Annotated in this window: 99 protein-coding genes, 2 tRNA genes, 2 pseudogenes and 1 riboswitch (2 of these 104 cut by a window edge); of the genes and pseudogenes, 31 read left to right on the top strand and 72 right to left on the bottom strand. The window is 61.0% G+C overall.

Annotated elements, in window-relative coordinates; all coding sequences use genetic code 11:
* The 3 genes from ACQRBV_RS06260 to ACQRBV_RS06270 all read right to left on the bottom strand — a co-directional run.
* Positions 1 to 499 carry the 5' portion of an AI-2E family transporter gene (locus ACQRBV_RS06260; RefSeq protein WP_090367095.1) on the bottom strand. The gene continues 515 nt to the left of window position 1, outside the view, so only the first 499 of its 1,014 coding nucleotides appear in the window; it begins with the start codon at positions 497 to 499; its stop codon lies beyond the left edge, outside the window.
* A gap of 110 nt (positions 500 to 609) precedes the next feature.
* The gene (locus ACQRBV_RS06265; RefSeq protein WP_060755062.1) at positions 610 to 909 is read right to left on the bottom strand and encodes a PsiF family protein; all 300 of its coding nucleotides are present in this window, start codon (positions 907 to 909) and stop codon (positions 610 to 612) included.
* A gap of 71 nt (positions 910 to 980) precedes the next feature.
* Positions 981 to 1,769: an AraC family transcriptional regulator gene (locus tag ACQRBV_RS06270; protein WP_104995372.1), complete on the bottom strand. Its 789-nt coding sequence runs from the start codon at positions 1,767 to 1,769 to the stop codon at positions 981 to 983.
* Between the two features lie 97 nt (positions 1,770 to 1,866).
* Between ACQRBV_RS06270 and ACQRBV_RS06275 the strand changes: the two genes are divergently transcribed.
* Positions 1,867 to 2,742 carry a DMT family transporter gene (locus ACQRBV_RS06275; protein ID WP_060755064.1) on the top strand — a complete coding sequence of 292 codons (876 nt, stop codon included), beginning with the start codon at positions 1,867 to 1,869 and terminating at the stop codon, positions 2,740 to 2,742.
* Between the two features lie 15 nt (positions 2,743 to 2,757).
* Here ACQRBV_RS06275 and ACQRBV_RS06280 read toward each other — a convergent pair whose 3' ends face one another.
* A complete protein-coding gene (locus ACQRBV_RS06280) occupies positions 2,758 to 3,648 on the bottom strand; it encodes an esterase/lipase family protein (protein ID WP_411985097.1) in 891 nt (296 codons plus the stop codon).
* A 78-nt stretch (positions 3,649 to 3,726) separates the two neighbouring features.
* Positions 3,727 to 4,368, bottom strand: a complete 642-nt coding sequence (locus ACQRBV_RS06285) for an FMN-dependent NADH-azoreductase (RefSeq protein ID WP_411985096.1) — start codon at positions 4,366 to 4,368, stop codon at positions 3,727 to 3,729.
* 135 nt (positions 4,369 to 4,503) lie between these two features.
* Here ACQRBV_RS06285 and ACQRBV_RS06290 point away from each other — a divergent pair, with 135 nt between their 5' ends.
* Together ACQRBV_RS06290 and ACQRBV_RS06295 are read left to right on the top strand one after the other, a co-directional pair.
* Positions 4,504 to 5,400, top strand: coding sequence for a LysR substrate-binding domain-containing protein (locus tag ACQRBV_RS06290; protein ID WP_161547785.1), 897 nt, complete (start codon positions 4,504 to 4,506; stop codon positions 5,398 to 5,400).
* An 88-nt stretch (positions 5,401 to 5,488) separates the two neighbouring features.
* A complete protein-coding gene (locus ACQRBV_RS06295; protein ID WP_060755068.1) occupies positions 5,489 to 6,019 on the top strand; it encodes a ferritin-like domain-containing protein in 531 nt (176 codons plus the stop codon).
* Between the two features lie 185 nt (positions 6,020 to 6,204).
* On the opposite strand, the gene ACQRBV_RS06300 is transcribed toward ACQRBV_RS06295, so the two are convergent.
* A complete protein-coding gene (locus ACQRBV_RS06300; RefSeq protein ID WP_411985095.1) occupies positions 6,205 to 8,274 on the bottom strand; it encodes an AsmA family protein in 2,070 nt (689 codons plus the stop codon).
* 356 nt (positions 8,275 to 8,630) lie between these two features.
* On the opposite strand from ACQRBV_RS06300, the gene ACQRBV_RS06305 reads away from it, so the two are divergent.
* Positions 8,631 to 9,002, top strand: a complete 372-nt coding sequence (locus ACQRBV_RS06305) for a hypothetical protein (protein ID WP_060755070.1) — start codon at positions 8,631 to 8,633, stop codon at positions 9,000 to 9,002.
* Between the two features lie 152 nt (positions 9,003 to 9,154).
* The gene (locus ACQRBV_RS06310; protein WP_244701771.1) at positions 9,155 to 9,787 is read left to right on the top strand and encodes a TetR family transcriptional regulator; all 633 of its coding nucleotides are present in this window, start codon (positions 9,155 to 9,157) and stop codon (positions 9,785 to 9,787) included.
* A 5-nt stretch (positions 9,788 to 9,792) separates the two neighbouring features.
* Here ACQRBV_RS06310 and ACQRBV_RS06315 read toward each other — a convergent pair whose 3' ends face one another.
* Positions 9,793 to 10,290: a C40 family peptidase gene (locus tag ACQRBV_RS06315; protein WP_411985094.1), complete on the bottom strand. Its 498-nt coding sequence runs from the start codon at positions 10,288 to 10,290 to the stop codon at positions 9,793 to 9,795.
* Positions 10,291 to 10,567: 277 nt separating this feature from the next.
* On the opposite strand from ACQRBV_RS06315, the gene ureE reads away from it, so the two are divergent.
* The 5 genes from ureE (at position 10,568) to ACQRBV_RS06340 (ending at position 14,274) form a co-directional block, all read left to right on the top strand.
* Positions 10,568 to 11,068, top strand: a complete 501-nt coding sequence (gene ureE / locus ACQRBV_RS06320) for an urease accessory protein UreE (RefSeq protein ID WP_411985093.1) — start codon at positions 10,568 to 10,570, stop codon at positions 11,066 to 11,068.
* Positions 11,065 to 11,739: an urease accessory protein UreF gene (locus ACQRBV_RS06325; protein ID WP_411985092.1), complete on the top strand. Its 675-nt coding sequence runs from the start codon at positions 11,065 to 11,067 to the stop codon at positions 11,737 to 11,739. Before ureE ends, ACQRBV_RS06325 begins: the two co-directional genes overlap by 4 nt.
* 24 nt (positions 11,740 to 11,763) lie before the next feature.
* Positions 11,764 to 12,378, top strand: coding sequence for an urease accessory protein UreG (gene ureG / locus ACQRBV_RS06330; RefSeq protein ID WP_003188109.1), 615 nt, complete (start codon positions 11,764 to 11,766; stop codon positions 12,376 to 12,378).
* A 22-nt stretch (positions 12,379 to 12,400) separates the two neighbouring features.
* On the top strand, positions 12,401 to 12,973 hold the full coding sequence (locus ACQRBV_RS06335; protein WP_104995367.1) for a HupE/UreJ family protein: 573 nt from the start codon (positions 12,401 to 12,403) through the stop codon (positions 12,971 to 12,973).
* 182 nt (positions 12,974 to 13,155) lie between these two features.
* A complete protein-coding gene (locus tag ACQRBV_RS06340; RefSeq protein ID WP_411985091.1) occupies positions 13,156 to 14,274 on the top strand; it encodes an AGE family epimerase/isomerase in 1,119 nt (372 codons plus the stop codon).
* On the opposite strand, the gene ACQRBV_RS06345 is transcribed toward ACQRBV_RS06340, so the two are convergent.
* The 9 genes from ACQRBV_RS06345 to amaB form a co-directional block, all read right to left on the bottom strand.
* Entirely contained in the window at positions 14,246 to 15,151 is a 906-nt protein-coding gene (locus ACQRBV_RS06345) for a cation diffusion facilitator family transporter (RefSeq protein WP_060755077.1), read from the bottom strand. The genes ACQRBV_RS06340 and ACQRBV_RS06345 overlap by 29 nt on opposite strands.
* Before the next feature lie 197 nt (positions 15,152 to 15,348).
* Positions 15,349 to 16,113, bottom strand: coding sequence for an SDR family oxidoreductase (locus tag ACQRBV_RS06350; RefSeq protein ID WP_090367112.1), 765 nt, complete (start codon positions 16,111 to 16,113; stop codon positions 15,349 to 15,351).
* Between the two features lie 783 nt (positions 16,114 to 16,896).
* Entirely contained in the window at positions 16,897 to 17,613 is a 717-nt protein-coding gene (locus ACQRBV_RS06355; RefSeq protein WP_060755079.1) for an ABC transporter ATP-binding protein, read from the bottom strand.
* Positions 17,610 to 18,485, bottom strand: a complete 876-nt coding sequence (locus tag ACQRBV_RS06360) for an ABC transporter ATP-binding protein (RefSeq protein ID WP_060755080.1) — start codon at positions 18,483 to 18,485, stop codon at positions 17,610 to 17,612. Before ACQRBV_RS06360 ends, ACQRBV_RS06355 begins: the two co-directional genes overlap by 4 nt.
* On the bottom strand, positions 18,482 to 19,759 hold the full coding sequence (livM, locus tag ACQRBV_RS06365; protein ID WP_060755081.1) for a high-affinity branched-chain amino acid ABC transporter permease LivM: 1,278 nt from the start codon (positions 19,757 to 19,759) through the stop codon (positions 18,482 to 18,484). The genes ACQRBV_RS06360 and livM overlap by 4 nt, the downstream gene beginning before the upstream one ends.
* A 2-nt stretch (positions 19,760 to 19,761) precedes the next feature.
* A complete protein-coding gene (locus tag ACQRBV_RS06370) occupies positions 19,762 to 20,676 on the bottom strand; it encodes an ABC transporter permease subunit (protein WP_010213575.1) in 915 nt (304 codons plus the stop codon).
* Between the two features lie 200 nt (positions 20,677 to 20,876).
* The gene (locus ACQRBV_RS06375) at positions 20,877 to 22,010 is read right to left on the bottom strand and encodes a branched-chain amino acid ABC transporter substrate-binding protein (RefSeq protein ID WP_161547778.1); all 1,134 of its coding nucleotides are present in this window, start codon (positions 22,008 to 22,010) and stop codon (positions 20,877 to 20,879) included.
* A 374-nt stretch (positions 22,011 to 22,384) separates the two neighbouring features.
* A complete protein-coding gene (amaA, locus tag ACQRBV_RS06380; protein WP_411985090.1) occupies positions 22,385 to 23,668 on the bottom strand; it encodes an L-pipecolate oxidase in 1,284 nt (427 codons plus the stop codon).
* Between the two features lie 172 nt (positions 23,669 to 23,840).
* Positions 23,841 to 25,331 (bottom strand): L-piperidine-6-carboxylate dehydrogenase, encoded by a 1,491-nt coding sequence (gene amaB, locus ACQRBV_RS06385; RefSeq protein ID WP_060755083.1) that lies wholly within the window; start codon positions 25,329 to 25,331, stop codon positions 23,841 to 23,843.
* A 154-nt stretch (positions 25,332 to 25,485) separates the two neighbouring features.
* Here amaB and ACQRBV_RS06390 point away from each other — a divergent pair, with 154 nt between their 5' ends.
* The 3 genes from ACQRBV_RS06390 to nadE all read left to right on the top strand — a co-directional run bounded on the left by ACQRBV_RS06390 (position 25,486) and on the right by nadE (position 28,630).
* A complete protein-coding gene (locus ACQRBV_RS06390) occupies positions 25,486 to 26,376 on the top strand; it encodes a LysR family transcriptional regulator (protein WP_060755084.1) in 891 nt (296 codons plus the stop codon).
* 208 nt (positions 26,377 to 26,584) lie between these two features.
* Positions 26,585 to 27,799, top strand: a complete 1,215-nt coding sequence (pncB, locus tag ACQRBV_RS06395) for a nicotinate phosphoribosyltransferase (protein ID WP_060755085.1) — start codon at positions 26,585 to 26,587, stop codon at positions 27,797 to 27,799.
* A 3-nt stretch (positions 27,800 to 27,802) separates the two neighbouring features.
* Positions 27,803 to 28,630 (top strand): ammonia-dependent NAD(+) synthetase, encoded by an 828-nt coding sequence (gene nadE / locus ACQRBV_RS06400; RefSeq protein WP_090367120.1) that lies wholly within the window; start codon positions 27,803 to 27,805, stop codon positions 28,628 to 28,630.
* Positions 28,631 to 28,751: 121 nt separating this feature from the next.
* On the opposite strand, the gene azu is transcribed toward nadE, so the two are convergent.
* Positions 28,752 to 29,198: an azurin gene (azu, locus tag ACQRBV_RS06405; protein ID WP_060755087.1), complete on the bottom strand. Its 447-nt coding sequence runs from the start codon at positions 29,196 to 29,198 to the stop codon at positions 28,752 to 28,754.
* Positions 29,199 to 29,530: 332 nt separating this feature from the next.
* On the opposite strand from azu, the gene ACQRBV_RS06410 reads away from it, so the two are divergent.
* Positions 29,531 to 29,713: a hypothetical protein gene (locus tag ACQRBV_RS06410; RefSeq protein ID WP_060755088.1), complete on the top strand. Its 183-nt coding sequence runs from the start codon at positions 29,531 to 29,533 to the stop codon at positions 29,711 to 29,713.
* A 46-nt stretch (positions 29,714 to 29,759) separates the two neighbouring features.
* Here the strand turns inward: ACQRBV_RS06410 and ACQRBV_RS06415 are convergent, their stop codons facing one another.
* From ACQRBV_RS06415 to rnr, 13 genes are all read right to left on the bottom strand, one after another.
* Positions 29,760 to 30,650: a transglutaminase family protein gene (locus ACQRBV_RS06415; RefSeq protein WP_060755089.1), complete on the bottom strand. Its 891-nt coding sequence runs from the start codon at positions 30,648 to 30,650 to the stop codon at positions 29,760 to 29,762.
* On the bottom strand, positions 30,650 to 33,136 hold the full coding sequence (locus ACQRBV_RS06420) for a circularly permuted type 2 ATP-grasp protein (protein ID WP_411985089.1): 2,487 nt from the start codon (positions 33,134 to 33,136) through the stop codon (positions 30,650 to 30,652). The genes ACQRBV_RS06415 and ACQRBV_RS06420 overlap by 1 nt, the downstream gene beginning before the upstream one ends.
* A gap of 182 nt (positions 33,137 to 33,318) precedes the next feature.
* The gene (locus tag ACQRBV_RS06425; RefSeq protein WP_411985088.1) at positions 33,319 to 36,609 is read right to left on the bottom strand and encodes a DUF2126 domain-containing protein; all 3,291 of its coding nucleotides are present in this window, start codon (positions 36,607 to 36,609) and stop codon (positions 33,319 to 33,321) included.
* Positions 36,610 to 36,796: 187 nt separating this feature from the next.
* Complete coding sequence (locus ACQRBV_RS06430; protein WP_411985087.1) at positions 36,797 to 37,246, bottom strand: hypothetical protein; 450 nt, start codon at positions 37,244 to 37,246, stop codon at positions 36,797 to 36,799.
* Positions 37,243 to 38,175, bottom strand: a complete 933-nt coding sequence (locus ACQRBV_RS06435; RefSeq protein WP_060755093.1) for a hypothetical protein — start codon at positions 38,173 to 38,175, stop codon at positions 37,243 to 37,245. Before ACQRBV_RS06435 ends, ACQRBV_RS06430 begins: the two co-directional genes overlap by 4 nt.
* A 211-nt stretch (positions 38,176 to 38,386) precedes the next feature.
* On the bottom strand, positions 38,387 to 40,690 hold the full coding sequence (locus ACQRBV_RS06440) for a YgiQ family radical SAM protein (protein WP_060755094.1): 2,304 nt from the start codon (positions 40,688 to 40,690) through the stop codon (positions 38,387 to 38,389).
* Positions 40,691 to 40,800: 110 nt separating this feature from the next.
* The gene (dnaB, locus tag ACQRBV_RS06445) at positions 40,801 to 42,198 is read right to left on the bottom strand and encodes a replicative DNA helicase (RefSeq protein ID WP_060755095.1); all 1,398 of its coding nucleotides are present in this window, start codon (positions 42,196 to 42,198) and stop codon (positions 40,801 to 40,803) included.
* A 110-nt stretch (positions 42,199 to 42,308) separates the two neighbouring features.
* Entirely contained in the window at positions 42,309 to 42,755 is a 447-nt protein-coding gene (gene rplI / locus ACQRBV_RS06450) for a 50S ribosomal protein L9 (protein ID WP_003171376.1), read from the bottom strand.
* 18 nt (positions 42,756 to 42,773) lie between these two features.
* Complete coding sequence (locus tag ACQRBV_RS06455; protein WP_060755096.1) at positions 42,774 to 43,667, bottom strand: hypothetical protein; 894 nt, start codon at positions 43,665 to 43,667, stop codon at positions 42,774 to 42,776.
* A gap of 36 nt (positions 43,668 to 43,703) precedes the next feature.
* Positions 43,704 to 43,934: a 30S ribosomal protein S18 gene (gene rpsR / locus ACQRBV_RS06460; RefSeq protein WP_002551829.1), complete on the bottom strand. Its 231-nt coding sequence runs from the start codon at positions 43,932 to 43,934 to the stop codon at positions 43,704 to 43,706.
* 28 nt (positions 43,935 to 43,962) lie between these two features.
* Complete coding sequence (rpsF, locus tag ACQRBV_RS06465) at positions 43,963 to 44,385, bottom strand: 30S ribosomal protein S6 (protein WP_003236224.1); 423 nt, start codon at positions 44,383 to 44,385, stop codon at positions 43,963 to 43,965.
* 309 nt (positions 44,386 to 44,694) lie between these two features.
* On the bottom strand, positions 44,695 to 45,450 hold the full coding sequence (rlmB, locus tag ACQRBV_RS06470) for a 23S rRNA (guanosine(2251)-2'-O)-methyltransferase RlmB (protein WP_339532283.1): 756 nt from the start codon (positions 45,448 to 45,450) through the stop codon (positions 44,695 to 44,697).
* Positions 45,447 to 48,077 (bottom strand): ribonuclease R, encoded by a 2,631-nt coding sequence (gene rnr, locus ACQRBV_RS06475; RefSeq protein WP_411985086.1) that lies wholly within the window; start codon positions 48,075 to 48,077, stop codon positions 45,447 to 45,449. Before rnr ends, rlmB begins: the two co-directional genes overlap by 4 nt.
* A 225-nt stretch (positions 48,078 to 48,302) precedes the next feature.
* Between rnr and ACQRBV_RS06480 the strand changes: the two genes are divergently transcribed.
* Both ACQRBV_RS06480 and ACQRBV_RS06485 read left to right on the top strand, forming a co-directional pair.
* Positions 48,303 to 48,389 (top strand) — tRNA-Leu (locus ACQRBV_RS06480).
* A 153-nt stretch (positions 48,390 to 48,542) separates the two neighbouring features.
* A tRNA-Leu gene (locus tag ACQRBV_RS06485) sits at positions 48,543 to 48,629 on the top strand.
* Positions 48,630 to 48,754: 125 nt separating this feature from the next.
* Here the strand turns inward: ACQRBV_RS06485 and ACQRBV_RS06490 are convergent.
* The 13 genes and pseudogenes from ACQRBV_RS06490 to ACQRBV_RS06550 all read right to left on the bottom strand — a co-directional run.
* A pseudogene (locus ACQRBV_RS06490) lies at positions 48,755 to 49,270 on the bottom strand (methyl-accepting chemotaxis protein); the annotation flags it as partial.
* Positions 49,271 to 49,612: 342 nt separating this feature from the next.
* Positions 49,613 to 50,716: pseudogene (locus tag ACQRBV_RS06495) on the bottom strand (HAMP domain-containing protein); the annotation flags it as partial.
* A gap of 112 nt (positions 50,717 to 50,828) precedes the next feature.
* Complete coding sequence (locus tag ACQRBV_RS06500) at positions 50,829 to 52,118, bottom strand: adenylosuccinate synthase (RefSeq protein ID WP_198760899.1); 1,290 nt, start codon at positions 52,116 to 52,118, stop codon at positions 50,829 to 50,831.
* Between the two features lie 54 nt (positions 52,119 to 52,172).
* The gene (locus ACQRBV_RS06505; RefSeq protein ID WP_060755101.1) at positions 52,173 to 53,360 is read right to left on the bottom strand and encodes an ATP phosphoribosyltransferase regulatory subunit; all 1,188 of its coding nucleotides are present in this window, start codon (positions 53,358 to 53,360) and stop codon (positions 52,173 to 52,175) included.
* Between the two features lie 293 nt (positions 53,361 to 53,653).
* Entirely contained in the window at positions 53,654 to 54,520 is an 867-nt protein-coding gene (gene hflC / locus ACQRBV_RS06510; protein ID WP_411985085.1) for a protease modulator HflC, read from the bottom strand.
* Positions 54,520 to 55,695: an FtsH protease activity modulator HflK gene (hflK, locus tag ACQRBV_RS06515; protein ID WP_090367136.1), complete on the bottom strand. Its 1,176-nt coding sequence runs from the start codon at positions 55,693 to 55,695 to the stop codon at positions 54,520 to 54,522. The genes hflC and hflK overlap by 1 nt, the downstream gene beginning before the upstream one ends.
* Positions 55,696 to 55,791: 96 nt before the next feature.
* Positions 55,792 to 57,093: a ribosome rescue GTPase HflX gene (gene hflX / locus ACQRBV_RS06520; protein ID WP_090367139.1), complete on the bottom strand. Its 1,302-nt coding sequence runs from the start codon at positions 57,091 to 57,093 to the stop codon at positions 55,792 to 55,794.
* Positions 57,094 to 57,105: 12 nt separating this feature from the next.
* Complete coding sequence (hfq, locus tag ACQRBV_RS06525; RefSeq protein ID WP_003171355.1) at positions 57,106 to 57,366, bottom strand: RNA chaperone Hfq; 261 nt, start codon at positions 57,364 to 57,366, stop codon at positions 57,106 to 57,108.
* A gap of 94 nt (positions 57,367 to 57,460) precedes the next feature.
* Positions 57,461 to 58,432, bottom strand: coding sequence for a tRNA (adenosine(37)-N6)-dimethylallyltransferase MiaA (miaA, locus tag ACQRBV_RS06530; protein ID WP_104995359.1), 972 nt, complete (start codon positions 58,430 to 58,432; stop codon positions 57,461 to 57,463).
* On the bottom strand, positions 58,432 to 60,345 hold the full coding sequence (mutL, locus tag ACQRBV_RS06535) for a DNA mismatch repair endonuclease MutL (RefSeq protein ID WP_060755106.1): 1,914 nt from the start codon (positions 60,343 to 60,345) through the stop codon (positions 58,432 to 58,434). The genes miaA and mutL overlap by 1 nt, the downstream gene beginning before the upstream one ends.
* Positions 60,345 to 61,766 carry an N-acetylmuramoyl-L-alanine amidase gene (locus ACQRBV_RS06540; RefSeq protein WP_205344174.1) on the bottom strand — a complete coding sequence of 474 codons (1,422 nt, stop codon included), beginning with the start codon at positions 61,764 to 61,766 and terminating at the stop codon, positions 60,345 to 60,347. Before ACQRBV_RS06540 ends, mutL begins: the two co-directional genes overlap by 1 nt.
* A gap of 15 nt (positions 61,767 to 61,781) precedes the next feature.
* A complete protein-coding gene (tsaE, locus tag ACQRBV_RS06545) occupies positions 61,782 to 62,252 on the bottom strand; it encodes a tRNA (adenosine(37)-N6)-threonylcarbamoyltransferase complex ATPase subunit type 1 TsaE (RefSeq protein ID WP_090367145.1) in 471 nt (156 codons plus the stop codon).
* Positions 62,240 to 63,100: an NAD(P)H-hydrate dehydratase gene (locus tag ACQRBV_RS06550; protein ID WP_411985084.1), complete on the bottom strand. Its 861-nt coding sequence runs from the start codon at positions 63,098 to 63,100 to the stop codon at positions 62,240 to 62,242. The genes tsaE and ACQRBV_RS06550 overlap by 13 nt, the downstream gene beginning before the upstream one ends.
* Positions 63,101 to 63,163: 63 nt before the next feature.
* On the opposite strand from ACQRBV_RS06550, the gene queG reads away from it, so the two are divergent.
* Positions 63,164 to 64,246: a tRNA epoxyqueuosine(34) reductase QueG gene (queG, locus tag ACQRBV_RS06555; RefSeq protein ID WP_060755110.1), complete on the top strand. Its 1,083-nt coding sequence runs from the start codon at positions 63,164 to 63,166 to the stop codon at positions 64,244 to 64,246.
* Here queG and ACQRBV_RS06560 read toward each other — a convergent pair.
* Together ACQRBV_RS06560 and orn are read right to left on the bottom strand one after the other, a co-directional pair.
* Positions 64,225 to 64,839: a trimeric intracellular cation channel family protein gene (locus tag ACQRBV_RS06560; RefSeq protein WP_060755111.1), complete on the bottom strand. Its 615-nt coding sequence runs from the start codon at positions 64,837 to 64,839 to the stop codon at positions 64,225 to 64,227. The two genes, queG and ACQRBV_RS06560, sit on opposite strands and share 22 nt — an antisense overlap.
* A gap of 16 nt (positions 64,840 to 64,855) precedes the next feature.
* The gene (gene orn, locus ACQRBV_RS06565) at positions 64,856 to 65,398 is read right to left on the bottom strand and encodes an oligoribonuclease (protein ID WP_034105723.1); all 543 of its coding nucleotides are present in this window, start codon (positions 65,396 to 65,398) and stop codon (positions 64,856 to 64,858) included.
* A gap of 108 nt (positions 65,399 to 65,506) precedes the next feature.
* On the opposite strand from orn, the gene rsgA reads away from it, so the two are divergent.
* Positions 65,507 to 66,538, top strand: a complete 1,032-nt coding sequence (rsgA, locus tag ACQRBV_RS06570) for a small ribosomal subunit biogenesis GTPase RsgA (RefSeq protein ID WP_033898469.1) — start codon at positions 65,507 to 65,509, stop codon at positions 66,536 to 66,538.
* A 285-nt stretch (positions 66,539 to 66,823) separates the two neighbouring features.
* On the top strand, positions 66,824 to 67,219 hold the full coding sequence (locus tag ACQRBV_RS06575; RefSeq protein ID WP_060755113.1) for a type II toxin-antitoxin system PemK/MazF family toxin: 396 nt from the start codon (positions 66,824 to 66,826) through the stop codon (positions 67,217 to 67,219).
* 58 nt (positions 67,220 to 67,277) lie between these two features.
* Here ACQRBV_RS06575 and motB read toward each other — a convergent pair whose 3' ends face one another.
* Complete coding sequence (gene motB / locus ACQRBV_RS06580; RefSeq protein WP_060755114.1) at positions 67,278 to 68,300, bottom strand: flagellar motor protein MotB; 1,023 nt, start codon at positions 68,298 to 68,300, stop codon at positions 67,278 to 67,280.
* Between the two features lie 3 nt (positions 68,301 to 68,303).
* Positions 68,304 to 69,155 carry a flagellar motor stator protein MotA gene (motA, locus tag ACQRBV_RS06585; protein ID WP_060755115.1) on the bottom strand — a complete coding sequence of 284 codons (852 nt, stop codon included), beginning with the start codon at positions 69,153 to 69,155 and terminating at the stop codon, positions 68,304 to 68,306.
* A 167-nt stretch (positions 69,156 to 69,322) separates the two neighbouring features.
* Here motA and ACQRBV_RS06590 point away from each other — a divergent pair, with 167 nt between their 5' ends.
* From ACQRBV_RS06590 to asd, 3 genes are read left to right on the top strand one after another with little or no spacing between them, the layout of a single operon-like run.
* Positions 69,323 to 70,858 carry an HDOD domain-containing protein gene (locus ACQRBV_RS06590; protein WP_060755116.1) on the top strand — a complete coding sequence of 512 codons (1,536 nt, stop codon included), beginning with the start codon at positions 69,323 to 69,325 and terminating at the stop codon, positions 70,856 to 70,858.
* Between the two features lie 57 nt (positions 70,859 to 70,915).
* Positions 70,916 to 71,731, top strand: coding sequence for a thiosulfate sulfurtransferase (gene rhdA, locus ACQRBV_RS06595; protein WP_060755117.1), 816 nt, complete (start codon positions 70,916 to 70,918; stop codon positions 71,729 to 71,731).
* Between the two features lie 16 nt (positions 71,732 to 71,747).
* Entirely contained in the window at positions 71,748 to 72,608 is an 861-nt protein-coding gene (asd, locus tag ACQRBV_RS06600; protein ID WP_060755118.1) for an archaetidylserine decarboxylase, read from the top strand.
* Between the two features lie 138 nt (positions 72,609 to 72,746).
* Here the strand turns inward: asd and serB are convergent, their stop codons facing one another.
* A complete protein-coding gene (gene serB / locus ACQRBV_RS06605; protein WP_411985083.1) occupies positions 72,747 to 73,961 on the bottom strand; it encodes a phosphoserine phosphatase SerB in 1,215 nt (404 codons plus the stop codon).
* 133 nt (positions 73,962 to 74,094) lie between these two features.
* Between serB and ACQRBV_RS06610 the strand changes: the two genes are divergently transcribed.
* Complete coding sequence (locus ACQRBV_RS06610) at positions 74,095 to 75,624, top strand: HAMP domain-containing protein (protein ID WP_060755120.1); 1,530 nt, start codon at positions 74,095 to 74,097, stop codon at positions 75,622 to 75,624.
* 131 nt (positions 75,625 to 75,755) lie between these two features.
* Here ACQRBV_RS06610 and ACQRBV_RS06615 read toward each other — a convergent pair whose 3' ends face one another.
* From ACQRBV_RS06615 to ACQRBV_RS06650, 8 genes are all read right to left on the bottom strand, one after another.
* Positions 75,756 to 76,466, bottom strand: coding sequence for a PqiC family protein (locus ACQRBV_RS06615; RefSeq protein WP_060755121.1), 711 nt, complete (start codon positions 76,464 to 76,466; stop codon positions 75,756 to 75,758).
* A gap of 172 nt (positions 76,467 to 76,638) precedes the next feature.
* Positions 76,639 to 78,903: a DNA topoisomerase IV subunit A gene (gene parC / locus ACQRBV_RS06620; RefSeq protein ID WP_411985082.1), complete on the bottom strand. Its 2,265-nt coding sequence runs from the start codon at positions 78,901 to 78,903 to the stop codon at positions 76,639 to 76,641.
* A gap of 73 nt (positions 78,904 to 78,976) precedes the next feature.
* Positions 78,977 to 79,972, bottom strand: a complete 996-nt coding sequence (locus tag ACQRBV_RS06625) for an esterase-like activity of phytase family protein (RefSeq protein WP_104995356.1) — start codon at positions 79,970 to 79,972, stop codon at positions 78,977 to 78,979.
* Complete coding sequence (gene parE, locus ACQRBV_RS06630; RefSeq protein ID WP_060755124.1) at positions 79,972 to 81,876, bottom strand: DNA topoisomerase IV subunit B; 1,905 nt, start codon at positions 81,874 to 81,876, stop codon at positions 79,972 to 79,974. The genes ACQRBV_RS06625 and parE overlap by 1 nt, the downstream gene beginning before the upstream one ends.
* A 44-nt stretch (positions 81,877 to 81,920) precedes the next feature.
* Positions 81,921 to 82,529, bottom strand: a complete 609-nt coding sequence (locus ACQRBV_RS06635; protein WP_060755125.1) for a YqiA/YcfP family alpha/beta fold hydrolase — start codon at positions 82,527 to 82,529, stop codon at positions 81,921 to 81,923.
* A gap of 187 nt (positions 82,530 to 82,716) precedes the next feature.
* Positions 82,717 to 83,532 carry a 3',5'-cyclic-AMP phosphodiesterase gene (gene cpdA, locus ACQRBV_RS06640; RefSeq protein ID WP_411985081.1) on the bottom strand — a complete coding sequence of 272 codons (816 nt, stop codon included), beginning with the start codon at positions 83,530 to 83,532 and terminating at the stop codon, positions 82,717 to 82,719.
* Positions 83,533 to 83,631: 99 nt separating this feature from the next.
* Positions 83,632 to 84,081 (bottom strand): DUF1249 domain-containing protein, encoded by a 450-nt coding sequence (locus tag ACQRBV_RS06645; protein WP_060755127.1) that lies wholly within the window; start codon positions 84,079 to 84,081, stop codon positions 83,632 to 83,634.
* Positions 84,072 to 84,689, bottom strand: a complete 618-nt coding sequence (locus ACQRBV_RS06650) for an NUDIX domain-containing protein (protein ID WP_060755128.1) — start codon at positions 84,687 to 84,689, stop codon at positions 84,072 to 84,074. The genes ACQRBV_RS06645 and ACQRBV_RS06650 overlap by 10 nt, the downstream gene beginning before the upstream one ends.
* A gap of 193 nt (positions 84,690 to 84,882) precedes the next feature.
* On the opposite strand from ACQRBV_RS06650, the gene ACQRBV_RS06655 reads away from it, so the two are divergent.
* Complete coding sequence (locus ACQRBV_RS06655; RefSeq protein ID WP_104995353.1) at positions 84,883 to 85,629, top strand: RsiV family protein; 747 nt, start codon at positions 84,883 to 84,885, stop codon at positions 85,627 to 85,629.
* On the opposite strand, the gene cytX is transcribed toward ACQRBV_RS06655, so the two are convergent.
* A complete protein-coding gene (gene cytX, locus ACQRBV_RS06660; protein WP_411985080.1) occupies positions 85,598 to 86,887 on the bottom strand; it encodes a putative hydroxymethylpyrimidine transporter CytX in 1,290 nt (429 codons plus the stop codon). The genes ACQRBV_RS06655 and cytX overlap by 32 nt on opposite strands.
* Positions 86,888 to 87,032: 145 nt before the next feature.
* Complete coding sequence (gene thiC, locus ACQRBV_RS06665; protein WP_060755131.1) at positions 87,033 to 88,937, bottom strand: phosphomethylpyrimidine synthase ThiC; 1,905 nt, start codon at positions 88,935 to 88,937, stop codon at positions 87,033 to 87,035.
* Between the two features lie 147 nt (positions 88,938 to 89,084).
* A riboswitch (TPP riboswitch) is annotated at positions 89,085 to 89,190 on the bottom strand.
* A gap of 196 nt (positions 89,191 to 89,386) precedes the next feature.
* Between thiC and ACQRBV_RS06670 the strand changes: the two genes are divergently transcribed.
* The gene (locus ACQRBV_RS06670) at positions 89,387 to 90,826 is read left to right on the top strand and encodes a TolC family outer membrane protein (protein ID WP_060755132.1); all 1,440 of its coding nucleotides are present in this window, start codon (positions 89,387 to 89,389) and stop codon (positions 90,824 to 90,826) included.
* Positions 90,827 to 90,846: 20 nt separating this feature from the next.
* Here the strand turns inward: ACQRBV_RS06670 and waaA are convergent, their stop codons facing one another.
* Entirely contained in the window at positions 90,847 to 92,127 is a 1,281-nt protein-coding gene (gene waaA, locus ACQRBV_RS06675; RefSeq protein WP_411985079.1) for a lipid IV(A) 3-deoxy-D-manno-octulosonic acid transferase, read from the bottom strand.
* 23 nt (positions 92,128 to 92,150) lie between these two features.
* On the bottom strand, positions 92,151 to 93,041 hold the full coding sequence (locus ACQRBV_RS06680) for a LysR family transcriptional regulator (RefSeq protein WP_060755134.1): 891 nt from the start codon (positions 93,039 to 93,041) through the stop codon (positions 92,151 to 92,153).
* Between the two features lie 103 nt (positions 93,042 to 93,144).
* Between ACQRBV_RS06680 and ACQRBV_RS06685 the strand changes: the two genes are divergently transcribed.
* Genes ACQRBV_RS06685 through ACQRBV_RS06700 form a run of 4 tightly spaced genes read left to right on the top strand, consistent with a single transcriptional unit; the run spans position 93,145 to position 96,521 of the window.
* Positions 93,145 to 93,480, top strand: a complete 336-nt coding sequence (locus ACQRBV_RS06685) for a DMT family transporter (protein WP_060755135.1) — start codon at positions 93,145 to 93,147, stop codon at positions 93,478 to 93,480.
* 55 nt (positions 93,481 to 93,535) lie between these two features.
* On the top strand, positions 93,536 to 94,711 hold the full coding sequence (locus ACQRBV_RS06690; RefSeq protein ID WP_060755136.1) for an NAD(P)/FAD-dependent oxidoreductase: 1,176 nt from the start codon (positions 93,536 to 93,538) through the stop codon (positions 94,709 to 94,711).
* Positions 94,708 to 95,520 (top strand): aldo/keto reductase, encoded by an 813-nt coding sequence (locus ACQRBV_RS06695; protein WP_104995349.1) that lies wholly within the window; start codon positions 94,708 to 94,710, stop codon positions 95,518 to 95,520. Before ACQRBV_RS06690 ends, ACQRBV_RS06695 begins: the two co-directional genes overlap by 4 nt.
* A gap of 41 nt (positions 95,521 to 95,561) precedes the next feature.
* The gene (locus ACQRBV_RS06700; RefSeq protein ID WP_411985078.1) at positions 95,562 to 96,521 is read left to right on the top strand and encodes a metal ABC transporter ATPase; all 960 of its coding nucleotides are present in this window, start codon (positions 95,562 to 95,564) and stop codon (positions 96,519 to 96,521) included.
* A gap of 18 nt (positions 96,522 to 96,539) precedes the next feature.
* Here ACQRBV_RS06700 and ACQRBV_RS06705 read toward each other — a convergent pair whose 3' ends face one another.
* From ACQRBV_RS06705 to msbA, 3 genes are all read right to left on the bottom strand, one after another.
* Positions 96,540 to 97,475: an NAD-dependent epimerase/dehydratase family protein gene (locus tag ACQRBV_RS06705; protein ID WP_090367179.1), complete on the bottom strand. Its 936-nt coding sequence runs from the start codon at positions 97,473 to 97,475 to the stop codon at positions 96,540 to 96,542.
* Complete coding sequence (hldE, locus tag ACQRBV_RS06710; RefSeq protein ID WP_060755139.1) at positions 97,468 to 98,892, bottom strand: bifunctional D-glycero-beta-D-manno-heptose-7-phosphate kinase/D-glycero-beta-D-manno-heptose 1-phosphate adenylyltransferase HldE; 1,425 nt, start codon at positions 98,890 to 98,892, stop codon at positions 97,468 to 97,470. The genes ACQRBV_RS06705 and hldE overlap by 8 nt, the downstream gene beginning before the upstream one ends.
* A 208-nt stretch (positions 98,893 to 99,100) precedes the next feature.
* Positions 99,101 to 100,906, bottom strand: a complete 1,806-nt coding sequence (gene msbA, locus ACQRBV_RS06715) for a lipid A export permease/ATP-binding protein MsbA (protein ID WP_060755140.1) — start codon at positions 100,904 to 100,906, stop codon at positions 99,101 to 99,103.
* 158 nt (positions 100,907 to 101,064) lie between these two features.
* Here msbA and ACQRBV_RS06720 point away from each other — a divergent pair, with 158 nt between their 5' ends.
* The gene (locus ACQRBV_RS06720; RefSeq protein ID WP_104995347.1) at positions 101,065 to 102,942 is read left to right on the top strand and encodes an O-antigen ligase family protein; all 1,878 of its coding nucleotides are present in this window, start codon (positions 101,065 to 101,067) and stop codon (positions 102,940 to 102,942) included.
* Positions 102,943 to 102,959: 17 nt separating this feature from the next.
* Here the strand turns inward: ACQRBV_RS06720 and ACQRBV_RS06725 are convergent, their stop codons facing one another.
* The 8 genes from ACQRBV_RS06725 to ACQRBV_RS06760 all read right to left on the bottom strand — a co-directional run bounded on the left by ACQRBV_RS06725 (position 102,960) and on the right by ACQRBV_RS06760 (position 111,577).
* The gene (locus ACQRBV_RS06725; protein ID WP_090367185.1) at positions 102,960 to 103,844 is read right to left on the bottom strand and encodes a glycosyltransferase; all 885 of its coding nucleotides are present in this window, start codon (positions 103,842 to 103,844) and stop codon (positions 102,960 to 102,962) included.
* Complete coding sequence (locus ACQRBV_RS06730; protein ID WP_411985077.1) at positions 103,841 to 104,995, bottom strand: glycosyltransferase; 1,155 nt, start codon at positions 104,993 to 104,995, stop codon at positions 103,841 to 103,843. Before ACQRBV_RS06730 ends, ACQRBV_RS06725 begins: the two co-directional genes overlap by 4 nt.
* Positions 104,992 to 105,876, bottom strand: coding sequence for a DUF6625 family protein (locus tag ACQRBV_RS06735; protein ID WP_104995346.1), 885 nt, complete (start codon positions 105,874 to 105,876; stop codon positions 104,992 to 104,994). The genes ACQRBV_RS06730 and ACQRBV_RS06735 overlap by 4 nt, the downstream gene beginning before the upstream one ends.
* 32 nt (positions 105,877 to 105,908) lie before the next feature.
* On the bottom strand, positions 105,909 to 107,348 hold the full coding sequence (locus ACQRBV_RS06740; protein WP_411985076.1) for a PIG-L deacetylase family protein: 1,440 nt from the start codon (positions 107,346 to 107,348) through the stop codon (positions 105,909 to 105,911).
* Positions 107,345 to 108,241, bottom strand: a complete 897-nt coding sequence (locus ACQRBV_RS06745; RefSeq protein WP_090367193.1) for an antimicrobial resistance protein Mig-14 — start codon at positions 108,239 to 108,241, stop codon at positions 107,345 to 107,347. The genes ACQRBV_RS06740 and ACQRBV_RS06745 overlap by 4 nt, the downstream gene beginning before the upstream one ends.
* Positions 108,241 to 109,371, bottom strand: a complete 1,131-nt coding sequence (locus ACQRBV_RS06750; protein ID WP_411985075.1) for a glycosyltransferase — start codon at positions 109,369 to 109,371, stop codon at positions 108,241 to 108,243. The genes ACQRBV_RS06745 and ACQRBV_RS06750 overlap by 1 nt, the downstream gene beginning before the upstream one ends.
* The gene (locus tag ACQRBV_RS06755; protein WP_034136622.1) at positions 109,355 to 111,112 is read right to left on the bottom strand and encodes a carbamoyltransferase family protein; all 1,758 of its coding nucleotides are present in this window, start codon (positions 111,110 to 111,112) and stop codon (positions 109,355 to 109,357) included. Before ACQRBV_RS06755 ends, ACQRBV_RS06750 begins: the two co-directional genes overlap by 17 nt.
* Positions 111,113 to 111,256: 144 nt before the next feature.
* Positions 111,257 to 111,577, bottom strand: coding sequence for a YceK/YidQ family lipoprotein (locus tag ACQRBV_RS06760; protein WP_060755146.1), 321 nt, complete (start codon positions 111,575 to 111,577; stop codon positions 111,257 to 111,259).
* A 173-nt stretch (positions 111,578 to 111,750) separates the two neighbouring features.
* Here ACQRBV_RS06760 and ACQRBV_RS06765 point away from each other — a divergent pair, with 173 nt between their 5' ends.
* Positions 111,751 to 113,829: a TonB-dependent receptor family protein gene (locus tag ACQRBV_RS06765; RefSeq protein ID WP_411985074.1), complete on the top strand. Its 2,079-nt coding sequence runs from the start codon at positions 111,751 to 111,753 to the stop codon at positions 113,827 to 113,829.
* Between the two features lie 164 nt (positions 113,830 to 113,993).
* On the opposite strand, the gene ACQRBV_RS06770 is transcribed toward ACQRBV_RS06765, so the two are convergent.
* A protein-coding gene (locus ACQRBV_RS06770; RefSeq protein WP_411985073.1) for a lipopolysaccharide kinase InaA family protein crosses the window boundary here: on the bottom strand, positions 113,994 to 115,343 show its 3' portion. The gene runs 90 nt beyond the window's last position; only the last 1,350 of its 1,440 coding nucleotides appear in the window; its start codon lies off the right edge, out of view; it ends in the stop codon at positions 113,994 to 113,996.

Below are 115,343 nucleotides of genomic sequence, written 5' to 3' on the forward strand. Positions count from 1 at the left end.
CGATGATCGCACCGAGCACCATACCGATCAGCAGGGTGACGAACATGTGGGCGGCATCTTTGCCCACCAGTTGCAGTTCGCTCAGGTGTTTGCTCAGCCAGTCGCCGATGGCCACGCGGAACTCGGCGGCGCTGGCGGGCAAGTAGGCATCGAGGAACGGCGGCAACTGGCCGCGTGCGCGGTCGACCACCCCCATGAATTTGTCGAGGGAAGCCCCGGGGTTTTCCGCTTCGTGGAGCAGGAAGCTGATGGCACCGGCGAAGATCAGCGTCAGAACACTGACGATCAATGTGCCGAGCAAGGCCACCGCGAGCCAACGCGCACGTCGCCCTTCGATCAGCCGTTGCAATTGCGGGGTGAGCATATTGACCAGCTCATACACCAGCAAACCCGCCAGCAGGCTAGGCAGTAGTTTCAATGGCAGGACCAGCAGCAACCCGCCGAAAATGATGATGCAACTGACCAGCAACAATACGTGACGCTGAGAAAACGTTGGCATACAGCCTCAAAACGGACGACGTTAAAGGATGTTGCCGCCGGAACGAAGTCGCTCGTCCCGGCAGCAGAGGGCTGTGTGCGAGTGTCGCAGCCTTCTATGGCTTGGGGCTATTACTTCTTCAGGCAAGTGCTCATAAAAGTCTTGCGCGCATCGCCGGTCAAGGCCTGGGTTTTCGCCGTGGCATTGCAGTCTTTCATCTTTTGCTGCTGAGGGGTCAGGGTTTTCGCAGCCGGAGCCGGGGCGGCCTTGAGGCATGTGCTCATGAAGGCTTTGCGCTCATCGCCCTTGAGCGCCTTGGTGGTGGCATCGGCGTTACAGGTGGTCATTTTGTTTTGCTGAGCGGTCTCGGCAAAGCTCTGGGAACACAGCAACAAACCGATCATCAACAGCGGAACACGCAACATCTTCATGGAGTTTTCTCCCTGTTACCGTGCCGAAGGGGCACGGCCTACGAGCAGTGTAGCCAAAACCTGTTACATCTTCAGCGTCCGCGAATATTTGACCGACGGTACTGCTCCGGCGTGCAACCGGCGTGGCGCTGGAACATGGCGATGAAGGCCGACGCGGTGCTGTAGCCGAGGTCAAAAGCGACGTGTTGCACACTGCGTTCGCTGTCCAGCGCCTCGATGGCGGCCAGGTAGCGCAGACGCTGGCGCCACTCACCGAAGCTCATGCCCAACTCCCGCACAAATTGCCGCGCCAGGGTGCGCTCGCTGACGTGCACATGCTCGGCCCATTGTGCCAACGGCCGATTATCACCGGGCTCGGCTTGCATGCCTTCCAACACACTCAACAGCCCGGGATGGCGTGCGTAAGGCAGAAAGCAATCGTGGATAGGTGCTTGCTTGAGCTGGTCCACCAGCACCTGGGCCAGGCGAATATCAGCGTCGGCCTGCGGGATATTGACGCCGCGCTGGGCGAAATCGCGCAGGATGGCCTTGAGAATGTCACTGATGGCCAGGGTGCACGGCTGCGCAGGGAGTTGCTCACAGAGCTCCGGGGCCAGGCCCACCGAATGGTAGACAATCGCCTCGGCATTGTAGGAACTGTGCTCGGTATGCGGCGGCACCCACACCGCATACTGCGGGGGCGACATGAAGCGGCTGCCCGCCACCTCCATGCGCATGACGCCGCTGGCGGAATAATCCAGCGATCCCCAGAAGTGCTCGTGTGGGGTGCACTCGGTATCGGGGGCGAAATCGGAGTAACGGAAATACACGGGGCTTGGCAGCCGGCGGAAATCCGCGAGGCGTACGGTATGTCTGGCCATGTTGTCTGGATACAAGGGTCGGTTGTCTGGTTTGCAGTATAAGCCGCTATCCAGACAGCGGATAATCGCGCCTCGTCAATACACCAGGTTTCTCTCGATGCAATACGCGTATCCCCTGCTGGCCATTTTTATCTGGGCCGGCAACACCGTAGTCAACAAACTGGCCGTGGGCTCGATTTTCCCGTCGGAGATCGGCTTTTATCGCTGGCTGCTGGCGGCACTGTTGTTCACCCCGTTCATGCTCAAGCCGGTGATTGCCCATTGGTCGAACATCCGCCCGAACCTGGGCAAGGTCTTTATCCTCGGCGTGCTCGGCATGGCCGTGTACCAGAGCCTGGCGTACTACGCAGCGTCCCTGACGAGCGCGACCAACATGGGCATCATCTTGTCGTTGATGCCGTTGATGGCACTGACCGCCGCGATCATTAGCCTCGGCCAGCGTCTCACCTTCGGCGCCCTTACCGGTGCGGTGCTGTCATTTGCCGGCGTGGTCGTGGTGGTATCGGCCGGCAGCCTGGGCGCGCTGCTGCAACATGGGGTCAACCTGGGCGACGGCATGATGCTGGTGGCCACGCTCGCCTACGCGGTCTACAGTACCCTGTTGAAAAAATGGCAATTGCGCCTGCCACCGCTGGTGTTGCTGTATCTGCAAGTGCTGGTGGCCGTGGTAGTGCTGTTTCCGCTGTTCCTGTTCTCGGCCAAGGCCGGCTTGGGCTGGGCGAATATCCCATTGGTACTGTACGCCTGCTTGCTGGCTTCGATGCTCGCGCCGTTGGCCTGGATGCACTCGGTGAAGACCCTGGGCCCCAGCCGGACCACGCTGTTTTTCAACCTGCTGCCGTTGATCACGGCGCTGATCGCAGCGTTGGTATTGAAGGAAGAGTTGGCGCTGTATCACTTGGTGGGCGGTTTGCTGACGTTGGGTGGGGTGATTCTGTCGGAGCGCTGGACCACACCGGTCAGGGCAGCCTGAACTCAGCCTCACGCTTTAGACCCCGGCATCCTTCAAGCGCCGCGCATGCTCGACAAACAAGCGGATAGGCTCGGCGCCCTTGCCCACCAGGCCCATGGATTGGTTGACGATATCGAAGTGATCCAAGGCATAGTCGTCACCGATCACCAACCCCAGGTGCGAGCTGTAGCGCCCGACCATGCCGTCGCACTGGCCCTTTTCCCGCACAAAGCTGCGGGCGAACAAGCGGCAGCTTCGATGGCTCCCGTCGAACAGGTTGCGCCCCCGGTCGGTGATGCCCGGCTGCAAGGTGCCCGACCACGAGTAATAGCGCACACCGTTGACCTCCTCCGGGCCCTGGCCGCCCCATGCCTGGGGTAGCCCCTGTGGGTACTGACGATTGAACAGCGTTACGCCATCGCTAGTCAGTGACTGATGCGAGGCGCGCAGATCCGCCTTGAAGCGCGGCCCGCGATAGCCGGTCTCCAGCACGCCCATGCCCCAGGCGACCAGATGAAACAGCGCGCTGATGATGCGACCTTTTACACCCTCGGGCGGGTAATGGAGATGGAAATGATCGGCCAGTTCCGAGCCGTGGTTGGGGCCGGCCACCGAGGTCACCGATGCCACCCATTCCGGGTGCTTGGCCGCTGCATAGCGAGCAGTGAGCGCGCCCTGGCTGTGGCCGATCAGGTTGACCTTGTCGGCGCCGGTCTCACGGCGAATGCGCTCGATGTGCACCAGCAATTGCTCGCCGCGCACCTCGCTGGAATCGAGCGGCGCGACTTGCACAGGAAAGACCTGCGCCCCGCCCGCCTGCAGCGCCGGGACGATGCCGTACCAGTATGGAAACCCGCCCAGGCGCACAAAGCCCAGCATGCCGGGGACCAATACCAGGGGGTAACGCGTGGCGAGGGAGTCGGGCATGGAGCGCATATCCTGATCGTGTCGGCAATAACACCATCCTAGTCCAATCGATATGACCGCCCCGTGACTGCCGGGGGTTCAGAAATACCCGGCCAGGTCATGCAGTTGGCGCTCGGCTTCGTCACAGGCGCGCAGGAATACACGCTTGTCCGACTCTTCGCCCTCGGCGGCAATCACCCGCACATCATCGATACCGATATAACCCAGCACCGTGCGCAGGTGCGGGTCGGCATGGTTCATCCATTCGTATTCACCGCCCGGTCCAAACCCATTGCCGCCGCGGCTGGTGATGATCAATGCGCGCTTGCCCTTGAGCAACGGCTGGTACTGGGCGATGCCCTGGCTGTCTTGCGTGATGTCGAAGGTCAGGCCCAAACGCACGATTTGATCGATCCAGGCCTTGAGCCCACTGGGTACGCCGAAGTTGTACAGCGGCATGGAAATCACCAGCAGCTCGTGTTCGATCAGTTCACCGACCAGTTCGTCGCTCAATTGCAAATCAGCCTTCATCACGTTCGGCAACGCTTGCGGCTCAGGGTAGAAATTCGCCGCGACGAAGGCTTCGGTGACGTGGGGAATAAAGGCCCGTCCGACTTCACGACGGGTCAGGCGAGCGTCGGGGTTGGCGGCTTGCCAAGCGGAGAGGAACGACTCGGCCAGGCGCCGGGAGTGGGAGCGCTCACCGCGTGGGCTGGCGTGTATAACAAGCATTTTTTTCATCTATGCAAACCTTCAGAGGGTACACTCAGGCAACCTGGATGGTGCCTTTATGCTCGCTAATCTAAAATCGAGCGTACTCACCGACAAATGAGCAATAGTTAATCCGGATGAATCCATTTCATCCATGGAGCCCGAATGTTCGCTGCCCTGCCCCTGACCGCTCTGCGTACGTTTGAATCCGCATCGCGCCTGTTGAGCTTCAAGGCGGCCGCCGAGGAACTGGCGGTAACGCCTACGGCGGTGTCCCATCAGATTCGCTCACTGGAAACCTGGCTGGGCCTTGCGCTGTTCGAACGCCTGCCGCGCCAGGTGCGCCTGACCGAAGGCGGCGAGCGGCTGTTTCACAGCCTGCACGGCGCGTTGCTGGATGTGGCGCAAAGCCTGGACAGCTTGCGCCCGCAACGCAGTGCCGGGCAGCTCACGGTGTCGACGACACCGGCCTTTGCCGCGCTATGGCTGGTGCCTCGCCTGGGCCGCTTCTACGCCGCTCATCCGGATATCAACCTGCGCCTGGACACCCAATGCGAAGTCGTCGACTTGCAGCAGGATGCCAGCATCGATCTGGTGATTCGCTACAGCCTCGGCGACTACCCGCAGTTGTATGGCCAGTGCCTGTTCGATGAACACTTTGCGGTGTATGGCTCCCCTGAGCAGGTGGCGCGGGCCGGCAGCCAGGTGCCGACGTTGATCAGCGTGCGCTGGCATAACTCCAAGCTCTACGCCCTGGGTTGGCAAGCCTGGTGCGACAAAGCCGGGGAGCAATGGCTGGCGCAAGCTTCGCCATTGCGCGAATACGACGAAGAACACTATGCGCTGCAGGCGGCGATTGCCGGCCAGGGCTTGGTACTGGCAAGCAATATCCTCGTGTCGGAAAGTATCGCCAGCGGCTTGCTGGTGCCTTATCGCCCCGACGTCAGCGTCGACGGCGCCGGTTACAGCGCGCTTTGCGTACCGGGGCGCGAGCGGCATCCCCCCGTGCGGGCGTTTTTCCAATGGATGCAAGAAGAAGTGAAGTCGGCGCAAATCCGATAAAACTTTTGCCCTTGCCTGGGACTCACAACTGGACGCGATCACGCCGGCAGAGCGTGGCGCAACACCGGATTAGTACCAGGAGATCGAGATGACCCAAGCAAACTTGACCGACGTCGCCACCTTGCGCAGCCGCGCCCGCCAGAACGTCGAAAACGGTGCCGTCACCGAAGGCTACGATGCCGACCGCGAAGAAATCATCCGCTTGCTCAACGCGTCGTTGGCCACTGAATTGGTCTGCGTACTGCGCTACAAGCGTCACTACTTCATGGCCAGTGGCATCAAAGCCTCCGTTGCCGCCGATGAATTCCTTGAACACGCGACCCAGGAAGCCGAGCACGCCGACAAACTTGCCGAACGCATTGTGCAGTTGGGCGGTGAGCCGGAGTTCAACCCGGACCTGCTGACGAAAAACTCCCACGCCCAGTACGTGGCCGGCAACTCGCTGAAAGAGATGGTCTACGAAGACCTGGTAGCCGAGCGTATCGCGGTGGACAGCTACCGCGAAATCATCCAGTACATCGGCGATAAAGACCCGACCACCCGCCGCCTCTTCGAAGAAATCCTCGCCCAGGAAGAAGAGCATGCCGACGACATGGCCGACATTCTGGAAAGCCTGTAACCCGGCAACATGCATGGCCAATATGGGAGGGGGCTTGCCTTAATGCCAGTCAGCTAAGGCTTAACGCTGTCTCTGTGGGAGGGGGCTTGCTCACGATGACGGTGAATCAGTCGATATCGCAATTGACTGACTCATCGCCATCGGGAGCAAGCCCCCTCCCACATTTTGGATGGAGATTGGGTGCCTTAACCTTTTACGGTTTTCGGCGCCTTGCCTTCCTTCATCTGCTGCAGCAACGGCGCGCACTGGTTGGGTTCATCGCCACTCGGTGCGACCAACGCCAGCAACCCCGCAGCGGGCCCCGCGATCACACCCAGCGCCACCATGCCCGCACCCCGCAAGGCCAGCGGAATGGCTTTTACCCCGGCATTGGGCTTGATGAACGGCCCATTGACGTACAACGGTGAACGCAGGGAGAACAGGCGGAAGCCTTTCGATTCCGGCGTGATGGTCAGATCCAACTGCTCCGTGGCCATATTCGCCGTGCCATCGATGTAGATGATGGCGTTCTCGGTATCGAACACAAACAGCCGCGTGGTCGCCAAGCCGGTCTTGATGCCGAAATCGGCCGCCGCGCAATTGATCTTCACTTCCTTGTCGCCGAACAGGCGACCCACCACGTAGTTGCCAACGTTAAGCCCGGCGATCTCCATCAGGCCACGGCTGATGGCACCATCGTTGATCAACATCTTCAGGTCGCCATTGGAGGTGCCCAGCAGCGCTGCCACGGAGTTGCCGCGCCCGGCAATATCCGCGTCGCCGTTGAGTTCACCAAAGCTGGTTTTCATCGGTTCGAAGGTGGGGAACAACTGCTTGAGCTTGAAGTTGCGCGCGGTGAGTTTGGCGCGGCCTTCCATCGGTGTGGTGCGGCCGTTCAGGCGAATCTGCGCATCCAGCTTGCCGCCCGCCACGCCGAAACGCAGGGGTTCGAGGCTGAGCTGGCCGTCATTGAGCACCAGATGCGTATAGAGGTCGGTGAAGGGCAGATCGGCACTGTGCACGATGCGTTTGCCGGTGAACTCCACGTCGGCATCCATATCGTGCCAGCGGTCGGTGCGGAACTCTTCCACCGGCAGGACCTTCGTTGCCGGCTGCTTGCTCGCGCCGCCACGGGCTTTCTGCTTGGCATTGGAGTCCGCGCCGATCAAGGGCGCGAGGTCGGCCATCAACAGTTGGTTGGAGAGCAAAGTGCCCGTGAGCTTTGGCCGTGGCTGGCTGGCTACATAGCCCAGGTCGCCGTGGATATCGCTGTTGCCGATCTTGCCGTTGAAGTTTTCGTAGCGAAAGGACGCGCCGCTGGCTGCATGCAGCTTGGCGATCAGATGGCCGTCGGTGGAATAGGCCGGGGAGTCCGGCAGGGTTACGCCGGTCAACGGGTACAGGTTGCCCAAACTGCTGCCGGAGAGTTTCAGGCGCAGGTCGAGGGCGCCGAGGTTCAGCGGATCGGTGAGGGTGCCGGCCAGCGCTATGCGGGTGTCGGCCACCTGCACCTGGGCCTGCAACGGGAATGGCTTGGCGGCGTCCTGCAACGCCAGCAGGCCGCCGATCTTGCCGGTGCCGTCGAGTTTCTGGCCGTGATACTGGCCTTTGACCTTGAGCCCGAACGCATAGTCCTGGGGCGCCGAGCCTTTTTCCAGAGCCTTCTTGGCATCGGCATCGCCGACGATCTCACCGAAAGGGATGGGTTTACCCAGCGGATCGATGATGACGTCCAGCTGGGTCTTGAGGGTTTGGTCGTCAAGGGTCACATGGCCTTTGTCGAAGCCGATGGCACCGATGTCCACCACCCAGCTCGAAGGTTCGGCATTCGGATCCTTGGGGTCGAACTTGAACGTCCAGTTGGCGCGGCCGTCAGCCAGGCGTTGCAAGTCGGCACTCGGCTCGGTGAGGTCGATACGCGGGATCACCACGCGCTGCACCAGCAACGCCAGCGGCGAAATACGCAACTCGACTTTCTTGAGCGTGACCATCTGCGGCTTTTTCGACCAGTCGGGGTTGCCCAGGGTCAGGTCTTCGGCGATCACATGAGGCCACGGTACCCAGGCGCGCCAACCGCCTTCATCGGGCTCACGCTGCCACATCACCGCGAGGTTGCCGTTGATGGCGAACGGGCGATGCAGTTCTTCGGAGACTTTGGCATTGAGGGGCGGCTTGATGCGGTTCCAGTCAAAGAATGCCAGGACCACTACCGCCACGGCGATTAACAGAACGAAGCTGGCGCAGCTCCAAACCACAATTTTACGAGTGCGCGTCATTGCACAGGACTCCTGAATACGACTGGCAAGGCGGCTCCTTTGGAGCCGCTTATAAAGCTGTGACTGGCAAACCGCCTGGGGGTTTAACCGGCCTGCGGTTTTAGCCGCAAAAAGCTATTTTTCTGACCGAACAGGCAATTTCCATCATCAACGGCGCACCATTGTTACCCGTGTTCGTGTCGAAAATACCCACCACGGTGCAAAAGCGCGGGCTTGAGAGGCCCGCGCTAGAGCCTCTGCACGGAACAATCAATTCCGTTGATTATTACCATTGTGTTTATGAACTTTTATATCGACTTATCAAGAGTAGCATTAGCCCTGTACCCAATTTATCGCCCTCCCAAGGAGCAACTATCATGAAACGCCAAATACTAGCTACCGTACTGCTGTCCGTCCTGGCTTCCAGTGCTTTTGCCTTGCCAGCCGCCGAACAAGCGACTCCACAGAATAAAGCCCAAGCCGTGCAATCCAGCCAAACCCTGGCCCGCAGCGGTTCGCAAGAAGACGAAAATCGCGACTACGCCAAAGGCGCCGTTGCTGAAAACGGTTCGGAACACGCCAACAAACGCGCCTACACCGAAGGCGTTGCTGAAGGTGGCTATGATCGCCTGCAAGAGAAAGGTTTGGTAGAAGGCGGCGCAGAACAAGCCAACAAACGTGCTTACACCGACGGCGTTGCTGAAGGTGGTGCAGACCGCCTGCAAGAACTGCATCAAGCACAGAGCTAAGCCCGTGGTGGCCCAGAAAAAAGCCCGATCAGCCGATCGGGCTTTTGCTTTTATATAGACCGCGTCACGCATTGTTCTCGCCAAGTTCGACGCCGGCAAAGCGCTTTTGCTAGAGTGCGTCGCTGTACTTGCCGACTTAAGCCCTCCCGCCCATGCTGCCCCGCGCCGAACAGAAGCAACAGACCCGCCTCGCCCTGATGGATGCAGCCCGCCATCTGATGGAGGGTGGCCGAGGGTTTGGTAGCCTGAGCCTGCGCGAAGTGGCCAAGAAGGCGGGGATCGTGCCTACCGGCTTCTACCGTCACTTTGCCGATATGGACCAGCTTGGCCTGGTGCTGGTGAGTGAAGTGGGCCAGACCTTCCGCGCCACGATTCGCCTGGTACGCCACAACGAATTCGTGATGGGCGGCATTATTGACGCCTCGGTACGTATCTTTCTGGACGTGGTGTCGGCCAATCGCTCACAGTTCCTGTTTCTGGCACGCGAGCAATACGGTGGTTGCCTGGCCGTGCGCCAAGCCATCGCCGCACTGCGCGAAGACATCACCCGCGACCTGGCGGCGGACCTCACCCTGATGCCCAAGCTGCAACACCTGGATGCCGAAGGCTTGCATGTGATGGCCGACTTGATCGTCAAGAGCGTCTTCGCCACCCTGCCCGACATCATTGACCCACCCGCCCATGCGTTGCCCGCGCACCTCACGCCCCAGGCGAAAATCACCCAGCAATTGCGCTTTATCTTTATCGGCTTGAAGCACTGGCAAGGCCTGGGCAGCACCGAATGACGCCATCAACCCGCTGAGTGAAAGCGCTTGGCCGTGGTGTAGTTCTTGTTCCAGTAGCGGTTGCTCAACGAGTCGATGCGGATGTTCTTGCCGGTGCGCGGCGAATGGATGAACTTACCCTCGCCTATATAAAGGCCGACATGGCTGACCTGACCGCGCCCATTGCCTTTGAAAAACACCGCGTCGCCAGGCTTGAGGGCGTTGCGTTTGATGGTTGGAGCCGGGGAGCGGTGCATCGCGGCCGTGGTGCGGGGGATCTGGATCTGGGCTTCTGTCTTGAACAGGTAGACCAGGAAACTGCTGCAATCGAAGCCCTGTTGCACTGAAGTGCCCCCCCATTTGTACGGCGTGCCCAATAGTTCATGAGCGCGGTCGACGATATCGTCGATTGCCGTTTCCTTCAGCGAGGTACTGAAGCTGGGGTAGGGCTGCAAGGAAGCCGAAGCCGATGAGATGACAAAAGACAGGCTGATGAGTACTAAACAACACAATGATCTAAACATGATGAACGTCGCAGTGGATTAAACACGACGCACAGCCTAATGATCATGTCGGTAACGTCTTGAACGGCAAATCCTGAGTACCTGTAGGACAAATCCGAAAACGCCCATGACGGGTGCGCCAAGCCTATCAATGCACCAGATTGGACCACTCTCAGAATATTCCGACGCCCTATTAGGTGGCGCCGACGTACTTACCTACAGGCAATTCCTACTTCCCATCCAGGTTGGCAAGCCCCTTGCTCTAGCTGTTTCATCGCTCTTAGCCGGAAGCTTTCTGATGCTGGTGATCCACCGCCGAATCGCCCCCCAAGCCCTCTGGGCCGCCGAGTTGCTGCTGAATTTTGAAGCGCGCAGCAAAAGCCGCCTGCGCTGTTTCAGTGCCGACGGTGAAGACGTCGGCCTTTTCCTGGAGCGTGGCCAGCCCCCGTTGCACGATGGCGAATTCCTGCAGGCCGAAGACGGACGCGTCGTACGCGTGTGCGCCAGGCCTGAACAACTGCTGCACGTCACCTGCAGCAGTGCCTTTGAACTGACGCGGGCGGCTTACCACCTGGGCAACCGCCATGTGGCGCTGCAGGTCGGGGCCGGCTGGTTGCGTCTGCTCGATGACTACGTGCTCAAGGCCATGCTCGAACAACTGGGGGCGCAGACGCAAACCATCGAAGCGCCCTTTCAGCCGGAGCACGGCGCCTACGGCGGTGGCCACCACCACTCGCGCCATGGCGATGAAGATTTCAACTACCCGCCCAAGCTGCACCAGTTCGGCGTGCGCCCATGAACCCAGCCTGGGCCTTGCTGCGCCTGGCCAGTCCGCAATTGCCGATTGGCGGCTACAGCTATTCCCAGGGCCTGGAAATGGCCGTGGAAAATGGCCGGGTGAAGGATGCGGCCAGCGCCCGGCGATGGATCAGCGACCAGTTGCTGCTCAACCTCGCCCGCTTCGAAGCGCCGCTGCTGCTCGCCCATTGCAACGCCGCCGCCGCACAGGATTGGTCGCGCCTCACGCAGCTATGCGAAGAACATCGCGCCAGCCGTGAGACCCGCGAGCTGTATCAGGAAAGCCGCCAGATGGGCTATTCCCTGCAACAACTGCTCAACGGCCTGCCCGAGCTGGATGCCGCCGCCCGTACATTTCTTGAGCCGTGCGCCGAACCGCATCTGGCCCTGGGCTGGGCGCTGGCGGCACGCGCCTGGCACATCAGCCCCGACGACGCCCTCGCCGCCTGGCTGTGGAGCTGGCTGGAAAACCAATTAGCCGTGCTGATGAAAACCCTGCCCCTGGGGCAGCAGGCCGCTCAACGCCTGACCAGCGAACTGCTGCCGTTGCTGCAACAAGCCCAGCAGGATGCCACGCATATCGACCCCAACCACTTCGGCAGCGCCGCGTTCGGCCTGTCCCTGGCGTGTATGGCCCACGAACGCCAGTACAGCCGCCTGTTCCGTTCCTAGGAGCGGTTTATCTTGGAGAGACACATGAACACACAACCCCTGCGTGTCGGCATCGGTGGCCCGGTGGGCTCCGGCAAGACCGCGCTGACCCTGGCCCTGTGCCTCGCGCTGCGCGACCGCTACAACCTGGCGGTGGTCACCAACGATATCTATACCCGCGAAGACGCCGACTTCCTGGTACGCAACCAAGCCTTGGCGCCTGAGCGCATCATCGGCGTGGAAACCGGCGGCTGCCCGCACACGGCGATTCGTGAAGATGCCTCGATCAACCTCGAAGCGGTGGACCAGCTCAACCGTCGCTTTCCCGGCCTGGACCTGATCCTGGTGGAGTCCGGCGGCGACAACCTGTCGGCGACCTTCAGCCCGGAACTGTCGGACCTGACCATCTATGTCATCGATGTGTCCGCCGGCGACAAACTGCCGCGCAAAGGCGGGCCGGGCATCTGCAAATCCGACTTGCTGGTGATCAACAAGATCGACCTGGCGCCGCTGGTGGGCGCCTCGCTGGAACTGATGAACAGCGACACCCAGCGTATGCGCAACGGTAAACCCTTTGTGTTCAGCAACCAGAAAACCGGCGTCGGCCTGGATGACATCGTCGCCTTTATCGAGCGTCAGGGTTTGCTGACCGCCGCCTGATCATCCCTTTAAGGAGCCTGATATGAGCCTCAAGAAACTTTTTGCCGCCGCCAGCCTGCTGCTGGCCCCCGCCCTCGCCTTCGCCCACCCGGGCCACGGCGACAATGGCCTGGTGGCCGGCATCAGCCACCCACTGGGCGGTATCGACCATTTGCTGGCCATGGTTGCGGTCGGCTTGTGGGCGGCGCAGCAAACAGGCAATGCGCGCTGGGCACTGCCTTGTACCTTTGTCGGCACCATGCTGATCGGTGGCTTGCTGGGCTTCGAAGGACTGCAGTTGCCGGCACTGGAAAGCGGGATTGCCGCCTCGGTGCTGGCATTGGGCCTGGCCGTTGCACTGGCGGTGCGGCCGCCATTGTTCGTGGCCGTGGGGGCGACGGCGCTGTTTGCGTTGTTCCATGGCGTGGCGCATGGCTTGGAACTGCCGGATATGTCCAGCCCTTGGGCGTATGCGGCAGGGTTCGTCGGTGCGACCGCTGCCCTGCACGCTGCCGGTTATGCGGTGGTGCGCTTCCTGCCGGCGGCGGCCGCGCCGTTGGTGCGAGTCGCCGGTGCGGCATCGGCGGCGACGGGGGTGTGGCTGCTCGCCGGCTGAATATTGCGGTGCCTGTAAAGGCGCTATCGGGAGCAAGCCCCCTCCCACACTCGACACGGTTCCAACTGTGAACACCGTTAAGTGTGGGAGGGGGCTTGCTCCCGATAGCGGTAGACCGGACACCACAGAACCCAAGCCTGCTACCATGCGCGCCTACACCCCTGCCGTGACGACGCCAGCTGATGCCCATCGCTTCCCAACCCTCCTTGAATTCTGTGCTCACGCACTTCCATGACCTGATCGTGCCACTCTGGCAAGGCCCGGGCTGGAATGCCGACCTGGCGCTGCCCTACGAGGCGCTGGACGCCGATCACCGGCCACTGCCCCCGCAACGCTACCGCGCCATGGCCTGTGCCCGGCAGTTGTACCTGTTCGCCAGCCTGATCGGCGAGCCGGGCGCCGCCTTTGCCCAAGAGCGTGCCGCGGCGCTGTTCCGCTCCCTGCAACGGCATTTCCATGACGCCGAGCACGGTGGCTGGTTCTACAGCATCGACCCGACCGGCCAGCCGCTGGACAAGCGCAAAGACCTGTACACCCACGCCTTCATCATCTTCGCCTGCGCCCACTACTGGGCCAAGGTGCGCGAGCCGTTGGTCGAATCCGTGCTGGACGCCGCCCTGTCAGTGGTCGCCGAGCGTTTCGCTACCGGCGACGGCCTGTACGAAGCGGTCTTGGAGCGCAACTGGTCATCCCTCAAATCCGGCCCGTTGCAAAACCCGCTGATGCACCTCGCCGAAGGCTTCCTCGCGACGCTGGCGGTGCGTGAAGATGCAGTCACCCAAGATGCGCTGCTGGATTTGGCAGGTGCGCTGCACAAGCGCTTTATCGATCCTCAGCATGGCGTGATGATGGAAAAACCGCTGGGCGCTGTGGATAACTGGTTTGAGCCGGGGCACCAGTTCGAATGGTTCTTTTTGCTGGAGTCTTCACCCGTGCTGCGCGGCACGCCGCTGCATGCAGCGTTGTCGCGGGCATTTGCCTACGCCGAACTCAAGGGTGTGGATAAAGCCAGCGGCGCGGTCAGCGGCATGCTTGCCCTCGACGGCCATGTGCGCGACGGCACCCAACGGATCTGGGCCCAGGCCGAATACCTGCGGGCACTGACCCTGCGCCCGGGCAGTGAGGCAGTGTTGCAACGCCAGTTGCTGGCGCTGCAACAACGCTTCCTGCATGACAAAGGCTGGCATGAATGCCTGGACGCCAAGGGCGACGTGAGCCGACGGGACATGCCGTCGACCACGCCCTACCACTTGGCGACCTGCTACCAGGGCCTCATGCAATCCACTTGCGATCTGCGGTAAAGCTGATCGTCAGCCAGCGCGCCGCATCCGGCGTGCCGAGCCCTGTGGATATCTCTTCGCGCAGCCGATCCAGCGTCGCGATGTTATCCACCGGGTAATCCGCCGGCAGTACCACATGAATCTCGATAAACCGTGCACGCCCGTGCTTCTGTACGTAAGACACGTAGTCGTCGAAACCATGTCGGGCCTGCGCCGCGTCCATCACTTCGCGCACGGTGTCGTCCAACTGGTCCGGGGCGATCCCCAGCACCTCGCGCAGCGCCGGGCGCAGGATCTTCAAGGCCGGGGCCAGCATGCTCAGGGCCAGCAGGATCAGAATCAATGGGTCGACATACACCGCCCACTCGCCATAGCCCTGGGACTTGAGCAACAGGGCAGCGAGAAAGCTGATCAACAAGCCCACCGACAGCATCGCGTCCACCAGCCAGCTGATGTTATCGAACTGGATCAGTGACGATTTCAGCCGGCGATTGCGATAGCGCACGTAAAAAAAGTAGGCGAACTCGACGACGGTAAACACCGCCGCATAGAGGATCACCAGCCCCAACTCGATCTCACGCCCGCCATTGATAATGCCGAACACACCGTTGAGAAACGCGTAGATGGCGATCAGCAGCAGGAAGCTGCCTTCGATCAGCAACACCATCGGCTCCAGGTGCCAATAACCGAACTGGAAACGCTCGTTGCTTTTTTTCGCGATCAGCTTGGCCGTGATCAGCATCAACACCTTGATGGCGGTGGCGATCAGCGAGAAAAAGCCGTCGAATAGAATGGATTGGGCGCCAGAAATCACACCCGTGACAATCCCGGCGATCGCAACGGCGAACATCAGGATGGTCGATTGTTTGAGCAGTGCCTGCTCACCTCGGTTACTCACATTTCCTCCCGTCAAAACCTTTAAACCGCACAGTGCGGAGGGGTTTTCAGGGGTGGAGTGTACCTTATGTCGTGTTTTGGCCGATTTGACGCCATCGGGGGAAAGCCCCCTCCCACATTCGACTGAGTTTCAACTTTGAAATACGGTCAAGTGTGGGAGGGGGCTTGCTCCCGATAGCCGCGACACGGTCTGACGCCTTACTTGGCCCCGCGCTCAATCGCAAAACCCGCCCAGGTCTGGCTCACCGGCATCAGCTCCAGGCGGTTGATGTTCACATGCGCCGGCGTGTTCAACACCCAGAAAATGGTATCGGCAATGTCCTGCGGCTGGATCGGCTCGGCACCCGCATAGGTAGCGTCGTACCGTGCCTGGTCACCGCCGAAGCGCACCAGCGAGAACTCACTCTCACACAGGCCCGGCTCGATGTTGGTCACACGCACGCCAGTGCCTTGCAGGTCGCAGCGCAGGTTCAGCGAAAACTGCTTCACGAATGCCTTGGAACCGCCATACACATGGCTGCCCGGGTACGGGTAGTTACCGGCGATGGAGCCCAGGTTGATGATGCCGGCGCCACGCCCGTAGGCGATCAAGCGTGGCAACAGCAGGTTGGTGGTGGTCAACAGGCCTTTGATGTTGGTGTCGACCATGGTTTCCCAATCGTCGAGGTTGCACTTGGGCGCAGGATCGGTGCCCACGGCCAGGCCGGCGTTGTTGATCAGCCCGCGCAGCTTGGCGAACGACGGCGGCAGGTTGGCGATGGCGTCTTCCATGCCCTTGCGGTCCCGTACGTCCACCACCAGGCCATGTACTTCAGTCTGCTTGGAAAGCTCTTCGACCAGCGCGTTCAAGCGGTCGGCACGACGCCCCGTGAGCACCAGTTTCCAGCCGGCGTCGGCAAAACGACGGGCACAAGCTTCGCCAAAACCTGAAGTGGCGCCGGTAATAAACAGCGTGTCGGACATGGTGTTCTCCTTGCGGGCATCGGGGAAAAAGTTGCCAGCAGAATGCCCTTACCCCGACGTTGCAGCAACCATTAAGCAAACAACTTCACGCACAGCTGATCACTTTTTAACCAAGCCCAGCAACCCCTTACAAACCGTGGCCTGCAGCCATATGCACGCAGGTTATCCACAACTGCACCCACAGTCTTTGGGGGCAAGTAAAAAACCGCTCAGGCCGCTCAATACAAGGGCTCCAGGGAGTTTTAGAAAGTTTTTTGCTTGACCTGGGCCAAGGCGTATGTAGGCCCTGGTTGAAGGAAAAAGTTCGAGCGATGGCTCCAGGCCAGTCATTTCGGCCTCTGCGGCGGTCTTTCCAGAGTTTAATCACAGACTTATCCACAGGCTTGATCAACACAAAACGGTCATATACCTGTGTCTTTAAACAGGTTGACAAACCCCTTGGGCGGTCGCGAAAAAGTCCCTGATCAAAAAACAATCGACGCGCTGCAGGCCACGCCGTTAAAGGCTTTCAGCCAGCTACTCCCACGTTACCCACAGCCGGTTCCACAGCCGATGGGGACAAGTCAAAACTGTGACAAAACAGGGATTTGCGGCGGCTATATGTCGCGCTTTGGGAGGTGGCTGGATTTGTTTTCCACAATTTGGTCGAGTGCCTGTGGACACCTGATCGTTCCCACGCTCTGCGTGGGAATGCATCCGAAGACGCTCCGCGTCCAAAGCGTGACGCAGAGCGTCACAAGAGGCGCTCCCACGCGGAGCGTGGGAACGATCAGATGACGGGGATCAGTGCCCGCCCAGGTAGGCGTTGCGCACTTCCTCGTTCACCAACAGCTCTTTACCGGTACCTGTGAGGCGAATCTCCCCATTGACCATCACATAGGCCCGGTCCGACAGGCGCAACGCATGGTTGGCGTTCTGCTCCACCAGGAAGATGGTCATCCCGGTGGACGCCAGCTCGCGCAGGGTGGAGAAGATCTGCTTCACCACAATCGGCGCCAGGCCCAGGCTCGGCTCGTCGAGCAGCAACAGCTTGGGCCGGCTCATCAGGGCGCGGGCGATGGCGAGCATTTGTTGTTCACCACCCGACATGGTCATGGCGCGCTGGTTACGGCGCTCCTTGAGTCGCGGGAACAGCTCGAACATGCGCTGCATATCTTCCTGCGCGTACTTGTCGCCAATCGGGATAGTGCCCATCAGCAAGTTTTCCTCGACGGTCATGTCGGGGAATACCCGCCGCCCTTCCGGCGACTGCGCGATGCCGTTGGAGGCAATGTAGTGCGAGGACTTGTGGGTAATGTCGACGCCGCTATAAAGAATCTGCCCCGACTCGGCCCGTGGCTGGCCGAAGATCGACATCAGCAGTGTGGATTTACCCGCACCGTTGGAGCCGATCAGGCTCACGGTTTCGCCTTCGTTGATGTGCAGCGAGACTTTCTTGAGGGCCTGGATCGGGCCGTAGTAGACGTCCAGGTCCTTCATTTCGAGGATGGGTGCGCTCATGCCAGTTCCTCCTCGTCGGCGCCCAGGTAGGCGGCAATCACTTTCGGGTCGTTGCGGATCGCGTCCGGCCCACCTTCGGCAATCACGTTACCGTGGTCGAGCACCACGATGTGGTCGGAAATGCTCATCACCATGCCCATGTCGTGTTCGATCAGCACCACCGTGAGGTCGTGTTCGTCGCGCAGCAGGCGAATCATCGCGCTGAGGGCTTCGGTTTCCTGGGGGTTGAGGCCGGCTGCCGGTTCGTCCAGGCAGATGATCTGCGGCCGTGTGCACATGGCGCGGGCGATTTCCAGGCGGCGCTGCTGGCCATAGGAAAGTTCGCCGGCCAGGCGGTTGGCGCAGTCCACCAGGTCCACCACTTCAAGCCAGTAGAACGCATGGTCCAACGCGTCGCTTTCGGCCTTGCGGTAGCCCTTGGTGTTGAGGATGCCCGCGAGCATGTTGCGGTTGACCCACATGTGCTGGGCCACCAGCAGGTTTTCCACCACCGACATTTCCTTGAACAGACGAATGTTCTGGAAAGTCCGCGCCAAACCTGCGCGGTTCACCAGGTGGGTGCCACCGAACATCTTGTAGTACACCCGGCTGAAGAAGCTTTTCGGCGATACGAAGTCGACAGGCTGGAAGCGCTCGCCGAGCAACTGGATGACGTTGGTCTGCTTGCCACGCACGTTGAGTTCGATCTTGCCGCCGCTGGCTTTATAAAAGCCAGTGAGGCAGTTGAACACCGTGGTCTTGCCCGCACCATTGGGGCCGATCAGGGCGAAGATCGAGTTGCGTTCGACCTTGAGACTCACATCGCTCAAGGCCTTGATGCCACCGAAGTGCATCATCAGGTTTTCCACGGACAGCACGATTTCCTTGCTCATGGTGCGACCCCCTTGCGTGGCGTCACACCCGTGCGGCTGATCCGAATCAAGCCGCGTGGCCGCCAGATCATCATCACCACCATCAACACGCCAAACAGCAGCACGCGGTATTCGGAGAAGCTACGCAGCAGCTCCGGCGCGACCGTCAGCACGAACGCCGCGATGACCACGCCCACCGTCGAGCCCATGCCGCCCAAGACCACGATGGCCAGGATCAGCGCGGACTCGAAGAAGGTGAACGACGACGGGTTGACGAAGCCCTGGTAGCTGGCAAAGAACACCCCGGCCAAACCGGCCGTGGAGGCACCGATGGTGAACGCCGAGAGCTTGACCAGTACGTGGTTCAGGCCCATGGAGCGGCAGGCGATCTCGTCTTCGCGCAAGGCTTCCCAGGCGCGACCGACCGGCATGCGGGTCAGGCGGTGCTTGATGTACAGCACGGCCAGCACCACCAGGAACAGCACGATGTAGATGAACATGAACTTGATGTTGGCGTTGTAATCGATACCGAAAAACTCGTGGAACGGAACCCCGCCGTCCTTCGCCTTGCGCCCGAACTCCAGGCCGAGGAAGGTCGGTGATGGCACCGGCATGCCGTTCGGGCCACCGGTGAACGACAGCCAGTTGTTCAGCACCAGGCGGATGATCTCACCGAAGCCCAGGGTCACGATGGCCAGGTAATCGCCGTGCATTCGCAACACCGGGAAGCCGAGAATGCACCCCGCTAATGCCGCCGCGATAGCCGCCAGTGGCAGCACCGACCAGAAACCCAGCCCCAGGTATTGATAACCCAGCGCCAAGCCATAGGCACCGATGGCGTAGAACGCCACGTAACCCAGGTCGAGCAGACCGGCCAGGCCCACCACGATGTTGAGGCCCAGGCCCAGCAATACGTAGATCAGCCCGAGGATCACCACGGTCAGCAGGTACTTGTTGGCGAAGATCGGGAACACGATGGCAATCACGATCAGCGCCGGGATGATCCAGCGCAGCCGCGACTTGTAGTCCGGCGCCAGCACGTGCACGCCGGAACCACTGGTCTCGAAGCCCTGCAGAATCTTCAGGCCCTTCGAGGTTTGCAGGAACAGGCTCATGGCGAAACGGCCGACCATCACAATGGCGACCAGCAAGCCCACGCGGGCCGGTTCCAGGTTGAAGCTGTAGCCGTCGAGGACCACGCCGACGATGGGGCCGAACACAACCAGCGCAATCAGCCCGGCAAGGACCGTATCGACCACGCTTTTCTTGATATCGATAGATTTGGCAGCAGACATGTTTACACCTTCGCCACAAGTGGGCGACCAAGCAGGCCCTGAGGACGGAAAATCAGAATCACCACCAGCAGGGAGAAACTGAACACGTCTTTGTAGTCAGAGTTGATCAACCCCGAGAACAACGACTCGGAGATACCGAGGATGATCCCGCCCAGCATCGCCCCAGGCAGGGAGCCGATGCCGCCGAGTACCGCTGCGGTGAACGCCTTGATGCCGATGATGAAGCCGGCATAGAAGTCGAAGGTGCCGTAATTGAGCGTGATGAGCACGCCGGCCAGCGCGGCCATGGCGGCGCCGATGACGAACACGTAGGAGATCACCCGGTCGGTGTTGATGCCCAGGATCGAGGCCATCTTGCGGTCTTGCTGAGTGGCGCGGCACATGCGGCCGAGCTTGGTGTACTTGATCACATAGGTCAGCAGGGCCATGCCCGCGAAGGCGGCGACCAGGATGAAGACCTTGGTGTACGTGAGCTGGACGAACCCGCTGCCGATGTCGACACGCCAGGCCCCAGCCAGCAGGGTCGGAATACCTTGTTGCTTGGCGCCCTGGGCGATCTGCGCGTAGTTCTGCAGGATCAGGGAGATGCCGATAGCGCTGATCAGCGGTGCCAGGCGGGTGGAGTTACGCAGGGGTTTGTAGGCGACACGCTCGATGACCCAACCGTACACGCCGGTGACGACCACGGTGAAGATCAAGGTGCCGAGAATGAGCAGCGGAAAGGATTCGATGCCGAAGTAAGCCAGCAGTGCCAGACTGATCGCCGCGAGGTAAGCGGAAATCATATAAACCTCGCCGTGGGCGAAGTTGATCATGCCAATGATGCCATAGACCATTGTGTAGCCGATGGCGATCAGGCCATAGACCGACCCGAGGGTCAGGCCGTTGACCAGTTGCTGCAGGAAAATACCATCCATAACGCAATCTCACGCGGTGAGCACCTGCACACCGGTGGGTGTGCGGCACTTCTGGAGGAAAAGACAGATCTTGATGACAACACCACTCCCCTGTGAGAGGGGCTTGCTCCCGATGGCGGTGGATCAGGTTTGAACAGGCTGACTGACACACCGCGATCGGGAGCAAGCCCCCTCCCACATTGGAGCTGTGGTGCTAATGCTTACTTCTGTTTTTCCAGCTGGTGGTATTTGCCGTCTTTATCCCACTCGTAAACCACGTAGTCGGAGACCTTCAGGTCGCCCTTGGCATCCCAGGCTTTTTCGCCCATGACGGTTTTCACCGGGTGAGCCTTGAGCCACTTGGCGGCGTCTTCGCCCTTGTTGGACTTGGCACCGTTGAAACCGGCGGCCAGGGCCTGGATCGAGGCATAGGCGTACAGGGTGTAGCCTTCAGGCTCGTAACCGGCCTTACGGAACTCATCCACCACGGCCTTGCTGTCAGGCAGCAAGCGCGGATCGGCGCCGAATGTCATGAGCACGCCGTCTACGTACTGGTTGCCACCGGCTGTTTTCGCCAGTTCGTCGGTCACTACGCCGTCATCGGACATGAACTTGGCTTTGAGGCCCGCTTCACGAATCTGACGAACCAAAGGACCGGCTTCCGGGTGCAGGCCGCCGAAGTACACAACGTCGGCGTCCAGGGAGCGGATCTTGGTCACCAGGGCGCTGAAGTCTTTCTCGCCACGGGTCAGGCCCTCTTCCAGCACAGGCTTCACGCCGCGCTTGGTCAACTGGGCGGAGGTAGCGTCGGCCAGGCCCTTGCCGTAGGTGTCCTTGTCGTTGATGACTGCGACTTTCTTGCCCTTGAGCACGTCGACGATGTAGTCGCCGGCGACGATACCTTGCTGGTCGTCCCGCCCGCACATGCGGAACATGGCGCCCAGGCCGCGTTCGGTCACTTGTGGGTTGGTGGAGCCTGGGGTGATCGCGATGATGCCCGCTTCGTCGTAGACCTCGGAGGCCGGGATGGTGTTGGACGAGCAGAAGTGCCCGACCACGCCGATCACTTTATCCTGGTCCGCCAGGCGGTTGGCCACGGCCACGGCCTGCTTGGGTTCACAGGCGTCGTCACCGGCGACCAGCTTGATCTGTTCGCCGTTGATACCGCCCGCCTTGTTGATCACATCGGCCGCCGCTTGGGCACCCTTCATGTACTGCTCACCGAAAGCTGCGTTGGCACCCGTCATCGGGCCGGCCACGCCAATCTTCACATCAGCTTGAACAAACGTAGAAACACCCAGCGCCGCTGCGACGGCGAGAGCCAGGAAACCTTTCTTGTAAAACGTCTGGGACATGAGTGGTGCTCCGATATTTTTGATTTATGGCACGACAACTTGCATTCAAACTTTCCACTGAAAGCCCAGAGCAAGGCGCGTGCCATTACGTTTTTATTCTTCAAAAAGACACGGTGTCATTGTTATCACGGGTGTTTCGCCGCCTTTCGCCAGGACGTGCAACCGTCTAGCGTCAGGAGGTGCAACCTTTCACCGCAAAAAGTACAACCCGAGCAGGTCGCACCTGCAACCAGACGGATAAACGACAGTTCCTACACCTGTAACAACGTGCGTAACGGAACTGCACATTTACAGTGCGCGATTGCTACGACTTGCACCAATACAGATTAGTAGCCGGCTAAGAAAATGCAGGCTTTTGACAGGTATCTCGCCGATCAGATCACGATCCGCAGGCACTGCCCCGCGTGATACAGCGAGAATCCGGCCTCATACAGGCAACTGCGCAGGCCCACCCCGACCAACGGCTGCATCGGCGCAAAGGGAATCGGCAACGCCTGGGGATCCTGGTGACATAAATAGTCGGCGAACGCCTTGCCGACCACGCTACCGGTGGTCACACCACGCCCGTTATAGCCCGTGACGGCCACCAGGCCCGGCGCAGGCTCGAACAGGCGCATCAAATGGTCCGGGGTGAAGGCAATACAGCCAGTCCAGGTGTATTCCCACTGCACCGATTTGAGGTACGGGAAGTAATGCTGCTGCACCCGATCGGCCCACGCCTTGAGGAACCAGGCCGGCTTCTGATTGCCGTTGCCCAGGCTGCCGAGCAACAGGCGGCCGTCGGCGTCGCGGCGGATACTGCTCAACACCTGGCGGGTGTCCCATGAACCTTGCCCACCGGGCAGAATCTGCTCGGCAGCGGCATCGGTCAGCGGCGCGGAGGCGACCTGATAGTAGTAGCCGGGGAAAAAATTGCGCCGCAGCTCAGTCCACTCACCTTCGGTGTAGGCATTGGAAGCGATCACCACCTGTGCAGCCTGCACAGAGCCCTGCGCGGTCTGCACCGACCAGTGTGAACCTTGGCGCTCGAGCTGGGTGACCGGCGAATGGTCGAACAACTGCCCACCCAGGCCAACCGCGGCATTCGCCAATCCGCTGGTATAGGCCATTGGATTCAAGGTGCCAGCACGCCGATCCAGCAGCGCGGCGGCAATCTTGCGGGTGCCCGTAGCCTGCTCGCACGCCTGCCCGGTGAGCAGCTCAACCGGCGCGCCACGGCGCTTCCATTGTTCTTCACGACTGCGCAAATCCGCCTCGCCACGCGCGTTGTGCGCCATGTGCAAGGTGCCCTCGCGGCGCAATTGGCAATCGATGTTGTATTTGTCGACCAGGCTGAACACCAGGGACGGTGCTGCGCCCAGCATGCGGTTGAGCTGGCTGCCTACCGCTTCGCCGAAACCGGCTTCGATTTCGTCCGGAGGAATCCACAAACCGGCGTTGACCAGCCCGACGTTACGCCCCGAACCACCATGGCCGGTGCGATGGGCCTCCAGCACGGCAACGCTCTTACCCTGTTCCAGCAAGTGAATGGCGGCCGACAAACCAGTGATGCCGGCGCCGATCACACACACATCCACCTTGACCTCGCCCTTGAGCGCGGCACGATCCGGCCGGCCGGGGGTGAGGTATTCCCATAAACATGTTTCGCGTAGTGCCATTGCCAGACTCCGATGAGACCCAACAAACAACAATTTTGATATGTAAATACACACAACTGTGGGAGGGGGCTTGCTCCCGATAGCGGTGTGTCAGTCAGCCTATTCCAACCTGATCCACCGCCATCGGGAGCAAGCCCCCTCCCACAGTTCTATCTCACTGCGACTTGAGGTATCAGTCGAAAGTGATGCCCTGGGCCAGCGGGAGCTCAAGCGAGTAGTTCACGGTGTTGGTCTGGCGACGCATATAGCCGCGCCACGCATCCGAACCCGACTCACGCCCGCCGCCGGTTTCTTTCTCACCGCCAAACGCGCCGCCGATTTCCGCGCCGCTCGGGCCGATGTTGACGTTGGCGATCCCGCAATCACTGCCCACCGCCGACATGAACTGTTCGGCTTCACGGACATCCGTGGTGAAGATGCACGACGACAACCCTTGCGGCACGGCGTTGTTCAGGCGCAGGGCCTCGTTGAAGTCGCTGTAGCCGATCACGTACAGGATTGGCGCAAAGGTTTCGCTGCACACCACGTCGCTCTGCTCGGGCATTTCCACGATGGCAGGCGATACGTAATAGGCGTTGGGGAACTTGTCCTCCAACTGACGCTTGCCGCCGAACACCTTGCCGCCTTCGCTCAGGGCCTGCTCCAGCGCGTCCTGCATATTTTCAAAGCTGTGTTTATCAATCAGCGGGCCGATCAGGTTGCCTTCCAGCGGGTGGCCGATGCGCACTTTGGCATAGGCCGCCTTGAGGCGGGTGACGATTTCTTCCTTGACCGACTCATGGGCGATCAGGCGGCGCAAGGTGGTGCAACGCTGGCCGGCGGTGCCGACCGCACTGAACAGAATGGCGCGCACGGCCATGTCCAGGTCGGCGCTCGGGCCGAGGATCATCGCGTTGTTGCCGCCCAGTTCGAGAATGCTGCGGGCAAAGCGTGCGGCGACTTTGGGCGCCACTTCGCGGCCCATGCGGGTGCTGCCGGTAGCGCTGATCAGGGCCACACGCGGGTCATCCACCAACGCGGCGCCAGCATCGCGGCCACCGATGATGACTTGGCTCAGGTAGGGCGGCGCATCGTTGAAATGCTTCAGGACGCGCTCGAACAGCGCCTGGCAGGCCAGGGCGGTGAGCGGGGTCTTTTCCGACGGCTTCCAGATCACCGCGTTACCGCACACCAACGCCAGGGCCGTGTTCCACGCCCACACCGCCACCGGGAAGTTGAACGCGCTGATCACTCCGACCACGCCCAGCGGGTGCCAGGTTTCACGCATGTGGTGGCCGGGGCGCTCGGAGGCAATGGTCAAGCCGTACAGCTGGCGGGACAGGCCGACGGCGAAATCGCAGATGTCGATCATTTCCTGTACTTCACCCAAGCCTTCCTGGGTGATCTTGCCCGCTTCCCAGGACACCAGTTCGCCCAGGTCGGCCTTGTATTCGCGCAGCACGTCGCCGAACTGGCGCACCAGCTCGCCGCGACGCGGGGCCGGCACCTTGCGCCAGGCTTCGAATGCATGCTCGGCGCGACTGACCTGTTGCTCCACCTCGGCGGCACCTTGCCAATGCACGCTGCCGAGACGGCTGCCATCAATCGGCGAATGCACGGGTTGTTTACCCGACTGGTACAACGCCGGGTCTACCCCGAGGCGATCAAGCAATGCGGCAACCATGGGTCGCTCCTTCAATCTGCAGACAGAAAATTCGCGCCGCACCCAGCACGGCGATCCAGAGCTTATTTGTAGCTGGCCCAAGACTTGCCAACAAACGACGATTAGGCGAGATATCATTCCGTTTATTCATGCAAAGCATCAGACGAGGCGTGCCGTGCTGAACAAAAGACATTTGCCTTCGATCACCGCCCTGCAGTGTTTCGAAGCCGCCACCCGCCATTTGAGCTTCACCCGCGCCGCCGAGGAGTTGAACCTCACGCAGAGCGCGGTGAGCAAGCAAGTGGCGCAACTGGAAGAACTGCTGCAACACCTGCTGTTCCGCCGAGTACGCCGCCGCCTGCAGATGACGCCGGCAGGGGATCTGTACCTGGTGGAAGTGCGCAAGATCCTCACGCAGGTGGAGATGTCCACCCATTACCTGCGCTCCTACGGCGGCGAGACCGAGGTATTGCGCGTGTCCACGCCGTACACCTTTGGCGCACGCTGGCTGGTGCCACGCCTCAAGGGCTGGCGTTTGCGTCACCCGCAAATCCACCTCGACCTGTGCAACGAGCAGGCCCCCGATGAACTGCTGCAAGGCAAGGCGGACATGGCCTTTTACTTCGGCCAGGGCTCACGCGCCGGCACCGAGAGCCTGAAACTGTTCAGCGAGGAATTGGTGCCGGTGTGCGCGCCGGAGAGCCTGCCGGCCAAGCCGTTCAGTGATCCGACCCAACTGAGCGAGCTGGTACTGCTGCAAAACGCCTCACGCCCCCAAGGCTGGCACGACTGGTTCGCGAGCCAAGGCTACCAGACCGAACACAGCTACCACGGTCCGCGTTTCGACACCTTCTATATGTGCATTCGTGCGGCACAGGTGGGCTGTGGCGTGGCGCTGCTGCCGCGGTTTCTGGTGGAGGAAGAGCTGGCCGAGGGCAAGCTGGTGATTCCCTGGCAGCATGCGATGCCAAGCCAGGACGCGTATTACCTGGCTTATCCCGAGCACTCGGCAGAGGTGCCCAAGGTGCGCGAATTCGTGAAATGGATGATGGAGCAAGTGGCTTAGTACCCGGGATACCGCAATCGGGAGCAAGCCCCCTACCACACTTGGAATGCATTCCAACCTGTGGAAGGGGGCTTGCTCCCGATGAGGCCAGTCGTCACACCCGAAAAAATCACTGGCAAAACCCCATGGGTCTATGCGCCACTAGCGCCATTCCTTAATCGTGCGTAAAGGCCGGCGCCCCTCGCCGACCCGTCTGGAGATTCCCATAATGAGCGAGAGTGTGTTTGCCGATCGCATCGTGCAGAACCTGCTCGACACCGACTTCTACAAGCTGACCATGATGCAGGCGGTGCTGCACAACTACCCCAACGTGGAAGTTGAATGGGAATTCCGTTGCCGTAACAGCGAAGACCTGCGCCCGTACCTGGCGGAAATCCGCTACCAGATCGAGCGTCTCGCCGAACTGAGCCTGAGCGCTGACCAACTGAGTTTTCTGGAGCGCATCAGCTTCATGAAGCCGGACTTCCTGCGTTTTCTCGGGTTGTTCCGCTTCAACCTGCGTTACGTGCAAACCGGCATCGAGAACGGCGAGTTGTTCATCCGCCTGCGCGGGCCGTGGCTGCACGTGATCCTGTTTGAAGTGCCGATGCTGGCCATCGTCAGCGAAGTGCGTAACCGCTACCGCTACCAGACCGTGATCCTGGAACAGGCCCGCGAGCAGCTGTATCGCAAGTTCGACTGGCTCACCGACAACGCCAGCAGCGACGAGCTGTCGGAGTTGCAGGTGGCCGACTTCGGCACGCGTCGACGCTTCTCGTACCGGGTGCAGGAAGAAGTGGTCAATGTGCTCAAGCATGACTTCCCCGGGCGATTCGTCGGCACCAGCAACGTGCACCTGGCCCGCGAGCTGGGCATGAAACCCCTGGGCACCATGGCTCACGAGTGGATCATGGCGCATCAGCAGCTCGGCCCGCGCCTGATCGACAGCCAGATCGCCGCGCTCGACTGCTGGGTCCGCGAATACCGTGGCCTGCTGGGCATTGCCCTGACCGATTGCATCACCACCGACGCGTTCCTCGGCGACTTCGATTTGTACTTCGCCAAGCTGTTCGACGGCCTGCGCCACGATTCCGGCGACCCCGTGCAGTGGGCCGAGAAAGCCATCGCCCACTACCACAAGCTCGGTATCGAGCCGATGAGCAAGACCCTGGTGTTCTCCGACAGCCTGACACTGCCCAAGGCCCTGGAGATATTCCGTGCGCTGCGCGGTCGGATCAATGTGAGCTTCGGCATCGGCACCAACCTGACCTGTGATATCCCAGGGGTTGAGCCGATGAGCATCGTGCTTAAAATGACGGCCTGCAATGGCCAGCCGGTGGCGAAGATCTCTGATGAGGCGGGCAAGACCCATTGCACCGACCCGAATTTCGTCGCCTATTTGCGTCACGTTTTCAAAGTACCTGCCCTATCCAGCAAGGAGTGAATCATGCAAGCCGTACAGCGTGAGATTGCGCAGCAGCTCAAGGTCCAAGCGCCGTTCAAAGACCCGGCCGCCCTTGAGGCCGAAGTGGCTCGCCGCGTGGCTTTTATCCAGGATTGCCTGCGCAATTCCGGGCTCAAGACGTTGGTGCTGGGCATCAGCGGCGGCGTCGACTCCCTGACCGCGGGCCTCCTGGCCCAGCGCGCGATGAAGGAGCTGCGTGCCACCACCGGTGACCAAGCCTACCGCTTTATCGCCGTGCGCCTGCCTTACGAAACCCAGTTCGACGAACACGATGCCCAGGCTTCGGTGGACTTTATCGAGCCGGATGAACGCCACACCGTCAACATCGGCCCGGCAGTGAAATCCCTGGCCAATGAAGTGGCGGCGTTTGAAGGCAAGGCGGCAGTCTCCCGCGATTTCGTACTAGGCAACACCAAGGCGCGCATGCGCATGGTCGCGCAATACACCATCGCGGGGGCTACGGGTGGGCTGGTAATCGGCACTGACCATGCGGCGGAAGCGGTCATGGGCTTTTTCACCAAGTTCGGTGACGGGGCCTGTGACCTGGCACCGCTGAGCGGGCTGGTAAAGCATCAGGTGCGAGCGATTGCGCGGCACTTTGGCGCGCCGGAGTCGTTGGTGGAGAAGGTGCCGACGGCCGACCTGGAAGACCTGTCACCGGGCAAGCCGGACGAGGCGTCCCACGGCGTGACCTATGCCGAGATCGATGCGTTCCTGCACGGCGAGCCGGTGCGTGAGGAAGCGTTCAAGATCATTTGCGATACGTATCGCAAGACCGAACACAAGCGGGTGATGCCGTTTGCGCCTTGAGGCGAACCCGATAGTGTTGGGTTGATTTGCAGAATGTCATCGGGGGCAAGCCCCCTCCCACACTTGGAATGCATTCCAACCTGTGGGAGGGGGCTTGCCCCCGTTGAACGATGACGCGGTCTTACTTGACGGTCACAGTGCCTTTCATCATCGAGATGTGGCCCGGGAACGAGCAGAAGAACGCATAGTCGGTACCCGCTGCCAGCTTCGACACATCGAAGGTCACCGAGTCTTTCTCGCCGGCACCGATGATCTTGGTGTGGGCGATGATGCGGGTGTCGCCGTCTTTCAGGTAGTTCTTGTCGAGACCGGCGGCCATGCCGTCGCTGGCGATACCTGGCATGTCGGCAGCGGAACTCAGCACCCAGTTATGGCCCATGACGTTTTTCGGCAAGCTGCCGGAGTGGGTCAGCTCGACGGTGAATGTCTTGCAGCTTTTGTCGATTTCAATGGCCTTGGTGTTAAAGGACATTTGATCAGTGGAGTCGACGGTGACCTTGCACTCTGCAGCAAGCAACTGGCCGCTCGCCAGAGTCAGCAGGGAAACAGCAACGAGTTTGGCAAACATGTGAATCTCCAAGGCAGGGTTTAAAAAACGCGGATTGCGACAAGGGTGCCTCAAGCAGGCAGGAATTCTTATGATCTGAATCAACAGATTGTATACAACTTTAGGCTATCAGCCGTATCAACACAATCTACCAGCCAAAGTACTACGACCTGTCTATGATCGGCCCATCACCCAACGGAGTCCGAGCCATGCACCTCAATCAACTGTTCAACGGCCTGTTCGCGGCCTACGCCTGCGGTAAGTGAAGGCCAAGCGCGCGGCTAAGCTGCTACCATGGCAGCCCAAGGCAGCCGAGCGCCGCCACCCTCACCTTCGACCCTAGAGGATCGCCCATGGCCAAACCTAATTACTCCTTCGCCAAACGTCAGAGAGACTTGGCCAAGGAGCAGAAGAAAGAGGAAAAACTGCAACGCAAGAAAGCCGCCGCAGAAGGAGAAGCGAACGCGCTGAACCATGATGTGGATGGTGAAGAGACGAACGACGAGGCTGAAACACCAAAGGATCCGGCGCAATAAATTGCTTTGTGGTGAGCAGGCCAGACCGGCTCACCACAATCCAGGGTCATTGCAGCGGCATCACCGTCACCCGTACCTCCGGGTCATGGCTCCCCCCTCCCAGAATCACCCCTCGCAACGGCGATACATCCGAGAAATCCCGGCCCCAGGCCAGGGTGATGTGCTCCAGTGCCGGCTGCACATTGTTCGTCGGATCGAAATCCACCCAGCCCGACACCGGGCAATACACCGAAACCCAGGCATGGGACGCGTCCGCGCCGATCAGACGCGGCTGCCCCGGCGGTGGCTGGGTCAGCAGGTAGCCGCTGATGTAGCGCGCCGCCAGGCCCCGCGAGCGCAGGCAGGCGAGCATCAGGTGGGCAAAGTCCTGGCAGACGCCGCGGCGGCGCTCCAGCACTTCCACCAGGGGCGTGGCGACCTGGGTGGCTTCGGCATCGAACGTGAACTCACTGAAGATCTTCTCCATCAACGCTTGCGTCCCCAGCAGCAACGGCATGCCTGGGGGGAAACAGCTTTCGGAGAACTCAACGAAGGTTTTCTTCAAGTGCACGTAAGGCGATTCAAAGCGATAGCGGCAGGCTTCGATCAGTGGCGCCGACATCGGCTGGCTGCTGTAGGTCAGGCTGTCACGGGTCTGATCCCAGGCGGGTGACTGCTCAAAGTCCAGCGCCGGCCGCGCCAGCACCTCTACGGTCAGCCCGGCATTCACCAGCAGCTCGTCATGAGGCCGTTCGAACGCGAGACGGGTGATCGGGTTGCCGAACACGTCCAGCTCATCCCGCCGCGAAGACGGCTGCGGGCTGATATCCAGTTGCTGCGAACTGCAGCGCTGCCAGGCGCAGGGCCTGGGCCACAAGTGTGCCAATTGCTGAGCCAGGGACACCGGGCTGTCATAGTGGTAATGGGTATCATGGAAAATCTGGTAGCGCGCACTCATCACACCGACACCGTTTGTTGGCTGACATCATCCACGTGGACAAAGTGACGCAACGCCAGGCGATCCGACACCTGCCCACTCTCATCGGCCACCGCCTGCAGCAGGTCGGCCAGGCCGTCCAATGCGGCGCGTACGCTGGACTCGCCGAACAGCGGGTTCTCCAGGCAGCCCAGGTCAAACCGCGTCAGGCGCTCCACCAGAGGCCCGAGGCCGGTTTCCCGTGGCACCCCGAAGTCATCGTTGAGACGGCGCAGGGTACGGCTCACCAATTTGAGCTGGAACAGCACGGCATGGGGGTTCTGCTCATCCAGCAGCAACAAGTCGAGCACCGGAATCAATTGCGGCACCGCCAGGTAGCGAGAACGATAGGTGATGCTGCTGTTACCCAGCTCCAGCAACCATTCCAGCCCCGCCTGATCGAACACCGCCATACCGCGCAGGAACGCCGCGAGGCTGCTGCTCAGAAATTGCAGGCGCTCGATGCGCCGCCCCATCATCAAGAAGCGCCAGCCTTCGTCGCGGGTCATATCGTCCAGGGCAAACCCGGACAGCGCCGCCAGCGACATCACCAAACGGTTGAGGAAGTCCAGCAGCTCGCCGAAGTCCGGCGCTTCGCTTTCCAACTCCAGCGCTTCGCGTTGCAGCTCCACCAACGCCTGCCAGTTTTCCCGCGACAACTTACCGCGCACCTGGGACGCCGCCCACTGCAAACGCTGCAGATTGGCGCGCAGGCTCGACGGCCAGTCATCGCCCAGCAAGGCCGCCAACAGGCGTTCAGGCAACTCGCCCTCCTCCGGCAACAAGTGCAGGCTGTCACCCAGCTCGACCGCCGCCTGCAACGCCTGCGGATCGTCACCGTCGACATAGCGCGCCAACACGATGCGCAGCCAGCGCGCGCTGTTATCACAGCGCTCGCAATAACGACCAAACCAGAACAGGTTCTCCACCACCCGCGATGGCAGATAAGGGTCGCGGCGCACCAGGTCATGCACACCGATCGCACGCTGCGCGCGCCAATGCTCACCCCCGGCGGCGCGTTCGCCGAGCACCCAGGTGTCTTTGCTCGCGCCACCGCGCTGCATCGACACCACTTCGGCATCCGCCTCGGCCGCCACGCGGGTCAGCCCGCCCGGCAGCACGCGATAACCTTCCTCACTCGCCACGGCGTAGACGCGCATGCCAATGGCGCGGTGTTGCAGGTGGTCATCCACGGTATGCCACACCGGAGCCTGGGACAGTTGCGCCAACTCCTGGGCGACATACGCATAGGGTCGCGCACGCATGCGTTCGGCCAGGGCCTCGCGTTGTTCGTCGTTCAAATCACGCCCGAAGACCGGGGTGAAACTTTGCGAAGGAAACGCCGGTTTGATCAGCAGTTCCGGGAGTTTCTCCAAGGCTTTTGCGAGCACCGGCCCCTCGCCGCACCACCAGGTGGCGATGGACGGCAGGATCAATGCTTCGCCAAATAAAAACTCGTTGATCTTCGGCAAAAAGCCGAGCAGGCCCGGGGACTCCAACACACCGCTGCCCAACGCATTGGCGACCAATACGTTGCCCTGGCGCGCCGCATCCAGCAGGCCGGGCACGCCGAGGGCCGAGTCGGTGCGCAATTCCAGCGGGTCGCAGAAGTCGTCATCCAGCCGGCGCATGATGGCGTGCACCCGGCGCAGGCCACTGAGGGTTTTGAGGAACACCGTGCTGTCACGCACGGTGAGATCACCGCCCTCCACCAGCGGGTAACCCAGCTGGCGCGCAAGGTAGAGATGTTCGAAATAACTTTCGTTGAAGCGCCCCGGCGTGAGCAACACAATCAGCGGCGGCTGGTCATCGCCAGGCGCCTGGCGAGCCAGGGTTTCCTGCAGGGTGCGGAAGAAACCGGTGAGGTGCTGCACTTGCAGATCGCGGTACAGGTCCGGTAACGCACGCGACACGATAGTGCGGTTTTCCAAGGCATAACCCGCACCCGACGGCGCCTGGGTGCGGTCGGCGGTGACCCACCAGCGGCCATCCGGCGTACGCGCCAAGTCCACCGCATACAGGTGCAGGAACGTCCCCTGCGGCGGCTGGATACCCTGGCACGGCCACAGGAAGTTGTTATGCCCGAACACCAGCTCGGCCGGCAGCAAGCCTTCCTTGATCAAGCGTTGCGGGCCGTAGAGATCGGCCAGCACGGCATTGAGCAAGCGCGCACGCTGGGCGATCCCCGCAGCGAGGTGCTGCCATTCATCGGCAGCCAGCACATGGGGCAGCAGATCCAGTTCCCACGGGCGGTCGGCGCCCTTGGGGTCGGCGTAGACGTTGTAGGTCACGCCGTTTTCCTGGATCTGCCGGGTCAACAGGGCCTGACGCTGGGCCAGTTGCGCAGGCGTACTGCGTTGCAAGTGGTCGAGCAGGCGCTGCCAATGGGCACGCACCGCGCCGCTGTCATCCAGCAGTTCGTGATAAGTGCCCGCAGTCAGCGGGTAACGGTCGAGCAAGTCGGACATGGAACGCTCGGCAGGGCAAAGGGGGTAAAAGTCACCGCAGTCTAATGTGGACAGGGTTTGTGTGGCGAGGGAGCTTGCTCACGCTGGGCTGCGTAGCGGCCCCGGAGATCCCGGGAGCGCTTCGCACTCCAGCGGGAGCAAGCTCCCTCGCCACACAAACGCCGTCTCATAGTTGATCCGCGTCAGTCATTTTTATTGGGAAAACGCCGCAAATCCAGGGTCATCGGTAACTCATCGTTGATGACCACCGGCGGTACAGGGAGCTTGCCCGGACTATGGCCAAGACGGAAAAACCGCGCCATGCGCCGGCTCTCGGCTTCGTTGGCGTTCACCGGCAAGCTGTCGTAATTCCGCCCGCCCGGGTGGGCCACGTGGTACTGGCAGCCGCCGAGGGAGCGTTGCATCCAGGTGTCGAGCAGGTCGAACACCAGCGGCGCATGCACCGGGATGGTCGGTTGCAGGCAGTTGGCCGGTTGCCAGGCGCGGTAACGCACGCCGGCGACAAATTCACCGACTCGCCCGGTGGCTTGCAGCGGTACCGCAATACCGTTGCAGGTCAGCAGGTAGCGTTGCGGCGCCAACCCGGTGAGTTTCACTTGCAGGCGTTCCAGCGACGAATCCACATAGCGCACCGTACCGCCCGCCGCGCCCTCTTCGCCCAGCACGTGCCAGGGTTCGAGGGCCTGGCGCAGTTCCAGCTCGATGCCACCGACCGCGTAGTCGCCGACCTTGGGGAAACGAAACGCCAGATGCGCCGCAAACCATTCGGCACGCAGCGGATAACCGGCGGCATTCAGCTCGACGATCACATCGGCAAAGTCCTGCTCGATAAAGTGCGGCAACAGGAAACGGTCATGCAGCTCGGTACCCCAGCGCGCCAGTTTCGGCGGCGCATAAGGTTCGCGCCAGAAACGCGCAACCAAGGCGCGCAGCAGCAGTTGCTGAGTCAAGCTCATGCGCGCATGGGGCGGCATCTCAAAAGCGCGCAGCTCCAGCAGGCCCAGGCGGCCAGTGGCACCGTCGGGCGAGTAAAGTTTGTCGATGCAGAATTCCGCGCGGTGGGTGTTACCCGTCACGTCGATCAGCAGGTTGCGCAGCAGGCGATCGACCAGCCACGGCGGGCACTCTTCGCCGGGCGCCGGCATTTGGGCGAAAGCGATTTCCAGCTCGTACAGCGCGTCGTTACGCGCCTCGTCGACCCGCGGTGCCTGGGAGGTCGGGCCGATGAACAACCCGGAAAACAGGTAGGACAGCGAAGGGTGGTTGTGCCAGTAGCTGATCAGGCTGCGCAGCAGATCCGGCCGGCGCAGGAACGGTGAATCCTTGGGCGTTGCGCCGCCCATGACAAAGTGGTTACCGCCACCGGTGCCGGTGTGGCGCCCGTCGATCATGAATTTTTCGGTGGTCAGGCGGGTTTGTCGCGCTTCTTCGTAGAGGAATTCGGTGCGCTCCACCAACTCGTCCCAGGTGGCGGACGGTTGCACGTTGACCTCGATCACACCCGGGTCAGGCGTGACGCGAAAGTTGCTCAGGCGCATGTCAAACGGCGGCTCGTAACCTTCCAGCAGTACGGGGCAATGCAACTCTTCGGCGGTGGCTTCGATGGCGGCCACCAGCTCCAGGTAATCCTCGACGCGCTCCAGCGGCGGCATGAACAGGTACAGGCGCCCGCCCCGCGCTTCAGCACACAGCGCGGTACGGGTCAGCCAATCGGCGGACTCATCCACTGTGGGCACGCGCTCGTCGCCAGGCGCGGGCTCGCCGTGACTCTTCAGTTGCGCAGGCGTCGGCAGCTCCGGTTGATCCTGATTGGGGTCAACCGGATGCACGAAGGGATACTCCGCCGCGCTCACCCATGGCTGCGACGCCAATGGCAGGCGGTAGCCGAGCGGCGAATCCCCCGGCACCAGCCGACAGTGGTTATCGCGCAAGTACCAGCGCCCGCTCTGCCAACGATCATTGGCCGCCGTGCGCGCCAGCGGCAGCACGTGGCCGATGACTTTATCCAGGCCCTGGCTGAAGACTTTGCGCAGGCGTTCGCGCTCCAGCTCATCGCTCAGGCGCGGATCCTGGGCGGTGACGTTTTGCGGCAGCGCGCCCTCGCGCCACAGGTAATAGAAGTTGTCTTCAAAGGCCGGGAACACGAAACGCGCAGGCAGCTTGAGGCGCTCGGCGACGCTGGCCAGGAAGCGTCCGGCCAGCGCGTCGTCGGCGCCGTAGTCCTCCTGTTCATCGGCGATCAGCGCAGGGTTGTGCCAGATCGGCACCCCGTCGCGGCGCCAGTAACAGTTGAGCGACCAGCGCGGCAGTTGCTCGCCGGGGTACCACTTGCCCTGCCCGAAGTGCACCAGCCCCGTCGGCGCGTAGTGCTTGCGCATGCGCTGGAACAGCTCGGCAGACAGGCGCCGCTTATTCGGCCCCAGCGCGGCGGTGTTCCACTCGGCACCGTCGGGGTCGTCGATAGAGACGAAGGTCGGCTCGCCGCCCATGGTCAGGCGCACGTCATCCTTGAGCAGGTCACTGTCGATCTGACGGCCCAGCGCCTGGATCGCCAGCCACTGCTCTTCGGTGTAGGGCTTGGTCACCCGTGGCGCTTCCCAAATGCGCTCCACCGACATTTCATGGGTGAATTCGCACTCGCACGGCTCCACCAGCCCACTGATCGGCGCGGCAGAGGATGGGTCGGGACTACAAGCCAAAGGAATATGACCTTCACCGGCGAACAACCCGGAAGTGGCATCCAGGCCGATCCATCCTGCACCGGGCAAATACACTTCGCACCAGGCATGCAGGTCGGTGAAGTCCACGTCGGTGCCGGACGGGCCGTCGAGGGCTTTGACGTCGGCGGTCAGTTGGATCAGGTAGCCGGACACAAATCGTGCCGCCAGCCCGAGGTTGCGCAGCAATTGCACCAGCAGCCAGGCCGAGTCGCGGCACGAACCGGAAGCGTTTTCCAGGGTGAACTCCGGGGTTTGCACACCGGGCTCCATACGGATCAGGTAAGCGATGTCGCTAGCCAACCGCTGATTGAGCGCCACCAGGAAGTCCACCGCCGGCAGCGGCGTACGGTCGATGCCGGCCAGGTAGGCGGCAAACGTCGGCGTCAGCGGCAGGGTTTCCAGGTATGGCGCCAACTCGCGCTGCTCGTCGGCGGCGTAGCTGAAAGGGATTTTTTCGGCATAGGGCTCAAGGAAAAAATCGAACGGGTTGAACACTGCCATCTCGGCAACCAGGTCGACTTCGATACGCAGCTCGTCAGTTTTTTCCGGGAACACCAGCCGCGCCAGGTAATTGCCCTGGGGGTCTTGCTGCCAATTGATGAAATGCTGCTCGGGCAGCACTTTCAGCGCGTAGGACAGTATCCGCGTGCGGCTATGGGCCGCCGGACGCAAACGCACGATCTGCGGGCCGAGTTCTACCGCACGGTCGTAGCGGTAATGGGTGACGTGGTGCAACGCGACATGAATCGACACGGCGGCCTCCTGCGAGCCAGGGCATGGAAACAAAGCGCGCAAGACTTATGCCAGAGCAGCGGTCATTGCGCTTTATCGTAGGACCCGGTGCAGTACAGCACCAAAACGGCGCCCAGGTGAGTGCCGTGGTGCGAGGCTCGCACATAATTGTGGCGAACCTGCGAAGACAGGTGGCGAATCTACCCAGTCAATGGGTTTTGCGTTGGGCGATCATGGTTTCACGCAGGTGACGGACCTCGACCAGCTTCTGGCGCATTTCACGGTGGCGTTTGCTGTTGAGCAATAACAACCCCATCAGCGGGAAAAACACTCCCGAGCCGTAAGCCAGCGCATGAAGGTGATACTGAATCATCGGCAATACAAACAGCAGACAGCCGCCCAGGTAAACCGCCACCAGGCCAGTGGCCCAGGTGCGTCCGCGCGCAATCATGACGTTGCTGAATACGATCACGACTGCCAGCAGCAGGATCAGCAGCCCGGAGTAGCTGGACTTGAGCGCCGGATCAGCGTCGCGCCAATAAGTCACCCCTGCCATGGACACAGCAGACGAACCGGAAAAGATCGCCATGAAGATCGTGCCCATGAAAACCGGAAAATAGCGGCGCAGGAAGGCCGCCATGTCGGGAAAGCCGCTCATTCCGTCAGGTCCTCGTACAAGCCGATCGCCAGGGTACTGGCGGTGCCCACGTTACCGCTGCGATAGCTGCCCACGATACCCAGCAGGCCGCCCAGCGCATCCTTCATCTGGGTGAGGGTGGCGTGACGAATTTCGGTGGACGTATAGCTCTTGGTCAATTTGCCCGCGCGCTGCTGCAACTTGAGCAACTTGGGCGTGAGGCTGGGATCGCGCAGGCTTAACAGCTCCTTGGTCAGCTTTTTACGCTCCTGACGGCTCAAGCCCTTGAGCAACTGGTACCAACTCTTGCCAAGCGCGGCGGCCTTGTTGGCCTTGAGCAGTTTCACGGTTGTGAGCGCGCCGGTCCCGATACCCACCAATGAGACCGCATCGAGCACGGGGGAAACGGCGTTGTACCACTCGGTATCGTCCAAGCGATCGTTAGCGTCGGGGTCAAGAATCTCGTTGTAGGTGCGCGCTACACCGAACCCACATTGCGCACTGCCGGCCAGCGCCGCCGTCACGCCAATGCCGACCACAAAAGCGCTGGCACCCGCCGTGAACGGCACCGCAACGCTACCGCTGAACACCACAATCCAGCCGATCACGGCGGCGCCGCAGGACAAGCCCATGTCGAACACCTCTTTCCTCAGGCGCTCTTCTCGCGGGTCGGTCTTCACCTGCTCGACAAACTGAGCTGGCGCGATGTACTTCTGCGCCTCACGGATAATGACGCGCTTGGGCTTGATGCTGCAGATGGGCTTGAATTCACGCAGGGTCACGACATTAAAGTCGGCGTCGATGTACACGACACCCGCGCCGACAATGCCGGGGTCGGCGTCAATGGCCGCAAACAGGCGCGGCAGGTTGATCTGGCTTTCGATGCGCTGGCGGGCCATGAACTGGGAGCGGTTGAAGTCCATGCCGATGCTGGCCAGGGGGTTGCCCATGGGTGTTCTTCCTTGAAAAGAGGGGGGTGACTGAACTGACGCTATCGGGGGCAAGCCCCCTCCCACCCTTTGATGTGTGAACCCGATCCAATGTGGGAGGGGGCTTGCCCCCGATGACGGCTCAATGGGCGACACCTTAACAAACAGGCTACCCAACGCCTAGAAAGCAAAACGCCAGCACGAGGCTGGCGTTTTGCGTTTCAAGCTGCGATCAACGCGGCACGACCGGCTTGCGGGCAGGCTTCTTGCCTTTGCCCTTGGCCGCATCGGTGCGCTCCTTGGCGGCTTGCTTGTTGCGCGCCTGGGCTGCGGCCTTGGCTTGCTCGCGCTTGTCCCACGGGTTGCTGCCGTCGCTGCCACGCGGTGGCAGGCCGGTGTGCTGGGTCAGGACCCTGGTGGTGGTGTCCTTGGCGACCTTGTGGCTGCCTGCCGGTGTCGAGTTCTTGCGACGGGCGCTCTGGTAGCTGTCGGTAGCCGGTTGATGCAGCGGGATCAGTTGGTCCTTGCCCGGCCCGATCAGGTCGGCACGGCCCATGCGGGTCAATGCCTCACGCAGCATTGGCCAGCCTTTCGGGTCGTGATAACGCAGGAACGCCTTGTGCAGGCGGCGCTGCTCCTCGCTCTTGACGATGGTCACCGCGTCGCTCTTGTAGGTGACCTTGCGCAGCGGGTTCTTGCCCGAGTGGTACATCGCCGTCGCGGTGGCCATCGGTGACGGGTAGAACGCCTGCACCTGGTCGGCGCGGAAGCCGTTGCCCTTGAGCCACAGGGCCAGGTTCATCATGTCTTCATCGGTGGTGCCGGGGTGAGCCGCGATGAAGTAAGGAATCAGGTACTGCTCCTTGCCCGCTTCCTTGGTGTACTTCTCGAACATGCGCTTGAACTTGTCATAGCTGCCAATGCCCGGCTTCATCATCTGGTTGAGCGGACCTTCCTCGGTATGCTCCGGGGCGATCTTGAGGTAGCCACCGACGTGATGGGTAACCAACTCCTTGACGTACTCCGGCGACTCGACGGCCAGGTCGTAGCGCAGGCCGGAGGCGATCAGGATCTTCTTCACACCCGGCAATGCACGGGCGCTGCGGTACAGCTGGATCAACGACGAATGGTCGGTGTTCAGGTTCGGGCAGATGCCCGGGAACACACACGATGGCTTGCGGCACGCAGATTCGATTTCCGGGCTCTTGCAGGCGATGCGGTACATGTTCGCGGTCGGGCCGCCGAGGTCGGAGATCACTCCGGTAAAGCCGGGAACCTTGTCGCGGATCTCTTCGATCTCGCGAATGATCGACTCTTCGGAGCGGTTCTGGATGATGCGACCTTCGTGCTCGGTGATCGAGCAGAACGTGCAGCCGCCGAAGCAGCCACGCATGATGTTCACCGAGAAACGGATCATGTCGTAGGCCGGGATTTTTTCCTTGCCATACGCCGGGTGCGGGATACGTGCGTAAGGCATGCCGAACACGTAGTCCATTTCTTCGGTGGTCATCGGGATGGGCGGCGGGTTGAACCACACGTCCACTTCACCGTGCTTCTGCACCAGGGCGCGGGCGTTGCCCGGGTTGGTCTCCAGGTGCAGCACGCGGTTGGCGTGGGCGTAGAGCACGGCGTCGTTGCGCACCTTTTCCACCGAGGGCAGGCGGATCACGGTCTTGTCGCGGGTCATCTTCGGGCTGGCCAGGATCTGCACGACCTTGGCCTCCGTCGGATCCTCAACCGGCCCCTTTTCCTGCTCGATGGCGCAAGCCTGGGTGTCCTGGGTGTTCACGTACGGGTTGATGATCTTGTCGATCTTGCCCGGACGGTCGATACGGGTGGAGTCCACTTCGTACCAGCCCGCCGGTGTATCACGGCGTATGAATGCGGTGCCGCGTACGTCGGTGATGTCTTCGATCTTGTGGCCCCACGACAGGCGCTGGGCAACCTCGACGATGGCCCGCTCGGCGTTGCCGTACAGCAGGATATCGGCGCTGGCGTCGATCAGGATCGAGTTGCGCACACGGTCCTGCCAGTAGTCGTAGTGGGCGATGCGGCGCAGGGAGGCTTCAATGCCGCCGAGCACGATTGGCACGTGCTTGTAGGCTTCCTTGCAACGCTGGCTGTACACCAGGCTTGCACGGTCCGGGCGCTTGCCGGCCATGCCGCCGGGGGTGTAAGCGTCGTCGGAGCGGATTTTCTTGTCGGCGGTGTAGCGGTTGATCATGGAGTCCATGTTGCCGGCCGCGACGCCGAAGAACAGGTTCGGCTCGCCGAGCTTCATGAAGTCGTCTTTGGACTGCCAGTTCGGCTGGGCAATGATCCCGACGCGAAAGCCCTGGGACTCCAGCAGCCGGCCGATGATCGCCATGCCGAACGACGGATGGTCAACGTAGGCATCACCGGTGACGATGATGATGTCGCAGGAATCCCAGCCAAGCTGATCCATCTCCTCCCTGCTCATCGGCAGGAACGGCGCTGGACCGAAACACTCGGCCCAGTACTTGGGATAGTCAAATAACGGCTTGGCTGTTTGCATGACGGTGACCGGTGTTGAGATGAAAAAACTGCGATGAAAAATCGCGGGCGCGAAATATAGCACAAATCTTGACCAATTCCGACGATAACGGTCGGAATTGAGCAGATGGCTTATTCGTCGTCGTCGAAATTGTAGCTACCCGGCGCGAGGTTCTCGAAGCGGGTGTATTTGCCGATAAACGCCAGGCGGATAAATCCGATAGGACCGTTCCGCTGCTTGCCGATGATGATCTCGGCAATGCCCTTGTGCTCGGTTTCCGGGTGATACACCTCGTCGCGGTAGACGAACATGATCACGTCGGCGTCCTGCTCGATCGCTCCGGATTCGCGCAAGTCGGAGTTCACCGGACGCTTGTTGGGACGTTGCTCCAGGGAGCGGTTGAGCTGGGACAGCGCCACCACCGGGCAGTTGAATTCCTTGGCCAAGGCTTTCAAGGACCGGGAGATTTCAGAAATCTCATTGGTACGGTTGTCGCCGCTGGAGCCTGGGATCTGCATCAACTGCAGGTAGTCGATCATGATCAGGGCGATGTCACCGTGTTCACGCACCAGGCGCCGCGTACGCGCACGCATCTCGGAGGGGCTGATGCCCGCGGTGTCGTCGATGAACAGCTTGCGATCGTTGAGCAGATTGACCGCCGAGGTCAGGCGTGGCCAATCGTCATCTTCCAGCTGGCCGGAACGTACCTTGGTCTGGTCGATACGCCCCAGCGACGAGAGCATCCGCATGACCAGCGATTCGCCTGGCATCTCCAGGGAATACACCAGGACGGTCTTGTCGCTGCGCAACACGGCGTTTTCCACCAGGTTCATCGCAAAGGTGGTCTTACCCATGGACGGACGGCCGGCGACGATGATCAAGTCGGCCGGTTGCAGGCCGCTGGTTTTCTCGTCGAGGTCGGTGTAGCCGGTGGAAATACCGGTAATGGCGGCATCGGTATTGAACAGGGTGTCGATGCGATCGATGGCCTTGGTCAACAGCTCGTTGACGCCTACCGGGCCGCCGGTCTTGGGGCGCGCCTCAGCAATCTGGAAGATCTGGCGCTCGGCCTCATCCAGGATCTCTTCGGCGGTACGCCCTTCGGGGTTGAACGCACTGTCGGCGATTTCGGTGCTGATACCGATCAATTGACGCAGAGTGGCCCGCTGGCGAACGATCTGGGCATAGGCCTTGATGTTGGCGACGGACGGCGTGTTTTTCGCCAGCTCACCCAGGTAACCGAGGCCGCCGACCTGGGAGGTCTGGCCTTCCTTGTCGAGTTGTTCGGCCAGGGTCACCACGTCGATCGGCGAGTTCTGATCGGCCAGCTTGGCGATGGCGCGGAAGATCAAGCGGTGGTCATGCCGATAGAAATCACCGTCCGAGACTTGATCCAGCACGCGTTCCCAGGCGTTGTTGTCCAGCATCAAGCCACCGAGCACGGCCTGTTCGGCCTCGATGGAATGCGGCGGCACCTTCAGGGCAGCGGTTTGCAGATCGTATTGCTCAGGAGCTGAAATATCGTTCATGGCCACTTGGAATTGGGGGTCTGTAGAAAAACAAAAGGCACGACCTGTAAACAGGATCGTGCCCGATGTTAACCGCCCGGCACACGAGGTGCCAGCCAGTTAGGTGCGACTTAAGCTGCTACCACGACAACGCGTACGGTGGCTTCAACTTCAGCGTGCAGGTGCACGGCTACGTCGAATTCGCCTACGTTGCGGATGGTGCCGTTCGGCAGACGAACTTCGCTCTTCTGCACTTCAACGCCCGAAGCGGTCAGTGCATCAGCGATGTCGTGGGTGCCGATCGAACCGAACAGCTTGCCTTCGTCACCGGCGGTGGCAGTGATAGTCACTTCCAGCTCAGCCAGTTGGGCAGCGCGAGTTTCAGCCGAAGCTTTTTTGTCTGCTGCTGCTTTTTCCAGCTCAGCACGACGCTCTTCAAACGCAGCCAGGTTGGCAGCGGTTGCAGCGGTGGCTTTGCCGTATGGCAGCAGGTAGTTACGACCGTAGCCGGCCTTAACGTTCACTTTGTCGCCCAGGTTGCCCAGGTTGGCGACTTTTTCCAGAAGGATCAGTTGCATGTGAAAATCCTCTAACTTTTAACCTTCACCGTTCGCGTTATCGGCGTCTTTCGGCGCCAGACGACCGCGAAAATCAATCAGGCCGTCGACAATGGCCAAGACCACGAGTAACGGATAGATCAGCTGCATGAACAGCAACAGCGTGACGTACAACCCCACCAGCCAGAACCTGGCCAGGCGCTTTCGCGCAACAAGCCCATGAATCAGGGCCAGTCCGGCAAACACCAGCGGTACGCTGCAAATCGGCGCCAGCAAGGCCATCTGAGGACCGAAGTTCGGTCCGACAACCATGCACGCCAGCAGCAACATCGCCGGCCCCGTCGGGATTCTGATACTGCGAAATTCGCGACCAAAACCACCCGGGTTGTACAACAACGCCTGCCAGTAACGCCCAAGAATCAGGCTCATAACGCTGACAACCTGCAACAATGCCGCAATCAGGCCGGTCAGGACCGGGGCAATCAGTGACACAAACCGCGCTCGCTCATCTACCGACAATTGCTGGTAGATATCCCCGAGGGCCAGCGGCAGGATCTTGACGATCTCTTGTGCCAGCGCCTCGATCTGTGGGCGGAAAGCCGCGCCAAGCATCACCGAATACACCAAACCCAATGCCACGCTGACCAGCAGCGTACGGACCCAGGACTCACTTGCGCGCAAAACCAACGCAAGGCTCGATGACCCCAGCAGTACCAGAAGTACCCGTGGATCACCCAATTGCAGCCACCAGATCAAGGCCGGCAACAATCCCAGGGCAAGAACGCCAACGGCGTCCTTCAAACCGCGCCGCAGGAGCACAAGGCAGCCTGCAGCAGCACCCAACCAATAAAACAACGGCAATGCCGCAAAGCCAGCCACTACCAGAGTGGCCTGCACACGGCCGCGCATGATGAACTCAGCTAAGGCGCGCATGCATTCAATCCCTTACTACTTGTCGACTGCCCGGTCTCAGCGGCCGTGGCTGTCGGTGTAGGCCAGCAGGGCCAGGAAGCGGGCGCGCTTGATAGCGGTGGCCAGCTGACGCTGATAACGAGCTTTGGTACCGGTGATACGGCTTGGAACGATTTTGCCGGTCTCGGATACGTAGGCTTTCAGAGTGTTGAGATCTTTGTAATCGATCTCTTTCACGTCTTCAGCGGTGAAGCGGCAGAATTTACGACGACGGAAGAAACGTGCCATTTGATAGGCTCCTTAAAAGGTCCGTGGATTACTCGTCAGCGTTATCGCTGTTGTCGCTGTCATCACTGTCAGCGCTATCAGCGCCTTCGTGCTCAGGACGGTCGCGACGCTCACGGCGCTCACTGCGGTTTTCTTCAGCCTTGAGCATCTCGGATTGGCCGGTAACGGCTTCTTCGCGACGGATGACCAGGTTACGGATCACTGCATCGTTGTAGCGGAAGTTGTCTTCCAGCTCGGCCAGGGCCTTGCCGGTGCACTCAACGTTCAGCATCACGTAGTGAGCCTTGTGAACATTGTTGATTGCGTAGGCCAGTTGACGACGGCCCCAATCTTCCAGACGGTGGATTTTGCCGCCGTCTTCTTCGATCAGCTTGGTGTAACGCTCAACCATGCCGCCGACTTGCTCGCTTTGATCCGGGTGGACCAAAAAGATGATTTCGTAATGACGCATGAATGCTCCTTACGGGTTGTAGCCTGCCGCTCAAAAACGGTCAGACAAGGAGTGAATGACACTTATGGATCTTGCCGCACGGAGGCACATCGGTGCCTGCCAGGAAGGCAAGGGGCGCAATTGTAGAGAAGGGGGAGAAAGCGCGCAAGGTGATTGGTGATTATTTGAACAATCTTCCATACACCCCAGAATAACTGTGGAGGGGGCTTGCTCCCGATGACAGAGTATCAGTCACTGCATCTGGCGACTGTCACACCGCTATCGGGAGCAAGCCCCCTCCCACAGTTTGGATCCAGGCCCGGCCCGAGATTACTTCTTGGCTTTAGCCTTCGCGCCACGCTGACGCTGGGCCTCAAACAGGCACACACCCGTCGCGACCGACACGTTAAGACTGCTGACGCTACCGGCCATCGGCAAATGCACCAGGTAATCGCAATGCTCACGGGTCAGGCGGCGCATGCCCTTGCCTTCGGCGCCCATGATCAAGATGGTCGGGCCGGTGAGGTCCTGGTCATAAATACTGACCTCGGCCTCCCCTGCCGTACCCACCACCCACAGGCCACGCTGCTGGAGTTTTTCCAGGGTACGCGCCAGGTTGGTCACGGCCACCAGCGGAATAACTTCCGCCGCGCCACAGGCGACTTTACGCACGACCGGCGTCAAGGTAGCCGACTTGTCCTTAGGCACGATCACCGCCAGCGCACCGGCGGCATCTGCCGAGCGCAGGCAAGCGCCGAGGTTGTGCGGGTCGGTCACGCCGTCCAGCACCAGCAGCAGCGGCGCACCTTCGGTGCGGTCGAGCAGTTCATCCAGCATCGCTTCGCCCCAGACCTGGCTCGGACTGACGTCCGCGACCACACCCTGGTGCACACCTTCCACCCACGCATCCATCTCACGACGCTCAGCCTGGCCGATGGCGACGCGGTTTTCGTTGGCCAACTCGACCAGCGCTTGCACACGCGGCTCACTGCGGCCTTCGGCCAGCCACACTTGTTTGACGCGCTTGGGATGGTGACGCAGCAGTGCTTCTACGGCGTGCACGCCGTAGATTTTTTCCAGACTCATGACTTGGCCTTAGGTTTGCGCGACCCACTGCTCTTTGCAGGAGCCGAACCCGTCTTGGACGGGCCTTTACGATGTTTACTGGTCTTGCTCGACGAGCTTTCCGGCCCACGCGACTTACCGCCCGACGCCGGTTTACCACCGCTTTTGGCTTCGTTGAGCAACTGCTGCTTCAACTCGCGGCTCTTGCGTACCTCAGCGTTTTTAGCCGCGGCATCGCTTGGGCGGTAGGCTTCGGAGACCTTGTCCTTGCTGGAAGAACGACGGCCGGCCTTGGCGGGCTCAGGCTCGGCGGCTTTCGCAGGAGCACTTTTGTCTTTGGAGGCTGGCGCCGGGGTATCACCCCCACGTTTTTTGCGACTGCCCGGTGATTCGGCGGGCTTGTCAGACATGCCGAAGTCGATCTTGCGCTCGTCGAGGTCGACGCGCATGACCTGCACTTCCACGGTGTCGCCCAGACGGAAACTGCGACCGGTACGCTCACCCGCCAGGCGGTGATGCACAGGATCGAAGTGATAGTAGTCACCCGGCAAGGCAGTCACGTGCACCAGGCCCTCGACATAGATGTCGGTCAGCTCGACGAACAAACCAAAACCGGTCACAGCCGTGATCACGCCAGGGAACGACTCGCCCACGCGATCCTTCATGAACTCGCACTTGAGCCAGTTCACCACGTCGCGGGTCGCTTCATCGGCACGACGCTCGCTCATGGAGCACTGCTCGCCCAACTGTTCCAGGGCCGCTTCGTCGTACGGATAGATGCGCGCCTTCGGAATGGTCATCGCACCGGCGCGCTTGACGTGCGGGGTGTTCTGCTTGGAGTGGATCACGCTGCGGATCGCCCGGTGCGTCAGCAGGTCCGGGTAACGGCGGATCGGCGAGGTGAAGTGGGTGTACGCCTCGTAATTCAGACCGAAGTGCCCCTGGTTGTCGGCGCTGTACACCGCCTGACTCAGCGAGCGCAGCATGACGGTCTGGATCACATGGTAATCCGGACGATCTTTGATGCTGGCCAGCAAAGCCTGGTAATCCTTCGGCGTCGGGCCGTCCTTGCCTTTATGCAGGGACAGGCCTAGCTCACCAAGGAACGCACGCAGTTTTTCCAGACGCTCAGGTGGCGGGCCATCGTGCACACGGTACAACGCAGGGATTTCATGCTTTTTCAGGAATTCGGCGGTGGCCACGTTGGCCGCCAGCATGCATTCCTCGATCAGCTTGTGCGCATCGTTACGCGTGGTCGGGGTGATTGCGGCGATCTTGCGCTCGGAACCGAAGACAATCCGGGTTTCCTGGGTTTCAAAATCGATCGCGCCACGGGTATGACGTGCACCCAGCAACACCTTGTACAGCGCATACAGCTGCTTGAGGTGCGGCACCACGCCAGCGTATTCGGCACGCAGGGCCTTGGCTTCGCTGGTCTTCGGTGTTTCCAGGATGGTGCTGACCTTGTTGTAGGTCAGGCGCGCCTGGGAATGGATCACCGCTTCGTAGAACTGGTAATCGGTCATTTCGCCGGTTTTCGAGATAGTCATCTCGCACACCATGGCCAAACGGTCGACTTTCGGATTCAGCGAGCACAGGCCGTTGGACAGCTGCTCAGGCAGCATCGGGATCACGCGCTCGGGGAAGTACACCGAGTTGCCGCGTACCTGGGCTTCATTGTCCAGCGCCGAGCCGATCTTCACATAGCTGGATACGTCGGCAATCGCCACGTACAACTTCCAGCCGCCGGAGAACAGACGCAGCTTGCCGGGCTTGGCTTCGCAGTAGACCGCATCGTCGAAGTCGCGGGCATCTTCGCCGTCGATGGTGACGAACGGCAGATGGCGCAGATCGATGCGTTTCTCTTTGTCCTTTTCTTCCACTTCAGGCTTGAGCTTGCCGGCTTCCTTGAGCACAGCCTCAGGCCAGACGTGAGGAATATCGTAGGTACGCAGCGCGACATCGATTTCCATGCCCGGCGCCATGTAGTTGCCGACCACTTCAACGATATCGCCCTGTGGCTGGAAGCGCGCCGTTGGCCAATGAGTGATTTTCACCTCAACGAACTGACCGACCTTGGCGGCGCCATTGCGGCCCGGGGTAATCAGCACTTCCTGCTGAACCTTCGGGTTGTCCGGTACAACGAAGCCGATACCGCCTTCTTCGAAATAACGGCCGACGATGGACTCGTGTGCACGCGATACGACCTCGACGATCACGCCTTCACGGCGACCGCGACGGTCCAGGCCGGACACGCGCGCCAGGGCACGGTCGCCATCGAATACCAGACGCATTTGCGCCGGGCTCATGAACAGGTCGTCGCTGCCGTCATCCGGGATCAGAAAGCCGAAACCGTCACGGTGGCCGGCAATACGGCCCAGGATCAGGTCGAGCTTGTCCACCGGCGCGTAAGTACCACGGCGGGTGTAGATCAGTTGTGCGTCGCGCTCCATGGCACGCAGGCGGCGGCGCAGCGCTTCGAGTTGGTCTTCGGTGGTCAGACCGAACTCTTCAACCAATTGCTCGCGGCTAGCAGGCGAACCCCGATCGGCGAGATGCGCCAGGATCAGTTCGCGGCTAGGAATAGGGTTTTCATATTTTTCCGCTTCACGAGCGGCCTCGGGATCGAGGGACTGCCAATCGGCCATTAGAGAGTTTTCACCTTGTCTATATGAGGGTTAGTTTGGCATACGCGTATTGAAACGGGAAATTTCAGGTTTCAACAAGCGTTTAAAAGCCTTTTGCAGCCCCTGACGGCTACCTTGCACGACCATTGGCGAAATTTTCCAGGTTTTTTTTCATCGCAGGGGTTTACAGCCAAAAAATCGCTCCGTATAGTGCGCGCCATCGACGACGGCAACGTTGTTGATGCTGCCCAGGTGGTGAAATTGGTAGACACGCCAGCTTCAGGTGCTGGTGATCGCAAGGTCGTGGAAGTTCGAGTCTTCTCCTGGGCACCAAATTCAGATCAAACCCGCGAAAGCGGGTTTTTTCGTTTCAGGCCTTTGATTTTTAACGGGAATATTGATTTATATTTTTGTTATCAGGGGTTTACAGATCAAAAAGCCCTCCGTATAGTTCGCTCCATCAACGGCGCAAGCGCTGCTGATAATGCCCAGGTGGTGAAATTGGTAGACACGCCAGCTTCAGGTGCTGGTGACCTTACGGTCGTGGAAGTTCGAGTCTTCTCCTGGGCACCAAATTCAGATCAAACCCGCGAAAGCGGGTTTTTTCGTTTCTGACGTTCGAAAATATTCCCAACAGCTCATTCTCCAGTGCCGGGGTGCCAGCATCTGCGCTGACACCCCCGGATGCACCTGAGCCACTAGGCCCGGAACTGCCCCAGGCTCGCCTTCAATTGCGCCGCCAACCCGTCCAGCACCTTGCCGCTGGCGGTGGTTTCTACCACTGCCTGCGCGGCACGCTCCGCCTGCGCATGGATCACCTCGACCCGCCCCCGTACCGCATGAGCCCCCTGGGCCTGGTGCTCGGCCGCACGCGTCGCCAAACCGATCGCCGCATGCACCTGCTCAACCGACACCTGTACGGTCTGCTGCAAGCGCACACTGTCGCGCAACACCAGCAGCCCCTCGCTGGCCTGGCGCCCTGCCTTGCCGATGGTTTCCACCGCCTCACGCGCGCCCTGCTGCAACGCCACGATATGGGCCTGGATGTCACCGGTGGAGCTTTGGGTTTTACTGGCCAATGCCCGCACCTCATCTGCCACGACCGCAAAGCCGCGTCCGGTCTCTCCGGCCCGCGCCGCCTCGATTGCGGCGTTGAGCGCCAACAGGTTGGTCTGCTCGGCAATCCCGTGGATCACCGTCAGTACCACCTCGATCTGCTCACTCTGCTGCGCCAACCGCTCGATCACCTGGGAACCGGCCTGCACTTGCCCCGCCAAGGCCTCGATCAAGTTACCGACTTGCGCGGAAGTCCGCGAGTTCTCATCCGTGGCCTGACGAATATCCACTACCTGCTGCAACGCCGCTTGCATCGCATGGCTTTCGGCCTGAGCCTCGTCCGCCATCTGCGACAGCGCGCGCAAGCTCTCGGCCACTTCGTCGCGCTGCAAACCAGCCGCCGCATCAGCACCGGCATTGCGCTGGGTCATGGCCCCGATTTCCACGCCGGTTCGCTGAGCCACATCGCCCGCCTCGCGCACAATCGGTTGCAACTTGTCGACAAAGCGATTGACCGCCGAGGCCATGGCGCCGATTTCGTCCTGGCTATTGATTTGCACACGTTTGGTAAGATCCCCCTCGCCCGCCGCCAAGTCATCCATGGCCGCAATCAGCAACTTCAAGCGATTGACCACACGACGCCCCAGCACGATAGCGATCAGCAGCAACACGCCGAAACCAACCAGCGCCAAGCCCATGCCGATGCGCCAGCGCAAGGTGCCGGCGGCGTCCTGCACAACGCTGGCAGTGTTGGCGCTCATCTGGGTGGCCGTGGCTTGCGCGGATTGCAAGCGGGCCCCCATGGCGGCAGCGCTATCAGCCGCCGCCCCTTTGAGACTGTCGCCCACCAGTTGGTCGCCACTGGCGATCAGGGCTGCGAAGCGCTTATCCAGCGCAGCCAGATCCGCCTCCACTGCAGCGGTGGAAACCCCCATGCGCACCTTGCCGATTTCCACACCGTTGGGGCTGATGGACGCTTCGACATAGAACACCGACGGATCATCTTTCGCCGCATCCAGCACTTTATCCAGCGCGCGCTCACCCTTGCCCTTTTCCAGCAGCGCCTGGTTGATCGGGTTTTCGCGATTGAGGTAGCGGGTCAAATGCTCGCCCGCCGCGTCGTCATAGACCACGAACAGTACGTTGGGATTGCGCTGAGCACGCCGGGCGAACTCCGACAGGGTCGGCACGTCACTGTCCCACATGGCGCGGGGCGCCACCGAGGCCAGCAGTTGCGCCATGTCATTGGCGGAGTCCTTCAGGTCTTTTTCCAGAGTCGCACGCAGCTGCTTCTGCTCTTCCTGCAGTCGGGTTGAAAGCCCCACTGTCAGGCGCTGACGGGTATTGGTCGACAAGCTGTCCAGGCTGGACGTGACTTCCTTACCGGCCTGGGCCAACTCGCCAGACAGCTTCTGGCTATCGACCCCCAGCCGATTGCCCAAATCAGCCTCAAGCGCAGTGACGGTGCTCCGCGTCAGAGCGACGGCCACCAGCACTTGCACCAAAAGAGCGATACCAAGAGTAACGAACACCGGCCGCAACAGACGGCTTTGTAACAATGAGAGAACGGCAGACATCGAGAATCCCTCCACCCTGGGTGCCATTAATCTGATGGCGCCGCGAAAGGAAGAAGCGAAGCAAGGGCCGTGCCGTTCGCCCGTCACAAACGACAAAGGGCTCCCGAAGGAGCCCTTTGCTTTTTACATCAACAGCTTATTAAGCGAACGGATGACGCAGAACGATGGTTTCGTTGCGGTCAGGGCCCGTCGAAATAATGTCGATCGGTGCGCCAATCAGCTCTTCCACGCGCTTGATGTAAGCGCGGGCATTGGCCGGCAGCTCTTCCAGGGTCTTGGCACCCACGGTCGATTCGGTCCAGCCCGGCACTTCTTCGTACACCGGCTGCAGGCCCACATAGCTGTCGGCGTCAGTCGGGGCAACGCTATTGCCGTCTGCATCTTTGTAGCCAACGCAGATATTGATGGTTTCCAGACCATCGAGTACGTCCAGCTTGGTCAGGCAGATGCCCGAGATGCTGTTCACGTCGATAGCGCGACGCAGGATAACGGCATCGAACCAGCCGCAACGACGGGCACGCCCGGTGGTCGCACCGAACTCGTGACCTTGCTTGGCCAGGTGTGCACCGACTTCGTCGAACAGCTCAGTCGGGAACGGACCCGAACCGACACGCGTGGTGTAGGCCTTGGTGATGCCCAGGATGTAGTCCAGGAACATAGGCCCCACGCCCGAACCCGTTGCAACGCCACCTGCGGTGGTGTTGGAACTGGTCACGTACGGATAGGTACCGTGGTCGATGTCCAGCAGCGAACCCTGGGCGCCTTCGAACATGATGTCTTTACCGGCGCGACGCAGCTCGTGCAGCTCGGCAGTCACGTCCAGCATCAACGGCTTGAGCAGCTCGGCGTATTCCTTGCACTCAGCCAGGGTCTTGTCGAACTCGATCGCCGGCTCTTTGTAGTAACCCACCAGCATGAAGTTGTGGTAATCCACCAGCTCACGCAGCTTGTCTTCAAAGCGCGGCATGTTGAGCAGGTCGCCCACACGCAGGCCACGGCGTGCGACCTTGTCTTCATAGGCCGGGCCGATACCGCGACCGGTGGTACCGATCTTCAGCTCGCCACGCGCCTTTTCACGAGCCTGGTCCAACGCAACATGGAAGGACAGGATCAGCGGGCAGGACGGGCTGATACGCAGGCGCTCGCGCACCGGTACGCCTTTCTCTTCCAGCTTGGTGATCTCACGCAGCAAGGCGTCAGGTGCAACCACCACACCGTTGCCGATCAGGCACTGCACGCCTTCGCGCAGCACGCCCGACGGGATCAGGTGCAAGACGGTTTTTTCGCCATCGATGACCAGAGTGTGGCCAGCGTTGTGGCCACCTTGGTAGCGCACTACGGCGGCAGCATGTTCGGTCAGCAGATCAACGATCTTGCCTTTGCCCTCATCACCCCACTGGGTGCCCAGGACTACGACATTCTTACCCATAACACTTGTCCTCATTCGCGCAAACTTGGTGCCGGCAATAGCCGGCAGGAAAACTCAAGAAGCCAGTGGCGATACTTGCCAAAGCCCGTTCTGCAGAATCAATTGCCGGTCACAGTCCGCTTCACGGGCGGCGGCCAATGGCTGCCCAGGCAACGCCTGGACGACACGCTGACCCTCACCGCGCAACTGGCAAACCTGCTGCCAGAGTGCTGCGTCCGTACTGTCGGGCATCCAGATGCCACCAGACGGCAGCTCGACCTCAGCACGCCCCAGGGTCACCAGGGTTTTCAAATCGGTGGAAAAGCCAGTCGCCGGGCGGGCTCGACCGAAGTCGGCGCCAATGTCGTCATAACGACCGCCCTGGGCGATGGCCTGGCCAACACCCGGGACAAATACGGCGAACACTACACCGGTGTGGTAGTGGTAGCCGCGCAATTCACCCAGGTCGAAGTACAGCGGCAACTGCGGGAAGCGCGCCGACAACTGCTCGGCAATTGCCAGCACGTCGTCCAGTGCAGCCAGTACGGGCGCCGGCGCATTGGCCAGGCGCTCACGCGCAGCCACCAGCACTTCACGGCCACCGCACAGGTTCACCAGCGCACGCAGCATGTCGGCCAGGTCGGCAGGCACGCCAGCGGTCAGGGCAATGACTTCATCGATAGCCTTGCGTTGCAGGGCATCGAACAACTGTTGTTCCACTTCACCGGACAAACCGGCCGCACGGGCCAGGCCACGGTAGATACCGACATGCCCCAGGTCCATGTGGACATCCGGCACATCAGCCAGTTGCAGCATGGCCAGCATCAAGCTGATCACTTCAACGTCGCTGCTTGGGCTGGCATCGCCGTACAACTCGGCACCCAGCTGAATCGGGCTGCGGGAAGACGACAAGGCACGAGGCTGCGCATGCAGCACGCTACCGGCGTAACACAGACGGCTCGGGCCTTCGCGACGCAGGGTGTGCGCATCGATACGCGCCACTTGCGGCGTGATGTCGGCACGGAAACCCATTTGCCGGCCTGATTGCGGGTCGATGACCTTGAAGGTGCGCAAATCCAGGTCCTGGCCCGCGCCGGTCAGCAGGGATTCCAGGTACTCGATATGAGGGGTGACGACAAACTCGTAACCCCAGCTCTGGAACAGATCCAACACCTGGCGACGCGCTACTTCAATGCGCGCAGCTTCCGGTGGCAGTACTTCTTCGATGCCATCTGGCAGCAGCCAGCGGTCTACCGTTGCCATTACGCCATTCCCCTATGATCCGGGCGGCCAGCCCTCGGCCGAGCCTTGAGTGAAGCAGAAAATACCCGCCGCCTGCATAAACCACGCGCAAGAGCGACGTGACGATCGGCCTGCCAGCGGCCTCGTCGGGCACTTTCCTCGAAAAACCTGTCACGCCTGCCGAATCAAACATGCAGACGCAAAAAAGCCGGGAATTTCCCGGCTGCCGCATCATACACCCGTTTTCTGAAAGGATCACCCCGCCAGGCGTTTTAGCCGCCCGACGGAGTAAGTCCTACACAGCAACGCGCTGATTACTTGGCTTTTTCCAGGTAGCGGAAGAACTCGCTACTTGGGTCCAGCACCATGACGTCGGTTTTGTTTGCGAAGCTTTCACGGTAGGCACGCAGGCTACGGTAGAACGCGTAGAACTCCTGGTCCTGCCCATAGGCCTTGGCGTAGATCGTCGCGGCTTGAGCGTCGCCATCACCACGGGCCTCTTCAGACTCGCGATAGGCTTCCGCCAACAGTACACGGCGCTGACGGTCGGCATCCGCACGGATACCCTCGGCCAACTCGTTACCCTTGGCACGGTGCTCGCGGGCTTCACGCTCACGCTCGGTGCTCATGCGCTCGAACACGCTGCGGTTCACTTCCTTCGGCAGATCGATGGCCTTGACCCGAACATCGATCACTTCAATGCCCAGCTCTTTTTCCGCCATCGTGTTCAACGAGCGCGTGATATCAGCCATCAGCGCATCACGCTCACCGGACACCACCTCGTGCAGGGTGCGCTTACCAAACTGGTCACGCAGGCCCGATTCCAGACGGCGCGACAAACGCTCGTCGGCAATCTGCTTGAGGCCGGAGGTCGCAGTGTAGAAACGCTCGGCGTCCTTGACGCGCCACTTGGCATAGGCGTCAACCATCACGGCTTTCTTTTCCAGGGTCAGGAAGCGTTGCGTCGGTGCATCCAGGGTCATCAGGCGGGCGTCGAACTTGCGCACCTGGTTGACGTAAGGAACCTTCACATGCAGGCCTGGCTGGACGTCCGCCTGCACCACGCGACCGAATTGCAGCAACACCGCACGCTCGGTCTGAGACACGATGTAGAAGCAGTTCCAGGCAGCGATGACCACGACGACGCCCACAATCAGGGCGGTCAGCGATTTATTGCTCATCAACGACTCTCCCTGGTACGTGTTTGCTGTTGCAGCAAGTCAGCGGCCGAACGGGCGCTCGCTTCGTTGGCAGCAGCCGTCGAACCGGTAGACGGCGCGTTGGTGCCGCTACGGCCACCTTCGATCATCTTGTCCAGCGGCAGGTACAACAGGTTGTTCTGCCCACCTTTGTTGCCGGTCACGAGAACCTTGCTGGTGTTGCTGAAGACTTCCTGCATGGTGTCCAGGTACAAACGCTCACGCGTGACTTCCGGAGCCTTGCGGTACTCGGCAACCAGCTTGGTAAAGCGATCTGCCTCACCCTTGGCGCGGGAAACCACTTCGTCACGGTAACCGTTGGCATCCTCAAGGATACGCTGGGCCTGACCACGGGCTTCCGGCACGACGCCGTTGGCATAGGTTTCAGCCTGGTTGCGCGAACGCTGCTCGTCTTCACGGGCGCGGATCACGTCGTCAAAGGCTTCCTGCACTTCACGCGGTGCCGCTGCGCTCTGCACGTTCACCTGAGTGACGGTGATACCGGTGCGATAGGTATCGAGGAACCGTTGCAGGCGCTCCTTGATTTCGCTGGCCATCAACTCACGCCCTTCGGTCAGCACCTGGTCCATCGCAGTGGACCCCACCACATGGCGCAGGGCGCTTTCGGTTGCGTGCTGCAGGCTGATCTCAGGCTGGTCGACGTTCAGCACGAAGTCCTGCAGGTTGCTGATCTTGTACTGCACGGTCAGCGGCACTTCGACGATGTTCTCGTCTTCGGTCAGCATCTGGCCCTGCTTGGTGTAGGCACGCTCACGCGTGACGTTCTCCATGTACTTCTTGTCGATCGGCGGGAAGTAGATATTCAGGCCCGGCCCTACCGTCTCGTAGTACTTGCCGAAGCGCAGCACGACGGCCTGCTCCTGCTCGTCGACTACGTAGACCGCGCTGTACAGCCATACGGCCGCCAGCACGACAAGACCCAGGCCCAGCAGGCCATAGCCGCCACCCTTGCTTGTGCGACCGCCGTCGTCACCACCACTTTTTTTCCCACCACCGAACAACCCATTCAGGCTTTCCTGCAGCTTTCGGAAGGCCTCGTCGAGATCCGGCGGCCCCTTGCGGTCGCCATTATTGCGGCGCTTACCACCCCAAGGATCCTGATTATTCGAGTTGCCACCCGGCTCATTCCAAGCCATAGCGCTCTCCATCTGATAAAGCAAAGACGCGCCCACGGCGCGCCGACCAATGCTACAGAATGCCTGCTACTGCGACACAACCGCTTTCTCAGGCTTTTATTGCAAAGTGTGTTGTTCGATGAACTCCGCCGGTACGACGCCTTCACGGCTGACCAGCCGATTCAGTTCCGAGCGCGGCAATCGAACGGCCAGCAAGCTGACACCTTCGTCGTCATGTTCTTCTTTCTGCACTGCGCCCAACTCGAAAAACTGTGCACGCAGTCGAGCAAAACGCTGCGGCAAGCGCAAGGTGCCGATAAACAAATCGCTGCCCAACAGCTCGGCAATGGCTTGTTCGAGTAATTCCAAACCACTGCCATCACGCGCTGACAGCCATACCCGCTGGGGCTTGCCGTTCTCGTCGCGTTGAATTTGTGGCTCTACGCCTTCAAGCAAATCGAGTTTGTTATAGACCTCGAGGATCGGCAAGTCCTGTGCACCAATCTCGCCCAGCACCAACATCACCTGTTCAATCTGCAACATGCGATCCGGTTCGGCCGCATCGATCACGTGCAACAACAGATCCGAATTACTCGACTCTTCGAGCGTAGACCGAAACGCTTCGACCAGCTTGTGGGGCAAGTGACGAATAAAGCCCACCGTATCCGCCAGGACAATCGGCCCCAGATCATCCAGGTCCAGACGGCGCAAGGTCGGGTCGAGGGTGGCGAACAGTTGGTCGGCCGCGTATACGTCGGACTTCGTCACGTTATTGAACAGCGTGGATTTACCGGCGTTGGTGTAGCCCACCAGGGAAACGGTAGGAATATCCGCACGGGAACGGCCACGGCGTGACTGTTCGCGCTGGCTACGCACTTTTTCCAGGCGGCCCTTGATCTGGCGCAGGCGAACCCGCAACAGGCGTCGGTCGGTTTCAAGCTGGGTTTCACCCGGGCCGCGCATACCGATACCACCACCCTGGCGCTCAAGGTGAGTCCAGCCGCGAACCAGCCGGGTGCTCATGTGGTCAAGCTGGGCCAGTTCAACCTGGAGCTTGCCTTCATGGGTACGGGCGCGCTGGGCGAAGATATCGAGAATCAGACCGGTACGGTCGATCACGCGACACTCGAAGACACGTTCGAGGTTACGTTCCTGACTGGGTGTGAGGACGTGATTGAAGATCACCAGATCGGCTTCTTCGGCGTGCACCAGGTCGCGCAGTTCCTCGACCTTGCCGCTGCCAATCAGGAATTTGGCGGTTGGCCGATGACGCGGCACGTTAAAAAACGCAACGGTCTCGGCGCCGGCCGAATTTGCCAACTCCTGAAACTCCTGCGGATCTTCGCGCGCCTCAGGGTCCTGTCCATCCAAGTGAACGAGAATGACTCGCTCACCACCACCGTGGCGCTCAAAGAACAAAGGAGACTCCTATCAGGCGTTACCTGGCTCAGCGTCAGCTGCATCGTCACCTGCTGCGCTAGGCAGACGGATTGGACGAACTGGAACAACTGTCGAGATAGCGTGCTTGTAGACCATCTGGCTGACGGTGTTCTTCAGCAGGATCACGAACTGGTCGAACGATTCGATCGTACCTTGCAGTTTGATACCGTTCACCAGGTAGATGGAAACCCCCACTTTCTCTTTACGTAAAGTATTCAAGTAAGGGTCTTGTAGCGAATGCCCTTTTGACATGTGTCGCACTCCTATAAGGATCAATAATAAAAAAGCGGAAAATAGATAGCTTATGGCCGTCACACCCCCAAGGATAGACGGCAATTGCAAGGACTCAGCTCAATATGGAGACCGTTCCCAAGTATTTCAAGGCGCGTGACAGATTGTCGCTGTCCAGGCTGTCCAACCAGTGCAAATCGCTCCAGCTGCGCAGCCAGGTGAACTGGCGTTTGGCCAATTGGCGCGTGGCGATGATGCCGCGCTCCTGCATTTCGGCCCACGTCAGCTTGCCATCCAGGTGATCCCAGACTTGGCGATAGCCTACAGCACGTATGGAAGGTAGCCCGGGATGCAGGTCACCTCTTGAACGCAGTGCTACGACCTCGTCCACAAACCCCTGTTCCAACATAATTGTGAATCTTTGTGCAATTCGTTCATGCAGCACCTGGCGATTTGCCGGAGCAATCGCCAGATTCGCCACAGTATAGGGCAATTGTGACTGTCCAGATGCGTCTGCATCAGCACTTTGCGCAGTTTGTTTCAGCCTGTGTTCAGTCATGGTCTGGCCGCTGACACGCCAGACTTCCAGGGCGCGTGTGAGGCGCTGGGGGTCATTGGGGTGAATGCGCGCGGCAGAGACCGGGTCAACCGCCGCCAACTGATCGTGCAGCGCTTGCCAACCAAGGCGTGCAGCCTCCTCTTCAAGCTCGGCGCGCACCTGGGCATCAGCCGGCGGCATATCCGCCAGGCCTTCCTGCAAAGCCTTGTAGTAGAGCATCGTACCGCCCACCAGCAGCGGAATATTGCCCCGCGCGGTGATCTCAGCCATGGCAGCCAGGGCGTCGGTACGAAAATCCGCCGCAGAATAGCTTTCGGCCGGGTCGATAATGTCGATCAACCGGTGCGGGTACTGGGCCAATAGCGCTTTTGAGGGCTTGGCCGTACCGATGTCCATGTCCCGGTAAACCAGGGCAGAGTCGACACTGATCAGCTCGCACGGCAACACTTTGGTCAGTTCGATGGCCAGGTCGGTCTTGCCGGCGGCCGTGGGGCCCATCAGGAAGATGGCGGGGGGCAAGGCACTCATCAACGGCCGCGCAGGAACAGTTTGTCCAGATCGTCCAGGCCCATCTGGGTCCAGGTCGGTCGGCCATGGTTGCATTGCCCGCTGCGCTCGGTGTTTTCCATGTCGCGCAGCAGCCCGTTCATTTCCGGCAGGGCCAGGCGGCGATTGGCGCGGATGGCGCCATGACAGGCCATGGTGCCAAGCAGCTCATTGATGTGCGCCTGGATACGATCGCTGGTGCCGTACTCCATCAGGTCCGCCAGCACATCAGCGACCAGGCGGTTGGCTTCAGCCTGCTTGAGCAGCGCAGGAATCTGGCGGATCGCCAGGGTTTCCGGCCCAAGGCGCTGCAATTCGAAGCCCAGTTTCTGGAACACGCCGTGATGCTCTTCGGCGCAATCGGCCTCCCGCTGGCTGACCGCCAGGGATTCGGGCACCAACAGCGGCTGACCGCTGAGACCTTCGCTGGCCATGGCGATCTTCAAGCGCTCGTACATGATCCGCTCATGGGCGGCATGCATATCGACCAGTACCAGGCCGTGGGCGTTTTCCGCCAGGATGTAGATGCCTTTGAGTTGCGCCAACGCATAACCCAACGGTGGAATATCCCCCCCACCCTCCGGCAATGCAACGGCGCCCGGCTCGGCCCCCGGCAATGGCGCAAAAAACTCGCGATAGGCCGCCTTGGCTTCCGCCACCGGCACTGTCGATTGCGGACGCGGGGTGTATTGGTACTGATAACCCGCGCCCGAACCGGAACCCGGCGCGGTGTATGACGGCTGTGGTTGCGGCGATTGCAACAAATTGGCCGCCAGGCTCATTTCGCCCTGTGGGCCGAACTCGCCGGCCTCCGGACCGCTCGGCCGTACCACCGCCGTCACGATCGGCGCAGACAACTGATCATCCGGCCGCACATCGCCCAAGGCACGGTGCAACGTGCCATAGAGGAAGTCATGCACCATGCGCCCGTCACGAAAACGCACTTCATGCTTGGTCGGATGCACGTTGACGTCGACCACCGACGGGTCGACCTCGAAAAACAGCACAAACGTGGGGTGCCGCCCATTGAACAGAACGTCGCGATACGCCTGGCGCACCGCATGGGCCACCAACTTATCGCGCACTGCACGACCATTCACGAAGAAATACTGCAGGTCCGCCTGACTACGGGAGAACGTCGGCAACCCGACCCAGCCCCACAGGCGCAAGCCATTGCGCTCGATCTCAATCGGCAGTGCCTGCTCCAGGAAACCCGACCCGCAAACAGCGGCCACACGCCGTGCACGGGCAGCGTCGTCATTGGCTTCATGCAGGCTGAGGATGGTCTTGCCGTTGTGGCGCAGATGAAAAGCCACGTCGAAACGGGCCAACGCCAAGCGCTTGATGACTTCCTGCAGGTGATCGAATTCGGTTTTTTCAGCCTTGAGGAACTTGCGGCGCGCCGGGGTATTGAAGAACAAGTCGCGCACTTCCACCGAAGTGCCCACCGGGTGCGCAGCCGGCTGGACTCGAGGCGCCATGTCACGGCCTTCGGTTTCTACCTGCCAGGCCTGGTCGGCACCACGGGTCCGCGAGGTCAGGGTCAGGCGGGCCACGGAGCTGATGGAGGCCAAGGCCTCACCGCGAAAACCCAGGCTCATCACCCGCTCAAGGTCTTCCAGATCGCGAATCTTGCTGGTGGCGTGACGCGCCAGAGCCAGCGGCAGGTCATCGGAGGAGATGCCGCTACCGTCGTCGCGCACGCGCAGGAGCTTGACGCCGCCCTGCTCCACATCGACATCGATGCGCTTGGCGCCTGAGTCGATACTGTTCTCCAGCAGCTCCTTGATCACCGACGCCGGACGCTCAACCACCTCGCCCGCGGCAATCTGGTTGGCCAGGCGCGGGCTGAGCAGTTCGATGCGTGCGCCGCTGTTCAACTGTGATTCGCTCATTACTGCGCCGCCAATTCAGTGCCGGGAATGGTCAACACCTGGCCGACTTTCAGTTCATCGGTTTTCAGGCCATTGGCACTGCGCAACGTGGCAGGCGAAACCTGGAAGCGCACGGCCAGCATGGCCAGGGTGTCGCCGGGCTGCACGCGGTGGTCACGCGGGCCCTGGGCGATTTTCCCGGAGTCGCGCAGCCAGGCAATGTAAGTGCCCGGCGGCGGGTTCTGCTGGAAGAACTGGCGGATACCGGCGCTGATCGAACGCGCCAGCGCCTGCTGGTGGCTGGTACTGGCCAGCTTGGAGGCTTCGTTGGAGTTGGAGATAAAGCCGGTTTCCACCAGGATCGACGGGATATCCGGCGACTTCAACACCATGAACCCAGCCTGCTCGACACGCTGCTTGTGCAGCGAAGTGACCCGGCCGATATTGCTCAGCACTTTCTGGCCGACGTTCAGGCTGGAGGTCAGCGAAGCGGTCATCGACAGGTCGAGCAGCACGCCGGCGAGCATTTTGTCCTTGTCATCCAGAGACACGTTGCCGGCCCCGCCGATCAAGTCGGAACGGTTTTCGCTGTCGGCCAGCCAACGGGCAGTCTCGGAAGTCGCGCCGCGATCGGACAGGGCGAACACCGAGGCGCCGAAGGCGGCGGACGAGGGTGCGGCGTCGGCGTGGATCGACACAAACAGGTCGGCGCCTTTCTTGCGGGCGATTTCCGTACGGCCGCGCAATGGAATGAAGTAGTCACCGGTACGGGTCAGCTCGGCGCGATAGCCTTTCATCGCGCTGACCTGACGCTGCAGCTCACGGGCGATGGCCAATACCACGTCTTTTTCATGCTGGCCGCGCGAGCCGGATGCGCCCGGGTCTTCACCGCCGTGGCCGGCATCGATCACCACAATAATGTCACGCTTGCCCGGTGGGGCCGGTGGGGGTGGCGGCAACTTGACCTGCGGCTGCGATGGGTTGACCGGCACGGCCGGTACCGTGGCCACGCTCGGGGTCGGCACGGGCGTCGGGTTGGCATCGGCGGCATTGTCGAACAGATCGACCACCAGCCGGTTGCCGTACTGGGCATTCGGCGCCAGGGAGAAGCTTTTCGGGGTCACGGCCTTTTTCAGGTCGATAACCACACGCAGATCGGTCGGCGTACGCTGGGCCGAGCGCATGGCGGTAATCGGGGTGTTGGCGGTGGACACTTTGAGCGGCGCGGCCAGGGACGCACCGTTGATGTCGATCACCAGGCGATCGGGCGCCGTCAGGGTAAAGACGCTGTGCTGGACCGGGCCAGACAGGTCGAACACCAGTCGCGTGTTATCCGGCGCTCGCCACAGGCGAACACTTTTCACCTGCGAAGCAGCCAGAGCATTGACAGTCATTGCCGCAAGCAATACCCCTACGACAGCAACCAACGCGCGAAAGCGCATACCTAACCCCACCAATTATTTGAATTCCAATGCCAAAGCGGCGCACCAGGACTGGCCGCGCACGCTTTGGGGCAACAACTTCAACTGACGTCCTGATTCATGCGGCGTAATGGTAATGGTCAGGTCCGGCTTTGGCAAAAAGCCTGTGCCTTTATCTGGCCACTCGATCAGGCACAACGCGTCTTCGTCGAAATAATCCCGGATGCCCATGTACTCCAGCTCTTCGGGATCGACCAGGCGATAAAGGTCGAAATGGAAAGCTCGCACCTGGCCAATTTCGTAGGGCTCGACCAGCGTGAACGTTGGGCTTTTAACCGCGCCCGTGTGGCCCAAGCCACGAATGATGCCGCGCGAGAGCGTGGTTTTGCCCGCCCCCAGGTCACCCTCAAGAAAAATCAGCCCGGTGCCCGCCGTCACTTGGGCGATGCGATGGCCGAATGCGACCATTGCGTCTTCATCTGCCAGAAACAGGGTTACTTCAGACACGGCGATTGCTCCTCCAGCAATTGACGAATGGCAGGAATCAGGTCACTGGCAGCCAGCCCGCGACCCAGGGTACCTTGGCGCTCTCCCGCCGCGGCGTGCAGCCACACGGCCAGACAGCCCGCCTCATAGGCCGGCATACCTTGAGCCAGCAGGGCGCCGACCAAGCCCGCCAGGACATCACCCAGCCCCGCCGTGGCCATCGCCGGATGACCACGATCACACCGGGAAACCCGACCGTCCGGGCTGGCAATCAAACTGCCAGCACCCTTGAGGATAGCGACTGCATTGAATTTCTGGCTTAAAGCGCGCGCCACCTTAAGACGCTCGGCCTGAACCTCGGCTGTCGTGAGCCCCAACAAACGCGCCGCTTCGCCAGGGTGCGGGGTGATGACCGAGCCAACCGGCAAACTGACACCGCCCTTGGCCAGTTGATTCAACGCATCCGCATCCCAGACTTGCGGCTGCCGGACGTTGGCGGCAGCCGACAGCAGGCTTTTGCCCCAGGATGCCTCACCCAGGCCAGGGCCAATGACAATCACCGAGATTTTTTCCAGCAGCCCCATCAATTGGTTAGCCGAACTGACGCCGACGGTCATGACCTCCGGCAAGCGCGCCAGCGCCGCCGGCACATGCTCCGCCCGCGTCGCCAGGGACACCATGCCGGCACCACTGCGCAAGGCGCTTTCGGTACTCAGCAGCGCAGCACCGCCAAAGCCGCGGTCACCTCCGATAACCAGCAGGTGGCCGAACAAGCCTTTATGGGCCTGCGGAGGGCGCGCAGCCAGTTGCGGCAAATGGCCGGGCAACAAAGGCTGAACGTCGGTTATTTCGTGTTTTGTCTGCGGCATGCGTCTTCAAGCTCCGATGTCTGGCAGAATTATACGCATCTCACCCGTGGTTTCCCGTGTCTCATGCCTGCTATTACCTCCGATCTGCCCGCCCTCGCCCAATCGATCAAAGACTGGGGCCGCGAACTGGGCTTTCAACAAGTCGGCATCAGCGGCCTGGACCTGGCCGAGCATGAACAGCACCTGCAACGCTGGCTTGCCGCGGGTTATCACGGCGAGATGGAGTACATGGGCGCCCATGGCAGCAAGCGCTCCCACCCGGACGAGCTGGTACCGGGCACCTTGCGCGTGGTCTCGCTGCGCATGGACTACCTGCCCGGCGACACGCAAATGGCGCAATTGCTGGCGCAACCGGAAAAAGCCTATATCTCGCGCTATGCCCTGGGTCGTGACTATCACAAGCTGATCCGCAAGCGCGTGCAGCAACTGGCCGAGCGCATTCAGGCACAGATCGGCCCGTTTGGCTTTCGCGCCTTCGTGGACAGCGCGCCCGTGCTGGAAAAAGCCATCGCCGAACAAGCCGGGTTGGGCTGGATCGGCAAGAACACCCTGGTACTCAACCGCAAGGCCGGCAGCTACTTCTTCCTGAGCGAACTGTTTGTCGACTTGCCGCTGCCGGTGGACGCGCCCCATGACACCGAACACTGCGGCCGCTGCACCGCCTGCCTGGACATCTGCCCGACCAATGCCTTCGTCGGCCCCTATGTACTGGACGCCCGACGCTGCATTTCCTACCTGACCATCGAGCTCAAGAGTGCGATCCCAGAAGACCTGCGCCCGCTGATCGGCAATCGCGTGTTCGGCTGCGATGACTGTCAGATCGTTTGCCCGTGGAATCGTTTCGCGCGGCCTACCGCCGAGGGTGATTTCAAGCCACGCCACAACCTGGATAACGCCGAACTGGCCGAGCTGTTCATGTGGGACGAGGATAAGTTCCTCAGCAGCACCGAGGGCTCACCGCTACGTCGCGCCGGTTACGAGCGTTGGCTACGCAACTTGGCGGTGGGCCTGGGCAACGCGCCGTCGAGCATCCCGGTGCTGGAGGCATTGAAGGCACGCCGGGATTATCCGTCGGAACTGGTACGCGAACACGTCGAGTGGGCGCTGAACCAGCACGCCGGGCGTCAGTGCACGTCGTCGTTGTAGACGAACTTGGGCATTTCCCAGTGGAAACGGATCGCCAGCAACCGCAATAGAAAGCCGCTGAACAGCGTCAGAAGAATCGCCTGCTCGCTGGGCAGTTCCAGATACAGGCACAGCATGTAGAACCACGCGGCGAGGAACGAAACGCTGGCGTATAGCTCACGGCGGAAGATCAGGGGAATGTCGTTGCAGAAGATATCCCGCAGGATGCCGCCAAACACCCCGGTAATCACGCCACTGACCACAGCCACCAGCATGCCGTGGCCCATTTCCAGGGCGGTCATGCAGCCGATCAAGGTAAATGCCACCAGCCCCACGGCGTCCAGTGCCAGGAACAGCGAGCGCAGATGGCGCATCAGCGGTGCGATAAAGATCGTCACCAGTGCGGCAACCGACGTCAGCACCAGGTATTCCGGGTGCTTGACCCACGTCAGCGGGTAATGCCCCAGCAACACATCGCGCACCGAACCACCGCCCAGGGCGGTGACACAGGCGATCAGCACCACGCCAAACCAATCCATGCCACGACGCCCGGCGGACAGCGCGCCGGTCATGGCTTCGGCCGTGATGGCGATGAGGTAAAGCATAAGCAGCATGAAGCAGTCCTTATCATCAAGCCTTGATGAAATGCTTGCGGTAGTGCTGCAACTCGGCAATCGACTCGCGAATATCATCCAGTGCCAGGTGCGTGCTGCCTTTGTGGAAGCTGTCTTTGACTTCCGGCGCCCAGCGTGCGGCCAGCTCTTTCAAGGTGGACACATCCAGGTTGCGGTAATGGAAGTAGCTTTCCAGCGCCTTCATGTGGGTATAAAGGAAGCGGCGGTCCTGGCAGATACTGTTGCCGCAGATCGGTGACTTGCCCTTGGGCACCCACTTCTCCAGGAAGGCGATGGTCTGGGCCTCGGCTTCGGCCATACTGATACGGCTGTCGCGCACCCGCTGGGTCAGGCCGGAGTTGCCGTGGGTGCGGGTGTTCCACTCGTCCATGGTGGCCAACACCGCATCACTGTGATGGATGGCAATCACCGGACCTTCGGCCAGGGTGTTGAGGTTGCTGTCGGTGACAATGGTCGCCATCTCGATGATGACGTCGGTGTCGGGGTTCAGACCGGTCATTTCCAGATCGATCCAAATCAGGTTCTGTGGGTTTTGCATGGCTTGATTCTCTTGGCACCTTGGCGTGGCTGCGCAGTTTAGCAGGCGGGGGCATGCTAGACTCGCGACCGTTTTATCTATCCTTTGCATTATCGACACGGAACACCAATGGCCAAACGCCAGCTCAATCGCCGCCAAAACTGGCGCATCGAAAAGATTCAGGGTGAACGCGCCGCTCGCGCCGCCAAACGTGAATCCTCCGCCGTGGAAGCGCTCGAAGGCGGCGACCTGGGCCCCGAACAAACGGGCCTGGTGATCGCGCACTTCGGCGTGCAGGTCGAGGTCGAGGCGCTGGAAGGCGAACTCGCCGGCCAGGTTTTCCGCTGCCACTTGCGCGCCAACTTGCCTGCGCTGGTCACCGGCGACCAAGTTGTGTGGCGTGCCGGCAACCAGGGCATCGGCGTAATCGTCGCCCAGTTGCCACGCACCACCGAACTGCGCCGCCCGGACAGCCGTGGCCAGCTCAAGCCGGTGGCCGCCAACGTCGACATGATCGTGATTGTGTTCGCGCCGCTGCCCGAGCCCCATGCCAACCTGATCGACCGCTACCTGGTGGCCGCCGAACATGCCGGCATTCGTCCGCTGTTGCTGCTGAACAAATTCGACCTGATCGACGAGCAAAACGCGCCGGCGCTCAACGCATTGCTGGCGGTCTACCGCACCTTGGGTTACCCGGTGCTGGAAGTCTCGGCGCATCACGGCAATGGCATGGAACAGTTGCAACAGCAGCTGGACGGGCGCATCAGCGTGTTCGTCGGCCAGTCGGGCGTAGGCAAGTCATCGCTGGTCAACAGCCTGCTGCCGGAAGTCGAGACCCGCGTGGGGCCGCTGTCGGAGCTGTCCGGCCAGGGCACCCACACCACCACCACCGCGCGACTGTTCCACTTCCCCGGTGGCGGTGAGCTGATCGACTCCCCGGGCATCCGGGAATTCGGCCTCGGCCATGTCAGCCGCAGCGATGTGGAAGCGGGCTTCATCGAATTCAATGACCTGATCGGCACCTGCCGCTTCCGCGACTGCAAACACGACCGTGAGCCGGGCTGTGCGTTACTCAAGGCCCTAGAAGATGGCCGTGTGCAGCAGCAGCGGATGAACAGCTATCGGTCGATCATTGCGAGTTTGCCGGAGAGCAGTTATTGATATTCCATTTTTTGATACACATAAATCAGCGTACTGAGCGCCCCAGTCCATTGATTTAATAGGAGCGGACATCAAGAATCCGGACCAACTGGTGGCTCATACACACAAGCCAGCTTGTATTCGGATTTCACGATACCCATAATTGCTCCGTCACCAGCGAAAGCTGGCAGGAGTCTGGATCCTTTTCGGAGTTGATCCAGCGGCGCAGAAGGGGCGATGCAAGCTCCACTGCGTGTCGAATGAAGCCGCCTTCGGGCGGCTTTGCTTTTTGTGGGGAATTAATATTTGGCTCTCTACTATCACCCCAAGCAGGGCGATGTGCTGCTCTGTGACTTCACGCGAGGCTTTGTGGCGCCGGAGATGCTAAAGATCCGCAAGGTCGTGGTGATCTCCCCTACCGCCACTCACAACCGCAAACTCTGTACCGTGGTGCCGATCTCCTCGACAGCGCCAGAGATCCAGCATGATTGGCACCATTTGCTGCGCACTAACCCACTTCAATCAGACGGTTATAAAGAGCTATGGGTGAAGTGCGACATGATTTACACCGTCAGCTTCGAACGCCTCGACAAGCTCCATAGAAAGACTCGCACCAAAGGCCGAGAGTATTTCGTACCGCGTCTGTGCACCGACGACATGCGGGGCGTAATCAGTGGTGTCAAAGCCTACCTCCCACTCTGACCCGAAATGAAAACGCCCCGATTACTCGGGGCGGTTCACTTATGGCCTATTGGGTCGCTTACGACCGCGGTGCAGGCGCCGTAGGATCCTTCACTCCACCATCATCAAACAGGTTCAGCTTCTGCCGTAGCTCATGGGCCGGCAACGGCTCCTGCCCTGGAGGAATGGCGTTCGGGTCAGCCGGGACTTCCCCTGGCGCGCCTTCGCCAGGTTTCGGTACCGCAGGCGCCGCACTGTGATCCCCCTCGATCGCGCGCTGGGCCTTTTTGGTCAGCACCACGATATCGATCCGGCGGTTGACCGGGTTGAACGGGTCTGCGGGATCAAACAATTGCGACGAAGCAAAACCCACCACTCGCGCCACTTGCGGGTCCGGATAGCTGCCCGCCACCAGCGCACGACGAGCAGCGTTGGCGCGGTTGGCCGAGAGCTCCCAGTTGCCGAAGTCGCCCTGGCCTGCATAGGGCTTGGCGTCGGTGTGGCCGCTGATGCTGATCTTGTTCGGCACCGCCTTGATGGTGTCGGCCATGGCCAGCAGGATATCTTCGAAGTACGGCTTCAAGCGGGCACTGCCGGAGTCGAACATCGGCCGGTTAGCGGCGTCGGTGATCTGGATACGCAGGCCCTCGGGCGTGATCTCGAAGGAGATCTGATCCTTGAACTTCAGCAGTTGCGGGTTTTCTTCGACCTTGGTCTGCAGTTCCTTGAGCAACAGTTCCAGGCGCTCCTGCTCGACTTGCTCAGCCATGGCCTCGACCGTGTCGCGCTCGACGGGGATTTTTTCCTGGGGGGCCTCGGTCTTGACCTCCGGGTTGATCGTGCGCTCAGGCGCCAACTGCGGCGAACCGCCGAGGTCGATCACAAAAGGCGTACCGCTTTCCGAGAAGCCAATGGGGTCTTTGAAGTAACCGGCAATGGCGATCTTCTGTTCCGGCGTAGCGGTAGACATCAGCCACAGAACCAGGAAGAACGCCATCATCGCCGTCGCAAAGTCGGCGAAGGCGATTTTCCAGGCGCCGCCGTGGTGCCCCGCTGCGAAGCGCTTGACGCGCTTGATGATTATCGGCTGGTTGTTTTCCATGACTTAGCGACCACGAACCGCTTGTTCCAGCTCGGCGAAGCTTGGGCGATGTTTCGGGTACAGCACCTTGCGACCGAACTCCACCGCCAGCGATGGCGGCATGCCGGAGGCCGAAGCGACCAGGCACGCCTTGATCGCTTCATAGAGGTTGATCTCTTCCTTGGCATCATGCGCCAGGGAAGTCGCCAGCGGGCCAAAGAAACCGTAGGCCGCAAGAATACCGAAGAATGTCCCCACCAACGCCGCACCCACGTGCATGCCGATGGCCTTCTGGTCGCCATCGCCCAGGGACGCCATGGTCACCACGATACCGAGTACCGCCGCGACGATACCGAATCCCGGCATGCCGTCGGCAATGCCGGTGACAGCGTGAGAGGGGTGTTCCAGTTCTTCCTTGAGGCTGAACAGCTCCATGTCGAACAGGCCTTCCAACTCGTGGGGAGCCATGTTGCCGGAAGACATGATGCGCAGGTAATCGCAGATATAGGCGGTCATGCGCTCGTCTTTGAGCACGGCCGGGTACTTGGCGAAAATCGGGCTGGCCGCCGCATCTTCGATGTCGGCCTCGATGGCCATCATCCCCTCGCGGCGACTCTTGTTGAGGATCTCGTAGACCAGGCCCAGCACTTCCAAATAGAAGGTGTGGGAGAAGCGTGAACCGAACATGCTCAGGGATTTTTTGACCACATGCATGGTCATGTACCCAGGGTTGGCTTGCAGGAATGCACCGAATGCCGCCCCGCCGATGATCATCACTTCGAAAGGCTGGATCAACGCGGCAATTTTACCGTGGGAAAGGACGTAACCGCCGAGCACGCTCGCGAGGACGACGATGATGCCGATAATTTTAGCCATAGGAGATGGGTACTTGCGCCGTCGGGTTCATGGACATAGTGGGTGTAGCAGAAAAACTCTTGTTCTACTTATCGGCAAAACTGCGCCAGACTATAGCCCGTTAAGGCGAAAAGCCAATTCGGCCCATTCCGGGCGTGTTGAATGCATGTGATGACCGCGCCCCAATCATGGCTAATGAAACGACAGTCCCAACTGCAAAACCGACCACCCTCGCCGCTTGGATCAAGCGCCTGGATGATGTGCTGCTGCCCATTCCCCAAGCCAGCCACGAGCGCGTGTGCAAAGCCATTCGCGATAGCCGTAGTTCATTGCGAGATATTGCCGAGCTGATGCAAGACAGCCCGGCGTTGGTACTCAGCGTGATGCGCGAGGCCAACAGCCACACCCACGGCAGCCTCGCGGCCCCTGCGGAAAACCTCGAAGTGGCGCTCAACCGCCTCGGCCTCAAGCGTGCCGAAGAATTACTGGCGCGCCTGCCCTCGGTGCCGGCCAAGGAAATCCCCGTGGCCTTGCGCCAACTGCTGCTGGTGAGCCTGCACGCGTCGCAGCAAGCCAACGGTTTATTCGGCAGTCGCCTGGCGCGCTTGTGGCAAGACATTCACTGGGGCAGCCTGCTGTTTTTATCGCCGCTTTGGCCGATGGCCGTCACCTACCCCAAGCTCCTGGAAGAATGGGAATTGCGGGTGATCCACAAGGGCCAGCCGGCACGCCAGGTCGAGCAGGAATTGTTCGGCGTACGGCTGCTGGATTTGTGCCTTGGCTTGACCGAAGCGTGGCACTTGCCGATCTGGGTGTCCCAGGGCTACAACCTGCTGCTGAGCGAACAACGCTTGCTGGTCAAGGCGCTGCATATCGCCCGTGAGGAAGATGAACTGCGCCACCAGCAGTTGCTCGACGCCGAACCCAACCTGCGCCGTTGGTTGAACCAGCCGGCCAATACGGTGCTGCTGGCTAACGGCCTGGCAATGTCGGCCCAGGAATCCTGGACCTGCCCGCATACCGAACGCTGGCAATATCTGACTGCGCTCTACCTGGAAGCCCCCCTGGGCGATGTGCAGCAGCAAGCCCACCAGCAAGCGGTGACCAGCGCCCGCCATACCCTGATGCCCGACCTCTGGCACCCGGCCTTGTCGCTGATCTGGCCGTGGCATGTGCAGAAGGTCCATCGCGGCTTGCTGCCCGCACCACCGCCCACCGCCGAAGCCTTGGCCGTATGGCGCAAGCGCTGTACCGAGTTGCTGGTTGAACCGAACCGCTTTGCCAACGCCATGCACCTGACCACTTGCGCCAAAGAAGCATTGGTGGCGAGCGGCATGCAACGGGTGCTGCTGTTCATGGCCGACCGCGCCTTGAGTACCTTGCGCGTGCATCAAGCCGAAGGGTTGCCCAAGGACGCCGCAAACCTGAGCCTGGACGTGGTCAATAGCACGCTGCTGCAACGGCTGTTGGAAAAGTCCGCGCAGGTGCGTCTCACACCCGACAACCACGCACAGTTCTCTGCACTGCTGCCGCCAGTGCTGCGTCGCCTGTTTACCGGCGAACACCTGTTGTTGCGCTCCCTGAGCTGCAACGGCCGAGTGGTCATGCTGATGGTCGCCGACCAGGGCGGCGGGCCGTTCTCGGAAACCACGGTGCAGGCCTTCGGCAAAACAGCGCAATGCGTCGAGAAAGCACTGCACAGCTTTACCAACCGCAGCACTTGATGCTTGCGCTACAATCGCCGTCCTTTATCGCCAACATTTGTGCCCAGGAGACCTCACATGCCTGACTTCTCTGGCTTGCCGCTGGTGATCGAACCCGGCGACCTGCTCGGTCGACTGGATGCCGAACACCTGATTCTGGTGGACCTCACCAGCGCCGCCCGCTACGCCGAGGGTCATATCCCAGGCGCGCATTTCGTTGACCCCAAGCGCACCCAGTTGGGCCAGCCACCGGCTCCCGGCTTGCTGCCGAGCAAAGCCGACCTGCAAAAGCTGTTCGGCGAACTGGGCCACACCCCGAACGCAACCTACGTGGTCTACGACGACGAAGGCGGTGGCTGGGCCGGACGTTTTATCTGGATGCTCGACGTGATCGGCCACCAGAAATACCACTACCTGGACGGCGGCCTGCTCGCATGGCTGGAAAGCCAGCACCCGCTTTCCACCGAGGTGCCCGCCCCCGTTGGTGGCCCGGTCAGCCTGACCTTGCACGACGGCCCTACCGCCACCCGCGAATACCTGCAAAGCCGTCTCGGCGCGGCTGACCTGGGCATCTGGGACGCACGCGGACCGCTGGAATATTCCGGCGAGAAAGTCCTCGCCGCCAAGGGCGGTCACATTCCCGGCGCGGTGAACTTCGAGTGGACTGCCGGCATGGACAAGGCACGCAACCTGCGCATCCGTCGTGACATGCCGCAGATCCTCGAAGACCTCGGGCTGACCCGCGACAAAGAAATCATCACCCACTGCCAGACTCACCATCGCTCTGGCTTCACCTACCTGGTGGCCAAGGCGCTCGGTTATCCGCGAGTCAAAGGTTATGCCGGTTCCTGGGGCGAATGGGGCAACCACCCCGACACCCCCGTTGAGATTTAAGGTTTAAGGACAGTCAATGAAAAAGCAGTTATTCATCCTCAGCCAGTACCTGTTGCCGCACCACTTGCTGTCGCGCCTGGCCGGGTGCATTGCCGAGTGTCGCGTGCGCTGGTTCAAGAATGCTTTCACCCAATGGTTTGCCAAGCGCTATCAAGTGGACATGTCCCAGGCCCTGGTTGAAGACCTGACCGCCTACGAGCACTTCAATGCCTTCTTCACCCGCGCGCTGAAAGACGGTGCTCGCCCGCTGGATCAAACCCCAGGCGCAGTGCTCAGCCCTGCCGATGGCGCGGTCAGCCAGCTAGGCCCTATCGAACACGGCCGCGTGTTCCAGGCCAAGGGCCACAGCTTCAGCGTGGTGGAACTGTTGGGTGGTGATACAGCGGTTGCTGCGCCGTTCATGGGCGGCGATTTCGCCACGATCTACCTGTCGCCCAAAGACTACCACCGCGTGCACATGCCCCTGGCCGGTACGTTGCGTGAGATGGTGTATGTGCCCGGGCGGATTTTCTCGGTGAACCAGACCACGGCTGAAAACGTGCCGGAGCTGTTTGCGCGTAATGAGCGTGTTGTCTGCCTGTTCGACACCGAACGCGGCCCGATGGCGGTAGTGCTGGTGGGTGCAATGATCGTGGCGTCGATTGAAACCGTGTGGGCAGGCCTGGTCACCCCACCGAAACGCGAGCTGAAAACCTTCCGCTACGACGAAGCCGCGCGTGCGCCGATTCACTTGGAGAAAGGTGCGGAGCTGGGCCGCTTCAAGCTGGGTTCGACCGCCATCGTGCTGTTCGGGCCGGATCAGGTGAAGTGGGCTGAAGAACTGGTGGCGGGTTCACCGGTGCAGATGGGCCAGGGTATTGGCTCACCTAAAGCCTGACCTGAAGCCGACGAAAATCAAATGTGGGAGGGGGCTTGCTCCCGATAGCATCAGTCAGTCCATGTGTTGACTGAATCACCGCTATCGGGAGCAAGCCCCCTCCCACATTTTTGCTTGTATTCCTACAGTGAGAGCCGCTTAGAGCTGACCATCGCGGTCACGAAAGCCCAGTAGATACAACACGCCATCCAACCCCAGGGTCGAGATCGCCTGCTTGGCCGATTGCTTGACCAGCGGCTTGGCGCGGAACGCCACCCCCAACCCGGCAATCGCCAGCATCGGCAAGTCATTGGCGCCGTCGCCGACCGCAATGGTCTGCTCCAGGCGCAAACCTTCCTTATGGGCCAATTCCTTCAGCAGGTCGGCCTTGCGCTGCGCATCGACAATCGGCTCTACCGCAACGCCGGTCACCTTGCCATCCACCACTTCCAATTCGTTGGCGAACACATAGTCGATACCCAGCTTGGCCTGCAGTTGCTTGGCAAAGTAGGTGAAGCCGCCGGACAGGATCGCGGTTTTGTAACCCAGGCGCTTGAGTTCAGCGAACAGGGTTTCAGCGCCTTCGGTCAACCGCAGCGATGCACCGATCGAATCCAGCACGCTCACATCGAGCCCCTTGAGCAGCGCCAGGCGCTCCTTGAAACTGGCACGGAAATCCAGCTCACCGGCCATGGCGCGCTCGGTAATCTCGGAGACCTGCTCGCCCACACCGGCTGCCTTGGCCAACTCGTCAATCACTTCGGCCTCGATCAGCGTGGAGTCCATGTCGAACGCCGCCAGGCGACGATTGCGGCGGAACAGCGAATCTTCCTGGAAGGCGATGTCGACATTCAGCGCCTGGGCCACGCTCAGGAATTCGGCGCGTAATGCCTGCGGGTCAGCAGGCTCGCCACGCACAGAGAACTCGATACAGCCCTTGCCTTTGTCGGCTGGCGTGTCCAGGGGCATACGACCCGACAGACGGTCGATGTGGTCGATATTCAAACCATACTGGGCAGTGATCGAACTGACGCGCTGCAATTGTTCAGCCGTCACCTTGCGGGTCAACAGGGTCACGATGTGGCGTTTTTTGCCCTGACCGTCGACCCAATGCTGGTAGTCCTCTTCGGACACGGGGGTGAATCGCACCTGTTGATCGAGCTTGTATGCCGTAAACAGGATGTCCTTGAGGACCGAGGACGCCTGCTCGGTGCTCGGGATTTCGACAAGGATGCCGAAGGACAAGGTGTCGTGGATCACCGCCTGACCGATGTCGAGAATGTTCACACCACCCTGGGCCAGCACGCCGGTAATGGCTGCGGTGAGACCCGGGCGGTCTTCACCGGTGATGTTTATCAGGACAATTTCGCGCAAAGCGCACCCCCAGGCTGGAAAAAAACCGCATTCTACCCACTTTCAGTGACCATCGGGCACAGCCAGCGCTTTGCCGGCCCTAGGGCTATCGCTATACTGCGCGTCAACTTCACGGACCAAGAGCCGAGCGCAAGTGAACCGGCCCACGCCAGTAAAAACCGATAACTTCTTCCTGCTGATCTTCCGGGCACTGCGCCACCGCCGTGTGCCGATCGCATTACGCATCGCCAGCCATAACGTGATCCTGGTCGCCCTGGCCTTGGTGATCTACGCCTGTGTGATGGGTTTGCAGTTCAAGCAGGCCATGCACGAACAAGCTGACGCGCTGGGCGCGAGCCTGACAACCCAGACCGCCACGTCGGCGACTGAGTTGCTGGTGTCCAACGACATCCTCAGCCTGAACGTGCTGCTCAATAACCTGACCAAGAACCCGCTGGTGGCTCACGCCGCTATCTACAGCGTGGATAACCGGATCATGGCCGAAGCCGGGCAGCGCCCGAAAAACGGCCTGCTGGGTGAGGCCGAGGGTCTGTACCAGAGCAACATCACGTTCCAGGACGTGAAGGCCGGCCAGTTGCGTATCAGCCTGGATATGCAGCAATTCCAGCAGCCGATGACCATCAGCCTGCAAAGCATGGGCATTCTCAGCGCGATCCTGTTGGCACTGGCCCTGGCCTTGAGCTTGCGCCTGGGTCGGCATATCTCCACGCCGCTGATGCAGTTGCGCATCTGGCTGCGGGATATCGACGAACATACCCCGGCCACCGACCGCCAGGACGAAATCGGCGATCTCGCCCGCCAGCTTCACGCCAGCTTCGCCCCGGAGCCGGTGGTGCGCGAACCTGAGCCGGAACCCGAGCCCGAATACAACGAGGCCGATGAGCCCGAGTTTGAAGTACGCGACCTGCGCGACCCAGGCTTTGATGACAGCGCCCCGGTAGCCGGGCTGAAGGCAACGGCGCGCCACGTGGTCAAGGCTGAAGAAGACGAACTGGACGACGAAGACCCGTTCGCCGACTTGCGCGACACGTCGGCCGCTGCGCCAGTCATGGCCCCCAAGCCGGTCCCCGTGAAGAACGCCGAGCCCCAGCACAGCGCGGTATTGGCGGTACAACTGGGTGCCCAGGACCAACTGCGTCGCCTGCCCCGCGCCCGCCTGACGGAATTGCTCGAACGCTACCGTGACTGCCTCGACCAGGCCGCCTCGCTGTATCAAAGCGAGTTGCACACCCTGAACGATGGCAGCACCTTGATGCTGTTCCACAGCGAAGACAGTGGCGAAGACTATCTGACCAACGCCATCTGCTGCGGTGAGCTGCTGCGCGCCCTGGGCCATGCCCTGCAAATCGAAGTGGCGGACAGCGGCATTACCTTGCAACTGCAACTGGGCCTGACCGTCGGCGACGACCTGTTCGGCATGAGCCAGATCGACTTGCTGTTGACCGAGATCGCCCAGGATGCGCTGGCCTTGTCCCAACACAGCCGCAATTTGCTGCTGGTGGAGCGCAAGATCAGCGAAGACGCCTTGATTCGCCAGCGCGCACGTATCCGTCCAATCGCCAGCCCCGAAGGTGCAAGCTGCGTGGAACGCCTGATGGAGCCATACCCGTCGATGCTCGAACGGCAGTTGGCGCGGATGCATGAGACCCGCACCAAGCCTTGAAACACGGCGGTGCGGGCTTGTGTGGGAGGGGGCTTGCTCCCTCCCACAATTGATCTTCAGCGCCACTCAAATCCGGCGCACACAAAAAGGCCCGCTGAATCAGCGGGCCTTTTTTGTATCTGCGGTTCGGCTTAGAACCTGAACACTTCCATGTCCGTACGAATCGGCGTGGCCATCGGCATCTTCGGCTTTTCCGGGGCCGCCGGCTTGGCATGTACCGGCGCTGGTTTGCGCGGCGCTTCGGCGACCGCCGGCTGATTGGCCAATGGCTTGATCGCTACCGACAACTGCTGCGCCAAATGCTGCAACAACACGCCTTGGGCCTGGACCTGGGACGCGGTGGTGCCGACGTGTTCTTCCTGCAGGTGCACGATGCGGTTATCACGCACCTGGCCACGGCGATCGATCAAGCGCCACTGGGCATCCAGGATTGCCGGCTGCGAAGCCCCGGAATCGAGCCGGGTGATGGTCAGCAACACCTGCACATCCGGCGTAAACCCGGTTGGCGCAGGTGCCAGCACCACACGCTGGCTGTCCAATTGACCGGCTACCTGACGCAGCATCAACTGATTGATATCGGAGGACAAACTGCCCGCCCAACGCCCATCGGTGGAACCTTGCAGGCTGCCGTCGTTCTGACGTTGTAGCAGGGTCTCGCGTTGCAGGTAATCGGCAACGACCACCGGGCCCAGCAATACGGCCATGCCCGCCGCTTGGGCAGGCTGAGCCGGACTTCCGCTGTCCAGCTGGTACAGCGACACCGGTTGGTGCGTGCTGCAACCCGCCAACCCCAGGAGGCCAGCGAGCATTAAAAATAGAGGAAGGCGTGGAGCAGTCATCATCCCATCCAGGTGGCTGCCACAAGGCGAACCACAACGTAATACAAAAAATACCTAAACACGCTCGGCCACGCCGGCGCTGGAAAGGCCATATCATCCGTGAATATGCGCCATGACTCCAGCGCCAAAGCGTCGATCTACGGGTTAAATCGTAGATCGAGCGTCTTAGTACGCCTTAAAGCGGCGCTTCCACCAACAAAGCATCCACTCGCTGGAAGCCTCGCGGCAGTTTGTTGCCTCGTCGACCGCGCTCACCCTTGTAGTGCTCAAGGTCGTCAGGGCGCAGCGACAATGTGCGCTTACCGGCCTGAAGCACCAGGGTCGCGCCTTCCGGGATCACGGCGATGTCGGTCACGTACTCCTCACGACTGGCCACCCGCTCCCCGGGAATCCCGATAATCTTGTTGCCCTTGCCTTTGCCCAACTGCGGCAGGTCGCTGATCTTGAACACCAGCAAACGGCCTTCAGTGGTCACCGAGGCCAGCCAGTTGCTCTCACGATCATCCACCGGGCGCGGCAATATCACTTTGGCATTATTCGGCAGGCTCAACAGAGCCTTGCCCGCCTTGTTCTTGGCCTGCAGGTCTTCACCCTTGACCACGAAGCCGTAACCAGCGTCGGAGGCGATCACGTACAGCGCATCATCATCCGGCAGCAGCACACACTCGAAATTCGCACCCGGCGGCGGCGTAAGGCGGCCTGTCAGCGGCTCGCCCTGGCCCCGCGCCGAAGGCAAGGTGTGGGCCGGCACCGAATAGCTACGCCCGGTGGAGTCAATGAACACCGCAAACTGGTTGGAACGGCCGGCCGCAGCGGTCTTGAAGCCATCACCGGCTTTGTAGGAGAGCCCGGTAGCGTCAATATCATGCCCCTTGGCGGAACGAACCCAACCCTTTTCCGACAGAACGACGGTAATTTTCTCGTTCGGCAGCAGTTCGGTTTCCGTCAGCGCCTTGGCTTCCGCACGCTCGACGATTGGCGAACGACGTTCATCACCGTAGGTTTCCGCGTCTTTGATCAGCTCGCTGCGCACCAGCTTCTTGAGCTTGGCCTCACTGCCCAGCAGCGCTTGCAGCTTGGCTTGCTCCTTGAGCAGTGCGTCCTGCTCATCACGCAGCTTCATTTCTTCCAGCCGCGCCAGCTGACGCAAGCGGGTATCGAGGATGTAGTCCGCCTGGATCTCACTCAGCTCGAAACGCGCGATCAGTTCGGCTTTCGGGTGCTCGGCGGTGCGGATGATGTGGATCACTTCATCCAGGTTGAGGTAGGCAATCAGCAAACCGTCCAACAGGTGCAGGCGGCGCTCAACCTTGTCGAGGCGAAACTGCAGGCGGCGGCGCACAGTCTGCACGCGGAACTCCAGCCACTCCACCAGCAGGTTGCGCAGGTTCTTCAACTGCGGCTTGCCGTCCAGGCCGATAATGTTGACGTTGACGCGGTAGCTGGACTCCAGATCGGTGCTGGCGAACAGATGCTGCATCAGTACCTCGTGATCGACCCGGCTGTTGGCCGGGATGATCACGATGCGGCAGGGGTTCTCGTGGTCGGACTCGTCACGCAGGTCGGCGACTTGCGGCAATTTCGACGGTTTGGCCTGCATCAGCGCAGCGATCTGCTCCAACACCTTGGCGCCGGACACCTGATGCGGCAGCGCGGTGACGATAATGTCGCCATCTTCGATGTGGTACACGGCGCGCATGCGCACCGAGCCCTTGCCGGTTTCATACATCTTCAGCAGGTCGGCGCGCGGCGTGATGATTTCCGCTTCGGTCGGATAGTCCGGGCCCTGGATATGCTCGCAGAGCTGCTCGACCGTCGCTTTGGGCTCATCCAGCAAACGTACGCAAGCCGTGGCGACTTCGCGCAAGTTGTGGGGTGGCACGTCGGTGGCCATGCCGACCGCGATACCGGTGGTGCCATTGAGCAGAATATTCGGCAAACGTGCAGGCAACACCAAGGGTTCGTCGAGGGTGCCGTCAAAGTTCGGCCCCCAGTCCGCCGTGCCCTGGCCCAGCTCGCTGAGCAGGACTTCCGAGTAACGCGACAGACGCGCCTCGGTATAACGCATGGCGGCAAAGGACTTCGGATCATCCGGCGCACCCCAGTTACCCTGCCCGTCCACCAAGGTGTAGCGGTAGCTGAACGGCTGCGCCATCAGCACCATGGCTTCGTAGCAGGCCGAGTCGCCGTGGGGGTGGAACTTACCGAGCACGTCACCGACGGTACGCGCCGATTTCTTGTGCTTGGAGTCGGCGTCCAGGCCCAGCTCACTCATGGCGTAGACGATACGCCGCTGCACGGGTTTCAGGCCGTCGCCGATATGCGGCAAAGCACGGTCCATGATCACGTACATGGAGTAGTTGAGGTAGGCCTTTTCGGTGAAGTCAGCCAGCGACCGGCGTTCTACGCCATCTAAGCTGTCTGCGAGGATGTCACTCATGCGGGCCTCATCAATATCAGGTAAGGCGCAGCGGAATTGCCGCCGCGCTGAGTCAATTCAAAAAAACAGTGGTTCATGGCTGCGCGCTCCAGCCACCGGCCGGGGCGGCGAAACGATAGACCATTGGGCGTTTCTCACCATCGGCCCGTGGGCCGAAATTATTGTCGATGCCCACCCAGGCACCGTCTGCATCCACTATCAGGGCTTCAGCCAGGCCGTAGGGCTGGGCATAACGTCGGTTGGGCGTCAGCGCCTCGTCGGCAAATGACCAGCACAGCTCGACCTTGGCGGTGAGGGTATCGCGCCGGCAAATCTGGAACGCATTGCGCTCCAGGGTAAACAGCTTGCCGTTGTACAGCGCCAGATCGGCGAAGTCCTTGGACACCGCCTTGGCATTTTCAAACTGCGCCGGCTGCACTTCCTGGCCCGCTTCGCTGAGCAATACGCAGGGGCCGTCGCAGTCCCATACGCTCTGCCCGCGCTTGATGGCGATCAGGCCACGTCGCTCGCGTTCGGCCGCCAGCCAGATCTGATTGCCCTCGGCATTCACCGCCAGGCCCTCAAACAAGGCATTGAAGTGCAGCAACATGCCACTGGCCCGGGCTTCACGCACCATGCCCGGAGCAATTTTCAACCACTCGGCAGTCCCCGTTGCCGGCACCTGCAGCACCGCCGCATGGGCTTCGCTGACAATGTAACGATTGCCTACGGCATCGCAGGTGATGCCTTCAAAATCCAGGTCGCCCCCGCGAATGAAGGACGCGGCCTTGGTCCGCGAACGCAAGCCCCACGGCAACCCGGAGTCAGGCACCGGTGGCACGTCGATCTTTACCGTTTCGGCCTTCCAGGTCGGCGCACTGATATCCAGGCGATAGATCTGGTCGTCGTCACGGTCCGACACCGTCCACAGCTCCTTGCCGCACAAGGCCAGGCCCGACAGATTACCGCCGCGCATACCGTCCACCGGGTGTTCGCCTACCAGCTTGAGCTCAGCCACGGGCGCGGCGACCCCTTCGGTGGCCGCCAACCCGCTCAACATCAGGATCGCCAAGGCGAAACCTGTGCGCATCAGCCCAGAACCTCGGCCAGGTTGCCGTTGGATTCCAGCCAGGATTTACGGTCGCCGGCGCGTTTCTTGGCCAGCAGCATGTCCATCATTTCGGCGGTGGCGACGAAGTCGTCCAGGGTCAGTTGCACCAGACGCCGAGTGTTCGGGTCCATGGTGGTTTCGCGCAGCTGCGGCGGGTTCATCTCACCCAGCCCCTTGAATCGCGTGACCTGCGGCTTGCCACGCTTCTTCTCGGCCACCAGGCGATCGAGAATGCCATCGCGCTCGGCTTCGTCCAGGGCGTAGAAGATATCCTTGCCCAGGTCGATACGGTACAGCGGCGGCATGGCGACATAAACGTGGCCGGCCTCCACCAACGGGCGGAAGTGCTGGACGAACAGCGCGCAGAGCAAGGTGGCGATGTGCAGGCCGTCGGAGTCGGCGTCGGCGAGGATGCAGATTTTGCCGTAGCGCAGCTGGCTCATGTCCTCTGCGCCCGGGTCCACGCCAATAGCCACGGCAATGTTATGCACTTCCTGGCTGGCAAGGACCTCGCTGCCGTCGACTTCCCAGGTGTTGAGGATCTTGCCGCGTAACGGCAGGATCGCCTGGAATTCCTTGTCCCGCGCCTGCTTGGCGGAACCACCGGCGGAGTCACCCTCCACCAGGAACAGTTCGGAACGCATCGGGTCCTGCCCCGCGCAATCGGCCAGTTTGCCTGGCAGTGCCGGGCCTTGGGTGATGCGCTTGCGCTCGACTTTCTTGCTCGCCTTCAGGCGTCGGCCGGCGTTGCTGATCGCCAGTTCCGCCAGGGCCAGGCCCAGCTCCGGGTGCTCGTTGAGCCACAGGCTGAAGGCATCCTTGACCACTCCGGAAACAAACGCCGCCGCTTCACGGGACGACAGGCGCTCCTTGGTCTGGCCGGAAAATTGCGGTTCCTGCATCTTCATCGACAGCACGAACGCGATGCGCTCCCACACGTCCTCCGGCGCCAGCTTCACGCCGCGCGGCAACAGACTGCGGTATTCGCAGAACTCGCGCATGGCGTCCAGCAAACCCTGGCGCAAACCGTTGACGTGAGTGCCGCCCTGAGCGGTGGGGATCAGGTTGACGTAGCTTTCCTGCACGCTGTCGCCACCTTCGGGCAACCACAGCAGAGCCCAGTCGACGGCCTCCTTATTACCCGCCAGGCTGCCGCAGAACGGCTCGTTGGGCAGGCGTTCGAAATCGCTGACCGAGTCTTCCAGATAGGAGCGCAGGCCGTCTTCGTAGTGCCACTCGACCTTCTCGCCGGTGCCTTTGTCTTCAAAGGTGACGAGCAGGCCCGGACACAACACGGCCTTGGCCTTGAGCACATGCTTGAGGCGGCTGATGGAGAATTTCGGTGAATCGAAGTATTTCGGGTCCGGCGCAAAGTACACGCTGGTGCCGGTGTTGCGCTTGCCAACGGTGCCGATCACTTCCAGGTCGGTGGCCTTGTAGCCATCGGCGAACGTCATCTGGTACTCGTTGCCGTCACGCTTGACCTTGACCCGCACCAGCGTGGACAGGGCGTTGACCACGGAAATGCCTACACCGTGCAGGCCGCCGGAGAACTGGTAGTTCTTGTTGGAAAACTTGCCACCGGCATGCAGCTTGGTGAGGATCAGCTCGACGCCCGGCACACCCTCTTCCGGGTGGATGTCCACCGGCATGCCGCGACCATCGTCGGACACTTCAAGGGAGTGGTCGGCGTGAAGAATGACATGCACCGACTTGGCATGCCCGGCCAAGGCTTCGTCGACGCTGTTGTCGATGACTTCCTGGGCAAGGTGGTTCGGCCGACTGGTGTCGGTGTACATGCCGGGGCGTTTGCGCACCGGGTCGAGGCCCGAGAGGACTTCGATGGCGTCGGCGTTATAAGAGCTAGCGCTGGGAGTGGCCATGGGGTCTCGTCGTGAGTCGTTCGATTAAAAAATGACCTGCGACTTTACAGTGCCGCAAAGTCGAAGGATTGATACTGATCTGCGCCGATGCCGGCAAAACTCAACATCGCCGGCAATTGCTGGGCGAACCCTTGGTAACCATGGTCGCCACCGGCCTGGATACGCAAGGCACAGGCCCGGTAATACTGTTGGGCGAGGCGATAATCCAGGGTTTCATCCCCGGTCTGCAACCACACCTGGTAACGCCCGGCGTCCAGCGGCGCCGGCACTTCCAGCTCGGCCAGGGCCGCGACGTGATCGTGGGTCAATTCCCAGGCCTCACCGGTGTAAAGATTGGTCTGAGTGCCCAGGTAACCATCGAACATCCGATGGGGGCTGACCGCCGGGTTGACCAGCAGTGCCTTGAGGCCATGGCGCTCGGCAAGATGGGTTGCATAGTAGCCGCCGAGTGAGCTGCCGACCAGCAGTGGCCGCCCCAACTGCGCAATGGCCTCCTCCAATTGAGGAATCGCCTGACGCGGGTGGTGATGCAGCGCCGGCACGCGCAACTGGTCGGCCAAGCCGAGGCTATCCATCACAGCAGTCAACTGGCTGGCCTTGTTGGACGCAGGCGCGCTGTTGAAACCGTGGATATACAAGATCGAAGCGGACATGCCGGGCTCTCCGTGCTGCAGCCAAAGAGGCGCAGTTTACAGGCATCAAGGTGGTAGTAGTGAGCGGGCTTGCCCCGCGCCGGGTGGCGCAGCCGCCCTGATAAGGGCGCCGCGGTGTTCCAGTGGGACCGAATTGCCAGGGTTTGGGGCGGCTGCGCCACCCAGCGCGGGGCAAGCCCGCTCACTACTAGTAGCCGTTACTGCCGTAATCTATGGTGAACACAAAATTTTTTACCCGCTCAACACCGGTTTCCAACCGTCCGTCGGCATGCAGGCGCAGCCAGCGGTAGCCCGGCGCCTGCTCGCTGACCTCGAAGTCTTCACTGCCCGGGGCGAACTGGATGCACGTGGACGGCGAGGCCAGCAGGCGCACGCCGTTGCGTTTGCCATCAATCTCTTGATGCACATGCCCCCAGAGCACAGCCCTGACCTGCGGGAAACGGTCGAGCACGGCAAACAAGGCTTCCGGGTTGCGCAGGCCGATCGGCTCCATCCACGCACACCCGATGGGCACCGGGTGATGGTGAAAGCACACCAGATGGTGCCGGTTCGGCGCCTCGCTCAGGGCCTGGGCGAGCAATTGCAATTGCTGGTCTTGCAGGTAGCCGGGTACCGAGCCGGGCACGGCGGAATCCAGCAAGGTGACCCGCCAGTGGCCAATGTCGAGCACCGGCTCCAGCAAATCGCTGTGCACAGCCGCGTGGGCCATGATGTGCGGTTCGTCATGGTTACCGGGAATCCAGCGCGCCGGCGCGTCGATCTGACGGGTCATGTCACGAAACTGCTGATACGACTCAAGCGTACCGTCCTGGGACAAATCGCCTGTCGCCAGCACCAGATCGATCTGCGGCTGCTGCGCGCGCACCAACTCGATCACCCGCTGAAGGCTTTCGCGGGTGTTCATGCCCAGCAACGTGCCGCTTGCCTCGGCAAACAGGTGGCTGTCAGACAGTTGCACCAGCAATGCGGGTGCGTCAGGGTTCACGGTGGATACGCTCGGCAAGGCGTTCTCCCAAGGCAATCACAGGAAAATGGGCGACTGGCGCGATTATGCTGGGCAGGACACAAAGAGGAAACCTGGGGAAGCAGACGCAGTTCACATCTACCGCACGACTTCGAACTCGTGGCCCAGGGCCAGGCAGTGGCTCAACCACTCACCGAGGAACACATTGAGCTGTGCTTTCTCATCGGGCTGGTGCATGAACACATTCGGGTACGGATAGATGCTGCGAAAGCGCCGCGCATGTTCGGCGCTGATCACTTCGGCCATCCGTGCATCGTGGTACACCTGCACTTCCAGCTGCGGCACCGGCAACCATGGCAGGCTGTGTTCCTGACGCACGCGCAGGGTGGTGGTGTAGGGGCAGTTGATGATGACTTCAAGCGTCAGCACGCCGAGCATCTGGTCGCCATGGGTCACGGCAATGCGCCGTGCCTCGGGCGCATGGCGCATGTCGGGAAGCAGGCGCATCAGCCGCGCATAGTTGGCCTCGCAGGCGGCTTGAAGCCCGATCAGGTCAACTCGATATCGTTCCCGTGCCTTTACTGCCATAACCCCCTCACTTCCGCGCGATTAAGCGCAAGCCATTGCAGGGCGATGATGCTGGCTGCATTGGAAATCTTACCGTCACGCACCGCCTGCAGAGCATCTTCGAACGCCCAGCGGGTGACGCGGATATCTTCGGCCTCTTCTTCCAGTCCATGAACGCCTCCGGCGCCTGTGCTGTCGCAACGGCCCAGGTACAGGTGAACGAATTCGGTACTGCCGCCGGGCGAAGGGAAATACTTCGTAATCGGCCATAAAGCGGAGAAGGTCAGCCCAGCTTCCTCCTCGGCTTCGCGGTGTGCAACCTCCTCCGGTTGCTCGTCCTTGTCAATCAGCCCCGCAACCATTTCCACCAGCCAGGGGTTGTCGGTACGGCCCATGGCGCCTACGCGAAACTGCTCGATCAACACCACTTCGTCACGCTGCGGGTCGTAAGGCAGCACGCAGACTGCGTCATGCCGAACGAAGACTTCGCGGTTGATCACCCGGCTCATGCCGCCATCGAACTTTTCATGGCGCAACTGCACGCGATCAAGCTTGTAGAAGCCCTGGTAGGCATTGTCGTGCTGAACGATTTCGATCTTGCTCGGCGTCGACTTCGCAATGTCCGTCATATCCATTCCCGTTGTACCCATACAATTGGCGCCATCCTAACGCGCTCACGCCCCCGGATGCAGCCCCTTTCCAGTTGCCGGGATAGACGGCGGGCGTCAAACTCACTCTCATCAGTCTAGTGGCGAACTGACTGCCTTGTGGGCAGTCCAAGCGCTACTCTTTTCGCTTTCCATCGATTTACGAAGGACGCACATGTCGCTTTTAAAAATCGCCTCCGTGGCTTGCATTGCCTTGACTCTGGGTGCCTGCCAGAGTCTGTTCCAACCCAGCTATCTCAAACCGCTGGACACCCAGCCGGACGCCTCGGAACAGATCAAGCCCGGCTGCAACAGCCCGGATTGCCCGCTGGTCAACATCGATACCGTGCACTTCCCCACCGAGCCGCAACTCGACACCCTGGTGGAACAGCGCCTGCTGCAGATGACCCGGACCACGCCGGGGGCCAGCGTGCCGCCGACCTTGAACGCTTACCGGGACAAGTTCCTGCGCGAGTCCGCCGACCGCAACAGCATGTATCTGCAAGCCAAGGTACGCGAGCAGCATGACGGACTGGTGATCATCGAAGTGTCCAGCTACCTGGATACCGGCGCTGCCCACGGTGAGCCGGGCCGTGGTTTCATCAACTATTCGCGCCTGCTGCACAAGGAGCTGAGCCTCGCCGACATGTTGCTGCCAGGCCAGGAACAGGCGTTCTGGAACACTGCGAAAGTCGCTCACAACAGTTGGCTGATCAACTCGCAGATGGACCGTGACCCGGAGTTCGTGAAGAACTGGCCATTCCAGAAGACCCCGAACGTGGCCTTGACCAGCAACGGCGTGGTGCTCAAGTACAACGTGGCCACCATCGGCCCGTACGCATTGGGGTTGATCGAAATGACCATCCCCTACGCACGTCTCACCGGCGTACTCAAGCCTGAGCTGATGCCCGCACGCCACTGAAGGCCCGGCCCAGGATGAACTGCAGCAGCCCTGCCAGCACCAGCGCCGGCAGGGTCGCGCCGATATTCGGATACAGGTTGGCCAGCAGGTGATAAGCAGCGATGCCGCCCATCCAGGCCACCAGCGCCGGCCAGTGCAGATGAGTGACGGCGCCGCGGCTACGGCGGCGCAGGATGAAGTGGTCCACCAGCACCACGCCGAACAACGGCGCAAACACTGAGCCGATCAGCAGCAGGAAGTTCTGGTATTGCGCCAGCGGCGCAAGGCAGGCGATCAAGGTGCAGACCACCCCGATGACCAAGGCCAGGTGCTCGACCTTCCAGCGCAGTAGCATCCCGCTGGACACCGCCGCCGAGTGAATATCGGCAAAGGCGTTTTCCGTTTCATCCAGCAGAATCAGCAACAGCGGAATCCCCAGGCCCGCACCGGCCAGCGCGAGCAATAGCGCATTCACTTCGCCGCTGGGCGCAAACGCCAGGGTGTAGGCCACACCCAGGCTCATCAGCCAGAAATTACCGATAAAGAAGCCCAGCGCGGTACCGCCGAACACGCTTTTTGCGCGTTTGCCGAAACGCGAGTAGTCGGCAATCAGCGGCAGCCACGACAGCGGCATGGCGATCGCGATATCAAAACCCACCGCGAACGGCATCGTACCGTCACCGGCCTGGGACCACAGCGCAGCGAGGTCGGCCTTGGCGAACAGGTTCCAGGTCAGCCACAGGCAAGCGGCGAGCAGCAGCCAGATGCCCCATTTGCGCAGGATCTGGCGTACAAAAGTCAACGGACCGCTGACCGCCAGCAGGGTCGCCAAACCACCGAACACCAACGTCCACAACAGAGGGCTCGCCAACAGGCTGCCTTCGCTGAACGCCCGCGTGCCCAACAAGCTGGCGGCGTCGCGCATGACGATAATTTCGAACGAGCCCCAGCCGACCAGCTGCAACAGGTTCAGCAACGCCGGCAGGCTCGCGCCTTGGGTGCCGAGGCTGAGTTTGAGGGCCGCCATGGCGGACAGGCCGGTGTCGCTGCCGATTACGCCGACGGCGGCCAGTAACAGCACCCCTGCCAGGGTGCCGAGGAAGATCGCCAGCAACGAGCCGGACAAGCCCAGGCCCGGCGCGAGCAAGGCACCGGTCTGCAGGACCATCAGGCCGATGCCGAGGGAGAACCACAGGGAAAACAGATCGCGGGCGCCGAATACGCGCTTGTCACTTGGCACTGCTATCTCAGGAGAGTAGGTACTCGGTTGAATGCTCAAGGGTTGTATCTCTGAGGGGCATGGGTTGTTTGTTGAAGTGCTATCGGGGGCGAACCCCTCCCACTGTTTGAACTGCGAATACATTCAAAAATGTGGGAGGGGGCTTGCCCCCGATGAGGCCCGTACAGGCGCCCAGCATCTGCGATCAGACTTTTTTGTAGAGCTGGCTGCCTTCCTGCTTGAACCGCTGCGCCTGCTCGGCCAAGCCCTTGGCCACGTCGACATCCACCGCATCGATCCGCTGGTTGGCCGCGTACTCACGCACTTCCTGGGTGATCTTCATCGAGCAGAATTTCGGCCCGCACATCGAACAGAAATGCGCGACTTTGGCCGAGTCTTTCGGCAGGGTTTCGTCGTGATAGGAACGCGCGGTGTCCGGATCCAGGCCCAGGTTGAACTGGTCTTCCCAACGGAACTCGAAGCGCGCCTTGCTCAAGGCATTGTCGCGGATCTGCGCGCCCGGATGCCCTTTGGCCAAGTCGGCGGCATGGGCTGCGATCTTGTAGGTAATGATCCCGGTCTTCACATCATCCTTGTTCGGCAAACCCAGGTGCTCCTTGGGCGTGACGTAGCAGAGCATGGCGCAACCGAACCAGCCGATCATCGCGGCACCGATACCGGAGGTGATGTGGTCGTAGCCCGGTGCAATGTCGGTGGTCAGCGGGCCGAGGGTATAGAACGGCGCCTCGTCGCAGCACTCCAACTGCTTGTCCATGTTCTCCTTGATCAACTGCATCGGCACGTGGCCGGGGCCTTCGATCATGGTTTGCACGTCGTGCTTCCAGGCCGTCTTGGTCAGTTCACCGAGGGTTTCCAACTCACCGAATTGCGCGGCGTCGTTGGCGTCGGCAATCGAGCCCGGGCGCAGGCCGTCGCCGAGGGAGAAACTGACGTCATAGGCCTTCATGATTTCGCAGATTTCGTCGAAATGCGTGTAGGTGAAGTTCTCTTTGTGGTGCGCCAGGCACCACTTGGCCATGATCGAACCGCCACGGGACACGATGCCAGTGACGCGTTTGGCGGTCAGCGGCACGTAGCGCAGCAGGACGCCGGCGTGGATGGTGAAGTAGTCGACGCCCTGCTCGGCCTGTTCGATCAGGGTGTCACGGAACAACTCCCAGGTCAGGTCTTCGGCGACGCCACCCACTTTTTCCAGTGCCTGGTAGATCGGCACGGTGCCAATCGGCACCGGCGAGTTGCGGATGATCCACTCGCGGGTTTCATGGATGTGCTTGCCGGTGGACAGGTCCATCACCGTGTCCGAACCCCAGCGAATGCCCCAAGTCAGTTTCGCCACTTCTTCTTCAATGGACGAACCCAGGGCGCTGTTGCCGATGTTGCCGTTGATCTTCACCAGGAAGTTACGGCCGATGATCATCGGTTCCAGTTCGGTGTGGTTGATGTTGGCCGGGATGATCGCGCGGCCGCGTGCGATTTCCTCGCGCACAAATTCCGGGGTGATGATTTTCGGCACGCTGGCGCCGAAGCTGTGGCCGGCGTGTTGCTGGTCGAGCAGGCCACTGGCACGGGCCTCTTCGAGCTTCATGTTTTCGCGGATGGCGACGTATTCCATCTCGGCGGTGATGATGCCTTTGCGGGCGTAGTGCATCTGCGTGACGTTGGCACCGGCCTTGGCGCGGCGTGGGTTCTTCACATGGGCGAAACGCAGCGCAGTCAGTTCGGCGTCGTTGAGGCGCTGCTGGCCGAAGTGCGAGCTCAGGCCGGGCAGGCGCTCGGTGTCGCCGCGCGATTCGATCCATGGAGAACGCACATCGCCCAGGCCTTTGCGCACGTCGATGATCACATTCGGGTCGGTGTAGGGACCGGACGTGTCGTAAACGGTGACCGGCGCGTTGATTTCACCGCCGAAGTCGGTGGGGGTAACGTCCAGGCTGATTTCGCGCATCGGCACGCGGATATCCGGGCGAGTGCCCTGCACGTAGATTTTTTGCGAGCGGGTAAAGGGTTGCACGGAGCCGGTGTCGACCTTGGCCGATTCACTCAGGTGCACGGTATTTTTCAGTTTTGTACTTTTTATTTCTGTGCTCATCACGGGCTCTCCAACTATCCAGGCGGTGGATTTTTGTCGGAGCGAACCTGAGACGGATGGACGCACTGAAAACAGTGCTGTGCTTGGCGCACGGAGTGTTCGATTGTCGAACATTCATCCCGGACGAAGCACAAGAGGACTCGCCGGGTGACGAGAAATCTTGTTCCCTACGCAGGCGCTAACCTGATCAGGTTCAACGGGATCCGGTATTTACCGATCTCAGCCTTCCAACAAGGCACCCCGACAAGAACGCAGGCAGTCTAGACCATGGCATGGGCAAATTGCCAATAGCGCTGCATTCAGCGTGATGAATGGCATGATTGCGGGATTGTTGCGCCGGGTCAGCGCCACTACACTCGGTTGCCGCCACAATGCTTGACGCCAGGAACGGCCAGCCTTAGCCTTGGGCGCTAAATTATCACCGTAATATTCAATCTAGGGATCGCCTCATGCTGCGCAAACTTTCACTGGCGCTTGCCGTGTCTTGTGCAACCAACGGAATGGTCTGGGCAGCTGAAGCGCCCCTGACGACCAAAACCGACCTGGTCAGCGTTTACCAGGAAGCGGTGGACAACAACGCCGACCTGGCAGCCGCACGCGCCCAATATGGCGCACAAAAGGAAGTGGTGCCCCAGGCCCGCGCCGGCTTGTTGCCCAACCTGTCGGGCGGTGCCGATATCAACACCGTGCGCACCCAGATCGACACGCCGGCCGCCACCGCCAACCGCGACGCTCACTCCTGGCGCGCGACCTTGAGCCAGCCGCTGTTCCGCGCCGATCGCTGGTTCCAGCTACAGGCTGCCGAGGCCACCAACGAGCAGGCCGCGCTGCAACTGTCGGCCACCGAGCAGAACCTGATCCTGCAAAGCGCCGAAAGCTACTTTGCCGTGCTGCGCGCCCAGGACAACCTGGCCTCGACCAAGGCCGAAGAGAACGCCTTCAAGCGCCAGCTGGACCAGTCCAGCGAGCGCTTCGACGTGGGCCTGTCGGACAAGACCGACGTACTGCAATCCCAGGCCAGCTACGACACCGCGCGCGCCAACCGGATCCTGGCCCAGCGTCAGGTGGAAGACGCCTTTGAAGCGTTGATCACCCTGACCAATCGTCAATACAACTCGATCCAGGGCATCGTCCACACACTGCCGGTGTTGCCACCGCTGCCGAACGACGCCAAGGCCTGGGTTGAAACCGCCGGCCGCCAGAACCTGAACCTGCTCGCCAGCAACTACGCCGTCACCGCCGCCGAGGAAACCCTCAAGCAACGCAAGGCCGGGCATGCCCCGACACTCGATGCGGTGGCGCAATATGAGAAAGGCGACAACGACGCCCTCGGGTTCAGCAACCCGAATGCCTTTGGCACGCCCTATCGCGGCGATGTGGAACAACGCACCATTGGCCTGCGCCTGAACATTCCGATCTACAGCGGCGGGCTGACCAGTTCCCAAGTGCGTGAATCCTACTCGCGCCTGGGCCAGACCGAGCAGCAACGCGAAGGCCTGCGGCGCCAGGTGGTGGAAAATACGCGCAACCTGCACCGCGCAGTGAACACCGACGTGGAACAGGTACAGGCACGCCGCCAGTCGATCATTTCCAACCAGAGCGCGGTGGAAGCCACGGAGATCGGCTACCAGGTGGGTACGCGCAACATCGTCGACGTGCTCGATTCACAGCGCCAGCTCTATGCGTCAGTGCGCAACTACAACAACAGCCGCTACGACTACATCCTCGACAACCTGCGCTTGAAGCAGGCGGCGGGCACCTTGAACCCGGGGGACTTGCAGGACCTGGCGCGCTACCTCAAGGCTGACTACAACCCGGACAAGGACTTCCTGCCGCCGGACCTGGCCAAGGCCGCCGCCGAACAGCTCAAGGCCCGCCCGGGTAATTAAGCACAGCGCCTACAATGGAATCAGTGCTGATCCAATAGCCTGCCCAGGCCATCCAGCAAGCGCTTGAGCGCGCCCTGGTTGGCCTGCATCACCTTGAGCCCAGCCTGCGCCATCTTGCGCGCATCCTGTGGCAGCTCGAACAGCTGGCGCACAGCTTCGGCCAGACCTTGGGCATCGTCGACTTCGCGCAACGCCCCCGCCTCATGCATCATCGCGCTGATTTCGAGGAAGTTGAACCGCTGCGGCCCCATGATCACAGGCAGGGCCAGCGCCGCCGGCTCCAACGGGTTGTGGCCGCCGGTCGGCACCAGGCTGCCGCCGACGAAAGCACTGTCGGCCAGGGCATACAGAAACAGCAACTCGCCCATGGTGTCGCCCAGCAACACGGAGGTCTGCGCGGTCACGGGGTCACCGCTGGAGCGACGCACCGTGGCGAATCCTCGTTGCCGGCACAACTCAAACATCGGACCGAAACGCTCCTGATGGCGCGGCACCAGAATCAGCAACGCATTGGGATAGCTCTCGAGCAACTGGCGGTGGGCCGCCAGCACCACTTCATCTTCGCCTTCATGGGTACTGGCGGCGATCCACACCGGGCGCTCGCGCGCCCCCCATTGCTCCCGCAGGGCGGCGGCGCGCAGCGGCAGCTCGGGGTCGACAGTCAGGTCGAATTTGATCGAACCCGTGATTTCAACGGTTTCCGGGCGCGCACCCAGGCTCAGGAAACGCTCGGCCTCGGTACGCGTCTGCACGGCGAACAGGCTCATCTCAGCCAGCATCGGTGCGGTCAGTTTGGCGAAACGCCCATAACCCTTGGCCGAGCGCGCCGACAGTCGCGCATTGGCCAGTGCCACCGGAATGCCACGCTGGTAGCAGGCGTGGATGTGATTGGGCCACAGCTCCGTCTCCATGATCACCGCCAGTTTCGGCTGCACCTGATCCAGAAAACGCTTGGCGGCGCACGGCACGTCATAGGGCAGGTAACAATGCTGAATGCGCGGCTCATTGGCGAACAACGCCTGGATACGCTCGGAACCGGTGGGCGTCATGCAGGTGATGGTGATCGGCAGCGTCGGGTGGCGCGCCATCAGCCCGCGTATCATCGGCGCGGCAGCGATGCTTTCGCCGACCGACACCGCATGCACCCAGATCCCGCCCGGCCGCATCATCGGCAGGCCATAGGAAAACCGCTCGCCCACGCGCTTGGCATACGCCGGCGCCTTGCGCGCGCGCAGCCACAGACGTAAAGCCACCAACGGCAGCGCCAGGTAAAACAGACAGCTGTAGAGAGTTCTATTCATGGCGGCGGAGTTTATCGGCTTTTTCAGTCGATCGCCTGCAAGCACTCGGCAAATCGTTCAGCCAGGAAGCGTGCGGCAGGCCCGAGGTGTTCATCCCGACGCCAGACCAGTTCCACCACCAGGGCCGGTGGCGTCCATTCGCTGTCCAACTCGACCATTTGTTGCTGATAGGTGGGGTACTGCACGATATGCCGCGGCAGCCAGGCCCAACCCAAGCCACTCATCAACCATTCGGCCAGCACATAGAAACTGTCGGCGCGCCACACCAGAGGGCTGGCAGCCTCACTGCCGGGGTACACACTGGTCTGGGTCGACATCAACAGTTGGCGAAACTGTGCCAGGCGCTGGCAATCCACATATCGCTCCTTGGCGAGCGGGTGGTTCACGCCGCACACCGTGACCATTTCCACACTGCCCACCACCCGCCGCTCAAGCGCCTCGGGGATTTGGTCGTGATAGAACAGCAGGCCCAGGTCGGCTTTGCGCTCCACCAACTTACGCGCTACGTCGCCTTGGGCAGCGCTGGACAATTGCACTTCCAGCAACGGGTATTGCGCGGCCAGCGCTTCAAGGCTGTCGAGTACCGGCTGGAACAACATGGCTTCGTCCTGGGCCAGGCGCAGGCAGGCTTCTTCACCCCGGGTCAAGGACAGCGCCCGACCATTGAGCCGCTCACACTGGCGCAACACCTCACGCGCCTCCTCCAGCAACACACTGCCCGCCTCGGTCAGGCGTGGCTGGCGGCCACTGCTACGATCAAACAGGCTCAGCCCCAGGTCCGCCTCAAGCAAGGCAATCCCATTGCTCACCGCCGATTGAGCCTTGCGCTGGTCACGGGCCACCGCGGAAAACGAACGCTGCTCGGCGACACTGACAAACAGGCGCATCTGCTCAAGGTTCCACTGCACGCTCATGGCCTAACCCATCTTTAATTCGGATAGGTAATGACTTTACCGCATCTTGGCAGTCGCTAGAATGCCGACCTTATCTAGCACGCAACACACCGAGGATTACCCCATGAATGTCGCCTACCTCTACCTGGCCATTGCCATTTGCTCGGAAGTGATCGCGACCGTTTCCATGAAAGCGGTCAAGGGCCTGAGCACACCCATCCCGCTGATGCTGATGATTGTGGGTTATGGCGTAGCGTTCTGGATGCTCACCCTGGTGGTGCGCAGCGTACCGGTGGGCGTGGCCTATGCGGTATGGGCCGGGCTGGGGATCGTGATGGTCAGCGTCGCGGCGTTGTTCATCTACGGGCAGAAGCTGGATGTCCCGGCGATGCTGGGGATGGGCCTGATCGTACTGGGCGTGGTAGTGATTCAGTTGTTCTCGAAAACCGCCGGGCACTGACCGCTACTCAACAGGCTGTATACTGCGTCCCTTGTCTTGAACACTGAGGTCGCCGATGCCATCCGTTATTTCCACCGACGTACTGATTGTCGGCGCCGGGGTTGCCGGCCTCTGGCTGAATGCGCGCCTGCGCCGCCAGGGGTTTTCCACGGTACTGGTGGAAAGCGCCACCCTGGGCGGCGGGCAAAGCGTGAAGTCGCAGGGAATCATTCACGGTGGGGCGAAATATGCCCTGCACGGCGCGCTCACCGGCGCGTCCGAAGCCATTGCCGACATGCCGCGCCGCTGGCGTGAAGCCCTGGCAGGAACGGGCGAGCTGGATTTGTCCGGCGTACGCTTGCTGTCCGAAGCCCACTATCTATGGTCCCCCGGCACGCTCGCCGGCAACCTCACCAGCTTCTTTGCCAGCAAGGCCGTGCGCGGGCGTGTGGACCAGGTCAAAGGCGACGAATTGCCCCCCGCCCTGCAGGATCGCCGCTTCAAGGGCAAGGTCTATCGCTTGGCCGAACTCGTGGTGGACGTGCCGAGTGTGATTCAACGCCTGGCGCAACTGGGCGGTGATAGCCTGCTCGCCGCAAAGCAGATCGAACCGCTGCGCGAAGACGACCACTTGGTGGGCTTGAAGGTCGATGGCCGCGAGATCCGCGCGCAACGCATCGTGTTGAGTGCCGGCGCCGGCACGGCTGACTTGCTCGGCGCCCTGGGCCTCAGCCAACCGGCCATGCAGAAACGCCCCCTGCATATGATCATCGCCAAGGGCCCAGGCCTGAAGCCGCTGTATGCCCATTGCCTGGGTGGCGGCACCAAGCCGCGCCTCACCGTTACCACCCACCCGGCAGCGGATGGCAATTGGGTGTGGTACATCGGCGGAGATATCGCCGAAGCCGACGGTGTGGCACGTACCCCTGAAGAACAGATCGCCACCGCACAAAAGGAAGTGGCGCAACTGCTGCCGTGGATCGACATGAGCCAGACCCAGTGGGCCACCTTGCGGGTCGACCGCGCCGAGCCGCTGCAATCGGGTCTGAGCCGCCCCGACAATGCATTCCTCGCCGAACAAGGCCGCCTACTGGTGGGCTGGCCGACCAAGCTGGCCCTGGCGCCGGACTTCGCCGATCGCGTGCTCGACAGCCTGGAGCGCGACGGTATCCGACCCGGCGCCGGCGAGCCTCTGCCCGACCTGCCGAAACCCGCGATCGGCGTGCCTGCCTGGGAGCAACTGTTGCCATGAGCCTGCCTACCTTGCACGACCTGCATCGCCCCCTGGGCAGCACGGGCCTGATCGTCTCGCCACTGGGCCTGGGCACCGTCAAACTGGGCCGCGACCAGGGCGTGAAATACCCCAGCGGCTTTCAGATCCCCGACGATGACGAAGCGCGAATGTTGTTGCGCCAGGCCCGACAGCTGGGCATCAACCTGATCGACACCGCCCCCGCCTACGGTCGCAGCGAAGAACGCCTGGGGCCGCTGCTACGTGGCCAGCGCAAGGATTGGGTGATTGTCAGCAAGGTTGGCGAAGAGTTTGCCGACGGCGTATCCCGTCATGACTTCAGTGAGGCCCACACCCGCCTATCGATCGAGCGCAGCTTGAAAAGACTTGAAACGGATTTTATCGATCTGGTGCTGGTGCACTCCGACGGCAATGATCTGCACATCCTCAACGATTGTGAGGTTTACCAAACCCTGGCGGCCCTGAAAAAAGAGGGCAAGATTCGCGGCTTCGGCTTCTCCGGCAAAACCGTTGAAGGCGGTATGAAGGCTCTGGAACAAGGCGATTGCGCGATGGTCACCTACAATCTGAACGAGCAGGCCGAGAAGGCCGTGATTGATTATGCCGCGACCCATGGCAAAGGCATCCTGGTGAAAAAAGCCTTGGCCAGCGGCCACGTTTGCCTTGAGCCCGGAATGGATCCAATTCATGCCAGTTTCATGTTGTTGTTTGCGCAAACGGGCGTCGCCAGTGCTATTGTCGGGACCATCAACCCGCTGCACCTGGCCCATAACGTGGCGACCGCTGCCCAAGTCATTCGTCAACTCTGATGCCGCCGACGCGGCCGACCCCGTCGCAAGAAGGAGCCGACATGCCGCGAACGCTCATAAGAAAAAACCCCAGCAACTTCAAGACACTGCCGCTACACGTCGAAGCCACCCCCGAGGGCCTGAGCTACCAGAGCGTCGGCATGCCGCTCAACTTCGCCCAGACCCTGCAACGGCGCAAACCGGTAGACGTGCCGAACGCCGAGCGCTTTGCCCTGGAACTGGCCAACCTTGGCGTGTCGGTGCGACTGACGCTGCATTGGCAAAACAAGGACTACTGGGTGCTCGTGCGCCAACGCCGCCAGGACCGTGGCGATGTGGTGCTCAAGCTGATCTCCGGCTACGTCCCGGCCCATGAATTGAACCTGCCGCTGCACACCGCCATCCAGGAAATTGCCGAAGAGTGCCTGCTCGAAACCCCGGAAGGCTGGCTCGGCGGGCGCTTCAACGACACCTGGCTACCGGCGCCCTACTCCGCAGCCCTGCACTACCGTGAAGCCTTGCCCTTTCGCCTCAGCCCACTGTCTGGCGCGGCGCGACCGGTGCGTTGCGCAACCACTCAATTGATCGAGCGCCCACGGGCTTATGTGCACCTGCCCACCGCATCGCTGCAGCTGATTTATGACTTGAGGCTGGAAGTCCCGAAGGAAGCCAAGTCCCTGAGCCTGTTCCATGTCGATGAGCGCCTGGAAGGTGACCAGTTAGTCGCCCGCCTGGACCGCCAGCGCCCCGACCTGTACCTGATGCCTCTGAAAGACGGCCAGCCACTGGCCGAGCTTTACACCGTCAAGAAAGACCAGCTGTACCCGGCGAGCACACGGGGTTTGTACCTCGCGGAAAGCTTCGCCCAACAGGAAGGCTGGTTGGTGCGTGATGAGCGGATTCGCTGGAAAGACTGGCTCAGGCAGCAAGGCCTGGCAGAGCCGGAAAGAGAGTCGAAATTGAAGCATCTGGCACAGCGGATGCTGCGCAAAATCGTGCCAAAGAAAAAAGCCAGCCGATAAAGGCTGGCCTCCTTACCGTCAGCCTCTGAGCAAACGCTCCAGGCCCACCTTCAACGGCGTGGGCTCGGGCAGCGTAAAACTCGCCAGCAGCCGTTGGTTATTCGCCCGCGAATGTCGGATATCCCCAGAGCGTGCAGGCCCGTAAGTCACAGCCGGCAACTTGCCGACGATGTCTTGCAAGGCTTGCAGTACGTCCTTGAGCGTAGTGGTGCGGTTCCAACCGACATTGATTGCACCCAGCGGTGCAGCGGGCGCTTCAATGGCCTGTACCAGCACGTCCACCAGATCTTCCACGTACATGAAGTCACGGGTTTGCTCGCCATCGCCAAACACGGCGATCGGCACGCCTTGCTGCGCGCGCTCGCTGAAGATACTGATCACACCGGAATACGGCGATGACGGATCCTGGCGCGGCCCGAAGATATTGAAGAAACGGAAGATCACCGGCTCCAGACCATGCTGGCGGCGGTAGAAATCGAAGTAATGCTCGCTGGCCAATTTATCGGACGCGTAAGGCGTCAATGGCGCCTTGGTGGTTTCTTCGGCAATCGAAGCCCCCTCGCCGTTGTTGCCATAGACCGCGGCGCTGGAAGCATACACCACACGCCTGACGCCGGCCTTGCGCATGGCCTCACAGACATTCAAGGTACCGACAAAATTGCTCTGGTGCGTGCTGACCGGGTCATCCACCGAGGCCTGCACCGAGGCCACTGCAGCCAAGTGCACCACGGCAGTCGCGCCGACGGCGGCCTTCGCCACCAGGTCCGCATCGGCGACATTACCTTCAATCAGCTCCAAACGCGGGTTATCCATCGGCAAGTTGCTGCGTTTGCCGGTGGACAGGTTATCCAGCACCCGCACGCCATAGCCTTTGGCAAGCAACGCGTCCACCAGGTGCGAGCCAATGAAGCCCGCACCGCCGGTAATCAGGACCCACTTATCAGAGTTACTCATTGTTGCGGATCTTCTCGACAATCGCGGTGGTCGAGCTGTTCTCAACCAAGCCCAGCACTTTGACCTTGCCGCCGTAGGCGCTGACGATGTCGGCACCGACCACCTGGTCGACGGAGTAGTCACCGCCCTTGACCAGCACGTCCGGCTTGACCTGGGCCAGCAAGTTTTCCGGGGTGCCTTCGGGGAAGCTGATCACCCAATCCACCGCGCCCAACCCCGCCAGCACCGCCATGCGACGGTCAACGCTGTTGATCGGACGGCCCGGACCTTTCAAGCGACTGACCGAAGCATCGTCATTGACCGCAACGATCAGGCGATCGCCTTGGGCACGCGCCTGCTCCAGGTAAGTCACATGGCCGGCATGCAGGATGTCGAAGCAGCCATTGGTGAACACAATGCTTTCGTTGTGGGCACGCGCATCGTCAATCGCCAGCAGCAACTGCTCGATACTCAGTACGCCACGCTCGGAACCTTCGGAACGCTGGATCGCCCGGCGCAGCTCAGGAGCGCTGATGGCCGCCGTACCCAGTTTGCCAACCACAATGCCTGCCGCCAAATTGGCCAGGGCCACGGCGTGAGGCAATTCTTCACCTGCCGCGATAGACGCGGCCAAGGTAGAAATGACGGTGTCACCGGCACCGGTGACATCGAACACCTCACGGGCACGCGCCGGCAGGTGCATCGCCGGGTGGCCTGGGCGCAACAGGGTCATGCCGTGTTCGCCACGGGTCACCAGCAAGGCGCCCAGGTCGAGGTCGGCCATCAGCGCCGCACCCTTGCTCACCAAGTCATGCTCATCGGCGCAACCACCGACGATGGCTTCGAACTCACTGAGGTTCGGCGTGATCAGGCTGGCGCCCCGATAAATCGAGAAGTCCTTGCCCTTGGGATCGGCCAGCACCGGAATGCCCTTGGCCTTGGCGGCCTGAATCAGCGCCTGATGGTTCCTCAAGGCGCCTTTTCCGTAGTCGGACAACACCAGCACCTTGATGCCTTCGAGCAACTCGTCAACCTGGCTGCCGAGAGCCAAGGCGTCGGTGGCGAAGGGTTCTTCGAAATCGATACGCAGCAACTGTTGGTGCCGGCTCATGACTCGCAACTTGACGATGGTCGGCTGATGGGCGATACGCTGGAACACCGCACGCACGCCGGCCCCGCGCAGGCTGTTGGCCAGGCTGTCGGCGGCTTCGTCGTCGCCGGTCACACCCACCAGGGAGGCTGGAGCGCCGAGCGCGGCAATATTGAGGGCAACGTTGGCAGCACCACCTGGACGGTCTTCGATTTGCTCGACCTTGACTACCGGCACCGGTGCCTCAGGGGAAATCCGTGAGGTACCACCATGCCAGTAACGGTCGAGCATGACATCGCCGACCACCAAGACAGGGGCTTGATCGAATCGCGGCATGGACAACTTCATGGTGCAACCCACATACAAAATGAACAGGGGCGCGATATTAGCACAGGGTTTGCGATGGCTTGTGACTAGCGCGACGCCGAATCCACTACGGGGCGAATGCTGGAGGGGGCGTGCCCGCCGATAGCGAAATATCAGCCGGCATTTCTGCAAGCTGACACTTCGCTATCGGGGGCAAGCCCCCTCCCACATTGCCCTGTGTACCTGTCGATCAGGTGATATCGGCCGATACCGGCGTATCCAGGCCCATGGAGTGCAGGCGGGCATAGTAGCCGTTTTGCGCGAGCAACTCGCCGTGGGTACCGCGCTCCACGATACGGCCATCGTCCATCACCAGGATCAGGTCAGCCTTCTCGATGGTCGACAGGCGGTGCGCGATCACCAGGGTCGTGCGACCTTGCATGACGTTGTCCAACGCCGCCTGAATGTGGCGCTCGGACTCGGTGTCGAGCGCCGAGGTGGCCTCGTCGAGAATCAGCAGTGGCGCATTCTTGAGCAGTGCACGGGCAATCGCCAGGCGCTGGCGCTGGCCACCGGACAACAACACGCCGTTTTCACCGACCTGGGTATCGAAGCCCTTGGGCAACTGGTCGATGAAGTCCTTGGCATTGGCATCCGCCGCCGCGGCTTCAACCGCCTCCCGTGGTGCTCCGGCCAGGTCGCCGTAGGCGATGTTGTTGGTCACGGTGTCACTGAACAGGGTGACATGCTGGGTTACCTGGGCGATATGCTTGCGCAGGTTGAGCAGCTTGTAGTCTTCGATTTCGACGCCATCGAGCAGAATCTCCCCACTCTCGTGGTGGTAAAAACGCGGGATGAGGCTGGCCAGGGTCGACTTGCCGCTGCCTGAGCGCCCAACCAGCGCAATCATCTGCCCCGGCTCGGCGGTGAAACTGATGTCCTTGAGCACATGACGCTCGGTGCCGGGGTAAGTGAAGTTCAACTGGCGCACTTCCAGGCGCCCGCTGACCTTGTCGCGCTCGATAGTGCCGTGGTCGACTTCAACCGCCTCGTCCAACTGCTCGAAAATGCTTTCAGCACCGGCGACACCTTTCTGGATGGTCGAGCTGACTTCCGACAGTTGGCGGATCGGCTTGGGCAACAAACCGGCCAACGTGATGTAGGCGACCATGTCACCGGCGGACGCATCGCCACGAAGATACAGAACCAGGAACATCAATACCGCCATGGCGGTGTAGATCACCAGTTGCAACGCCGGCGTGTAGATCGCGCCCGTACGGGTCATGCGCAGTTGCTTGTCGGTATTGCTCTGGCTTGCCTTGAGGAAACGCTTCTCCTCGTAGACTTCACCGCCGAAGCTGCGCACCACGCGATAGCCCTGGATGGTTTCCGAAGCCACGTGGGTCACGTCACCCATCGCCACCTGGATCTTTTTGCTCTGCTTGCGAAATTTCTTGCTGGCCGTGCTGACCATCACCGCAATCAACGGCAGGATGGCGATCATGACCAGCGTCAGGCGCCAGTTCATGAACAGCAGGGAGGCGAACAGGAAGATCACCGTCATGCCTTCACGGATGACCACCTTGATCGCATCGGTTGCCGCACCTGTGACCATGGTCACGTTGAAGGTGATGCGGGAAATCAGGTGTCCCGAGTTGTGGTTGTCGAAGTACCGGTTAGGCAGCGTCAGCAGGTTGTTGAACAACTGCACCCGCAAGTCGTGGACCAGGCCCAGGGAGACCTTGGCCAACAGGTAGTTGCCCAGGAAAGACCCCAGGCCCTGCCAGGCGGCGATCAAGATGATCAGCAGCGGCACGGCCTGCAGCAGTTGCAGGTCCCGCAGGAATGGCACAGTGGGGAACAACACGGCTTGCGGGTTGGACAGGCCATCGACAAAGTACTTGAGGATGTAACCCAGCATCGGCTGGGTTGACGCGAAAATCAGAAATCCGACGATACTCAACGCGAACAAGCCCATGTAAGGCTTAACGTAGCTGAGCAGGCGGAAGTATATTTTCAAGCTCGAAGGGCTTGCGCTCGGACTGGAGTCGGTCATATCACGCGGCGTTTTGAAAAAGGAGGCTGACTTTAGCACAGCTTCTCTGTTGTACTTGCACCCGGCTTGCCCCTCGGCCCGGCTGGATCCGACCGAAGACATTATATAGCCACTATCTTAAGATGGTCGGTTTTCTCTCTCTGGAATGGCTTTACTGTATGCACTCCAAGCGCCTTAGTTATGGCTCAAATCGCGTTTTCGACTTCCTGGTCCTTTGGATTTTGCCCATTGGCTTGTTGCTGCTCCTGAGCTCACTCTTCTTCGTGTCCAACCGCAACGTATTGCACCGAATCGTTTACATCCTTTTTACCGTACCGACCTTGTTCATGTTTTTGCAGCGTCCCCGAGAGCTCAGGGAACTGCTGCGTGAACCCTTGGCAATCGCGTTCCTGGTCTTCGCAGGCTGGGCTCTGACCAGCCTGCTGTGGAGCGTTGAACCCACCCTCGACAGCGACCTGCTCAAGCGCCCATTGAACACCTTCCTCCTGTTTGGCGGCTGCGCGCTGCTGCTGCATTACCGCGCCGAACTGTTCAAACCGATTTTCTTCGGTGCTGCGGTGATCGCCTTGGTGGTTTGCCTATGCAATCTGGTGGCGTTCGTCAAAGGGTTCGAGCCGGGCATGCGCATGATCGGCGGGCGTGGTGCCCTCGATAACCCGCTGCTCAGTTCTCATTTGTTCGGTTTCTTCTGCGTTTACTGGTTATATATCTGCATGACCACCAAGCGCCTCCAGGCGCTGTGGTTCAGCGTGCCGGCCACGATGATCATGGCTGCAGCCTTGCTGGCTACCGGCTCACGAACACCTTTGGTAGCCATGGCTCTCGCCGTTCTGTGGCTGAGTTTCCTCAGCCGTAACCGCCGCGCAGCACTGCTGATTACCGGCTTGGCAATAGCCCTGGTCGGATTACTGATCCTATACCCAGATGCCATCAGTGGGCGCGGCAGTTCGCTCCGCTTTGAAGTATGGGACCTGGCACTAGAACGCATTGCCGAACATCCTTGGATCGGCCACAGCTACAACTCCGAGCTGTACCTGACTTTCTGGAATGGCTACCAACTGTACGAACCTCACAGTTTTGCGCTGGGCGTTTTCTATTATGTCGGCATCATCGGCTTCATCCCGTGGGTATTCATGCTCGGACGGGGGTTGTATATAGGCATCAAACAACGTACGCAGCCGCTGTTTATCCTGGCATCGGCGCTCTTGGTGTACGGCATCGGCGCGGGCCTCACCGAAGGCGGCGGCATCCTTTCGCGGCCCAAGGAGCACTGGTTCCTGCTGTGGATTCCGCTGGCACTGCTGACCGGGCTGAGCATCGCCCAGCGTCGTCGCAGCCTGCTGGACACACCGGTCAAAACCCTCACACCGCAGGCATTTGACCAGCTATGCTGCAACGCCCACGTAATCGAGGCCGACGGCCTGGGCCCGAAGGTCCTGCGCCTGGAGGACGGCAGCTTCCTCAAGCTCTTCAGAGCCCGCCGCTGGTATACCTCCGGCTGGTTCAATCCTTATTCGGAACGCTTTGCCAGCAACGCTGCGCAGCTTCGTGCACTCGGCATCGTCGCGCCGACTATCCTCGACCTCTACAGCCTGCGCGACGGCAGCACCGCCGTGCGTTACCAGCCGCTGCCGGGGCTGACCGTGCGCCAGACCCTGCAAAGCCTGGACAGCAGCCTGCGCGGCGCTCTTGTGGAGCGTCTAGGCCGGTACATAGCCCTGCTTCACGAACGAGGCGTGTACTTCCGCTCTCTGCACCTGGGCAATGTACTGTTCATGGAAGACGGCGAGTTCGGGCTGATTGACGTGGCAGATATGCGCCTGTATCCGTCGGCACTGCGCAACGCCCTGCGTCAACGCAACCTCAAGCACATGCAGCGCTATTCGCAAGACCGCAACTGGTTGTTCGAGAGCCATTTTGAACAACTGATGCAAGGCTATGCCGCCGTCGCGTCGGCACAAGCCACGTTGAAGATCCGCGAAAAGGCACAGACGCTGCGTCCGACAGAACAGGATACAAGCCCCGCCAGCAGATGACAGGGCCCGTAGGGGGATCAGTCTTTTTCCAGCGGGGAAAAATACAGGCGGGCCAGGCCACGCCAGGTCTTCTTGTTCCAGGCGCGAAACGGAATCTGCGCCAACAACTCCCGGGCTAGCTCGCGATTGCGATTGGACGTCTTGAGGAACATGGAACTGAGGAACTTGTAACGCACCTCGTCGTACAGCGGGTGATCGCTGAACAGGGCGTAGGTGCGCAGGATGCTGTCGATCATGAAGCGGTGGTTTTTGTAGGAGTTGGTAGCGTGCTTGCGATAGCGCGCCATCACCACGTTCAAACCGTCGATGAAGTAACCCGCGTGAGTGATCTTCAATTCGATGAACAAGTCTTCCAGACGAATCTGCGGGTCGAACCCCCCGACCGCCTCCAGCGCCTCGCGCCGAATCATCAGCGTCGGTGCTGGCGGATAAGGCTTGCGCTCCAGGAACATGTCATCGAAATCGAGGCGCCGGAAGGGTACATCGCGGCGCTGGCGGCTTTCGGGATACAGCGCCCCCTCGGAGTCGATCAGTTCGATATTACCTGCGCAAATCCCCACCTCTGGCTTGCCGTCCATATAGGCAACCTGGGTCGCAATACGCTCGGGCAACATAATGTCATCGGAACCGAACGGCACAATCAACGAGCCCCTGGCGCGTGCGATGGCGTCATTGAGAGTGTTGGTCAGCCCCTGGTTCTGCTGTACGCGAAAATCAAAGGCGTGATGTTCCAGCAAGCCGCGAATGCGCTCGACGCTGTCATCGGTGGAGCCGTCATCGATCACCAGCAGCTCGATGTTGGCATACGTCTGGTTCAGCACGCTCAGGATGCTCTCTTCTATATAGGGAGCGTGGTTGTACGACGCGATGATCACAGTGACCAACGGTTGATTCTGGTTCATACATTCTCTCTGCGTGCTTGAGCCAGTCCCGACTCGATGAGCTCGAGATATTCGCGACGGAACACCTCGATGTCATGATTGGCCTGGAGGTACTGATAAGCCTGTTCACCCTTGCGCGCCAAGGCGTCATCGGGCAGAGCCAGGTAGCTGTCCAGCGCCTGCGCCAGCGCCGCAACGTTGGCCGGTTCGACCGCCAGGCCGCCCGCACCCTCGATCAATGGCAGCATGGCCGGCACGCTCGACGCGATGATCGGCAGTCGCCCACTCATGCCTTCCAGCAGCGCCAGGCCCAAGCCCTCGGCCAGGGACGGCATCGCCCAGATGTCAAAAGCGCGCACATAACGCAAAGCGTTCTCGCGAAAGCCGAGCAAGTGGACACGACCGCTCAAGCCCAGGCGCTGGATTTCAGCCGACAAGTTGGCCTCCTCCCGTCCGGCGCCGATGATAGCCATCTGCGCCGAGGGATAGCGCTCCTTGAGCTGCGCAAAAGCCTGCAGTAAATAAGTATGCCCCTTGACCGGCACCAGCCGGCCCAACGCTCCGACCAAGCGCACCGAAGGGTCGAGCCCCAGCAGCTCACGCGCCTGCTCCCGGGAATACTGCAATGCATCGGTCTGTTCGATATCGATGGCATTGGTAATCGCGTAGGTGTTGCTGTCGGTGAAGCCGCACTGACAGTCCAGCAGGTACTGCTTGACCGCCGGTGACACGCCGACAAACCGCCAATGGCCGTCAATCAGTCGCTGGGCCTGTTTGCGGCGGTATAAGCGGTCGTACTCGCCAAACCCGTGGGAGATCCCGATACACAGGGGGATCTTCAACCAGCGGTTGAGCTGCAGCAGCATGTTGACGGGCTTGAAGCGGTTGCACACCACTACGTCGAAGCGTTCCTTGCGGCAGAACTGATACAGGCGCCACATGGCAAGCAGGCGCATGCCTTTGAGGGCCTTGTCGGAAAACTCGAAATACACCGATGCGTGCGCACGGCTCACCGGTTCGCCCGGCCCCGGTCGACCGCGCAGGAAGGCTGCGGTGACCTCATAGCGATCCGTCGGCAGTGCCTTGACGATCTGCTCGGCCAAGTCAGCGAAATCATGGGATTTGACATTGTAGTCAGGCTGCAACTGCAAGACTTTGAACCGCCGGCTCATAACGCTCCTCGATGGAAACCCGTAGCATCAACAATCCAGGACGGTGCAGCCGCCAGCGCCTGGATCTGATCAGGACACGGTGTTTCCACCAATGGCCACTGATTACGCTTCCAACAGACAAAATGAAAATAGGGAAATTCCCGCTCGCCGTCCCGGTCATTGGTCAGGTGTCCCTTGTTCCAATACCACTGGTGCGGGAAGCGGTCCGTGCCGTCGTGCCATTTGATCACGCCGCCGGGCGTGCTGAATGCCTCGACAAACTCACTCTGCCGGCGCCACGGGTTGAGCTTACCGACCAGCTCGAACAATGGCTTAGGAAAGTTCTTGCGCCACAGGAAGATCCTGCTGAAGGCGCCCTCGTCCAGCGCATGGTGCTTCTGATCGGTGAAACGTTGCTGCCAATTCTTCATCTGCATGAACACTTCGCGCTTGCTGGCGGTGTTGCGCATCAGGCACAAGTGGCCCGCCACGCGGCGCTCATGGGTGGAGAACAAGTTGTAGCCGGCAAGACGCTCTGCGGTGAAATAGTTACGCAGGTTGCCGTAGATCAGGTCCAGATCGCCAAAGGCCCAGAAATCATACTCTTCAAGCCGGTCGGCGTGGATATACCCGAGCGCTGGCTTGATGTCGCACAGTTTGTAAGCAGCCTGAGGGGCAAACGGGATATTCAGGCGCTGTGATACCAGGGCGCAGTAATCGGCAAATGTGATGTGCTCGATGCGCACATTGGTCGGGACGTTGGCCGGCATTGGACAATCACTGAACAACAGCCAGTCGATATCCGGATTGTGACGGCAGCTTTCCAGGAAAAACGGCATCCAGAACGGCCAGCAGCCGAAGTAGGGGATGATAAAAATAATACGAGGGCATGGGTTGATCAAAACGGGGACTCACTGCCATTTACATAGAGCACTCAGTGCTCTCTCACATTGCCGAACGCTTGGGGACGTCGGATCACCCAGTACAGCTCATGACGACGGACGGCCTTGCGGAAAAACTCGTTTTCTCCCCAAGGTGAAATCGTCCGGCGCGCCAGAACCCGCTGGATAACCCGCCGCAGTCGCCGCTTGAACGGCATCCGCGGTTGCAAGTCATGCATCATGCCAAGCGACATTGCCTTGTCACACTGCTGCTCATCAGTCAGCGATATGCAATAAGGGTGCAAAGTGTACGTTGAATCAAAGAAAGGTGGCAAAGCGACACCACTGCCGGCATCCCCCATCGGCCAGCGATCATTGTCGTGCAAGTGATTGGCGTATCCGAGCAACATGGACGGTTGCCATTCCAACCCCTGCAGCGCTTCCAGCACCGCTTGCTGCGCGCAGATATGGTCAGGATGCGGGTCGATGACCGGATGCGGTAACACGATGACTTCGGGGCGCGCCGTCAGTAACAAGTGACGCAGGTCAGCCAGCAGGTTGTTCCAGGTCGGCAAACCGTCACCATCGGCCGGCAGCGGGAATGGGTTGAATTGGCGAAACAGGCGGGTATCCGCAAGGTCCGCTTCCCGCGAGGTAACCGGCACGTCCGGCGCGGCCTGCATGGCTTGCAGTTGCAGGCAAAAATAGCCCAACTGCACGCAATGGGATTCGGGCACACCGGCCCAGCGCGGTACGGCGATACTGTCCCAGGCACGCAGCCGACCCTTGACGCGGGACGCCTCGACAGCGCCCAGGCCCATCTGCCGGTAATGTTCAGCTTCGATTTCACCGGCGGTCAGGGTCACGATCCACGGCTCTTCGGCCTGGCTGTAAAGGCCGAAAGCCGCCAACTCAGCGTCATCGGCATGGGGCGCGACCACCATCACTCGCCGCGTACTCAGGTCAGGGTTGTTCCAGGCCCACAGCTTGGGCGCGCCTTTGAACCGGCAATGGCGCGCACGCACCCGCAACTCCCCTGCGAGTAGGGCCGGCGCCAGCCCCGTCAGATTGACATAGCGCGTACCGTTTACACCGCGCTCGAATGCTTGACGGTCGACCTGCCCGCCGCCTGTCAGCTCGACGGCAGGGTCAAGAAAACGCCCCAGCCAACGGCTCTCCAACCGAACGGCCAGTATCAACGTGGCGTCCGCCTTCAATTCGTCAGGTCGTTCAAGTAGCAGCCGATCGCCCTCCAGCCGCACTCCGGCCAATTGAGCGTCTTCTGCAAACGGGTATCGATAGTCTTGCGACGGCGAGTAGAACAAATGGTCGGCAAACCAGGCTTCGTGGGCGACCCATGCCAACACGGCGAGCACTATCGGCAGCCACCAGGCCACCAGCACGCCAATGACCACCAACAGCAACAAACCGATCAACAGACCGATGCGCTTGTTACGCCGGTGACGCTTGAGCAACTGCTGCTTGCGACTCATACGCTGAATACCTGCACCGGGTTGCACCAGCGGTCCTTATATTCGCGATCGGCCCGACCGAAAGAAAACCGCAGCGGTTTGCCGACCTCTCGCGCCTGCTCCCAGGCGGCTTGGGTATTGAGGAAGCTCAGGACGCTGCCTGGGCTGAATGAACGGGTTTCAGGGTCGACACCGCCATTGACATATTCCACGCTGATCCAGTCCGACGACTCGACCCGGTACACCAACTGCACAGCAATCGGCGCATCGTTAAGAAAAATCACCGAGCCGATCAGCCATTCACGCAGCAACTCGATCACCTCGGCCATCCGCTCGGCACCCGTGGCGACAAAACCCCAGCGACGCAGGAACAAATCGCAGTAGATCGCAGCCAGTTCCTGGCTGGAAAATTCGCTCACCGACCGCACGACACCACCAGCCTCCTCCAACAAGCGCAATTCACGGCGCTGGTTGTAGCGAAACTTCTTCGACAACTCTTCCGGGGTACGCGCCATGGCTAACTGCTCGGGCTGGGGCTTGAGCCCGCTGAAACGCCCCTCATTGAGGGTCGACAAGTAACGGGCCCGGTGACGCAGCGGTGCCTGGGCATCGACGGCGGCCGGCAGGATCAATTCGGCATTGCCCAGGTCGAAGAGGCCCTTCTTGCCTTGACGCTTGAGCACATCCTTGGACAACGCCAGGTCGCGCCCCCACGTGGCAATGCACGCCTTGAGTTCGTCGCCTTGCTCCCACGCCAGATAGCGCACGGGAATACCCGCCAGCGCGGCCAGGCGTTCGATGATCTGCGGATGGGTGGCGACACTGCCGCCGAAACGCTTCCACGCGGCGCTGTAGGCAGTCGCGTCGACAACGGACCAGCCACGCTCACGCCAGCCTTGAAATCGATTGAGCATCAAGCCCCCGCGGTCAGTTCAATTACGTGGGGCAACTGCCAGAACGCCGCGTGTACTGCCTGATCCGAGAACTGTGCATGCAGGCGCTCCAGCATCATTTCGGCGCACTGGCGCTTCTGCTGCGGGCCCATTGCAGCCAGATGGACCAGGCCCTGTGCCAGGTGCTCGGCATCACCGAAGGGAAACAATATGCCAACGCCTTCGACCACTTCCCGCGCACCGCCGCAAGCCGTGGCCAGCAACGGTACACCGGCAGCCATGGCTTCAAGCAGCACCATGCCGAAGGGCTCGTGGTCGGAACTCAGGGCAAAGGCATCGAACGCACGGAAATACAGGCGCGCATTCGGCACCTGGCCGAGGAACAACACCCGATCGGCAATCCCCAATTCGCGAGCCTGGCTCTTGAGGTCTTGCTCCAGGCGCCCGCTGCCGAGGATCGCCAGCTTGCTTTCAGCCGGCAACTGCGCCAATGCCAGGGCAAAGCCCTTGAGCAGCGTGGCCTGGTCTTTGTCCGGGTGCAGGCGACCGACGTTGCCAACCACCCACTCGTCGGGTGACAACCCCAGGGCGTCGCGTGCCTCATCCTTCGACACCTGTTGCCCCTGCAGGGCCTCGACATCGATGCGGTTATACAAAGTCTGAATACGTGCCGCCGGCCATTTCGGCAGGCAGCGACGGATGTCATCACGCACCGCGTCCGAAACTGCCAGCAGGCTCAGGCGTTTCTGGAAGATCGAGGCAAATAGGCGACGACCTCGACGCTGATAGTCACCAAAGGCGTGATGCACGCCGATGACCTGCAACCCCGTGCCCAGCAGGGCGATGTAAATGGGTTTGGCGCGGTGGGCAATGCAGAAGCTGAAGTTGCGTGACGCGGCAATCTTGCGCATCTGGGCGATGGCCGACAGCTTCAGGCCACGGATGGCCTTGGAGCTGTATTCCATGAACAACACTTCATCACTGGCACAGGCCGCCGCCACGCCGGGGTCGGCGACCCCGGTGAGGAACACCGTGGTCACCTTGTAACCCGAGCCCGCGAACAGGCTGGCGTATTGCCGCGCGCAGTCCAGGAACGGCCCGTCATAGCCGTGGCAGAATTGCAGGACCTGCCGATCAGCCGAGCGCGTCATAAGGGTCCACGCCGTCTTTGACGACCAGGATGTCTTCCATGATCAGGTACTGCAGGTCGGAGCCGAAGAACATGTTCAACGCATCGGTCGGCGAGCAGATCATCGCTTCGCCACGACGGTTGAGCGAGGTGTTCAGGGACACGCCGTTGCCGGTCAGCACTTCCAGCTCTTTCATCATGTCGTAGTAGCGCGGGTTGTATTCGCGCTTGAGCACCTGGGCACGGGAGGTGCCATCTTCATGGACCACTTCCGGCACGCGGGTTTTCCATTCCTCGGCCACTTCAAAGGTGAAGGTCATGAACGGCGCCGGGTGGTCGACCTTGATCATCTGCGGGGCCACGGTGTCGAGCATCGACGGGCAGAAAGGCCTCCAGCGCTCGCGGAACTTGATCTGGTGGTTGATGCGGTCAGCCACGCCGGTGGCGCTTGGGCAACCGATGATCGAACGGCCGCCCAACGCACGCGGACCGAATTCCATGCGGCCCTGGAACCAGGCTACCGGGTTGCCGTCGACCATGATCTTGGCGATGCGCTGAGGCATGTTCTCGATCTTGCGCCAGTTCGGCTTGCTTTCGTGCTTGGCGCACGCGGCGATCACGTCTTCGTTGCTGTAGGACGGGCCGAGGTAGACGTGTTCCATCTTCTCTACCGGTACACCACGAGCGTGCGACACATAGGCTGCCGCGCCAACCGCAGTGCCGGCATCGCCGGACGCCGGTTGCACGAACAGCTCTTTCACGTCGTCACGCGCGATGATCTTCTGGTTCAGCTTGACGTTCAGCGCACAGCCGCCGGCGAAGGCCAGCTTGCCGGTGTCCTTGAGGATGTCGCCCAGGTAATGGTCGATCATCTGCAGGGCCAGCTTCTCGAACAGCGCCTGCATGCTGGCGGCATAGTGGATGTACGGCTCGTCGGCGATGTCACCCTCGCGTTTCGGGCCCAGCCACTCGATCAGTTTCGGCGAGAAGTAGAAGCCCTTGCCCTTCTCTTTGTAACGGCGCAGGCCGATGACGTTGGCATAGTCGGTGTTGATCACCAACTCGCCATTCTCAAACGAGGCCAGGCGGGAGAAGTCGTACTTGCTGGCATCGCCATACGGCGCCATGCCCATGACCTTGAACTCACCGTCGAGCATCTCGAAACCGAGGAACTCGGTGATTGCACCGTAGAGGCCGCCCAGGGAGTCCGGATCGTAGAATTCCTTGATCTTGTGGATCTTGCCGTTTTCGCCGTAGCCGAAGAACGTCGTGGCGTATTCGCCCTTGCCGTCGATGCCCAGGATCGCGGTTTTTTCCTGGAAGCCCGAGCAGTGGTAGGCGCTGGAAGCGTGAGCCAGGTGGTGTTCAACCGGTTCGATCTTGATCTTCTTCGGATCGAAGCCCAGTTGCTCCAGGCACCAGACGATCTTGTTGCGATAGCGCTTGTAGCGACGGTTGCCCATCAGGATCGCGTCAAGGGCGCGGTCCGGGGCGTACCAGTAACGCTTGGCGTAGTGCCAGCGCGCCTCACCGAACAGGCTGATCGGGGCGAATGGGATCGCCACTACGTCAACGTCGGAAGGCTTGATGCCGGCCTGTTCCAGGCAGAACTTCGCCGACTCGTAAGGCATGCGGTTCTTTGCATGTTTGTCGCGTACGAAGCGCTCTTCTTCGGCGGCCGCGATCAGCTTGCCGTCGATATACAAGGCTGCGGAAGGATCATGGCTAAGGGCGCCGGACAGGCCAAGAATCGTCAATGCCACAGGGGTCTAGCCTCTTTTAGTCTGCATGCAGGCGGGTTGCGCCTGAAAAAAGTGTGCCTCCCACCTCGGCGGGAAACAGCTAAAGGGCGGGATTATAGCTTAAAAGCAGCACAAGACTGTTAGCGGCAAGAGGATCGGCGCGGCTTAACGGTAGACATAGAGGTAGCCGTACTCGACTTGCCGATACAGGGTGTAGGGCAGAACGACCGTGTCCAATGCACCCGACAAGGCGATATCAGCCAACACAAACGGTATGAGCACGCCCGTCGGGTCTGGCGCAGCGTGCAGCAGGCAGAAATCAAACGCCACGCCGCTGTAGATACGAGGAATGGCCGCACAATAGGTTTTTTGCTTGCGCAGCTCTCGGGTCGCTGCGACATCTTCACGCAGCACCGTATTGAGTGTGCCGCAGCCACTGATCGTCATTGAAACCAAACCGACTGCCAGCGCAGTTTTTACGTTCATGGCGAGCCCTCAGAGATGGTTCGCCACGCTAGCACTTGACTTGAGCGGGGTTCAGCCCAGCCCCACCGCTACAACGCGTAGGATGCTTCCGAAATGCGCAAAACCTGCCAAACCACTAAACTCGCGCCCTTTTGCGCGTTTACACACAAAGCGCCTCGCATTTCGGCTGACTCATGAAAACCCTCGCTCGCATCACCTTGCTATTACCTGGCCTGTTCGCCATATGCGATACCGCCACGGCCGACGACACCCTGATCCTCGACCCCAGCGTGGTCACCGGCTCGCGCAGCGCCAGCCCGACGTTCGACCTGCCGTACTCGGTGGACAGTATCAGCCGCGAGCAGATCAGCGACGGCCAACTGGGCATCAACGCCTCCGAAGCCCTGTCCCGCGTGCCGGGCCTGGTGGTGCAGAACCGTCAGAACTATGCGCAGGACCTGCAGATTTCTTCCCGCGGCTTCGGCGCACGCTCGGCGTTTGGCGTGCGCGGCATCAAATTGATTGCCGACGGCATTCCCGCCAGCACCCCGGACGGCCAGGGCCAGGCGGCCACGTTCAACCTCGACACCGCCGAGCGCATTGAAGTGCTGCGCGGCCCGGCAGCCACGCTGTACGGCAGCAACGCCGGCGGGGTGGTCCAGATGTTCTCGCGTGACGGCGAGGGCCCACCGCGCATCGGCGCCGAAACCCTGGTGGGCAGCGATGGCCTGAATAAAAACCACCTGAGCGCCGAAGGCGCGGCCAACGGTGCCGGCTTCGTGCTCGACGCCTCACGCATGGACACCGACGGCTACCGTGACCACAGCAGCGCCCGCCGCGACCAGACCTTCGCCAAGCTCAACGTCCAGCCGGATGACGACAGTAAACTGGCGCTGATCTACAGCAGCCTGGAGCAGAACAATACGCAGGATCCGCTGGGCCAGACATGGCAAGCCTACAAGGCCGACCCGCGCTCGGTGAGCACCAGTGCGTTGACATACAACACGCGCAAAAGTATCGACCACCAACAGTTGGGGCTGAATTATGAGCGCTACTTCGGCGATGCCACCTTGCAGGTGAATGCGTACACGGGCCGCCGCAGCGTGATTCAATATTTATCGATTCCAGGTGGCACACCACCCGACAAGCGCGGCGGCGTGGTGGACTTCGAGCGTAAATTCTACGGCGGCTCCCTGCGCTGGCTGCAACCCATCACCAGCGCGCCTGGAGACCTCACGCTGATCACCGGCCTCGACTACGACCGCAGTCAGGATGATCGCCAGGGCTATTCCAATACGCTCGACGGCGTGCATGGCGTCAAAGGCGCCCTGGGCCGCGATGAAATCGACACCGCCACCAGTCTCGACCCGTTCGTGCAAGCCAACTGGCTGCTGGGCGACTGGACGCTGCAAGCCGGCCTGCGCCACAGCACCATGAAGATGGACGTCGACGATCACTTCCTCGGCGACGGTAACGACAGCGGCAACAAGACCTACCAGAAGAACACGCCGTCGGTGAGCGTCATGTACGCCTTTACGCCGGACCTGCATGGCTATGTGAGTGCGGGCAAAGGCTTCGAAACACCGACCCAGGCCGAATCGGCCTATTCCGGCACCTCGAACGGCTTCAACTTCGCGCTCAAGCCGTCAGTCAGCACCCAGTATGAAATGGGGCTCAAAGCCCGCCTCGGGCAGGACACGCGACTCAACGCAGCCGTGTTTCAGATCACCACCGAAGACGAGCTGGTGGTGCAACAATCCAGCGGCGGTCGCACCACCTATCAGAACGCCGGCCGCACTCTGCGCCGGGGCTTTGAATTGGGTATCGAAAGCCAACTGACGGAACAGTGGAGCACCCAACTTGCCTACACCCGCCTGCAAGCCACCTATGACAGCGATTTTGTTGGAGGTGGCAAACCCGTGGACAAGGGCAACTACCTGCCAGGCGTACCACAAACCACCCTGTTCGCCGAGCTGAACTGGAAGCCCCGCGACTGGGTCAGTAGCGCTATCGAAGGCATGTACCGCAGCAAGGTCTACGTAGAGGACACCAACCAGCAACACGCGGCGCCGGGCTACAGCGTCTTCAACTGGCGTGCGCGGTTCGAGCAGAAGGTGGAACACTGGACCTTTCACCAGACGTTACGCCTGGATAACTTGCTGGATCGCCAGTATGTCGGCTCGGTCATTGTCGGTGACGGCAACGGCCGCTATTACGAAGCGGCCCCCGGGCGATCGTGGTATGCGGGCGCAGGGGCTGAGTACCAGTTCTAGATTCACCCCAAATCAACCTGTGGGAGGGGGCTTGCTCCCGATGAACTGCGTAGCAGGCCCATTTTTGAGGCCGCCGCACGGCCTATCGGGAGCAAGCCCCCTCCCACAGATTAACCATCGTCCGTTCTATCGCTTAACTGATCAGGCATTAGGTCTCGCCCGAATCAGACCTGCTTGGGCAAACGCTGGTCAATCAACTTGTAGAGCGCACTGTCCGACGGCCAATTACGCATAAACCGCGCACGATCCTTGGCAAACGCCGGGGCGAAGCTGGCGACTGAGCGGTGCTGGCACATGGCATCCAGATCGATCATTGCCCAGCGGCCTTCGTTCCAGAACAGGTTGTGTCCTTTGAAGTCGCCATGGCTGATGCGCTCGCGAATCAGTTCGGCGAACAACTGGTCCAGGGCCAACAGTTCGTTCTCAGGCGCATCGCCGTGTTCAACGTAGGGCGCGAAGCGCTCGATGATGTCCGGTCCCGGCAAGAACTCGGTCACCAGGTAAGCCCGGCCGCGCAGCCAGAGAAAACGCTTCTCCAGCACAGCCAGCGGCTTGGGTGTAGCGATCCCCAGGAACGCCAGGCGGTTGCCTTCGCGCCAGGAATGCCAGGCGCGGCTGGGGCGCCAGAAGCGCTTGAGCCAATGCACAAAACCTTTGATGTTGTATCGCTTGATCACCAACGGCCTATCAGCGACCTCTACCTTGGCGACAGTCGCCGCGCCACCGGTTTTATAGAGATGGCCCTGATCGAGCAACACGTCAGCCTGCGCCAGCACCCGCAGCATCGCCGGTTCTTCCTCACGACGAATGGCGCGCAAGGCAAAAGCCCCCCTTACGACGCTGAACAGCGTGCATTCACGGCCGACCTTGCTCAAAAAGTCCCGCAGGCGCCAGGCACTGACCTTGCGCACCTGTTTTTCCAGGGCTTCCAGCGGCAAGGCATGTTCGCCGTTGCCCAGCAGGTAATACACCAGCAGCTCCTCGGTGAACGGCTCAAGGTGTTTGGGTAGCTGGGCGAAGAACACACCGAGGTTTTCCAGCACCCGGCTGCGCGACAGCGGCTTGCCCGCCTCTTCGACACGAATCCCGGCACCATCGATCAGGTACAGCTTGCCATCCTGGCGCAACAGGTTGTCCAGATGCAGGTCTTCCTGCCACAGGCCTTTGGCATGCATCTGGGCAATCGCGCCCAGGGCTTCGGCGAGTACGGCGGTTTGTTCATTTGCCAGCGGCGGCAAACCTTCGACCGCCTGCCAGGCATCGGCGAGGCTTTGCGCACCTTCGATGAACTCGAACAGCAGCCAGCCGCCCTCGCCGTCCTTCAAACCATCAGCCAGCAACAACGGCGTGGTCAGGCCGTGCTCGGCGAGCAGGCGCACACCCGAGAGCTCACGCTGAAAATGGCGTGCCGCCTTGCTGCCCACCAACAACTTGGCCAACACCGGGCGGCCACGCCACACCGCGGCACCGACGTAACGCTCACCCGGCAATACCCGCAGCAGGCTCAGCAGTTG

It is taken from the genome of Pseudomonas sp. R11F, assembly GCF_050312575.1.
In the GTDB taxonomy this organism is placed as follows: domain Bacteria; phylum Pseudomonadota; class Gammaproteobacteria; order Pseudomonadales; family Pseudomonadaceae; genus Aquipseudomonas; species Aquipseudomonas palleroniana.

Coding starts and splice junctions, on each gene's coding strand:
- ACQRBV_RS06730 (WP_411985077.1), bottom strand. CDS start 104,995: ATGAGCCGGCGGTTCAAAGTCTTGCAGTTGCAGCCTGACTACAATGTC.
- rpsR (WP_002551829.1), bottom strand. CDS start 43,934: ATGGCACGTTTCTTCCGTCGTCGTAAATTCTGCCGCTTCACCGCTGAA.
- mutL (WP_060755106.1), bottom strand. CDS start 60,345: ATGAGCGAATCACAGTTGAACAGCGGCGCACGCATCGAACTGCTCAGC.
- ACQRBV_RS06295 (WP_060755068.1), top strand. CDS start 5,489: ATGACCCAAGCAAACTTGACCGACGTCGCCACCTTGCGCAGCCGCGCC.
- orn (WP_034105723.1), bottom strand. CDS start 65,398: ATGCAAAACCCACAGAACCTGATTTGGATCGATCTGGAAATGACCGGT.
- rplI (WP_003171376.1), bottom strand. CDS start 42,755: ATGCAACTGATCCTTCTGGAAAAAGTCGCCAACCTGGGCAACCTGGGC.
- ACQRBV_RS06280 (WP_411985097.1), bottom strand. CDS start 3,648: ATGCCCGACTCCCTCGCCACGCGTTACCCCCTGGTATTGGTCCCCGGC.
- hflC (WP_411985085.1), bottom strand. CDS start 54,520: ATGAGCAATAAATCGCTGACCGCCCTGATTGTGGGCGTCGTCGTGGTC.
- msbA (WP_060755140.1), bottom strand. CDS start 100,906: ATGACCGACTCCAGTCCGAGCGCAAGCCCTTCGAGCTTGAAAATATAC.
- rsgA (WP_033898469.1), top strand. CDS start 65,507: ATGGCCAAACGCCAGCTCAATCGCCGCCAAAACTGGCGCATCGAAAAG.
- livM (WP_060755081.1), bottom strand. CDS start 19,759: ATGTCTGCTGCCAAATCTATCGATATCAAGAAAAGCGTGGTCGATACG.
- ACQRBV_RS06635 (WP_060755125.1), bottom strand. CDS start 82,529: ATGTCCGCTTCGATCTTGTATATCCACGGTTTCAACAGCGCGCCTGCG.
- azu (WP_060755087.1), bottom strand. CDS start 29,198: ATGTTTGCCAAACTCGTTGCTGTTTCCCTGCTGACTCTGGCGAGCGGC.
- parE (WP_060755124.1), bottom strand. CDS start 81,876: ATGGCCACTCCCAGCGCTAGCTCTTATAACGCCGACGCCATCGAAGTC.
- ACQRBV_RS06500 (WP_198760899.1), bottom strand. CDS start 52,118: ATGGGTAAGAATGTCGTAGTCCTGGGCACCCAGTGGGGTGATGAGGGC.
- thiC (WP_060755131.1), bottom strand. CDS start 88,937: ATGAGCACAGAAATAAAAAGTACAAAACTGAAAAATACCGTGCACCTG.
- ACQRBV_RS06650 (WP_060755128.1), bottom strand. CDS start 84,689: ATGACGGACATTGCGAAGTCGACGCCGAGCAAGATCGAAATCGTTCAG.
- ACQRBV_RS06455 (WP_060755096.1), bottom strand. CDS start 43,667: ATGCGCGCCTTAGCTGAGTTCATCATGCGCGGCCGTGTGCAGGCCACT.
- rnr (WP_411985086.1), bottom strand. CDS start 48,077: ATGGCCGATTGGCAGTCCCTCGATCCCGAGGCCGCTCGTGAAGCGGAA.
- pncB (WP_060755085.1), top strand. CDS start 26,585: ATGAGCGAGAGTGTGTTTGCCGATCGCATCGTGCAGAACCTGCTCGAC.
- ACQRBV_RS06615 (WP_060755121.1), bottom strand. CDS start 76,466: ATGATGACTGCTCCACGCCTTCCTCTATTTTTAATGCTCGCTGGCCTC.
- amaB (WP_060755083.1), bottom strand. CDS start 25,331: ATGGTTGCCGCATTGCTTGATCGCCTCGGGGTAGACCCGGCGTTGTAC.
- rhdA (WP_060755117.1), top strand. CDS start 70,916: ATGCCTGACTTCTCTGGCTTGCCGCTGGTGATCGAACCCGGCGACCTG.
- ACQRBV_RS06375 (WP_161547778.1), bottom strand. CDS start 22,010: ATGTCCCAGACGTTTTACAAGAAAGGTTTCCTGGCTCTCGCCGTCGCA.
- ACQRBV_RS06720 (WP_104995347.1), top strand. CDS start 101,065: ATGCACTCCAAGCGCCTTAGTTATGGCTCAAATCGCGTTTTCGACTTC.
- ACQRBV_RS06285 (WP_411985096.1), bottom strand. CDS start 4,368: ATGAAAAAAATGCTTGTTATACACGCCAGCCCACGCGGTGAGCGCTCC.
- ACQRBV_RS06625 (WP_104995356.1), bottom strand. CDS start 79,972: ATGCGCACAGGTTTCGCCTTGGCGATCCTGATGTTGAGCGGGTTGGCG.
- ACQRBV_RS06420 (WP_411985089.1), bottom strand. CDS start 33,136: ATGTCCGACTTGCTCGACCGTTACCCGCTGACTGCGGGCACTTATCAC.
- ACQRBV_RS06670 (WP_060755132.1), top strand. CDS start 89,387: ATGCTGCGCAAACTTTCACTGGCGCTTGCCGTGTCTTGTGCAACCAAC.
- ACQRBV_RS06325 (WP_411985092.1), top strand. CDS start 11,065: ATGAACCCAGCCTGGGCCTTGCTGCGCCTGGCCAGTCCGCAATTGCCG.
- ACQRBV_RS06760 (WP_060755146.1), bottom strand. CDS start 111,577: ATGAACGTAAAAACTGCGCTGGCAGTCGGTTTGGTTTCAATGACGATC.
- ACQRBV_RS06360 (WP_060755080.1), bottom strand. CDS start 18,485: ATGAGCAAGGAAATCGTGCTGTCCGTGGAAAACCTGATGATGCACTTC.
- ACQRBV_RS06725 (WP_090367185.1), bottom strand. CDS start 103,844: ATGAACCAGAATCAACCGTTGGTCACTGTGATCATCGCGTCGTACAAC.
- motB (WP_060755114.1), bottom strand. CDS start 68,300: ATGGAAAACAACCAGCCGATAATCATCAAGCGCGTCAAGCGCTTCGCA.
- ACQRBV_RS06350 (WP_090367112.1), bottom strand. CDS start 16,113: ATGTCCGACACGCTGTTTATTACCGGCGCCACTTCAGGTTTTGGCGAA.
- amaA (WP_411985090.1), bottom strand. CDS start 23,668: ATGGCACTACGCGAAACATGTTTATGGGAATACCTCACCCCCGGCCGG.
- nadE (WP_090367120.1), top strand. CDS start 27,803: ATGCAAGCCGTACAGCGTGAGATTGCGCAGCAGCTCAAGGTCCAAGCG.
- ACQRBV_RS06415 (WP_060755089.1), bottom strand. CDS start 30,650: ATGAGTGCGCGCTACCAGATTTTCCATGATACCCATTACCACTATGAC.
- rlmB (WP_339532283.1), bottom strand. CDS start 45,450: ATGAGTCTGGAAAAAATCTACGGCGTGCACGCCGTAGAAGCACTGCTG.
- ACQRBV_RS06340 (WP_411985091.1), top strand. CDS start 13,156: ATGCCCATCGCTTCCCAACCCTCCTTGAATTCTGTGCTCACGCACTTC.
- ACQRBV_RS06745 (WP_090367193.1), bottom strand. CDS start 108,241: ATGCTCAATCGATTTCAAGGCTGGCGTGAGCGTGGCTGGTCCGTTGTC.
- ACQRBV_RS06305 (WP_060755070.1), top strand. CDS start 8,631: ATGAAACGCCAAATACTAGCTACCGTACTGCTGTCCGTCCTGGCTTCC.
- dnaB (WP_060755095.1), bottom strand. CDS start 42,198: ATGAACGATATTTCAGCTCCTGAGCAATACGATCTGCAAACCGCTGCC.
- ACQRBV_RS06645 (WP_060755127.1), bottom strand. CDS start 84,081: ATGGCAGTAAAGGCACGGGAACGATATCGAGTTGACCTGATCGGGCTT.
- parC (WP_411985082.1), bottom strand. CDS start 78,903: ATGAGTGACATCCTCGCAGACAGCTTAGATGGCGTAGAACGCCGGTCG.
- ACQRBV_RS06355 (WP_060755079.1), bottom strand. CDS start 17,613: ATGAGCGCACCCATCCTCGAAATGAAGGACCTGGACGTCTACTACGGC.
- ACQRBV_RS06270 (WP_104995372.1), bottom strand. CDS start 1,769: ATGGCCAGACATACCGTACGCCTCGCGGATTTCCGCCGGCTGCCAAGC.
- ACQRBV_RS06310 (WP_244701771.1), top strand. CDS start 9,155: ATGCTGCCCCGCGCCGAACAGAAGCAACAGACCCGCCTCGCCCTGATG.
- ACQRBV_RS06290 (WP_161547785.1), top strand. CDS start 4,504: ATGTTCGCTGCCCTGCCCCTGACCGCTCTGCGTACGTTTGAATCCGCA.
- ACQRBV_RS06265 (WP_060755062.1), bottom strand. CDS start 909: ATGAAGATGTTGCGTGTTCCGCTGTTGATGATCGGTTTGTTGCTGTGT.
- ACQRBV_RS06590 (WP_060755116.1), top strand. CDS start 69,323: ATGGCTAATGAAACGACAGTCCCAACTGCAAAACCGACCACCCTCGCC.
- ACQRBV_RS06550 (WP_411985084.1), bottom strand. CDS start 63,100: ATGCCGCAGACAAAACACGAAATAACCGACGTTCAGCCTTTGTTGCCC.
- hflK (WP_090367136.1), bottom strand. CDS start 55,695: ATGGCTTGGAATGAGCCGGGTGGCAACTCGAATAATCAGGATCCTTGG.
- ACQRBV_RS06750 (WP_411985075.1), bottom strand. CDS start 109,371: ATGACGCGCTCGGCTGATCGGCAGGTCCTGCAATTCTGCCACGGCTAT.
- ACQRBV_RS06440 (WP_060755094.1), bottom strand. CDS start 40,690: ATGCAAACAGCCAAGCCGTTATTTGACTATCCCAAGTACTGGGCCGAG.
- ACQRBV_RS06370 (WP_010213575.1), bottom strand. CDS start 20,676: ATGGATGGTATTTTCCTGCAGCAACTGGTCAACGGCCTGACCCTCGGG.
- ACQRBV_RS06505 (WP_060755101.1), bottom strand. CDS start 53,360: ATGGCAACGGTAGACCGCTGGCTGCTGCCAGATGGCATCGAAGAAGTA.
- ACQRBV_RS06765 (WP_411985074.1), top strand. CDS start 111,751: ATGAAAACCCTCGCTCGCATCACCTTGCTATTACCTGGCCTGTTCGCC.
- motA (WP_060755115.1), bottom strand. CDS start 69,155: ATGGCTAAAATTATCGGCATCATCGTCGTCCTCGCGAGCGTGCTCGGC.
- ureG (WP_003188109.1), top strand. CDS start 11,764: ATGAACACACAACCCCTGCGTGTCGGCATCGGTGGCCCGGTGGGCTCC.
- waaA (WP_411985079.1), bottom strand. CDS start 92,127: ATGAATAGAACTCTCTACAGCTGTCTGTTTTACCTGGCGCTGCCGTTG.
- rpsF (WP_003236224.1), bottom strand. CDS start 44,385: ATGCGTCATTACGAAATCATCTTTTTGGTCCACCCGGATCAAAGCGAG.
- ACQRBV_RS06705 (WP_090367179.1), bottom strand. CDS start 97,475: ATGAGTAACTCTGATAAGTGGGTCCTGATTACCGGCGGTGCGGGCTTC.
- ACQRBV_RS06275 (WP_060755064.1), top strand. CDS start 1,867: ATGCAATACGCGTATCCCCTGCTGGCCATTTTTATCTGGGCCGGCAAC.
- ACQRBV_RS06335 (WP_104995367.1), top strand. CDS start 12,401: ATGAGCCTCAAGAAACTTTTTGCCGCCGCCAGCCTGCTGCTGGCCCCC.
- ACQRBV_RS06560 (WP_060755111.1), bottom strand. CDS start 64,839: ATGCTGCTTATGCTTTACCTCATCGCCATCACGGCCGAAGCCATGACC.
- ACQRBV_RS06315 (WP_411985094.1), bottom strand. CDS start 10,290: ATGTTTAGATCATTGTGTTGTTTAGTACTCATCAGCCTGTCTTTTGTC.
- ACQRBV_RS06435 (WP_060755093.1), bottom strand. CDS start 38,175: ATGGGCAACCCCCTGGCCAGCATCGGCATGGACTTCAACCGCTCCCAG.
- ACQRBV_RS06685 (WP_060755135.1), top strand. CDS start 93,145: ATGAATGTCGCCTACCTCTACCTGGCCATTGCCATTTGCTCGGAAGTG.
- ACQRBV_RS06540 (WP_205344174.1), bottom strand. CDS start 61,766: ATGCGCTTTCGCGCGTTGGTTGCTGTCGTAGGGGTATTGCTTGCGGCA.
- hfq (WP_003171355.1), bottom strand. CDS start 57,366: ATGTCAAAAGGGCATTCGCTACAAGACCCTTACTTGAATACTTTACGT.
- ACQRBV_RS06700 (WP_411985078.1), top strand. CDS start 95,562: ATGCCGCGAACGCTCATAAGAAAAAACCCCAGCAACTTCAAGACACTG.
- ACQRBV_RS06680 (WP_060755134.1), bottom strand. CDS start 93,041: ATGAGCGTGCAGTGGAACCTTGAGCAGATGCGCCTGTTTGTCAGTGTC.
- ureE (WP_411985093.1), top strand. CDS start 10,568: ATGCTGGTGATCCACCGCCGAATCGCCCCCCAAGCCCTCTGGGCCGCC.
- queG (WP_060755110.1), top strand. CDS start 63,164: ATGCCTGCTATTACCTCCGATCTGCCCGCCCTCGCCCAATCGATCAAA.
- ACQRBV_RS06740 (WP_411985076.1), bottom strand. CDS start 107,348: ATGAGTCGCAAGCAGCAGTTGCTCAAGCGTCACCGGCGTAACAAGCGC.
- asd (WP_060755118.1), top strand. CDS start 71,748: ATGAAAAAGCAGTTATTCATCCTCAGCCAGTACCTGTTGCCGCACCAC.
- ACQRBV_RS06430 (WP_411985087.1), bottom strand. CDS start 37,246: ATGAGCGGCTTTCCCGACATGGCGGCCTTCCTGCGCCGCTATTTTCCG.
- ACQRBV_RS06655 (WP_104995353.1), top strand. CDS start 84,883: ATGTCGCTTTTAAAAATCGCCTCCGTGGCTTGCATTGCCTTGACTCTG.
- miaA (WP_104995359.1), bottom strand. CDS start 58,432: ATGAGTGCCTTGCCCCCCGCCATCTTCCTGATGGGCCCCACGGCCGCC.
- ACQRBV_RS06695 (WP_104995349.1), top strand. CDS start 94,708: ATGAGCCTGCCTACCTTGCACGACCTGCATCGCCCCCTGGGCAGCACG.
- ACQRBV_RS06410 (WP_060755088.1), top strand. CDS start 29,531: ATGGCCAAACCTAATTACTCCTTCGCCAAACGTCAGAGAGACTTGGCC.
- hldE (WP_060755139.1), bottom strand. CDS start 98,892: ATGAAGTTGTCCATGCCGCGATTCGATCAAGCCCCTGTCTTGGTGGTC.
- ACQRBV_RS06300 (WP_411985095.1), bottom strand. CDS start 8,274: ATGACGCGCACTCGTAAAATTGTGGTTTGGAGCTGCGCCAGCTTCGTT.
- ACQRBV_RS06690 (WP_060755136.1), top strand. CDS start 93,536: ATGCCATCCGTTATTTCCACCGACGTACTGATTGTCGGCGCCGGGGTT.